The following is an 88,395-nucleotide window of genomic DNA, read 5'->3' as shown; positions in this document are numbered from 1 at the left end:
AATCTACATCACAGGCACAAAGCCTAAGGAGCTGCACGGCTTCCAGGTCCCTCCCTCGATGATCAGTCGAGAACTATCGCTCCTGATGGAGCGATAGTCGAGATACAAGGAGCTGGCTTGCCAGCGATGATCGTCAACGATAATGCGGGCGGACTGGTTAAACGCGGCGCACTTGCGTCCATCGCCGGCAAGCCGGCTCCTACAGGGGGTGGTGGGCTCCTGGATTGTCTTACGCCGCAGAAGGTGTAGGAGCTGGCTTGCCAGCGATGATCGTCAACGATAATGCGGGCGGACTGGTTAAACGCGGCGCACTTGCGTCCATCGCCGGCAAACCGGCTCCTGCAGGGTTGCTGTGTTCCCGGAGCTTGAAGCGAATTCATTTTCAGGGCGCATCATTAACATCTGACGTTCCTGTATGAGCGCTTCAATGACCTGAACGTGTCAGCCGTCGGCGAGCACGAAGTCATAGTGAAGGACTGCCATCGCGCATTCCAACAGATGACCGTCCCGGGTTTCGCCGGCGGCGTGGTCGACGAGTTTGACGATCAAACCATCCTTGACGCCGAACACCACGTCTGAATCCAGATAGGGGTCGCCTTCAAGAAAGACGTGGGTGACCAACTGCTCACAGTCGGCGGCGGTAATCATGAAATGCACATGGGCTGGGCGATTAGGGTGACGTCCCTGGGTTTCGAGCATGCGCCCGACCGGGCCGTCGGCGGGGATCGGGTAATGCAGCGGAACCCGTGAACGAAACCAGAACCGGCCCGAATCATCGGTACGAAAAGCCGCTCGACGGTCCAGGAGATCATGCCCTTCGCACAACTGCACGTCATAGAAACCATCATGATCGGCGTGCCAAACCTCCACCACTGCGCCTTGGATGGGCTCGCCATTGGCACGTCGAACGCGACCCTCCACGTGCATCAGGTCACCCGATGGCGTATTGGCGATATTGCTGCCCAGCGGCATCAATTCGGATGCGTCGTAATAGAAAGGACCGAGCACCGTGGTGGGCGTACTGCCTTCATCATTGTTGTGATTGATGGCGTCAACCAGCATCGAAACCCCCAAGGCGTCCGACAGCAGGATGAACTCCTGGCGGGTTGCCGAGCAGTACTTGCCAGTCTCGGTAAGGAAGTCTATTGCCTTGCGCCACTCGTCCTGTGTCGGCCGCAATTCTTGCACAAAGGCATGCAGGTGGCGTACGACCGCTTCGCTGACTTGCCTGTCGCGAGACGACGAGCCTTGCCGGACCGCGGCCAAAACGGCACCGGTAATGTTTTCTTCGTTGAAATTTCGCATGGATCAATCCCTATTCACTGACCGGTACGGCACCGGCATACGCACGTTCGAGCATGCCTGTCAGCGCGACTTCTTCGAGCGGGCGCGGATTTTTGTACGCATTTTTCAGGATCAGTTGCACCGCTTTTTCAATGCCGTCGCGGGGCATGCCGATGGACTCGAGCGAGGTCGGCGCACCCAGTTCCACATTCAGTGCATGCAGCGCTACCCAGGGTTGCTCGGACTTCAACACGCGCTGCAGCACCTGGATCGCCGGGGTAATGGCCGGTGCGGTATAGGCCAGTGCATGAGGAAGTATCACGGCATGAGTCGAGGCATGCGGCAAATCGAAGGTGCCGCCCAGCACGTGGCATACCTTGTGGTGCAGCGCCATGCCGATCGAACCCAGGCAGGTACCGCACAACCAGGCGCCGTATTGGGCCTTGAGGCGTGCATCGACATCCAGCGGGTTTTTCACCAGTACCGGCAGCGATTCGACCATTGCCGTGATGCCCTGCTCGGCAATCAGCGCAATGATCGGGTTGCCGTCCTGCGCATACAAAGCCTCGACGGCGTGAGCCAGGGCGTTGATGCCGCTGGTGACCGAAAAAGCCACTGGCAGCGACATCGTCAGATCTACATCGTAGATCACCACCTCAGGCAGGACCTTGAGGGTCTTCTGGGTGCGTTTTTCGCCTTCGCTGGTTTCGCCGAGGATAGGCGTTACCTCGGAACCGGCGTAAGTGGTGGGTATCGCGATTTGCGGCAGATCGGTTCTGAGCGCGATGGCCTTGGCCAGCCCGATGGCCGAACCTCCGCCAATCGCGATCAGACAATCGACACCGTGCGAGGCAACGGCCGCCAGCGCTTTCTCGGTGACGCCCAGGGGCGTATGCATCGTCGCCTCGCTGAAGATTTGCGCGGTCTCGCCCAGTGGCGCGGCAACCGTCTGCGCCATCGACCGTTGCTCGGGTGTACAGATGATCATCGGTGACCGGCAGCCAAGCCGCGCAAGTTCGTCGCTTACCTGCAGTCGTCGGCCCCGGCCGAACACCACTCGATGTGGCAATCCTTCATAGATGAAATCGGTTATCGGCGCGGTCATTCGAGCACTCCCCGGGCCAACCATTGCTGGCCGCGCTGATAGAGCGCTTCGACGACAGGGCCACGGATGCCGGGCATGTCCTTTTTAACCTTGTATCCGATCTGATGCTGGATATAGGCGAGGTGGCGATAGCCCTCGGGGAAGCTTTCGAGAATGTCCGCCTGCATTTCGATGCGAGTGCCAGGGATGACCGGATCGACACGGTCCTTCTCGTAGATAGGTTGGCGCAGCAGGACCAGCCACTGACCGTTTTCTTTTTTCATGAAGTCATAGAAGCGCCCGGTGCAGACCACATCGCAGTCGTGGCCTTCGACTTTGCCGCGTTGTGAAATGGTCATTTTGGTCTGCGCGATGGCGCGCGTGCCACATTCGCTCAGATCGATGGAGCTGCCGCCCAGGAAATGCAGGATACTGACGCCTTTGGCCCAGCCTTCTTTCGTAACGTGAATGAATTCTTCACCTGTGCCCTGAAACCAGGTGGCCATCATGCGGCCCTGGGGGTGCCACACGGTGGCGAAGCGTTCCCAGTCTCCGGCGTCGCGCCAGACGACCCAGTTTTCCAGCGTTTCACGGATCGCCAGACGATCGACCAATTGCTGATTCATCATTTTCACCTTTTTGTTTTGATATGGAAACGAGACAGGCATTGCATTTTCTCCGGAGGAGCTGATCTCCCGGGAATCGTCGGTATTGCTGTGGCCAAGCAGGCTTGAGGTAACGGCACATCTCCTAAAGAAACCCGCGAAGCACATTCGGCCGGGTTTCTTTTGGATCGGATCGATGGACGTCGATGGATCAGGCGTCTGTCAGGCTTTCGAATCCTGCAACTGGACCGAGGAGAGCACCTCGACATTGCGTCGAGTCACGATCGCCACCACCACCAGGGCAATGACCCCCGGCACGGAGCACAGGATGAAGTTCATTTGCAGTGACAGGTTCATGCTCAGCATCAAGCCACCCAAGGCAGGCCCGGCTACGCCTCCCAAGCGTCCCATGGCCGAACACCAACTGATGCCGGTCGAACGGATGTCGGTGGGGTATTGCTGCGCGGCGAATGCGTGAATCACCGCAAGGCTGCCAACGGTAGCCGCGCCGGCCAGCAATAGCATGAGGTTCAACAGCAGTGGTCCGGGCTTGATACCCAGGATGCACAGTGAAACGACCGCCAGTGCCAGGAACAGCATCAGCGTGGGCTTGCTGCCCCAGCGATCGGCCAGCCAGCCGCTGCTCAGTGCACCCACGATGGACCCCAGGTTCAGGGTGACCAGGAACATCAGGCCGGACACCAGGGGATAACCACCCGCCACCATGATCTTCGGCAGCCAGGTATTGAGGCCGAACACCATCAGCAGGCACATGCCAAAGCCGATCCACAAGGCCAGCGTGTTAATCGCCCGGCCCTCGGTAAACAGACCGGATACAGATGCAGAACCCCGTCGTGTGTCCAGTGTGGGCCAGCGCAGTTTTTCAACGTCGATGGTGGGATGGATGCGGCGCAACAGTGCCGTTGCGGCAATTTTGTCGCGGGCGACCAGGAACGGCAGGGACTCAGGCAGGTAACGGTACATCCAGGGCATCGCCAAGAGCGGCAGTCCTGCAATGACGAACGTGTATTCCCAGCCAAAACGCGATAGCACCAGCAGGGCGACCAATGCCGACAAGAGTGCACCCAGCGAGTAACAGCCGAGCATCACGGTGGTCATGAGGTTGCGACGGGACTTGGGTGCCATGTCATTGATCAGGGCAACGATATTGGGAATCGTCCCGCCCAGGCCGATCCCGGTGATGAATCGCAATGTTGCGAAGCTCCATGCATCCCAGGCAAATGCATTGCCCAACGCGGTCAGGCTGCATAGCCCGATCGCCAGCAGAATGACGGGCCGGCGACCGAAACGGTCGGCCAAAGGCCCAAGTGTCAAAGCGCCGAACATCATCCCGAATATCGCTGCGCTCCCCATCCAGCCTGCCTGCACGGCTGGCAATGACCACTGCTCCATCAGTTGGGGCACCACCGACCCGTAGATCACCAGGTCGTATCCATCGAACATCATGATGAAGGAACACCAGAACAGCAGTCCGTAATGGAAGCGGCCCATTGGTGCGGTTTCCGCGACTTCTAGAACGTCATGAGTGGCCATCGGCAAAAATCTCTTTTGTTATTGTAAGACGCGGCTGCGCTCGTACCCCGCCCACTGCTCCGGTGCGTGGTCAGTTCAGTCTAAAAACTATCTTTCCATGCAACCAATCAATATTTGATGGTTACAATATAGAGAGCACTTATAGAGGTGAGGGGTAGCTGATGAGCACCTTCGATTTGAATCTGATCCCGACGTTTGTGGCTTTGCATGAGACCGCAAGCGTCACGGCAACCGCCGAACGGTTGCATGTCACGCAGCCTTCCATCAGCTACGCCCTGGGCAAGTTGCGCGAGCATTTCGACGATCCGCTGTTCATCCGCAATCGCAACGGCATGCAGCCCACGCGGCTCGCCAACTCGCTTTACGCCTGTTTCAAGGATGTGTCGCAGAACGTCGATTCAGCCATCGCCCAGGCCCGCAAATTCGATCCCGCCACTTCCACGCGCAGTTTCCGCCTGGCCTTGTCGGACATGGGCGAACTGGCGTTCCTGCCCAGGGTCCTGGGGCATCTCAATCGGGTCGCACCCTTCGTTGAACTGGAAGTGATCCCAGTGAATATCGAGTTGGCCGCGCAGTGGCTCAATGAAGGGCATGTCGATGCGGTGATTTGCAGTCGGGTGTTGGCCGGGCCGGGCATCACCTACCATCCCGTGCTGTTGCAGCACTACGTGTGCGTGCTCGCGGCCGATCATCCGCGGGTAGGCGAATCACTCAGCATGGAGCAGTTCCTGGCGGAGCCCCATGTGCTGGTGAATTCCAACGCCATGCACAACATGCCTGAAGAGGTGTTGCAAACACTGAAGATCAAACGGCGGGTGCGCCTGCGCCTGCCTCATTTTTCGGTACTGCCCAATGTCCTGCCCGGCACGGACATGCTGACGATATTGCCGTCACAAATTGCCGGCAGCTTTTGTCGCCATCCCGTGACAGGCCCACTGAAGATGCTGGAGTTGCCGTTCAAGATCCCTTCGTTCTATGTGAACCTGCACTGGCACGTGCGCAGTGAACAATCGAGCGCGTTGAAATGGTTCTGCAGCGAACTGCGCATAGCGGTGGAGGGCATGGTCGAATAAGGCCATTGAGTCGCCCGTCGACAGAGGGAAAAAAGAAAAAGGGGACAGGAAAAAGGGACAACAGGAAAAAGGGGACGCAGGAAAAAGGGGACCAGGAAAAAAGGAAAAAAGGAAAAAAGGAAAAAAGGAAAAAAGGGACGCCCATTAGCCGGTCTCAAGTCAAGGTTAAAAGCCACCGCGCCCTGCAGTTTTTAACTGCAGGGGTTGCTCTTTAACTGAACGCAAAGGGTCGCAATATTTACTTCGTGACCACCAGCGCCGGCGGCTGCCAGCTGCCGTCACCAGCGGGAAGAATCGAAGGGGGTGCGGTCTTCGGCCAGTAGAGGCGCATTACCAAAAAGACGGTGTCGTCAGGCGCGGGCAACCAGTTTGCCTCCTTAGCCTTGCCGGGTGAGTCTTTCTGGATGTACAGCGTCAGTGAACCATCCGTGTTTTTCTTCATCGCCGACAGCATCGGCGAATTGATCAGGTATCGGTTGAGCGGATTCTTGACCAGCAGCTGGCTCTTGCCGTCGTACATGGTCACTGACCAGAAGGCATTGACTGGCGGCAGAAGGTTTTTTGTTGATCGACTGGCGTGCCCCCCACCCAGACCGCGACCCACTGAAATTCAGGTCTGCCTCTTTACTTGGCGACTAAGTAAATTCTGTGGCAAAGCGCCAACTCACACGCCCAGGGAGTGTAGATCACAGTAAGCCAGCATCCCCTTGCGCAGCTAAGATCGTGCGCGTTATTTGTACGTCTTATCGCCGCGATGAATACGAGACGCAGCTCAGATTCAGTTCCTTAACATTTACTCGCCGCCGTTAAGGACCATCTGGCTTGGAGAACAGGCAATCGTGATCAGCGGCCAAATGCGGACAGCCCAGAGATTAACTCTTGAGGTCCGCCAAAGACTGCTATGGGTCGGAGGTGGTCCTTTGGCAGGTTCAACTTCACCGCTTAGTACCCTCCTAACTCTCCCGCCAGCGCCCATAGAGTTTGGGAAATTGTTCATGCACCCAATCAACAAAGACCTCAACCTGCGGGGCCAGATGCGAGCGACTGGGATACAGCACTTACACCGGCCTTGGGCGTGGGCGATAGGGGCGCAGCACCTCAACCAAAGTTCCGTCCGCCAGCAAAGGGTCCAGCGTAATACCTGGTGCCTGAAGAATGCGAAAGCTTGCGACGCCACACTCGACATAGGCGTTGGGCTCGGTGACGGTAATGCCTTGGCGACTGACGTGATATTGCTCGCTACCGCCATCCATAAATCGCCAGGCCTGCGGGCGTTGATTGTGCCCTGACAGAAAGGTCACGCCACCGTGTGCGTTCAAATCTATATAAAGACTAGAACCTCCGAAGGCAGACACCCGTTGTGAATGCCTCCGTTCAGCTTTAGCAGGTCATTCGGGTAAGCGCATATCTATTTATTCCCCATCAACCTTTGAATCGCCACCCTGTTTGCCGAGAAGCCAGCACACGATGCCAAGCACAAGTGTAGCGAAACCCAGCGCGGCAATAGTAATGGCTGGTGTAGTCATCGAATCCAGAATCACGAATTTGCGACTGAGCGCCAACAGAGCGATCAACAGAACAGTTTTCACCTGGACGATGCTGTCACGTCGTAGCGCTGGGCGAACTATCGAATGCTTGAATTCCAGCGCAATCAGGACGGTAAAGATCGAGCCAAAAATCGACTGGAACACGTCATGGTCGAGCGGATCGATTGTCCCCGATATCAACATGGGAAGCAGGCGCCGACAGAGCTGGAGCATCGCCATGAGGATCACGCTGGCGATGATAAGGCTCAGGGCGAAAACGATTATCTGCTCGAACCTCTCATAAGCATTCATCAGCGCCCATTGCACCCGGAAACGTTTAAAAGAGGAGTCTGGTTCTGATAGCCCGCGCTTCGTCATGGACGAATCCTCCAGTTCATGGCCATGGAGCCCGCGCCATGGCCCTACGACGGGCGAGACAGTGACGGTTCTAGCCATTTCAAGAGCAACCAGTATCATCTATCCCGGAACCAGTTGCATCCAGAAGGTAAGCTTCTTGGATGGTAACGAACCACTCCCCCCATCGTCGTCACACCACTGCTGCTTCAATCGTTCTGGAACGCCAGGCATAAGCCAACACCATCAGCAGCCCCAGAGCAGCCATCGCCGCTCCGGCCAGGGAAATCGCCGGATAACCCAGACCAGCGTTGATCACCGCTCCGCCCAGCGCTGCGCCAATCGCGTTGCCAAAATTGAAGGCGCCAATGTTCACCGCAGAGGCAAGATTGGGCGCGTCCTTCGCTGCTTCCATGACGCGCATCTGTAGCGGGGGCACCAGGGCGAAACTGGCGATACCCCATATCAGGATGGCCAGAGCAGCCGGCACCGTCCAACGCATCAGCAGGGTGAACGCCAGCAAGACGAGAATCAGAACGCTTAGCGAGACGATCAAGGTGCGATCTATCGAGCGGTCGGCGGCCTTGCCGCCCCACATATTGCCCAGCGTCAACCCCACACCAAAAAGCACCAGCATGGCGGTGATGTAGGCGGTGGAACTATTGGTCTCGCTGCTGAGGATCGGCGCGATGTAGGTGAAGACGGTAAACATTGCGCTCGATCCGACTACGGTCAGGGCCAACGCACCCAGCACCGGACCACGCCCCAGTACCCGAATTTCGGTCATTACACCGACGCTTTGCGGCGTCTTCAGGTCAGGCAGGGCGAACCACAACGCGGCCATGGTCACCACGCCGAGGCCGGTAATTCCCCAGAAAGCGGTGCGCCAACCGAACAGTTCACCAAACCAGGCGGCCAGCGGCACACCGCCGATGGTCGCCAGGGTCAGGCCCATGAACATCGCCGCAACCGCCCCGGCACGTTTCTCCGGGGCGACCACGCTGGCGGCGACGATGGAGCCAACGCCAAAAAATGCACCATGGTTCAGTGAGGTCACCACCCTGGCGACCATGAGGCTGTAGTAATCGGTGGCCAGGGCCGACATCAGATTACCCAGGGTGAAAATCGCCATAAGCCCGATCAGCAGATAGCGCCGGGGAATCCTGCCGGTGGTCAGGGTCATCAGCGGTGCGCCGAGCAATACGCCTAGCGCATAAGCACTGACCAGCAAACCGGCGGCGGGAATGGAAACGCCCAGATCCGCAGCGATACCCGGCAACATGCCCATGGGGGCGAATTCTGTTACGCCGATGCCAAAGGCACCGATGGCGAGCGCGACAAGTGGTGGATTGATACGCATGGAAGGCTCCTTATCTATGCCGCTAATGCTACGATCCAGTCTTTTCAGGCGGTAGATAGCATTTTTGGCAATCACCTTTGCGCAGGAGGCACAAGTGGATTTCAGCGGCAGGTCAGGTGAAATGAGCGTGTTCACCACCGTGGCGCAGGAAGGCAGCCTGTCGGCCGCCGCGCGTGCACTGGGCCTGACACCTTCGGCAGTCAGTCGGATCATCGCGCGCACCGAGCAACGTCTTGGCACCCGCCTACTGTTGCGCACCACCCGCGCGATCACCTTCACTGCCGAGGGCGAAGCGTTCCTGCGCGGCGCCCGGCGTATCCTGGCCGACATGGATGAGGTCGAAGAAGCCATCGCCGACCAGGGCGTACCCAGGGGGCGATTGCGGGTCAGTGCCGCCCTTGGCCATGGGCGGCTGGCCATCGTTCCCTTGGTCGCAGCATTCAGCGCCCGTTACCCGAACATCGTCGTCGACCTCACCCTCGGCGACGAAGTAGTCGACATTCTCGGCGGGCAGGCCGACGTCGCGGTCCGCTTTGGCCATCTGCCCGACAGCCCGCTGACCGCGCGCAGGATCGGCGACACCGGCCAGGTAGTGGTGGCATCGCCCGAGTATCTGCAGCGCCACGGCATCCCCCAGGAACCGGAAGACCTGTTACAGCACAACTGCCTGCGCTTCAACTTCCGGCGTGCCGAACCCAACTGGCCGTTCATCCGCGATGGAAAAGAGTTTTCCCTAAAGGTCAGCGGCAACATCGAATGCAGCAGTGGTGAAGCGCTGGCACAACTCGCGCGAGTAGGTGCCGGCATTGCACGTATCGGTGAGTTCAGCGTGAGCGAGGATCTGCAGCGCGGCGACCTGATTCCGCTGTTGGAAGCCTGGAACCCCGGGGACCAGGAACCGATTCATGCGGTGTTCGTCGGCGGGGCGGCAATGCCGGCGCGGGTGCGATTGTTCGTGGACTTCTTGCTGGAACATCACCGGATGTAAGCGGAGGCGTAAGCTGATATTTCCGGGTACTCGTGATGTTGAAGTGACCAAAACATTTTTAAGTGCACTCGGCCATTTAAGACGTGCGGACGACCCATCAATGCCAAAGCTCACGATTGTTCCAGTAAGGCAACCCTCACGACCGGCGTGGCTTGACCATCTGGTTGGAGGGGGAAAAAGCCGGCGCGAGCCGGTTTTTTCGTTTCTGGTGTACGAGAAATACAGGGATCGCCCGCGCACTGGACACGTCGACAAATCAACCGAGCGAGCTTGCAGCCTGGCAATTGTCCTGCGGGGGCGAGTGAGTTTGACGAATGATCGCTGCTGGCTGATGGTTGCCCTATTGCTAAGCTCAACAAATGAGGATTTTATTGGCTGGCGAGAAGTCGATACCGCACAGCATTGCGACACTCGACAAGGTCCACGGTGTAGCGCGGGTGAGGGATATTGTGGGATGGAAAACACACACATGAACAGTAACCCACATCAGCGGTTCGCTCACTCTTTGGCACGCGCCGCGTTATGCGCTGGTGCGCTCTGCTTAAGCGTGGCAAATGCGCAAGCACGGCCGCACGACCAGGAAGATTTGCGCTCCTATATGCATGGCATCGAAGCGGTCAAAGGGGCCGACGGCCGTTTTTTGATTTTCATTAGCAGTTCCGGAATTCCACCAAAAGGCGAGGACGAAAACGGCAACTGGCCGCACGACATTTACCTTTCGAAATGGGGAATCAATGATACGCGGATCAGTCCGCCCACACTATTCATCAAAAGGCCGGAAGCGCAAGAACCGGTGTCGGTCGCCCAAACAACGGACGGCAATGTCATGCTTTCGTTTGAAGACGGCTGGAACACCACGAACGAAGTCAATCAACGTTATGGCGTTTACGATGCGAAGCTGCGACCGATCGCGCCGTATCCGCGCGACGTTGCGACCGGCGGACATTCCGGCCATGTTGCCGCGGCAGGAAAGCATTTCGTCGTGTTGTATTCCGAGGACTGGGTCAACGGTGGCGGTGTCGATGATCTCGGTACCGGCAATGGTGTATATGCAAAGGTCTTCGATAGTCACGGCCACCTGCTCAGTACGTCCGATGTCGCACCCCAGCGGCGTGAATGGTGGCCGATGATTGCTGGTTCCAGCAATCGCGCGCTACTGGTCTGGCAACAATTCGTACCTGATCAAACCTCTGCAAATTTGAAGATAACGGTACTCGATCCTGAGACCGGGAAACTCTCCGCCCATAAGATCCTGAGATCCGGCTTGAATTACTACACCTACAAAGCCAAATATATTCCATTGATCGATCGTTTTCTCGTGACCGGTACAACGGTGAACGGTAAAGGTTTTGCGTACTTGATCAACAACGACGGCAAAGTCAGCGCGACGTTGGAATGCATGCCGGCAACTGTGAGGGGAGCCGATGTTGTCGCCAGCGAGAATATCGCCTATACGCCTTCGCAAGACAACCGCCTTCTGCACCTGGAGCTCACACCCTCTTCAATCAAGCTGAAAGCTGTGCAGCGCTCGCCGCTGATCTGGTCCTATATCGGGAGCCTCGGATTGATGCGAAATCCCTCTTCAATTCATTGGATATCGCTGACAAAGAATGGAGTCGAGGAAACCGATTTTGATTTGCGCAATGCGGTGCAACCCGATCGATCCGATCTGTGCCGATGATGGTTGCGCCAAGGCGCAAGGGTAAATTTCTGTCATTACCGAAATTTTTTCTGCCGCACCCCAACCTCTATAAGTGGAACAGTCAACTGGGCAAGCGCAGCCTTGGCGCTGTCTTAGTACCCAATCACTCGACGTTTTCCAAGAATCGTCACGGCCGTTTCCGGGACAGCGATCTGTTTCGCTGGTTGTTCAATGAACAAGGGAAAGCTCGTCGGGCAAAAGGCGCCGCTCCGAGTCAGAGATATCTGGGCCATCCGCGTAAGACTCCAGCTCGCGGAGAAGACACGGGATCTGGCGCTCGGTGTATTAGGCTCTGGTGCGCACCGCGCACCCTATGAGCCGATGTCTTCGAAACAATAATTCTGAGACAGCACGCTAGAGCGTCGTACGTCTTACACCAGGCCACCAGGTTGTCGCGACAACAGAAGTCGGATGGTCATGCCTCGACAAAGTTTGGCCTCAACGGGCGCCGTGGAAAATGCCAGGCATGCTCCAGATTGAAGTGGAAACCGCTTGATTCCCGCGGCAATAAAGCATTTGCGAAGCGCTGATATCCATACACTTTATTCGTCAGCCTGACATCCAGCTGTCGTCAATCTGTAAGAGATCAACCCAATGACATACAAACCGAAATTCATCAGCTTCGATTGCTACGGGACGCTCATCAACTTCGAAATGGGGCCGACTGCAAAAAGAATTTTCGCAGACCGTGTTCCGACCGATCGGATGCCGGCTTTTCTAGACAGTTTTGGCTTCTACCGCCTCGATGAAGTATTGGGTGAGTGGAAACCGTTCTTTAACGTTGTTGAAAATTCCATTCAACGGGCATGCAAGGCATACGGCGTTGAATATCGTCCATCCGATGCGCTGGCACTCTACGACGCGGTCCCGACCTGGCAGCCCCATCCGAATGTAGTCGAGGTGCTGGAGGCAATCGCTCCGCACGTCCCGCTGGTGATCCTGTCGAACTCCATGGTCGATCTGATTCCGCATAGCGTCGCCCACCTCAAGGCACCCTTGCACGCCGTGTACACCGCCGAGGAAGCGCGCGCCTACAAACCACGGGCGCAGATGTTCGAATATATGTTCGATCAACTCGGCTGCGGCCCAGAGCAGATGATGCACGTCTCGTCGAGCTTTCGTTACGACCTCATGACAGCGAACGACCTGGGGTTCATGGCCAAGGCCTTCATCGATCGCGGTCACGAGCCCTCGTTCGAAGGTTTCGAGGGTTATGGTGTCAACCGGTTGACCGATATTCGCCAACTTCCTGGTTTGCTTGGGCTCGACTGTCTGCCCCAGGCCGCAACGATGAAACGAGGCGCATGATGTCGGAGCACCCGGTTGTGGCCGCGGCGTTGAGTACGGCGGTGCCCAGCCTTGCCCTGGACGAGGTGCGGGCCTTGGTCGGTCGTCTCTACGGCATCGATGGCAGGATCAAATCACTGGTGGGCGAGCGCGACCAGAATTGCTGCATCGAGACCGCGGACGGCATGCGTTACGTGTTCAAGATCAGTAATCCATCCGAGCCGGTTGCGGTGGTGGATTTCCAGATCGCGGCGCTCGAGCACATGGCCCGCGTATCGCCCGACCTGCCGGTGCCACGTGTCGTGCGGACGCTCGGCGGACGTACGCGCGACACCGTAGCGCTGGGCGACGGGGTTGAAACCACCGTGCGGATGCTGACCTATCTCGACGGCATCCAGATCAAGGAGACGCCCCGAACCGCCGGGCAGCGTCGGGCAATGGGGACGGTGCTCGCCGAATTGAACCGCGCGTTGCGCGACTTCACCCATCCTTCGGCGACGCACGATCTGCTCTGGAACGTTTCCGCAGCGCACCGGCTGACCGCCAAGCTCGATTGCATCCTGGACGCTCCGCGTCGCGCGCTTGCCGAGTCGTTCATGGCGCGCTTCACCGAGCATGTCCTGCCGCGCCTCGCCTCGGTGAGGGCGCAGGTAATCCACAATGACTACCACCTCTACAACGTGCTGGTCGCTCCCGACGATCATGAGCGCGTAGTGGGGATCATCGACTTCGGCGACATGCTGCATGCGCCGCTGGTCGGTGAGGTGGCTACGGCGGCGGCCTTTCACATGACCGGCAGCGCCGATCCGTTCGAGGGGGCGGCGCAGTTCGTCGGCGCCTATCACGCGACGCTGCCGCTGACCGACATCGAGCAGGAGATCGTCGCCGATCTCATGGCTACACGGCACCTCATCACAGTGCTGATTTCGGAATGGCGAGCTGCGCGCTACCCCGAAAACCGCGCCTACATCATGCGCCACAACCCCGCAGCATGGGAGGCGTTGTCTCAGATGGCCGATCTTTCCCGCGATGCTGCGCGCGACCGCTTGCTCACCGAAGTACGAAAAGGAAAAAGCCAATGAAAAGCACCACTGACCTCAACATGGTCAACGCCTATATCCCCGGACGTGCCGACGTGGGACCCGTCACCGCGGCGATGATCGAACGGCGCGATGCCTTGCTCGGCCCGGCCTATCGGCTGATGTACGAACATCCGCTGCACATCGTGCGCGGCGAAGGCGTGTGGCTGTTCGATCCGCAGGGTCGCCGTTACCTCGACGTTTACAACAACGTCGCCTCACTCGGGCATTGTCACCCGGCGGTGACCGAGGCGATATGCAGACAAGCGCAGACGCTCGCGACCAACACCCGCTATCTGCACGACACCATTCTCGAACTGGCCGAGCGCCTGCTCGCGACCGTGCCCGAGACAGACCTTGCTCATCTCATGTTGACCTGCACGGGCAGCGAGGCAAACGACGTCGCCTATCGCATCGCCAAGGTCCGCACCGGAGGCACGGGCGTGATCGTGACCGAAACCGCCTACCACGGCTTCACCGACGCAGTGTCGCAATTCTCGCCATCGCTCGGCGCGACAGTCGATCTCGGCGCGCACGTTCGCCTGGTACCGGCACCTTGCCTCTATCATGCCGAGGGTGCCGAACTCGGCGAACGCTTTACCCGCGATGTCGAGGCGGCGATCGCCGATCTTCAGCGTCACGGCATCAAGCCGGCGGCACTGATCGTCGATTCCCTGTTCACCAGCGACGGCATCCTCCCGGGCCCGGCGGGCTTCTTGAAGGGGGCGGTCGACGCGATCAAGCGGGCCGGCGGCATTTTCATCGCCGACGAGGTCCAGCCCGGCTTCGGTCGGACGGGCGAGCATATGTGGGGTTTTCAGCGTCACGGCCTCATCCCCGATATCGTCACCCTGGGCAAGCCGATGGGCAATGGACAACCTGTCGCGGGGCTGCTGGCCACCGCTGACGTGTTGGCGGAATTCGGTAAAAACTCCAGGTACTTCAATACCTTCGCCGGCAATACCGTATCCTGCGCGGCGGCGCTGGCGGTGTTGGATACGATCGAAAAAGAAGGCCTGGTGCAGCATGCCGCCAGGGTCGGGAAGATCCTGCACGACGGCATCGCCGCGCTTGCCAACCGGCACGAGGCCATTGGTGACGTACGTGGCGCGGGCATGTTCGTCGGCGTGGAACTGGTCTCGGACCGCGCATCGCGAACCCCCGACCGCGAGCTCACCAGCCGGGTGGTCAATCTGATGCGCGACAAAGGCGTCCTGCTCAGCGCCTGTGCGAAGGGACACAATGTGCTGAAGATTCGACCGCCGCTGGTGCTGTCAGCGGAACAAGCCGGTATGGTGATCGAGACGCTCGACGAAGCGCTAACCGAAGCGCAATCGGAAAAAGCGCGCTAACAGGCCGTTGAAAAACGTAGGCGAGGCACTCAAGGTACGACTCATGCGATCTTCAGCTTCCCTCGACCCGTTCGATATCAAGATTCTTGTGCATCTGCAGCGCGAGGGACGCTGTTCGAATGTCGATCTGTCCGCAGCCATTGGCCTCAGTGAGAGCCCATGTCTCCTGCGTACGAAACGGCTTCAGGAGATCGGCGTTATCCGGGGCTACCGCGCGGAGGTCGCACTGGAGAAGCTGGGCAGCCACGTAATCGTGTTTTCCGAGGTGACCATCAGCAGTCATCGGCCCAGCGACTTCCGTATATTCGAAGCAGGGGCTGGTGAGTACCACGAAATCGTCGAATGCTACAACGTCAGTGGCGGTTACGATTACCTTCTGAAAATCGTGGTACCTGGCATTTCCTATTTTCAGGCGCTCATGGATCGGCTGCTGGAAGATGATATCGGGATCGAGAAATTTGCCAGCCGGATCGTATTGCGCGAGCCGCTCGAGCAACGCGGATATCCGCTGAGTATTATCGCCAACGGAAAGCCAAGTTGGGAGTGATGGGGGTGAGGCATTGGCGCATGAGGTTTGGCGTCGTGCGCCACTATGGCGCCCGTGTTGGACTTGGCGCCCGTCGTGTTTCTAAACTTCTTTAGTTACGGTGCAAAAGAAAGGTTCATCGCATTTTTGTGAGGAAGTGGAGCTTGATACCGGACTGGCAATGAGGAGGAGGCACTCGCGCTCGAGCAGGGGCGCATGAATCTGCACGGCTGGGTCTACGACATCGAGGCGGGTTGCATTGACGCGCTTGATGGCGCGACACGACAATTCGTTTCACTTGCTGATTCGCCGACCACCGTTGCGATCGCTGCGCGCAACGGCAGACAGATGTAATGGCGGGAGCCAAGTGAGGGTGGTCGCCTTACTCCCGGAATATTTTCGCCCCAGTTAAGGTCAGCGAAGCGGCATTGTCTCTACCGGACAAGTTTTGGAGAAGATCAGCCGTTCGAATGACTGCTCGACGGGACTGGCGGACGACCGGAACTGGCCGTTTTCAGCCGGTCGCTACTGGCAAAAAACGGCCATTACGCGTCGTCGACAAGCGACCAACTGCAAGACCTGCTGGCCTAGGAGCATCACCGCATTTCACGACTTGTCTCGTTGGATACCTTGTTCCGAATCTACAGAAGCCAATACACCGTCCCCACAGTGGCCGCGATCCATAAAATGCTCAACATTAAAAATAAAGTGATGAAGACTTTCTCGCCCATGGGCAACGCCTGCGAATCATCGTTCTGCGAGAGGGCTACCAGGTTTAAGTAGGGTTGTTACGGCCAGGATCAGATCATCTATAGACCAGGGCGTGTGAAGGTATGTCGTCCCAGCGGGTACCATAGAGGAATTCAGGTCATAACCGGATGTGAGAATTGCTCCGGTCGAGGGCCATTTAAGCTTCATCATCTCAATAAATTCTGCGCCTTGGATCTGACCGGGTAGGCCATAATCCGCGATCAACAACGGACAACCGCCATACGATCCCGATATGTACTTCATAGCCTCATCGGCAGTTGAGAATTCCAGCGATCGCAGACCGAGCTCGGTCAAAACCTCGACGATTAACATGCGCAACGTTGGTTCGTCTTCCACGACGATTACCCATCCAGTCAGGGGTGAGAGTTTTTCCCATTGGTTTTTTTTCATGCGCCGGTTCCTTCATCTCGGCTCATTTCCATGCCAGGCAGATAGATTTTTCAGTGTAGGCGTTTTTTTTTGATTGAGGCTACGCACGCGAGCCATCTTGATGCCCGGGGCTGCGACTTAAAAGTAACGCAAGTCTCGCCAGAGGGGGGTCAACCCCGCATCTGTTCGATCAGCAGCACAAGCGCGATGACGATCATCGCGGCCCCCGAGAAACGGCTGACCCATTGAGCGGCGCCAGGGCGCGCCCCAAGAATCACCTGCGAGCCAAATCCCACCAGCAGGTAGATCACGCCACAACTTGTTGGGATAATCTTCTAAATGGACAGGATCGATCGAAAGATTCTTGCAGAGCTGCAAAAGGATGGTCGCCTGTCGGTCACCGAACTGGCCGAGCGCGTGGGCCTAAGCCTTTCACCCTGTCATCGGCGAGTTCGGGCATTGGAGACAGGCCACTTCCTCTGTGATGGGCAAGCTGCATGTATTTAAGAGAAGGTGAGCGACCGCTTTTGGCCGAGTGCAGCCTGTCGACCGGCAAATCCCCCAATGCCAGCGCTTGCCATGCCGAGGACATCCAGCACCGCCAACGATCTCCACTACGAGCGAATCAACGCACCCGCTGCGGCTCGGAACTGGCGAGGGTCCGATCGACCAGGCGGAGACTGTCGCGTCCGCCACGCTTGGAGGCATACAGCGCGGTGTCGCCTTGTTCGATCAGTGCTGCCAGGCTGGTCGGCGGATGGTCGAACAGAGTGGCCCCGATGCTCAGCGTCACCGCTTCAGGCGTGGCGAAGGTCTGTGAGGCAGCCTGGTGAAACTGCTCACGTAGCGCGCTGCCCAGTTCGAGGATTCGCTCATTCGACGCTCTACCCAACAGGATGGCGAACTCGTCACCGCCCAGCCGGGCCGCAACCGCGCCATCGGGCAATGCCGAACGAATCATCTCGCTTAGCGCGACCAGCAATCGGTCGCCAGCCGTGTGGCCGTACAGGTCGTTGACCAGTTTGAAGTTGTCGATATCGATTAGCAGCAATTGTAAGCGTTTGAACCGATTTTTCGCAGGGGCGCGGGGCCACATGATGAGTATCCGGCATGCCAGCGGATCGGTCGGCGCAGCGAATGTCTCAACGCAATGCGCGCCTTAGGGTTTGGACCCCCAACGACCAAGTTTACATGTCGTTGTTTTACTCGGCGCGCATCACTCTTCGTTTCAGATTTGGACAGTTAGCTATTGTAGTCGTAGGGTTTAGTTCCATAGAAAGTATGAATTTCTGTTGCCCAAGACTTATCAGCCATATTAGGCCAACTGTCCTTGTCAAAACCTGGTGCATTTTCCAAGCGTTCTTTCTCTACGTTCAGTATGAAGCGCTTGTTTACTGTGTCGAGTGTCAGTGCATTCCAGGGTACCGCAAACAGTTTTTCTCCCATGCCAAGAAAACCACCAAAGGACAGCACGGCATAACTCACTCTGCCGCTGCGTACATCCAGCATGATTTCCTTGATGTCTCCCAAGTCTTCTTCGTTATGGTTATAAACATCATTTCCAATGAGTGTGTCCGCCCCCATCAGGTCGGGGCCAGGCCCCTGTTCCTCGGAGCCGGTGTCTCGTAGGAGGTTGGTTTTGTACATACCATAGGTATCGCGATCTTCGTAGTTCATTGCTATCTCCTATCAGCTATCGCCAATCAATCAGATAACGCCCATACCGCCTTCGTGGGCTGTATTGTTGGGAGTCTTCCGCTTTTGAAAAAGTCGAATTTTTTTCTACGTGACGACGAGTGGTGAGTTGGAGATAAAAATAATTAATCGGCTTTTAATCGGGAGCTGTTTACATGTGATGCTTCGTATGGTTCTTATCTATTGGATATTCATTCTATCGATATCGTAGATACTTGGTCGATGCTATTCCTTCCGTGCGCAGTCCCTTTGGATAGCTTTCCAGGTTAGGACTGTGTCGAGCGTGCCCAAAGCTATGGAAATCCAGTCTGCGTAGTCACCTCGGCTTCTCGACCAGAACAGCGACGAACCGCACTGACCGCAAAATTGACGAAGTACCGATTCGGAAGAGCGGTCGCGGCGAGGTCGAACGGGGTGCCCGGAACGACTGCCGTTACGCTGCCTTCTCGACCGCCCGGTCACCTTCCCGATTATTTTTCCCGACGCGTGTTGACAGTCCGATTCGTTCAAATCTAATCTGCATACAGCGCTGCACACATGACGGCGCACAACGATGTAGATTTGTACCTTCCTGCCTACAAGAACGAAATCATCGGAGAGGTCAAAATGGCTCGGTTCCTTCCTCGCACCATCCGCAACATGCTCGTTTGTGCATCCGCTATTGGCGCGCTGCTCACCCAGGTCCCAGCCCAGGCGGCTGATGTTTCACTCTGGAAAGACATTCAGAAAGCAGGTGTGCTGCGTTGTGGCGCGGCCGTCGCCGCGCCTTACGTCATGCGCGATGCCCGCTCTGGTGAATACAGCGGCTATTTTGTGGACCTGTGCCGCGACTTCGGCGAGAAGGTGCTGAAGGTCAAGGTCGAGTTCGTCGACACCAACTGGGACAACCTCGTGGCGGGGTTGCAAGGTGGCAAGTGGGACATGGCCATGGCGCTCAACCAGACGCCTGAACGGGCACTGGCGGTGAGTTTTTCGGTGCCGGCCACCGACTATCAGGTGTCATTGCTGATCAACAAGGACAACCCGAAACTGGCGAATGCCAGCAACACCCTTGCCGATTTCGACAAGCCTGAAGTGACCTTCGCGGTCATGTCCGGCACCGCGCAGGACAAGGCGATTTCCGCAGTGATCAAACAGGGCAAGATCATGCGCCTGCCGGGCATGGACGAGGTGCGGATGGCGGTGATGTCCAAGCGCGCCGATGTGTTGGTCGATGCCAGCGACACCAATCACTTGTTCGCCGTGGCCAACCCCGGCTGGACCAGGGAAGTGTTGCCCAAGCCCGCACTGGCCAAGCAAGGCGTAGCGTTCGGTGTGCGCCGAGACGTCAGCGCGGCCGATTTGCAGACGCTGAACATCTACCTCTCCCAGCGCCGCGAGACCGGTGAAATCGACGCCTTGGTCGACAAAGCCTCGCAACTGGCCAACGCCGACAAAACCCCTCAGTAAATCCCGCCGACGTCGAGCGCGCAGCGGGCTGCGCGCTCCCGGAGAATGTTCGATGAAAGCTTCCAATCTGGCGGCGGTGCCGCCACGGCCACTGCACGCCTGCGAAAAGATGAACGGTGAGTTCATTCAACTGCGCGACGTCTACAAGTCCTACGGCGAAAACCTGGTGGTGATGGATCACCTGGACCTGGATATGCGGGCCGACGATCGCCTGGTGATCATTGGTCCCAGCGGTAGCGGCAAAAGCTCTTTACTGCGGGTCATGATGGGGCTCGAAAGCATTCAGGGCGGCACCATTCGCTTCCAGGGCAAACCGTACATCGACGGCAATGCCCGGGGTAAAGGCAAGCCCATGGACAGTTCGCTGCAAACCCAGGTGGGCATGGTGTTCCAGCACTACACGCTGTTTCCGCACCTGTCGGTGCTGGGCAACCTGATCCTGGCCCCGATGAAAGTGCATGGCCTGTCGAAACTGCAGGCCACCGAGAAGGCCAGGGCACTGCTCGCCCGACTGGGCCTGGAGAGCAAGCTCAACGTTTACCCCAGCCAGTTATCCGGCGGCCAGAAACAGCGCGTGGCGATTGCCCGGGCGCTGATGCTCGAACCCAAGTTGATGCTGTTCGACGAAGTCACTTCGGCACTCGACCCCGAGATGGTCATCGAGGTGCAGAACGTGATGCTGCAACTGGCCGAACAGAAGATGGCGATGATCATCGTCACCCACGACATGCATTTCGCCCGGCACATCGCCACTCGCGTGGTGTTCTGCGCCAACGGCAAAGTCGTCGAGCAAGGCCATCCCGACCAGTTGTTCACCCAGCCCAGGGAACCGCGCACCCGCGAGTTCCTGGAAAAAGTGCTGCATCTGGACTGAGGAGCGCAAAGATGAATTATCAATTCGATTTCAACTTTCTCAGCGGCAATTTCGGCCTGCTGTGGGACGGGTTGAAGGTCACCCTGCAACTGGCGCTGGTGTCGAACATCGTCGGGTTGGTGCTGGGCTTCGGCTTGTGCCTGCTGACCTTGAGCCGCTGGTTTTTCCTGCGCTGGCCGGCTCAGCTGTTCATCGAGTTTTTTCGCTGCACGCCGGTGCTGCTGCAGATCGTCTGGTTCTTCTACTGCGTGCCGATGCTGTTCGATGTGTTCATCGACCCGATCACCATGGGCGTGCTCGCCCTGGGCCTGAACCTTACCGCGTTCAACGCCGAGGCTTATCGGGCGGGTGTGCAGGCGGTGCCCCATGAACATCTGGACGCCAGCATCGCCTTGGGCCTGCGCCCCTGGCAGCGAACGCTCTACGTGATTCTTCCGCAGGCATTGCGCAGTGCCGTTCCGGTGTTGATGACCAATGGCATCTCGATCCTTCAGCAAAGTGCGCTGGTGGCAATCGTCGCGGTGGGCGACTTGATGTACGTCGGCAAAAGCATCGCCACCGAGGCCTATCGCCCGCTGGAAACCTACTCGCTGATCGCGCTCATCTACTTCGCCCTGTCGTTGCCCATCGCGCAGTTCGTGCAGTGGCTGGAACGTCGTCAGGACACCGCGCTCGCGCGCTGAGGAGGCTGTGATGAACCTTGATTTCACCGTGGTGTTTTCTTACTGGCAGGCCTTGTTGCAAGGGCTGGCGCTGACACTGGTGTTCACCGTCGGGTGCGCCATTCTGGGCAGTCTGTGCGGCTTTTTGTTGAGCCTGTTGCGTGCGTCGGGCAGTCGCTGGTTGAGCGTGCCCGCCGGCCTTTACGTGGAGCTGTTTCGCGGTACGCCGTTGTTGATCCAACTGTTCTGGGTGTTCTTCTGCTTCCCGGTGGTGTTTGGCATCGATATCCCGCCTTACCTGTCGGTGTTGCTGGCGCTGACCCTGTACATGACCGCCATCACCAGCGAGACGTTTCGCGGCGCGCTCAAGTCCATCCCGGGCGAGCAGCATGACGCCTGCGTCGCATTGGGCCTGGCCTCGTGGAATAAAACCCTCTTCGTGGTGTTTCCCCAGGCCTTGCTGCGGGGCATTCCGCCGCTGCTTTCCAACGTGGTTTCACTGTTCAAGGAGAGCGCGCTGATCTCTTCGGTGGGCATCGCCGACCTGATGTTCGTCGGCCAGAACATTTCCAACAGCACGGCCCGCCCGGTCGAGTTTCTCTCGGCGGTGGCTGTGATCTATTTCCTCGTGGCGTTCCCGCTGACCCGTCTGGTCGGCGTGATCGAAGCGCGGATGCTGCGTCGCTATGCGTACTAACCCAACCCTGATATCCAACTTAAGTGGAGTGTCTGCAATGACTCAACTCAAAGGCATCCTGCCTGCTCTGGTCACCCCGTTCGACAAGGCCGGCAAAGTCGATTTCGACATGCTCTCCAACATTATCGAGTTTCAACTCAAAGCGGGTGTCACAGGCTTCGTGCCACTGGGTTCCACCGGTGAGTATTACGCCCTGACCAATGAAGAGCGCCGCCAGGTCCTGGCCACCGTGCGTGAAGTAGTCGGTGACCGTGGCGTGCTGATTGCCGGCGCCAATGGCTCCTGCACCCGTGAAGTGATCGAGCAGGTCAAGCAGACCCGCGATGCCGGCTACACCAACCTGTTGATCGCGCCGCCTTACTACGCGCTGCCGTCCCAGGAAGAGTTGGTCGGGCACTACCAGGCCATTCTCGATGCCGTGCCCGATATCGACCTGGTGTTGTACAACTACCCGGTGCGCACCAACGTCGAAGTCGGCTTTGGCGTGCTGGACGCATTCAAGGACAACAAGCGCGTTATCGCCATCAAGGAAAGCAGCGGCAACCTGTTGCGCGCCATCGAAATCGGTAACACCTACAAGGACAACTATCAGCTGTCCTGCGGTTCCGATGACCAGGCCCTGGACTTCTTCCTGTGGGGCGCCACCAGCTGGATCTGCGGCCCGGCCAACTGCCTGACCCAACAGGTTTGCGATTTCTACACCCAGTACACCAGCGGCGACCTGGCCGGTGCCCAGGCCATCGTGCGCTCGCTGTTCCCGGTGCTGGCAGACATGGAGTCGGGCAAGTTCATCCAGAAGGTCAAGTACGGTTGCGAGCTGGCAGGCTTCGACGCCGGCAACGCGCGCATGCCGCTGCAACCGCTGACCAGCGAAGAGAAGGCCGGTTTCCGCAAGGCGTTCGAACTGGCCCAGGGCTGATGTCGCCTGCCACATCAGTCGCCATGCCCGGCTGATGTGGCTTTACAGGAGAGAGTGAGATGACCCGACACGTTTTCAGCAGTATCGAAGGCCATACCGAAGGCATGCCTGTGCGCATGGTGATAGCCGGGGCACCCGCGCTCAAAGGGCGAACCATGAACGAGCGGCGTGAGTATTTCATGGCCAACTTCGACTGGATTCGCCGTAGCCTGATGCTCGAACCCCGCGGCCATTCCCACATGTCCGGTACGATTTTCTACCCGCCGGTGCGTGCTGACAGTGACTTCAGCCTGTTGTTTATCGAAACCTCCGGTTGCCTGCCCATGTGCGGGCATGCCACCTTGGGTTCGATTACCTTTGCACTGGAGGCTGGACTGATTGAGCCCAAAACCCCGGACACCGTGGTGGTGGACGTCCCGGCAGGGCAGATCCACGCGACCTACACCCGTAGCGGCGACAACGTCAGTTCGGTGTGTTTCACCAACGTCCCCTCGTTCCTGCTGCACCGTGACCTGGCAATCGAATTCCCGCCACTGGGGCCGTTGAAGATAGACATCGCCTACGGCGGTAACTTTTACCCGATTATCGAAGTGCAGCCCAACTATCCGGGTTGTGAGCATTTCAGTGCGCAGCAACTGCTGGAAATGGGCCGGGAAATGCAGGATCTGCTCAACCGGTCCGTGGACGTGGTTCACCCTGAAAACCCGGCGATCAAAGGTGTCAAACACTGCATGTGGACAGGCGCGCCGCTGTCATCAGCGTCTCAGGGCCGGGCCGTGGTGATTGCCGGTGAAAGCCTGATCGACCGGTCGCCATGCGGCACCGGCAGTTCGGCCCGGGTCGCGCAACGCTTTGCTCGTGGCTGGTTGGCCGAAGAGGGCGCTTATCGCCACGAAAGCCTGATCGGCAGTTTTTTCGTCGGTCGCGTGGCGCAGACACTGCAACTGGAAGACGGCACTGCCGCGATTCGCCCCAGCATCGAAGGAAGGGCATGGATCACCGGGCGCGCTGAGTTTATTGTCGACGATACCCAACCCTGGTGGGACGGCTTCAGTCTGGAAGATTATGCCGCTCCAGCCTCTGCTCAAGAGACTTCCCTATGACACCTGCGCAGCCCGTTGCACAAACCCCCGTTCCCGGAGAAAAGGCCATTGTGGTCGGTGGCGGTATCGTCGGCGTCTGCTGTGCCCTATACCTGCAACGGGAAGGTTATGCGGTGACCCTGATCGACCCGGCCGCCGCGGGCGACAGCACCGCCAAATGGAGTTGCGGGCAGATGGCGGTCAGCGAGGTCATTCCGCTGTCCAAGCCCGGCATCCTGAAAAAAATCCCGGGCTGGCTGCTCGATCAGAAGGGCCCGCTGGCGCTCAGGCCCGGCGCGTTGCCTGGCATCCTGCCGTGGTTCCTGCGGTTTCTGGCCTGTGCCCGGCACTCGAAAATCGTCGAAATTTCCCAAGACATGGCGACGCTGACGCACCATGTCTACGAGGACTATGCGCCCTTGCTGGAGGCGTGCCCGGACAAGACCCTGATGGGCGAACGGCCGATCCTCGAGGTGTTCGATACACCGTCGGGCATCGAACACGAACGTGAGCACCTGGCGCTGCGGCAGGCACTGGGTTTCAAATCCGAAGTGCTGGACGCGGCTGCAATTTCGGATCTCGAACCGGCATTGGCCGGCAAATTCAGCCATGGCCTGCTGTTTCCAGACTGGCGGGCGGTGAGTGATACGAAAGGTTTTATTGCCGCGCTGACGCAAAGTTTTCTCGATCAGGGCGGCGTTCGTGTACGCGGCCAGGTCAAGCGGATTGATGAGGTGGCCGACCGTGCCAGTGGCGTCACCCTCGGCGATGGCCAACGTTACGCTGCGGATCATGTGGTGATTGCCGCCGGCACAGGCTCGCGACAGTTTTTCGAGCAGATCGGTGCGCAGGTACCGCTGACCGGAATTGCCGGTTATCAGGTGTTGCTGCCCACCCCTGGCGTGGAGATTCGTCACTCGGTGATTTATGCCGATGGCGGCTTCTGCTTCAGCCCGATGACCCGTGGTTTGCAGATTGGCGGCACCATCGAGTTTGCCGGCCCGAACGCCGAGCCGAACTTCAAGCGCGCCGAGATCATTCTTGAGAAAGCGCGAAAAATTCTTCCCCGGCTGCAACTGGACAACATCGAGTACGGCGTCGGCTATCGCCCGTTTTTGCCCGACACCAAACCGGTTATCGATCGCAGCACCCGACTGTCGAATGTGTTCCTGGCATTCGGTCACGGCCAGCTCGGCCTGACCTTGGGAGCGACCACCGGACGACTGATCGCTGACCTGGTTGCCGGTCGAACGCCCGCTCAGAACCTGACCCCTTTTAGCGCCCAGCGCTTTACCCTTGGTGGAGGCCATGCATGAAATCCTATGACCAGCTCTATATCGACGGCCAGTGGGTTCGCCCCAAGCGTGGCGGTACTTTTGACACTTTGGACCCAAGCGATGAATCAGTGATCGCCCAGGTCGCTGCGGCCACCGCTGAAGATATCGACTTGGCTGTCAGCGCTGCACGCCGTGCATTTGATGAAGGTCCATGGCCGCAAATGACCGGGGCCGAGCGCGGGACTATTCTGCGGGCCATCGCCAGTGGCATCCGTGAGCGTCAGGACACACTGGCCGAGCTTGAGGTGCGAGACAACGGCAAACCGTTGCCCGAAGCCCAGTGGGACATCGCCGATACCGCAGGCTGCTTTGATTTTTATGCCGACCTGGCCGATGACCTCGATGGCCATCGTGAACAGAACATTTCCCTCGCCGATGAGCGCTTCACGTCCATCGCGCGCAAGGAGCCGGTGGGCGTCGCCGGGGCGATCATTCCCTGGAACTTCCCGATGCTGATGGCCGCCTGGAAAGTCGCGCCGGCATTGGCCGCCGGCTGCTGCATGGTGCTCAAGCCGTCGGAGCTGACACCGTTGACCGCCCTGCAACTGGCGGATATCGCCCATCAGGCGGGTTTGCCTGCTGGCGTGCTTAATGTCGTGACCGGCCTCGGCCCGGAAGCCGGCGCACCACTGAGCGAACACCCGGGCATCGATAAGCTGGCGTTCACCGGCAGCGTGCCAACCGGTACGCGGATCATGCAGGCCGCCGCCCGCGACATCAAAAACATCAGCCTGGAGCTGGGGGGCAAATCGCCTTTCATCATCTTCGACGACAGCGATATCGAAGCCGCGGTTGAATGGATCATGTTCGGGATCTTCTGGAACCAGGGCCAGGTGTGTTCGGCGACTTCACGGGTGCTGGTCCAGCGAGACCTTTACGAGCCACTGCTCAAGCGACTGGTCGAGCAGACCCGGCGCGTCAGTATCGGCAACGGCATGGACGAGGGTGTGCTGCTTGGCCCGCTGGTCAATCGCGGCCAGTATGACAAAGTGCTGGCGGCCATCGCCCGTGGACAGGAGGAGGGCGCGACGCTGCTTGCCGGCGGTACGCGTCCGGCGAATTGCGAGAAAGGCTACTTCCTGACCCCGGCGATTTTTGCCGATGTGCCGGAAGACAGCTGGATCTGGAAAGAGGAAATCTTCGGCCCGGTCGTGTGTGTGCGTCCTTTCGACGACGAGGCCGACGCGTTGCGCAGTGCCAACGACTCGCGCTTCGGGCTCGCGGCTGCCGTGATGTCCCATGACCTTGCACGTGCCGAGCGCGTTGCCCGCCGACTGCGCGCGGGTATCGTCTGGATCAATTGCTCGCAACCGACCTTCACCGAAGCCCCTTGGGGCGGCTACAAGCAAAGCGGTATCGGGCGTGAGTTGGGTGAGTGGGGCTTGAACAATTACCTGGAAACCAAGCAGATCACCCGTTACGACAGCCAGCAGCCATGGGGCTGGTACATCAAGTAAAGGAGCCCGTCATGCGCTGGAAAAAGACGTTGCAAATGGCTGATGTGCATTGTGAAGGCGAGATCGGCAAGGTCATCACCGGCGGAGTCATTGATATCCCCGGCAAGACCATGCTCGACAAGATGAACTACATCAACGAAGTCGACGACAGCCTCAGACGCCTGGTGATTCTGGAACCGCGTGGTTGCCTGCAAATGTCGGTGAATTTACTGTTGCCGCCGACGCGGCCCGAGGCCCAGGCCGGGTTCATCGTGCTGCAAGCGGACAAGGCTCACCCCATGTCCGGCAGCAACTGCATTTGCGTGGTCACGGCGTTGCTGGAGCTTGGCATGCTGGAAATGGTCGAGCCGGTGACCACGGTAGTGCTGGACACCCCGGCCGGCCTGGTCACCGCCCGTGCGCAGTGCGCGGACGGGCGCTGCCAGAGTGTGTCGCTGGACATGGTGCCGTCGTTCGTCGAGCAACTGGATGTGCCGATCGAAACCGCAGACTTTGGTTTGATCAAGGCAGACATCGCGTTCGGCGGTGTCTATTACGCGCTGGTCGATGTCGATCAGATCGGTTTGACCATCGCCCCTGAGAACGCCCGTGAACTGGCCACTCAAGGCGTTCGCCTCAAAGGCCTGATCAATGAGCAAATGAAGGTGTGTCACCCGTTGTTCAAGGAACTCAATGAGGTGGCCTATGTGATGTTCCGCAACCGCGTGGATGCTAGAACCTACCAGACCTGCACCACGCTGCCCCCGGGGCGAGTCGACCGCTCGCCCTGCGGGACAGGCAGTTCGGCGAATCTGGCGACCTTGAGCGCACGGGGCCTGGTCGAGGTGGGGGATAAGTTGACCTCGCGTTCTACCATTGGTGGCGAATTTCAGGTTGAGTTGCTGGGGCTGACGCAATTGGCGGGAAAACCGGCGGTTCTCCCCAGAATCACCGGACGGGCGTGGATCTATGGGCTGCATCAGATCGGGGTCGATCCGGATGATCCTCTGGCCGAAGGCTTTATGTTGAGCGACACCTGGGGTGAGGGTTTCTAACTATCCCCGGGCGGATGTTAAAGTTGCAGGCTGGCTGGATGACCGGCCTGCACTGCCGAGAGCATGACCCTATGAGCAAAGAAACGATTGAAGCTGGCAGCGGTGTCAAACGCCATGGCGGTCGCTACATCTACGAAGAGTTGCGCAAGCAGATCCTGACGCTGAAGCTCAAGCCCGGCATGCCGCTGGACGAAGTCTCCCTGGCCGCGCAATTTGGTCTTTCCCGCTCTCCGGTGCGAGATGCGCTTGCCCGGTTGATCAGCGAAGGCCTGGTCACCATATTGCCGAACCGCACGCTACTGGTGACGCCCTTCGAAATCGAAGAATTCCCCAACTACATTTCTGCCCTTGACCTGATTCAGCGAGCGGTGACCCGCCTCGCGGCCCTGCACCGTACGGATGAAGACCTGATTCGTATTCGTGGCGCCGATGCGGCCTATCTGGACGCAGTCAGTACCGGAGACTTCCAGGCGATGTCCGAAACCAACAAAGCCTTGCACATGGCGATTGCCGAGGCCGGAAAAAACCCGTACTTCATCAGTTACTACGAAAAGCTGTTGGGTGAAGGCCAGCGCCTGCTGCACCTGCACTTCGACTACATCATCAGTTCAGCCAATTCCACGACTTCGATCGGTCGCGACCACGATGAAATCGTCGATGCCATTGCTGCGCGCAAGCCCGACGAGGCAGAACGGGCGGCGCATGAACACACGATGCTGTTCCAGCGACGTTTCCTGGCGTACCTGCAACAGAACCTGACCGAGAAGATGTCCGTTGGTTGAGATGTCCGGCAAAAAAGCGCAGTCGCGGGCTCACTCGGCTGGGGTAAATCCAGTCAGGCTGTATTGCGCCTGACCGGATATTTATCCAGGGCTTCAAACACATCTCGTTCGCGGCGAACGGGCCACTCAAATACCCAGCATTTCAACGAAATGCGTTCTATAGCGCTGTGTTGAGTCGTATTACTTATATAACGTGGATGCTTGGACTCCCTCATCGCCTGGCGTAATTCGCGGGTGAACTTGATCTCGATGTCGTGCTTTTTGAATAGTTGGGCAAGGTGGGGAAGCTGTAAGTAGAGAAAATCCTTCGATGGGGTGCAGTGGTTGTAACGCACACCCTTGCTGTCCAGAAACGCCAGCGCACCCCAGAACTCGACCAACATGTTGGCGGGAGCTGGTGCCCCGGTCCCGATGCTGGTCAGGTCGGGGACTGACAATCCTAACTGGTGGGAGGCGAGTGCGACTTGCTCATGGATCGCAGTGCGTATGGCGTTGTCGCAGGTACGGCTCAATTCCTTGAGCAGTGCAATCCGATGGCGTGAGAGGGCTATCAGTTGCGCAACGTTCGCCGATCCGGCGCGAGAAGTGCTGCTCTTGCTCCAGTAGTCCCACAACACGTCGTCGCATTCTTCCTGGTAACGAACGACCTTGGCGCGAAACTCGGGCTTCACCTTGGCCGGGTTTATCGAGTAGAGCCACGCCGCAAGCTTGCGAAGGGGGAGACAGGTCATTGCGTATTGTTTGCCATCACCTCCCGTCGTGGTCAGTTCAACCACCACTGAGTTGAATCTCTCCTCCAGTCTTCGCAACTGCGTTTCCCAGTCCAGTCCCATATTCTTGACGATCGGCTTCATAGCGACAAACGGATCAGTGCCCTGACCAACCAGAACTACCGTGTCCTCGTAGAACGGGACTGGCATCAGATGCTCCTGCATGGCGGTGCTCCTTTTTTGACTACATGCCCGACTATTCGCCGAGCCAAAGCCGGCATAAACCCGAACAAAAAAAATGTCAGCGTCATGGCTGGAAGTCTAGTGCTGTTTGCTGGTTGGTCCAGTGGAAACGCCTCTTCGCCGGCAAGCCGGTCTCGCTCCCACATTTTGATCTGTGGTGTGTACAAAATCCTGGAGAGTGGTTAGCGGTACTTGATCACAATCGCCTTGAGTTTTCGACCCTCGATGGTTTTGACGTCTCGAGCCCATAGCGGTCCGTTGACATAGGCGCCCACGGGTTGGATATGGTCGTAAACCACCACCGCGGCATCGCCCCCAAGCTTGGCAGCTTCTTCACACAGTTTTTCTTCGACCTGGGCGATAGGCGGGGCGGGATCGACACTGGCATCAATGAGCACTTCGCCCAGCCGTACATGGGGACGAAGGGGCTCGGTACGCAACACGGCGACCTCGCTGGCCAGCGCGAGCAAGGTAGCGGTGAGTCCTCCCGCCAGCAGCGACAGTTTTAAACGAGTGGACCAAGACACTTCATGGGCAGGCATGGTGGGTTTGCTCCTTATAATCCGCCGCAATACGGACTCGCTTGTTGACGGTAGCAGACGGTTCCGGAGTTGCCAGAAGCCCAGACTTTCCAATGAGCTTGTTTTTCAGTATGAGCGTTCGATGCGCCTCAAGCCTTAGAGATTATCAGCGCAGCACACACCGCCAGAAACAGAAAAACCAGGTGCGAACAGGGCGCTGCCGAACAGCCCCGGAACGCCATGGGCAAGTGAAATCCACAGTCCGCCCATTGCCGTTTATCAACCCAGCCTGGCCCAGAACTCTTAGGAAGAAGAGAGGCAAAGGGGACGTGGGAAAGGGACTGGGAAAGGGGACGGTTTTACTTTCAAAGGTGGGAAAGGGCACGGATTTACTTTCAAAAGTATTTTTATCCTCCACTCATGTTCATGAATCGAATGACCTGAACATCGTCACTTATTTGGAAGTCGTGATCTTTCGGCTTTTTTCGCATCGCACCCAGTATGGCTTGATCGAGTTGAAGATTATCCCCAAGGGAGCATTCCAGTATTTTCTTCAAGTCAACGGACGCCTCGTTACCCAGGCACAGTAATAACTTCCCTTCCGCGGTTATTCGCACACGGTTGCAATCTGCACAAAAATTCTCGCTATGAGGCGAAACGAATCCAATTCGAGTGGATGGGAATTCTGCCAAGCGCCAATAGCGTGACGGACCATTGGTGGTTTCCATCGATTTAATCAGCGTGTAGCGTTCGGCAATGCGGTTGCGCACTTCAGCGCTTGAGCAGAACGATTCAACGCGACTGTGCTCATCAATCCTCCCAAGCGGCATCTCCTCAATGAAGCTAATGTCTATCCAGTGGTTTATGGCAAATGTCACCAGGTCAAGGATTTCGTCATCATTACGGCCTTTCATCACTACACAGTTCAGCTTGATCTGCTGAAAGCCGGCCGCGAGTGCCGCGTCGATTCCGGCCAGAACCTGGTTCAGTTCACCTGTTCGAGTCAGTTGGCGAAAGCGAGTGGGTCTCAAGCTATCCATGCTGATGTTAAGGCGTTTCAAACCTGTCGCGAACAAGGGGTAAGCCAGTCGAGCAAGATGAGAGCCGTTAGTCGTCAAGCAAAGTTCATTCAAACCCGGCAGTATTGCAATTCGTTCGCATAATCCGAGAATGCCCGGCCGAATGAGAGGCTCGCCACCAGTCAGACGAATCTTTCTCGTGCCTAATGTAACGAATCTCTCGGCGAGGAGGTAAAGATCATCCAGGCTAAGCACTCTTTGGCGAGGGAGGAACTTCATGTCTTCCGCCATGCAATAGACACAACGAAAGTCGCATCTGTCCGTCACCGAAATTCGTAGATAGTCTATGCGTCGACCAAAGTTATCCAGCAAAATGTCAGTTAACATTCGTCGTCCTCCAGTTTTACACAGTCCTGTGTATAGGTGAGATCAAGCCCACCAACGGGGGTTGAGTGAGTTTACAGATCGTGTCGAGAGATACCCGGCTTGTACGGCACCGGCGAAGGCGCCGCACAAGGATGTTGACCTATGGCATAACCGGTGGCTGATAGGTGAGGGTGAAGGCGAGTGCCCACAACATGAACAGCACAAGGGGAGTGTGGACAACTAACTGAGTGAAAGTGAAACCGACGACATCCTTGGCCTTAATGCCCAGCACGCCCAAAAGCGGTAGCATCCAGAAAGGATTGATCAGATTGGGGAGTGCTTCTGCGGCGTTGTATATTTGAACCGCCCACCCCAGATGAACATGCAACTCGTTAGCTGCCTGCATGACATAGGGGGCCTCAATGATCCATTTGCCACCGCCGGAAGGCACGAAGAAACCTAGCACTGCCGAATACACACCCATGACGGCGGGGAAAGCTTCCTCAGTAGCCACTGAGACGAATGCCGATGCCATGTGGTGAGAAAGGGTTGCGCCGTCCGGACCAAGTGCTTTGGTTAGAATAAACGCGATGCCACCGTATAGAGGGAATTGAATCAATACACCGGCAGTCGATGGTACAGACTTCGCTACAGCTCGAAGAAAGCGCTTCGGCCGCCAGTTGAGCAGCATCCCCAGCATAAGAAACATGAAGTTGTAGGTGTTGAGGCTGGATATTGCAAAGACCGGGTCCTTTGTCGTGAACTCAAAGAACAGCCAAACGGCTCCGAGGCCAACGATAAGCAGCGTGAGCAGTGGGCTATATTCCAGCCATTCACCAGGACGGGTCGGCCGTGTCACCGCTTCGTCCGTGTCATTGAGGTTTACGCCCATATCCTTGGCCGTTAGCGCGCGCTCTTCTGTTGGAGCAGAGAAGTAGGCCACTAGCACAGAGACGACAATCAGAACGAAAGTCATTGCCATCGACTGCCACAGGAAGATGGTCTCTGAGAATGGGATTACACCTGTGATATCCAACAAGGATTTTGGCAAGCTAGCTGGATTAGCTTGCAGTTGAGCGGCGGAGGAACTCAAGCCCAAGGCCCAGGTCGCTCCCATGCCCAGGTACGCGGCTGCACTCGCTGCTCTATAGTCAACGCGAAATCCAGTGCGTCGGGCGATCGCACGTACCAGGAGCCCGCTCAAAATGAGGCTGATCGCCCAGTTGAACAGTGAGGCCAATAGACTTACAAGGGCTACGAAGGCCACTGCACCTCGAGCTGTCTTGGGTACCGCTGCGAGCTTTTGGATCAACACGGACGCCGGTGGGGAAACCGCCACGACATATCCAGATATCGCGACGATGGCCATTTGCATGGTGAAGGGAATAAGGCTCCAGTAGCCATCACCAAAAGCGACGGCTACCGCCTTTGGTGATGCGCCTATGCACAAAGCACCGAAGGCGACGACTACTACCGCAATTGCAGCAAAAATGTAAGAGTCCGGAAACCATCTCTCCGACCATTCCGTGACCCTGATTGCAAGTCTCTCAAGTCCTGTGTGAGAAGTCGTTTCTTCTTCCTTTGTTGTGATGGTTGCAGATTTCATGGCTGTCTCCTGTACTTATTTGAATTGATGGCAGCGCTAGGTTGTCAGTTGTTATTGGCCATAATTGCAGTATGTTTCGTAAGCCATTACGGCGGCCGCCAAGTCTTCCAGTGCGGTGCCGACAGCTTTAAATACGGTAATTTCCTTACTGTTTTTTCTTCCCGGATGACCGCTGCGGCACAGTTCAGCGAGATCAGCGCTAATATCAACCTCGCTCATGACGCCTGACGCGATCGGATGCAGCAAATCCCCGGCTTTCATCGGGGCTTCGCTTGTGTCGACGAATATGGAAGTTCCGTCGAAACAGCAGTCATCAGCTTCTCGCATCTGCGGCGTGAAACCACCGATAAGATCAAGGTGAGTGCCTGGTCGTAGGAATTCACGCCGCACGAGAGGAACAGTAGACAGGGTGGCAGCCGTCACAATGTCGGCAACTTTGCAATTGCTTTCCAGGTCTTGGGCGGCTGTTGCATGAAACCCATCGGCTCTTAGCTGTTCCACCAAACGTTCAGCTTGTCCTTGATCGATATCCCAGACCGAAACATGTTCAATTGGCCTTACTGCGCGGTAAGCATAAGGCAGCAAACTGGCGACTCGCCCAGCACCCAGAACCAGCAAGGAGCAGGAGTCTTGACGGCTCAGGTAGGAAGCGGCCAGTGCCGAGGCGGCAGCAGTTCGCCGGGACGTAATTTCATTGCCATCAATTAACGCCAGCGGTTTACCCGTGTTTGCGTCATGGAGCATATAGGTGGAATGCAGGCCCGGGAGTTTGAGCTTTGTGTTCCCCGGGAAGACAGTTACAGTTTTGATGCCAAGGTATTCACCAGCTTGCCATGCAGGCATCAGCAGCATCGTCCCGGGTTCTTTGCCGTCGACCTGAATGCTGTGATTGTGGCGAAGCGGAACCTCGCATCCTCGGCTGAACGCGTTCTTCAGTGCAGGGACAAGTTGGTCAAAAGGGAGGAGTGAGCGGGTCGTTGGGGCATCGAGTATCAGCATGATTGCTTCTTCCAGGTGGGTGGAGCTCTGTCGTTAGGCGTCAAGAACAAGGTCGCTGGTTGGAACTGCTTGGCAGGCCAGGCATACGGAGGAGTCTTCGGGCTCTTCGCCGTGCAGATGCCGAGTGGCTCCTGACACAACACGCACGGAACAGCTTTCGCATTGGCCGACTCGGCATCCGCTGGGTAAATCCACACCCAGGCTTTCGGCGAAGCTGAGCAATGGTCCGTCTGCCGATTTCCACGTGCGGGAGATGCTTGATTTGGTGAACGACACACGAAACTCTTGACCAGGCTCCACCGTTACCGTTGACGGGGACCGGAAGATTTCTTTGATGATGTCGAAGCGAGGAACACCAACACCGATGAGCGCATTGGTGAAGGCGTCCATCATTGGAGCGGGCCCGCACATGTAGAAAAGCGGGCGACGTTTGAGCATCGCTGATGGAATGCAGTCGACACTGACTCGGCCGGCAACGTCGTAATCAACGCCCAATTGGTCTTCCGCACTGGGGCGGTCGTAGAAATTGATGATTTCAAGGCCAGGAATTCGCTCCTGGAGCGCTTTGAGACGAGCTTTGAACGCGTGAGCCGCACCCTGCTGATTCGCATAGAGCAGAAGAGTTTCAGGGGGCGCCACAACATCAACAAGCGTCTCAAGCAAGTTGATGAAGGGTGTAATACCGATTCCGCCAGCCAGAAGAACCAAAGGACGCGAAGTGGCAACGGGCATGATGAACGTACCGGACGGAGCCCGGAGTGAGATGACATCGCCCACGGCCAATTCCTGATTGATGTAGGTGGATGCTCGACCGAAGACCTGCTCGCCGTCGGGGGTGCGTCCAGTCGCGCGTCGAACCGATATCGAGTAACCCTTGCGATTGGCTACGAATGCGGACCCGGTCATTGAGTAGGAGCGCACCACTTCTTGTGGGCCAATCGGTAGCCTGATAGTGGCGTGCTGCCCCGGCTGGAAATCCGGCAAGCCGCCACCGTCGAGCGGCTCCATGTACACCGAAGTGACGTCGCAAGTCTCTTTCACCAGCTTGGCAATGCGAAAATCACGGAATCCTTCCCAGCGCCTCTGCTCGATGTTGAAACGCTCATCTCGCTGGACGTCGCAGCGATACGCCCGAAGAGGTGAAGACCCGCTGATGGGATCAATATTGTCGCTGGAGATCAGGCTGTTGAAGTTGCTATTGGAACTGCCGGTGGCATCAAGGTCGACTTGGCCGAGCGAATCACACCGTTGCCACCACCCGTATTCACCGACCACAACCCCAGGATGCAGCCCCTCGGTTACACGTGCCATGAACAGAGCATTACCGACTGCGGTCGTGACTCTGACGGGATCGCCCTGCTTGATTCCGCGGGCAGCGGCCAACTCCGAGGACAGTTCCAGTTCTGGCCGAATCGCTTTGCGTCTGAGGGATGCGAGACTGCGATGTTGGCTATGGCAAAAGTAGCCGCTCTTGACAGAAGTCAGCACCAAGGGGAAGGCGCAGCCCTGTACCGTGCCACCACCGTCTTGGGGTGATTTAGAGCAGGGCAAAGGGGGGTAGCCATGATTCAGCAAGCGCTCTGAGTAAAGCTCCACCAACCCGGTAGGCGTGTTGAATGCGCTATGCCGAGGACGCGTAGCGTACTTTCTTGCGACGTCCACAATAGGTACTTGAACGCCTTCCGGATGGTTACGCAGAATTTCCACACTCAGACCGGATGGGCTAAGCATATGGTCCCAACCCGCTTCGAGACTGCCACCGAAGAACTGGTCGCTCATCCCCAGCCTGACCGCCAGATCAAAGACGATTTCGTTGTCCGACCGCGATTCGCCGCGGGAAGAAACCATCCGTTGGCGAAGTTGAACGAGCTGCTCGGCCTGCGCCGATATCTCGAAACCGATACGCAACCCCTCCCGCTCCCAAGGTGTATTTACGGGGAGCAAGATGTCCGCGTAACGGGCACTTGGTGATTCAAAAAGGTCGCAATGCACATAGAAGTCAAGTGCGCCAAGTGCTTTGGCACCTTTATCAACTTCCGGTTGCGACAACAGCAAGTTGGTGCCGAAAGCCATCAGCGTGCGGATGGCATAGGGCTGCTTGGTGAGGATGGCATTGTAGAGATCACGTGCTGTAATCCAGCCCTGAGAAGGGGGCCCCAGCGGCCGGTCAGCAAAACCCAGTGCCTTCTGTCGCTGCTCGTCTGAGAGCAGGTCAAACGAAGCAACGGCATTGTGTGGTGGCTTTTGGTACACCCGATTGCCGCCGATCTTGTCGAAGCTACCTGTCAGGGCATAGAGACATGCCATTGCGCGATCGGTTTGGGTCGCATTGTCGTGCTGACCTACGCCTGACCAGGCATGAAAGGCAATCCGGCTTGCGGATCCGATGAGACGCGCGGCATTGCGTATGTCGGCTTCTGGAATCTGGGTAATAGCCGAGGTTCGCTCAACAGAGTAATGCGCACACTCGAGTGCATACAGCTCAAATGCGGGCCGACAGTTCACTAAGCGTGGGGAGTTCTGCTCTACGATTTGGACTTGGAAGGTTCCGCGTAGCGCCAAGTGATCAAAGTCTTCGCTATGCAATGTGCGGGATGCTGTTGGTGCTTCTGTAAGGGTGTCCCAGACTACGAACGCATCTTCATCTGCCCACCCGATATCGCGGCCTCGGAGAAAATGGCCATTGTCGGCACGGACAAGAAGCGGTCCATTGGTCCAGCGACAAACGAAGTCCAGGTCGAATGCTTTGGACTCAATTAGCAGATTGGCAAGCGCCATCGCCAGAGTTAAGTCCGTGCCGGGTGCAACGCGCAGCCACTGATCTGCCTGGCTTGCCAATGGTGTTGCTCGGGGGTCGATCACGATTAACTTGGCGCCAGCATTTCTGCCAACCCCGATCGCTTCCGCTTGGGCAAGCCAGGTATTGGTTGGATTGTGTCCCCAGAGCAGAATCAGCTCAGCGCGACGATAGTCGGCAGTGGGCATGCCACAGCCAAATGTGAAAGCGTGAGCGTGATCTTTGTGCCAATTGCAGATCTCAGTGGCGTAGCAAGTATTAGGACTGCCAAACAAGCGGATGAAACGTTCAATCCAGTCGATGCTGTCGCTCAAGGGAGTCCCACTGGGTGTGGTGACTGCGAAAGCGACCGATTCGGCTCCCTCATTTCGCTTCGCATGTTGGAGGCGATTGGCGACTTCTGAGAGTGCTTCTTCCCAAGTAATTCTTTTCCAACCTGGATCCGGATGGTGCTTGGGGTTGGTCCTGCGCATTGGAAACAAAATGCGATCAGCACTATGAAGCAATTCAGGGGCTGACTTTCCCTTCAGGCATATCGCTTTCCCGGTGGGGTGGGAGGGGTTTGGACGAACCTCCAGCAGCGTGTCGTTCGCTACCAGGTTGATGGTGCCGCAGCGGGAGCGGCACAGTGTGCAATAGCCTGCTTTCTCGATAATGCTCATGTTTAGTTACTCGGCATCTTGTCACAGTGTTGTCATGGCTCGATGCTAGCGAGCATTATTGGGTATTTATAATTCTTTTTTTTTGTAATGCGATATTGGAAAAAACGATGCTTCCTACCCTTAAGCAACTCCAGTATTTTGTGGCGATCGCGGACACGGGACAGATCTCCAGAGCGGCCCAACGCTGTCATGTGGCGCAATCATCAATTACCGCTTCGCTCAAAGGCCTTGAAGAGATAGTGGGGGCATCCCTGTTTTCCCGTCACTCGAGCGGAGTACGTCTGACCGAGGCCGGCATCAGATTTTTACGGCATGCGCAGCTCATTGAGGCCGCCGTGAAGGACGCAGTAGCTGCCGCTTCAGTCGAACCAGTACTTATCACCGGTACAGTGCGTATCGGTGTCACTGAGACAATCACGGCGTATGTGCTTCCTTCGCTTCTACCGATCATCGAGCAGAAGTTCCCGAACCTGGATTTGAGGGTGGTAGAGCATCAGCGGCAAGATATCGAGCGCCTCGTACTGGATGGCGACTTGGATTTAGCCCTCCTGTTAGCCTCGAACCTGCCCGAGCGAGGCCATGTTGCTTGCGAAACACTGCTTAAGTCTTCGAGGCAGCTTTGGGGACATCCGGAGCATCCGCTCATGCTGGCAGATAGGGTGGGGCTAGCTGATGTGGCCCTGCATGACTACATCTTGCTGGATATGGACGAGCACATCGATACGGTCAGGAAATACTGGGACCAGTACGGGTTGGCTCCTAAAGTCAGACTCCAGAGCTGTTCAATAGAGGCCGTGCGCAGTTTGGTCGCGGCTGGGCGTGGCGTAGCGATCCTGTCTGATCTGGTCTATCGCCCTTGGTCGCTGGAAGGACAGCGGATAGTTCGGCGGGTGCTTGCTGACAAGATCCCGTCAATGGATGTAGGCCTGGTGTGGAGGACCAAGCCAGCATTGCAGAGCAATGTTTCGGCACTCCGGGAGTTCCTTTCTATCGCACTGAAGGAAGCGATGAAGAGCTAGGAGCCCGGTATCCACAAAACAAAGGGCCTGCTCAGAGTTTGGCCAACAACCTGCTCAGCTCTCGTTTTGCAGCCTCACCTGAATGCGCACGCTCAAGTAGCCCACGGGTCATGCTCCTGTACATTTCCACGGCTTCGGGTGATGAGCTCACACTGGCAATGCCGGTATGAATATTGGGCAGTTCCCCGAGACGGTAGGGGCTGACGGCGACATAGCTTGTGTGCTCTTGCTCGAAAATCTGGAAGGTGGCGCTGGGCAGGGTTTCGTCGATGAGGTAGATATTGAAACGCGAGCCTTCGCTACCGATCTTGTCAATCAGGTTTTCGACTTCGCGCCGCGCCAGCAGTGAGCGTTCCATCCTCACGCTCGGTGGCAGGTCGAGGCGGCCGACCAGGCCGATATGCAGGTAGCGCTCGATCTGGCGCAGGCTGATGATCGACTGTACCTCGAACTTCTGTTTGGAAAACGTCGCTTTACGTTCGTTGAGAATCTCGAGAATCTGCGCTTGCATCGCCGCTTGGCCTGCGTCGAAATTCTTCGGCCGTGCTTCGTCGAGCATGGTCTTGAACAGTTCGGAATAAGCAGGGGAGGTCAACAGATAGGAAAAGGGGTCGAAGTACGACTGGATGCTCAACGAGCGCGCTTCCAGCTGACGCATGCGCTCGAAGTAACCCAGGGCATTGTCGAAATATTCGGTGTCGGAGCCCAGCAGGCTGGTCAGGGAAACCTTGAGCAACTGTGCCAGGCGATCCAGGGTCTCGAGCTTGACGATTTTGCCCAGTTCCAGGCGATACACCGCTGCACGGGAAATATCGAGTTTCTCGGCCACCTGGTCGGCGTTCAATTGGCGACCGATGCGGTAGGCCCGAAGGCGTTCCCCGATGGCCTGGTAGTCGATCTGGCTCACTAAAACTCCGAATGGCTAATGTACATGGGGTGGAACACGCTGCTCCAACCAGTTTCTGAGCGGACGATAGCTGCCGTTCATGCGGTTCGAACAAGGAATTTGTTGACCTCGTCACGACTTCGATGTATCAATATTTAGACAGGCATTACTCATTTGTCTAAAAAATACAAAAATGGTGCGGCCATGTCCATGAATATCCCACCCCAGATCCCTGTGGCAAGCCTGGCTCCAGGATGATCCCTGGCGTGCAGTCCCTTTCTTACTGATAGAAAAACCCGAATCCCGTCGCCTTTATTGAGCCGCACCGGGGTTTGTCACGCCTGAAAACCAGCCTGGAGAACCTCGTCGACCTGAACCCCTGACCTTTTCGCACCCGAAACGAAATGTGAGGCCGTGAACAGATGACTCTGATTGCGCGACCTGCTACGCCCCTAAATCAATAACAATACGGAGCACAACAATGGACCATTCAATCGGCTTACCGTCATTGCTGGCGCTTTCACTGGCTGTCTTGACGCCTTGCGCGCTGGCGGCGCCTGGCTACAGCGACACTTTGATTGGCTACCGCTATAGCGACCATTACAGCGATCCCGGCAAAACCAGGGATGTGGCCAAGAACATTCTGCAAATAACCCATGTCAGCAGCTACAGGCTGGGGCAGAACTTCATTAACCTGGATGTGTTCAAGTCAGACAGCACCGACCCGGCCAAGGGCGGAGGCACCGGTGCTACCGAGTTTTACCTGACATATCGCAACCAGTTGCAGTACGGGAAGGTATTCGACAAGCCTCTGGCATTCGGCCCGGTCAAGGACGTGGCCTTGACCGCCGGCTTCGACTACAACACCAAGAACAATGAGTTCGCTTCTGAAAAACGCCTGTTGGTGCTTGGTCCGACGTTGAAGTTTGCCTTGCCCGCGGGGTTTCTCGACGCCAGCGTGCTCTACGCCCGGGAATGGAATCACTGCGGTCTGGACGTGTGCGGCAAGCCGGGTAATCACAACGATCTACTGTTCGATCCGTTCCTGCAGTTCAACCTCACGTGGGGCGTGCCGTTCATGGCGGGACCGCTACCACTCAAGTTCCAGGGCTTTTACACCTACAGCAGCAAGAAGGGTGACGACTATCAGAACCGGCCCACGGCCGCCGAACAGTTGATGCGCACTTCGTTGATGCTGGACGTCGGGCAGTTGGGTTGGGGCGAAAAAAACGTGCTGTGGATCGGTCCTGGCTACGAGTACTGGCGCAACAAGTTCGGCAATGAGAAGGGGCCGGGCACGGATGTCGATGCGTTATCGATCAATCTGGAGTGGCACCTGTAAAAAGCGGAATCTTAATTTTTCGCCTGTGTCGTATCAAAAATTAGACAAAACGTTTCATTTGTTCGTAGACTCAGCGCATCGCCGGCGAATGAAGGACGGCGCTGTTTCCTTCCAGGGATGAGTCAGGCGGTGACCCCGATCCCGGTTCACCCGCATCAACCAGAGATAACAATAAGAGGTAATGATTGTGAAAACTCACAACGACTCAAGCGCCGTCAAGGCGGATGCGTCACCGCGCAAGGCGTTGATCGCCAGCGTGACCGGCTACGCCATGGACGGGTTCGACCTGCTGATTCTTGGCTTCATGTTGCCGGCCATCACTCTCGGCCTGGGGCTGACGACCTCCGAGGCCGGATCTCTGGTCACCTGGACGTTGCTCGGTGCTGTGGCCGGTGGCTTGATCTTCGGCCAACTCAGCGACCGTTATGGCCGGGTGAAGATGCTCAGCGTGTGCATTCTGGTGTTTTCAGTTTTCACCGGTTTGTGCTCGCTGGCCCAGGGTTACTGGGACTTGCTGACGTACCGTACCCTGGCCGGATTTGGCCTGGGCGGCGAGTTCGGTATCGGCATGGCGCTGATCGCCGAGACCTGGCCGGCCAACAAGCGCAACCGCGCATCATCCTACGTCGGCATGGGATGGCAGGCTGGTGTCCTGGCGGCTGCACTGTTGACTCCGCTGCTGTTGCCACATATCGGTTGGCGCGGAATGTTTCTGGTCGGACTGGTGCCGGCGCTGTTGTCCTTCGTGATTCGCCACACCATGGGCGAGCCGGAGGAGTTCATCAAGGCCACGGTTAACCCTATCTCGTTTACCCAGCGCTTTGGCCAACTGTTCAAGGATGTACCGACGACTAAAGCCAGCATCGGCGTGATGGTGCTGACCTCGGTGCAGAATTTCGGTTACTACGGAATCATGATCTGGATGCCCAGTTACCTGTCGCGCCAGTTCGGTTTCTCGCTGACCGCGTCCGGCACCTGGACCGCTGCCACGGTGGTGGGGATGGCTTTCGGCATCTGGTTGTTCGGGCAACTGGCGGACCGCTTCGGACGTTGGAAAATCTTCCTGCTGTATCAGGCCAGCGCGGCCGTCATGGTGTTGATCTACGCCAACCTGACGGATCCGATCAGCATGCTGTTCACCGGCGTGATCATGGGGATTTTCGTCAACGGCATGATCGGTGGTTACGGCGCATTGATCTCTGACCTGTACCCGGCGCAAGTACGGGCCACCGCGCAGAATGTGCTGTTCAACGTCGGGCGCGGGGTCGGTGGGTTCGGTCCTCTGGCGGTGGGCGCCATCGCCCTGGCGTATTCGTTTTCGGCGGCGATCATGTTGCTGGCTTCGATCTACCTGTTAGCCATGGCCGCCACGCTGTTCCTGCTGCCGCGCAGCCAGGGCGACAGTGGGGAAGCGCGATTGGCGAATGCCTTGCCAGTGGAGCAAAAGTAAGAGCTGAACCGCTGTGTTAATGCTAAAAAAGTATTGCGCCGGTCGTATCAAAAATTAGACAAACACAATGATGAGGCGTAGAGTCAAACCTGAATTGAAGTAGAAAATCACGACGCTGCCGGATCCGAGGGCGGCGTCGTTACTCTTTTGACTCGAGAGTATCAAAAATTAGACAGAGCACTTAAACAAGAACAAAGAGGGCTTTCAAATGACCGGGATATCGACCTGCTGCCAGGCCATCGCCGTCACCCCGCCTAACGATACGCTGGCGGTGGTGCTGTCCAACGAATGGGTCAACGACGAATACAAACGTCTGATCCTGCAAGCCGATGGCGCCGCGTGCCATTCGCAGCCTGGGCAATTCTTCAACTTGCTTTGCCCCAGCGAAGGCGAACACAAACCTTTCTTCCGCCGGCCGATGAGCACCTACAAGGCCGATCCGGTCACTGGCCAGGTTGAGTTTCTGTACAAGGTTACCGGCAAGGGCACCTTCGGCCTGGAAACCCTCAGTGAGCGGCAAACCCTGGAAATCCTCGGCCCCTTGGGCAAGGGCTTCGACCTTGATCCGAACTGGCGACATATGACCATCGTTGCCCGGGGTGTCGGCTTGGCGACCCTGGCGCCGTTGGCCGAAGCGGCCCATGCCTCGGGGATCAAGCTGACCGCAGTGCTCAGCGCCCGCAGCGAAAAAAGTCTGTTATCCCGGGAGCGTTTTGCCTCTTTGGGCGCTGAAGTCATCAGCGTCCTGGACGAGGACGGCAGCAGCGCATTGGAAAACATTGAAGCGGTGCTGCGTGAGGTGATCGCCCGGGAAGGCAGCAATGCGCTGTTCACCTGTGGCTCCAGACGCCTGACCCGTTTGCTCAAGCGCCTGTCGGGCGAGTTGGGGCTGGCCGGGCAAGTCGCCCTGGAGCAGCAAATGGTCTGCGGCCTGGGCATGTGCCAGTGCTGCGTCGATGTGTTTGAAGTCGATGGCTTGAAAGTCGGCAAACGTGTGTGTCTGGAAGGCCCGGTGTTCGACCTGGCGGAGGTGTTGGAATGATTGATCTCAGCGTAAATATCGGCGGCCTGCGCCTGAAGAACCCGGTGATGCCGGCATCCGGCACTTTCGCCGAAGAGCTTACCCACTTGCTGGACTTCAACAGTCTGGGCGCCTTGGTAACCAAGACCATTACCAGCGAAAAACGCACCGGCAACCCCATGCCGCGGGTTTGTGAACTGGCCGACGGCATGATGAATGCCATCGGGATCCCGAGCAAAGGTGCCGATCTATTCATCGCGAAGGTGGTGCCGTTCTACCGCAATTTTGATTCGCCACTGATCGTCAGCATTTCGGCACCGACCGCCCAGGGTTTTGCCGAACTGGCGGCACGCTTGAGCGATGTGCCAGGCGTGGCCGGCATCGAAGCGAATATCTCATGCCCCAATATTGAAGCCCACGGCGCGTCGTTCGGTATGCACGCCGATACCACGCGGCAGGTAATCAAATTAATGCGTGCCAGTACGTCGTTGCCGCTGTGGGTCAAGCTGACTCCCAACGCTGGAGAAATCGTCGACATCGCATTGTCCGCGCAGGACGAAGGCGCGGACGCTGTGGTGGTCGGCAACACCTTGCTCGGGCTGTCGATCGACATCGAAAAAGGTCGGGCACGGCTGGGTAATTTTATGGGCGGGATCTCCGGCGCAATGATCAAGCCGCTGATGGTGCGATTGACCTATCAGTGCGCCAAGGCCCTGCAGATTCCAGTGATCGGCTGCGGCGGCATTGCCACCGCCCATGACGCTCTGGAGTTCATCTATGCCGGTGCCAGTGCGGTGCAGGTCGGCACCGCTACTTTTATTCATCCCAAGACCATGAACCTGATGGTCAACGAGCTGGAAGTGTATTGCCGGCGCAAGGGCATCAGCCATTTGAGCACACTGATCGGCAGCCTCGACGATTCTCCGGCCGCAGCCTTTGGAGCCTTGCCATGAGCACCCTCTGGAAACAACAAGCGCGGCGCATGTTCAGCGAAATCAGTGAACTGTCCCGAGACCCGGAAATCGGCATTACCCGTGAGAGCTACGGTGCTGGCGAAAACGCTGCGATTGCCTATCTGTCGCAGTTCGCCCGCGACAACGGTTTATTCGTGCGCAGCGACTGTGCCGGCAATGTGATTTTTCAACGGGCCGATGACGACGGGCAACCAGCCATCTGGATTGGCTCACATTTGGACTCGGTGCCCCAAGGTGGTAATTACGATGGTCTAGCGGGTGTCATCGCGGGGCTGTTGTGCTTGTGCCGACTGGATCAGCAAGCGGTTCGGACCCCGCGTCCGATTCGCGTGCTGGGCCTGCGCGGTGAAGAGAGCGCCTGGTATGGCAAGTCCTACATGGGCTCACGAGCGCTGATGGGCGGGCTCACGTCTAACGACCTGGCATTGGTCAACCGCTTCAGTAAGAAGACCCTGGGCGAGGCCATGCAGGCGGTCGGCGCTGACCTGGATGCAATTCGCAGTCAGCAATGGCTGATCGACCGCCTGCAGTTCGCCGGCTACCTGGAAGTGCACATCGAACAAGCCGAGTCCCTGGAAAAAATGGGCCAGGCCCTGGGCATCGTGCCCGGTATTCGCGGCAATCTGCGACACAACCTGGTGCGATGCCTGGGCGAGGACGGCCACTCCGGCGCGGTGTCCCGTGAGGACCGCCATGACTCGGTATTTGCCGTCAGCGAACTGGTGGCGCGCATCGATCAATTGTGGGGCGAGTGGCTCAATGACGATCGCGATCTGGTGGTCACGGTCGGGACCCTGGGCACCAACGCCGCGCATCACGCGGTCTCGCGGATACCCGGCGAAGTCAACTTCAGTCTGGAAGTTCGCAGTCTGCATCAAACTACGCTGGAGGCCTTCCATGCCTTGATCCTGGACGAAGTCCGGCAGATCGAGGAACACCGTCAGGTGCGGTTCGAGTTCGATAAACGCATCGATACGCAACCGGCGGCCATGCATGAACCCTGGGTCGAAGCCTTTGTGCGCACGACCCGCGAGCATGGCTGGGAGGGCGTCCTGACACCGAGTGGTGCAGGGCATGACGCTGCGGTTTTCGCCAACGCCGGGATCCCCAGCGCCATGCTCTTCATCCGTAACCAGCACGGTTCGCACAACCCTCACGAGGCAATGGTGCTGGATGATTTCATCGAGGCCACCGAGGTGCTGTACCACACCACACAGGAACTGACACTATGAAACGCTCACCACAATCCTGGTTGATTCGCCAAGCCACGCTGGTCAATGAAGGTCAGCGCTTTTGCAGCGACCTGCGCATTGAGGACGGTCGGATTGCGCAGATTGCCTCTTCCATTGAGCCGCGTAGGGACGATTGGGTAATTGATGCCACGGGGCTATGGTTGCTGCCGGGAATGATCGACGATCAGGTGCACTTTCGCGAACCGGGGCTGACCCACAAAGCCGACATTGCCAGCGAATCCCGGGCCTGCGCGGCCGGTGGCATCACCAGTTTCATGGAAATGCCCAACACCCGGCCACCGGCACTGGATCGCGATTCTCTGGAAGCCAAATACGCGATCGCGGCGCAATCCTCTGTGGTCAATTACGCCTTTTACATGGGTGCGAGCAACGACAACCTGGAGGCGATCCGCGCGATCGATCCCAAGAGCACGCCGGGGGTCAAAGTATTCATGGGTGCATCTACTGGCAACATGCTGGTGGATGACCCCGAGGTGTTGAACGGCATTTTCCGCGATTCGCCCGTGACGATCATCACCCACTGCGAAGACTCGCCGATGATTGAGGACAACCTGCAAAAGGCCCTGCGCAGTTACGGCGAAGGCATACCCGCGCACCTGCACCCGCTGATTCGTTCGCGCGAGGCGTGCATCAAGTCGACCCGACTAGCCATCGGCTTGGCGCGCAAACACAACGCGCGTCTGCATGTGTTGCACATTTCCACTGCAGAGGAACTGGAGCTTTTCGAGCCCGGGCCGTTGGCGAGCAAGCGTATTACTGCGGAAACCTGTGTGCATTTCCTGCATTTCAATGACCGCGATTACCAGCGTCTGGGGATGCAGCTCAAGTGCAATCCGGCGGTCAAGACCGAGCGCGATCGAGTGGCGATTGTCCGGGCGTTGGCTGAAGGGCGCATCGATGTGCTGGCCACTGACCATGCACCCCATTTGCTTGAAGAGAAAAACGCCCCTTACCAGAAAGCCCCGTCAGGAGTCCCATTGGTGCAGTTCGCCCTGCAAGTGGCGTTGGAACGGGTGTTCGCCGGTGAATTGACTCTGGAACGGGTGGTCGAGGCAGTCAGTCATGCCCCTGCCAGATTGTTCGAGGTCAGCGATCGTGGCTTCTTGCGTGAAGGTTATGCCGCCGACCTGGTACTGGTCGATCCCTGCCGGCAGCACACCGTCCAGCGCGCCGAGGTCTTGTCCAAGTGCGGCTGGAGTCCGTTCGAAGGCAACACCTTTTCATCGAGCATTGTCAGTACCTTCGTCAATGGGCAACGGGTCTGGGATGGCACGGCAATACTGTCGGGTCAGCACGGCCAGCGCCTGGCATTCGATCGTTAATCACGTTCAAGGAGTCAGCCATGAATTTTTCCACCGCAGTCCAGGAGTTTCGCCAAGCCTTGCCCGGCACGGACGCCTTCAAACGCGTGCGCGTGCAGTGTGAGCAGATCATCCGCAATGTTCCCGAACACGCGACGATGTGTTTCGTTATCGGCGAGTTCTGTCGTGCGTATGTGCTGTTTTATGAGGATCAGGAAGTCAGTCCAGAATTCGCCCATCGGGTGAAGGCACAATTGCTGGGGTATATGGACTGCCTTGAAATTGCGCTGACAAGCGAGGATGAGCGTGTAGTGAGCGCTGCATTGAATCAAGTGGTGGTCGACTATGCAGGCAGCCGCGGTCTGATATGAATGTTTGCGCTTCATGGCTACCACATGAGCGCCAGGTCACTGACCTTGCGCTCATGGCCCGGCAGCCGAAATCAATTTTTTCGCCCGCGATTAGGCTTCTACGCGCAGAAAGTGCGGACGTTCAGAGCTTTAACAATGCTCCCAGTGTGAGCATAAAATAATGCTGCAAAGATCTTTTCGCTTGAACCCCGGATCCTTGAAGGCAAGGAAGTCATCGTTGAAGGTGCCGAACGTGCTGTCCGGCCTGTACTTCATCCCGCGGTAAAACTCGTCGATCATCTTGTGAGCGAAATCGGGTTCGCGGGGGTATGCAGCGATCACCGCTTCACGTTGTTGGTCGCTGAACTGCTCGAAGCCACGTCCAGCCACGTCCATCCCGGCACCGGCCTGCACCAGGGCGATCTCTGGATGCATATGTTCCGGTATGCCCGGTGTCGTATGCAAAGCAATGGCGTTCCAGACCTTCTCTACATCCCCCTCGCCAATGCTGTGCCTGCGTAGAAAGTCACGTGCGGCATTCGCGCCGTCCACTTCGAAGCGAAGCTGACTCTTCTGGTACTTCGAGGTCAAGCCGATGTCATGGAACATTGATGCCACGTAAAGAAGCTCCGGGTTAAAGACCAATCCCTTGCGTTGACCAATGAGGGCGGCCCAGAAATAGACCCGGGTCGAATGGGAAAACAGTAACTCGCTTTCGGTGTCGCGAATGAGTTGCGTCGCCTCGCGCGCTAATGGGCTGTCGGGAATGCTGACGTCGACACTGGTATTGATTGGCAGCGAAGTCATGTCTTTCTCCAGGTAGCCGAAGGCTTCGGTCTTGGAGTGACTATATTGGCTGTAGCTTTCTGGATAAACTTGGTGATATCGGCTTCATTATGCGAGAACCCGGATAATAATGGCTTTTGATCGATTAGAAGCGATGCGAGCGTTCTGCCGTATTGTCGAGGTGGGAAGTTTTACTCGGGCAGCGGACTCGTTGAACGTGGCGAAGACAACAATTTCAGGGCAGATACAGGGCCTTGAATCGCTGCTGTCAGTCAAACTGCTGCACAGAACCACTCGAAGGGTAACTCCCACCACCGATGGTGCCGCTTACTATCAGCGTGCCCGCGCAGTGCTCGAAGATATAGACGAGCTGGAAATGTCGGTTTCGCAAAGTCGTAGCGAGGCGCGAGGCAGAGTGCGGGTGGAGATGCCATCGCCGGTTGGGACCTGCCTCATCATTCCATCGCTTTCTGATTTTTCGACATTGCATCCGAACATCCAACTGGACATTGGCTGTAGTGAACGTGTGGTTGATCTTGTGCAGGAGGGCATTGATTGTGCGTTTCGGGGCGGTCCGGTCACGGATCAGGAACTGGTGTGCCGACCGGTTGGACAGATGCACTTTTGCCTTTGCGCTTCACCAGCTTACTTGAGCAATACCGACCCGATACTCAAACCCGGCGACTTATTGGAACACCGTTATCTTGGTTTCACATTTCCAGGGTCGGGCAAACAGCTGACCGCCGTGCTCCAGAACGGCGATAAAAGCTTCGCGATCGATCAGTTGCCAGCGATGCGTTTCAACCACGGTGGAGCGTACATTACAGCCGGGCTCACAGGACTTGGCATCGTTTCAGTGCCTCGGGCGGAAGCCAACCCGCACCTACAGTCCGGGAAGCTGGTGGAGATACTGTCTGACTGGACGTTACCTGGCATGCCGATCAGTCTCGTCTATCCCTATTCACGGCATTTGTCTGCGCGGGTACGGGTCTTCGTCGACTGGGCAGCAGCGCTGATGGCTAACGATCCAGATTGGAAGTTGAGCGCCTAGCCAGGTCCGGTATGAAAAAAATCGCTATGCGGTTAACCGTTCGCCATTCGCTTGGTGATCATTAGAGCAGCGTCCATCAATTTATCATCGTCACACCATCAGGATGGCTTATGTCTTCACCCATACTGTTTATGTTGGAAAAACGCTCGACCAGAAAGTCGATCAGGCTGCGCACTCTGGCCGAAAGATGCAATTGTTGCGGGTAAACCGCATAGATATCCGCTTGCTCGGTGTGGTCCTCCAACACGAGCCTCAGGCGACCGCTGCGTACATAGCGGGCAAGATCCCACTCGGAACGCTGCAGAATCCCATAACCTTCCAATGCCCAGTTCAAGGCAACTTCACCATCGTTACAGCTCAGTGCACCATGGACTTTGATGTTCTGAGTTCGCCCGCCGCCAGTAAAATTCCAGACGCCGTAAGTCGCTTCATTCTGCCGCAGGAAAATGCAGCTATGGTTTTGCAGGTCTGTGAGCCGGGCAGGGATGCCATGTTTTTCCAGATACAGGGGGGATGCACATAGCAATCGGCGATTGGAAGCTATCTTGCGTGCATGGAAAGCTGCATCGGGCAGGTTGCCGATCCGGATGGCCAAGTCGAAACCATTGGTAGCAAGATCCAGAGGATGATCGCTGATTTCAAGCTGCACCTTGACTTCCGGATAACGCGTGTGAAACGCAGCGAGGGCCGGGCCGATATAGCGTCGGCCAAAACCCAAGGTAGCATTGACCCGTATCAGACCTTTGGGTGTGGCGCGGCAGCTGCTGACCATCTGCTCCACCTCATTGATCTGAGTGAGGATGCGCTCGGCGTGGCTGAAATACATCTCACCTTCAGCCGTCAGGCTCATAGAGCGGGTGGTGCGGTTGACCAATCGAATGCCCAAGCGTGCTTCAAGCGCACTCAGGCGCTTGCTCACCGCAGGTGGCGTTACTCCCAGTTCACGGGCTGTTGCTGCCAGGCTGCCTTTCTCGGCCAGGAGATGAAAAAAAGATAGATCGAGGGTCTGACTCATTAGTAACTCAAAGTTAATTAAGTAGTTATTTCAAAGAACTCACAGGGTAGAGTTCACTATATATACTCCGATCACACTCTGCTGAATAGCCTGGAGCCTGAAGGACCAAACACCCAGCAAGCCTAGTGGATCCAATTATGAGGGCGAAAAAGCCGAGGTCGGTTAAAAACCGGTTCTCGATGTCTCCTGACAACAATAAAAACTCAGGGTTTTGTAATGAAAAGAATGCTTGGAAAACTATACGTACAGGTTCTAATCGCTGTAATAATCGGTGCTGCCGTCGGTGTGCTGGTTCCTGAAACAGGTACAGCGCTGAAACCTTTAGGTGATGCATTCATCAAACTCATCAAAATGCTTTTGGCGCCTGTCATATTCCTGACGGTAGTGACGGGAATCGCAGGTATGGAAAACATGAAAGATCTTGGGCGGGTTGGGTTCCGCGCCTTAATCTATTTTGAAGTGGTTTCCACATTGGCACTTATTGTAGGTTTGGTGGTCGTCAATGTATTAAAACCCGGCGCCGGAATGAATGTCGATATCGCCTCACTGGATACGTCAAGTCTTAGCAATTACACCACTGCAGCAAAGCACACATCGGCTATGGACTTTGTGATGAGCATCATTCCCGAGACGATCGTCGATGCTTTCGCCAAGGGCAATGTGCTGCAGATTCTGTTGTTTTCAGTTTTGCTAGGGGTAGCCCTGGCTCATGCCGGGCCACGTGCGAAACTGTTCGTGGACATGCTCGAAAGCTTGACGCAAGGCATGTTCCGGATCGTTAGCATGGTCATGCGCCTGGCGCCAATCGGTGCCTTTGGTGCGATCGCATTCACCATCGGAAAATACGGGTTCGGCTCGCTATTTTCGTTGGGTAAGCTCGTGGCCTGTGTCTATCTGACCTGCACGATCTTTGTGATCTTCGTGTTGGGGCCAATCTGCCGATACAGTGGCTTCAGCCTCTGGAAGTTCCTGAAGTACATCAAAGAAGAGCTGTTCACCGTGTTGGGTACTTGTTCATCCGAATCGGTGTTACCGCAAATGATCTCAAAAATGGAAAAGGCAGGTGTATCCAAGCCAGTGGCAGGGCTCATCATTCCTTCCGGATTGACCTTCAATCCCGATGGGCAAGCTATCTACTACACCATTGCAGCCATATTCATCGCCCAGGCGACGAATACTCCGCTGACTTTGACCGATCAGTTGATTGTGCTGACAGTTCTGATGTTTACATCCAAGGGGTCCGCAGGTGTGGCGGGGGCAGGCTTCATTATCCTGACGGCTACCCTGGCGTCGCTTGACACCATCCCGGTGGCTGGCATGGTTTTGCTGTTGGGTGTGGATCGCTTTATGTCCGAGGCGCGGGGAATTACGAATACGATTGGCAATGGTGTAGGCACGATGGCCATCGCTAAATGGGTTGGCGCATTGGACACGTTCAAGATGAATAAAGCGCTCAATGGCGAGGAACTGGAGGAAGTGCGTAATCCTGCGCGACCCGAAGCCTCCAAATCGGCGACGTCAACGGCCGACACTCTTGTGCAACTAACCGATGTCACAAACCGGGCCTCTTAAGCGTTAATCCATATTCTGTTGTCTTTGATTGCGCGGATCGCTTCGGTGTGTGCTCGAATTGAACATTGTATGCAGAACCAACTAATGGAAAACAAATTTTAGCTATTCGAGTCGACGCACGAGCCAGGTTTTTTGGCATATAAAAAACAAATGAGGATAGTGTGATGGTTAGTAAAACGCTTTACGACAAACTCTGGGATTCGCATTTGGTGAAACAGCGCGACGACGGGTCGGCGCTGATCTACATCGACCGTCACATCATTCACGAAGTGACCTCGCCGCAAGCCTTCGAAGGCTTGCGTCTGGCTGGGCGCAAGCCATGGCGCATCGATGCCAACATCGCGACCCCGGACCACAACGTACCGACGACGCCGGAGCGCAAGGGTGGCATCGCAGCCATTGCCGACCCGGTTTCGCGTTTGCAAGTGCAGACCCTCGACGACAACTGCGACGAGTATGGCATCACCGAATTCAAGATGAACGACGTCCGCCACGGCATTGTTCATGTCATCGCTCCGGAACAGGGTGCGACCCTGCCAGGCATGACCGTGGTCTGCGGCGACTCCCACACCGCCACCCATGGTGCCTTTGGTGCACTGGCGCACGGTATCGGCACCTCCGAGGTCGAGCATGTGCTCGCAACCCAGTGCCTGGTCGCCAAGAAAATGAAGAATATGCGGGTAGTAGTCGAAGGCCAATTGCCGTTCGGCGTGACCGCCAAGGACATCATCCTCGCGGTGATCGGCAAGATCGGCACCGCCGGCGGTAACGGCCACGCCATCGAGTTCGCTGGCAGCGCAGTTCGCGCTTTGTCCGTCGAAGGCCGCATGACCATCTGCAACATGGCAATCGAGGCCGGCGCTCGCGTAGGCTTGGTAGCAACGGATGAAAAAACGGTCGCCTACGTCAAGGGCCGTCCATTCGCCCCGAAAGGCGTGGAGTGGGATTTGGCCGTCGAAGCCTGGAAAGATCTGGTGTCTGACGCCGACGCCCGGTTCGATACCGTGGTCGAACTCGACGCAGCGCAGATCAAGCCACAAGTCAGCTGGGGTACCTCGCCGGAAATGGTCTTGGCCGTGGACCAGAATGTGCCGGATCCGGCCGAGGAAATGGACCTGGTCAAGCGCGACTCCATCGTCCGTGCCTTGAAATACATGGGGTTAAGCGCCAATCAGGCGATCACCGACATCCAGCTGGACCGCGTGTTCATCGGCTCCTGCACCAACTCGCGGATCGAAGATTTGCGCGCTGCCGCCGTGATCGCCAAGGGCCGCAAAGTGGCGTCGACCATCAAGCAGGCCATCGTGGTGCCGGGCTCGGGCCTGGTCAAGGCTCAGGCCGAATCCGAAGGCCTGGACAAGATTTTTCTCGATGCCGGTTTCGAATGGCGTGAGCCGGGCTGCTCGATGTGCCTGGCGATGAACCCGGACCGTTTGGAGTCGGGCGAGCATTGCGCGTCGACCTCCAATCGTAACTTTGCGGGACGTCAGGGTGCCGGCGGTCGTACCCACCTGGTGAGCCCGGCCATGGCCGCCGCCGCCGCGGTGAACGGTCGTTTCATCGATGTCCGTGAATTGATCTGAAGGAGCGCAGCATGAAAGCATTTACCCAGCACACCGGACTTGTCGCACCTCTGGATCGTGCCAACGTCGACACTGACCAGATCATTCCCAAGCAGTTCTTGAAGTCGATTTACCGAACCGGTTTCGGCCCGAACCTGTTCGATGAGTGGCGCTACCTGGATGTGGGGCAGCCGTATCAGGACAACTCCAAGCGTTTACTCAATAAGGACTTCGTACTCAACGCCGAGCGTTATCAAGGCGCCAGCGTGTTGCTGGCCCGGGAGAACTTCGGTTGCGGCTCCAGCCGCGAGCACGCGCCGTGGGCGCTGGAAGAGTATGGTTTTCGCAGCATCATCGCGCCGAGCTATGCCGATATCTTCTTCAACAACAGCTTCAAGAATGGCTTGCTGCCGATCATCTTGAGCGATGAAGAAGTCGATGAGTTGTTCAAGCAGGTCGAGGCCGATCCGGGCTACCAGCTGCAAATTGACCTGCAGGCCCAGACTGTGACCCGTCCGGATGGCAAGGTGTTGCGTTTCGAGATCGACGCCTTCCGCAAACACTGCCTGCTTAAAGGGCTGGATGATATCGGTCTGACCTTACTGGAAGGTAATGCGATTGGGACGTTTGAGGTCAAGCACCGGGCCAGCCAGCCATGGTTGTTCAGAGACTCTGATGAATTGATGTAATCGCTGGGGAAATGCATGTGGCTGTGGCATCACTCCTGTCTTGGTGGTGCCACGTTCATATCGAAACAAGCTGATATGCCCTCTCGCTCCGGTTTTAGGGCGAACCAGGCGGACGACCACGCATCGCTTCGTCTTGGTCAGCTTTCGGATAGAGAGGGAACCCCTTGTTTTGCAATATCACAGTGCGAGAATCGCCTTGAAATCATCCACTACTGCTCACACCGTTTAGGGTGTCTACTTCTGCTCAGACCAAAGCGCACAAGGCCTGTGCCGGAAGTGCTCCGCCAGTCTTGATGGTTTTGGTGACGATATAGGTGAAATAGCGTTCGATTCCCAGGTCTTCCAAGAGCAATTGATCAATAAAGCGCTGGTACTGATCAATGTCTGTCGTCTGGATCATTGCGATGTAATCGACGCCTCCGCCAGTGGCATAACAAAACTCCACTTCGCTCGTTTCGCTCATGCGTTGTTCGAAGCGGCGCATGTCCCTGGATGTGTGCCGTGCCAAGGTGATTTCCACCAGCAACTGCTGGCGCTTGAACACCTGGTTCCAGTCGATCAAGGCACGGTAACCTTTTACCAGGCCCGAGCTTTCCAGTTTGCGCACACGCTCCCAGGCGGGTGTTACCGACAGGTTTATTGCCTCGGCCAGGCTTGACTTGGTGATACGCCCGTCCTCGGAAAGAATTCGCAGGATTTTAAGGTCATAACGATCAAGCTTGTGCATCGTCAACGAGCTCCGCAGGGACGAATGTTAGCGGCGAACCTTTTTGCGGTGAGGGAGCCTGCCCCTCACCGCCAGGCACATGGGATCACTTGGCTACTTTTGCCGTTGCAATCCAGCCATCCATCATCGACTTGTTCTCACTCATCCAGTCATCCGCCAACTTACGAATATTGCGTTCGCTCGCGCCGTCCTGACTGATGGTTTTTTCCCAATAACTCCAGGTTGCCTGGGAGAACGCCATCTGCTCCACGAGTGACTTGATCGCAGGGTTGGCTGCGACGAATGCCTTGTTGCCGATTGCGTACCAGTTCCACGCGGCCATCGCCATGCGGCAAGGGTCGGCGCCGCCGGCACAGCCAATCACACCGGGGGTCAACGCCGAGACCGTACTGGACACTGATCCCGGCAAGGCATCGAACGGTGTCGGCAGCCATACCACGTCTTTGCCCGGCACCATCGTATTGGTCATCCAGGACGGTGCCCAGGCATAGAAGAACACGGGTTCGCCACGTTTGAGGCGGGCGACGTTTTCAAACATCAGCGCTTCATATTTACCGCGCACCGTGTTGACCGTGTTCTTGAGGCCGAACTTGTCGAGCTGGTAGTCGACTACATCACCGCAGCCCCAGCCCGGATCACAGCTGATCAGGTCGGCCTTGCCATTCTTGCCAAACAGCCCGGCGATCTTCGGGTCTTTTATTTGTTCCAGGCTAGTAATGCCGTAAGCATCGGCGGTTTTCTTGTCGATCATGTAGCCGTTGTAACCAGCGCCCGAAATGAAGCCTGAGCCCACCACCTCGGTGTTGGCCTTGACCTTGTCAAAGCTGGGTTGCAGTTGCGGCAGGGTGACGTCCATCGAGAGGTCCAGGTCGCCTTGGGCTGCCGCCGGGAAAAACAGCGTGGTGTTGACGGTACTCAACTTGGTCGAGTAGCCAAGGCGCTTGCTGGCTTCGATGGCGATTTTCGTCAGTACGTAATTGCCGCCGGTACTTTCCGATTGCACGAACCGAATGGTCTTGCCGCTCCCCGGCAGGTCTTCGGCCAATACCGGAGTACAGGCCATACCTACCAGGGACAACGCAGTTGCGAATCCAAGCAAGGCTTTGAATGGACGCATCATGATTTCCTCTTTGTTATTCTCGTTATGGTTAAGGGCAGCAGTGAAGAAAAGCGCTCAACAACGGGTGTTCATGATTGTGCTGTTCAAGCTTTCACCGAGCGGGTATCGAACAGGCGCTTGAACAGCGATGTGCGCTTGCGCGGCGTCGGTTGCGCCAGGTTCTGGGTGATCCGGTCGAGCATCATCGCCAGCAATACAATGGCGATACCACCCACCGCCGCACGGCCCACGTCCATGCGTCCCAAGCCTTGCAATACCACCAGGCCCAGGCCTTCCGCGCCGATCATTGCCACCACCACGGACATCACCATGGCGGTGAGCACGGTCTGGTTCAGGCCGCCAAGAATGGTCGGTATCGCCAATGGCAGCTGGATTTCCCAGAGCAATTGTCGACGGTCGGCACCAAAGGCCTGACCTGCTTCGACCAGTTCGGTTTCGACCATGCGAATGCCCAGGTAGGTAAAGCGGATCAGCGGCGGGCAGGCAGAAATCACCACCGCCACTTCACCCGATACGGTGCCGACGCCAAACAGCATCACCACCGGCACCAGGTACACGAAGGTCGGCGTCGTCTGCATAATGTCGAGGATCGGCCGCATCACGGCCCAGACCCGTTCGCTGCGGGCGCACCACACACCTACCGGGATGCCGATGACCATGCAGATCACAATCGCCGTGGTGATCAGCGACAGAGTGGTCATTGCCTCGTCCCACACCCCCAGCGTGGCGATAATCACCAGGGCTATGGCACTGAATAGCGCCACCCCCAGGCTTGCGGCACGGTAGGCGATAAGGAATATCAGCAGCACCATCACCGGAAACGGAATGGCATGGATCACCGTGTCGCTGAACGCCAGCAAGTGTTCTACCGGCCAGCGAATGGCCTGGAACATCGGGCGAAAATGAATGCCCAGCCACTCGACGCTTTGGCTGATCCATTGGTCCACGGGGAAAACAGCGAGGTCTTCTGAACTAAGCATGGTATGCAACCTCCGAGACGGAAGGGCGGGTGGACGGGAGGCTGGAAGGCAGGCCGGCGATGCAATCGAGGATGTGGGCACTGTTGAGAGTGCCTGCAAACACGCCGTCATCATCGACCACCGCCACCGGCAGGCCGGGCTTGAGCAATCGCGCCACTTCTACCAGCCTGGCGCTGGCCGGTACGCTGACAAACTGCAGAGACAGGCGTTGCTGCGCATCGGCGCCACCGCCCACAGCCAGCAGTGCGCGCGAATCCAGAACGCCAATCGCCTTGCCGGCGGCATTGAGCACAAACGCGCTGGCGCTTTCATTGCCGACGATACGGATGTCGCCCTGGACCAGCAGAGTGCCAGCGGCTTCCATGATTGAGCGCGCATCAAAAAGCCGTGATCGATCCACATCGCGGGTGAATCCGGCAACGTAGTCGCTGCCGGGATTAGCGACGATTTCCTGGGGTGTGCCTTCGCGTACTACTTGGCCATCCGCCATGATCGCAATGCGCGTGCCGAGCTTCAGCGCCTCCTGGAAGTCGTGTGTGATAAACAAAATGGTCTTTTTCAGAGTGCGTTGCAGGCGCAGCAGTTCGTCCTGCATTTCCGTACGGATCAACGGGTCGAGGGCGCTGAAGGCTTCGTCCATGATCAACACATCGGCGTCGGTGGTCAGAGCGCGAGCCAGCCCAACCCGCTGGCGCATGCCTCCGGACAATTCATGGGGGTGATGATCGGCCCACTTGGCCAGGCCAACGATGGCCAGCACTTCCTCGGCGCGCTTGCGCCGCTGGGCGGCAGGAACGCCGCGAAGCTTGAGACCGAACTCGGTGTTCTCGATCACGGTCTTGTTCGGAAGCAGGGCGAAGTGCTGGAACACCATCGAGATGCGCGTTCGTCGCACCTCCCGCAACTCACTTTCGTTCAGGGCAACCAGGTCTTTGCCGTCCAGCAGGATCTTGCCAGCCGTGGGTTCGTTCAAGCGATTGATGCAGCGGGCCAGGGTGGATTTCCCTGAACCGGAGAGGCCCATGATCATGTAGATCGCACCGCTGGGAATAGACAGCGACACGTTGTTGAGGCCGACCACCGTCGCGGTCTCGGCCAGGATCCGGTCTTTGCTGGCACCGGCGGTCAAGAGCTGCATGGCTCTGTCGGGGGTCGAGGAGAAGACCTTGTAGAGGTTCTCAATCTTCAGTCGTTCGCTCACCAATTGCCTCCAATTGTTGTTTTTCGATCTGTGGAAAATTTCATGAAGAGAAATTTTTGGGCTTCTGGCAGTTAATGGTCTTTCAAATGCTTCGGGCGTAAAGGTGCAATCTGAAAAATTCTTGTTGTTGTGCGGGGGCACTTACAGCATGAGCGCCAGGGCGAGCGCAAGGCTGAGTCGTCAGCCGGTCGCAGAATCTGCCGTATCCATGCTTTCCCGCGCTTTACGGGCGACTCGGAAGGCTTCGACACCCGCCGGTGCTCCGCAGTACACCGCGATCTGTATCAGGGCGCAGCGCAGTTCCTCGTCCTTGAGGCCGTTGCGGATGGCGCCGCAGAAGTGTGTACCAAACTCATCCATGCGGCCCAGCGCCGCGAGCATGCCGAGGTTCAGCAGGCTGCGTTGCTTGAGGTCCAGGCCTTCATCGGTCCAGACCATGCCCCAGCAATATTCGTTGAGCACGTCCTGGAACGGCCGAGAGAAATCATCGGCCTTGCCCAGCGCCTGGTCGACGTAAGCGTTCCCCAGAACCCGGCGGCGAACCGTTTCACCCTGGGCCTGCAATGACTTATTCATGCTGTATCTCCGGTTCATCAACAAGAAAATCGCGCATCAGATTCGCCACCTGTTCCGGCGCTTCAATGAGAATGCAGTGTCGCAACCCCGGCAGGATTTTCAGCTGCGAGCCGTGGATGCGCTCGTGCATGAAGGCCGCCATTCTCGGGTTGGAACCCGCATCGTCGGCACCCGTGGCAATCAGCGTCGGGCAGCGAATCCGCTGGAGCTGGTCGGCGAAATCCGACTCTGCCAACACCCGATACGCCGCCGCATAACAACCCGGATCATTGTTGGCGTTCTGTTGCCGCAGACGGTTGACGGCTTGAGGGTGACGCGCTTGAAAATCCTCGGTCAACCAGCGCGACAGCGATGCTTCGTAATGCGCTACCGGTTCGCCGGCTTGCAAGGCCGCCAGACGTGTTTGTACCCGTTCGCGTTCCTGCGCATTGCGCCCGGCGACCGTCGACAGCAACACCAGGCGCTGAACCCGCGCCGGGTGAGTCAGAGCCAGACACTGGGCGACCAAGCCGCCCAGAGAAAAGCCGGCCAGATCGAAGCGCTTGAAACCGACATGATCGGCCAGGGCCAGCGTTTCACCCACCAAGTGGTCTATTTCATAGCGACCCGGAGTGCGAGAAGACCGGCCGTGACCGCGCAGATCGAAGGTCAGAACGGTGAACCGGTCTTCCAGACCCGCCACCACTTCGCCCCAGGCTTCAAGGCTCGAACCGACCCCATGAATGCACACCAGCGGACGTGGTCCGTGGCCGTCGAGGCGATAGTTGAGCGTGACATTGGCCACACTGAATTGTTGTACCTGGCCCATGACGATTACCTCGCGACCTTGTCGTGGCGTTTGGCACGTTCGCGTTCGGCGAACACCGGCATCACTTCATCGATAAACAGGCGCAGGGTCTGTTTTTGCAATTCGAACGGCAGGTTGAAGGTGAGGCCCAGGCAATACTGATCGACGCCCGCGGCTTCGTAGTCGAGCAGCTTTTCAATGATTTCCACCGGGGTGCCGAACATCAGGTTGCGCCGCAGGTTTTGCGGGTTGTAGTTCTCTTTGCCCCGCACGGCCTCAAAGGGCACTGGCTCGGGGAAGCCGTTGTGCACGGTGCCGACGTTCTGCATGAGGTTTTCGAAGGCGCGGCCAAAGTCCATGCTGTGCTTGACCGGCAGCTCCCAATCCTCAGGCTTGGCGTAGACGCAGGTGCGGCGCTGCATCATGAAGCGCGGGCGCGGTACATGGGGGTTGTCGGCCACGGCTTTGTTGAACTTCTCTCCTAGCACAGCGATTTCCGCCGCCGGGGCCGAGAGCGGGGTGGAGAGAATGTTGGCGCCGATGCTCACGGCCCAATCGAAGGTGCCCGGATCCCGTGCGGCCACCCAGATACGCGGGTGATCCTTTTGCAACGGCTTGGGCACGGCGGCCGTCAGCGGGAATCTCCAGTAGTGGCCGTCATGGGCGTAATCGCCGGCCCAGAGTTTTTGCACCGCCGGCACCAGTTCCTTCATGTAGCCCACGCCTTCCTGTTGTTGCAGGCCGGGGGTCATGCGGTCGAATTCGTATTGATAAGAGCCGCGGGCGATACCGAACTCCAGGCGGCCCTTGGTCAGGTGATCGCACAGTGCGGCTTCACCGGCCAGGCGGATCGGATGCCAGTAAGCGGCCGCCAGGGTCGCGGTGCCCAGGCGAATGCGCTGGGTGTGCTGGGCCAGCCATACCAGGGTCTGGAACGGGTTGGGGGCAATGGTGCATTCGAGCGTGTGATGCTCCGAAGTCCACAGGGTTTCGAAGCCGCCTTCATCAGCGATCTGCGCCAGTTCCAGCAGGTTGGCCATGACCGTCTGCATGGGCACGTCAGGGGAAAAGCGTTCCATGCTCAGGGATACGGCAAATTTCATAAGGTGCTCCTTGAATAATCAGCGCAGGCGGATAACGAAGGGGTCTTGCATCTCGCCGGAATAGTCGATGACCACGTTCTTGGCCCGGGAAAACTCGCGCATCACATCAAAGCCGCCGCGCCGGCCATAACCGCTCTGCTTGAAGCCACCGTTGGCGGACATGTAGGCCGAACTGCGGTAGGTGTTGATCCACACTGTGCCGGCGTCGATCCGGTTGGCGAAGCGCATGGCACGGTCGATGTTCTGCGTCCAGATGCCCGAGGCCAGGCCGTAGTGGGTGTCGTTGGCCAGGCTGATCATGTGTTCTTCCGAGGTGAACGGCATCACGCCGACCACTGGCCCGAACAATTCATCGCGCATGAACGGCATGTCGTTGCTGGCGTTGGCCATCACCGTCGGCTCGAAGTACCAGCCTTCGGCCAGGTGCGAGCCACTGGGGCGCTTGCCGCCGATGGCCGCCTGAGCACCCAGTTTCACGCCGCTGGCGATGTAGCCTTCGAGTTTTTGCAGTTGGGCTTGCAGTGCCAGCGGGCCGATATCGGTGTGTTCCTCCATGGGGTGGCCAACCTTGATGCGTTGGGTGCGCTCCACCAGGGCTTCCACGAATTTGTCGTAGATCGGCGCTTCGACAAAGCAGCGCGAACCGGCGACGCAGGTTTGCCCGGCGGCGGCGAAGATGCCGGAGACCACGCCATTGACGGCCTTGTCGATGTCGACGTCGGCAAACACCACGTGGGGTGACTTGCCGCCCAGTTCCATCTGGCACGGCACCAGGTTGTTCGCGGCATTGCCGGCGATGCGTCGGCCGGTTTCGGTGCTGCCGGTGAATACATACTTGGCGATGTCCGGGTGGCGAGTCAGGGCATCGCCGGTGACGGCGCCGTCACCGGTGACGACATTGACTACGCCGGCCGGGAAGCCTGCTTCGATCACCAGTTCGGCCAAGGCCAGGGTGGAGGCGCTGGCATGTTCGGACGGTTTGATCACCACGGTATTGCCAATGGCCAGGCACGGCGCCAGGGTGCCGGTGAGCAGCATCAGCGGCGAGTTCCACGGGGTGATCATGCCGATCACCCCCAGCGGTTCGCGGGTGCTGTAGTTGAGCTGATTGAGCTTGTTGACCGGGATGGTTTCGCCTTGCAGCTTGTCGGCCATGCCGGCGAAGTAAATGTAAGCGTCGGGCAGGGCGCTCATCTGGGCACGCATTTCCCGTAGCAGCTTGCCGTTGTCGCGGGTTTCCAGCAGGGCCAGTTCTTCGGCGTTTTCGGCCACCAGTTGCGCCAGGCGATACAGCAATTTGCCCCGTGCGGTAGGCGTCATGTTGCGCCATTGCGGATCGTCGAAAGTCTTCTGCGCCGAGGCGACCGCGCGGCCTACATCGCTGGCGTCGGCCTGGGCGAATTGGTACCAGGCCTGGCCGGTGGTGGGGTCGAAACTGTCGACCCAGGTTTCGCTGCCAGGTGCGACGAACCGGCCGTCGATGAACAGGTTAAGGCGGTTGCCCTCAAGGGCGCTGACCGTGGTTTTCATGGATGAGTCCTGTGGGTGCGGGTCAAAGGGATTCGGCAGCCAGTACGCGGTTATCGATCATCGCCACCCGGCCACTGGCGGCAGAGCCGGTGTAAATGCCGAACTGCTGGTTCTGGCGCTCGCGGGCATAGCGGCGCACCACCGAGCGCAGTTCGTTGACCGGCATCAACTCGATGGGCAAGTCGTCGAGGGGGAAGAAGCGCAGGGTGTCGGGCAACTCGACATCAAGGCTGTCGAGTTGGGCGCGGTAGATCAGGTAACCGGGGTCGGTGTCGTCGACATCGAACGCCGAATACAGAAAAGTCGACTCCAGTTCGACCGGCAGCGAGCTTTGGCCGGCATCGATGAAGCCCTTGCGCTTGCCGGCCACGGGCAGGGTCCAGCCGCCTTGGCCATCGGCGCGAAACAGGATCGCCTCGTCGGCTTCGATCAGGTAGCCGATGATCATCTTGTGCGAGTCCAGCCAACTGGCCGGCAATGGGTCCTGGATATTCCCGTAGCGGCCCCGGCAGAAGCACAGTGGCAACTTGGGGCTGGTGCCGAAGGCGCGGACCTGGCCGATCAGTACCAGGTGGTCGCCGGCTTCAATGCGCTGGTGTACGGTGCAATCGAACCAGGTCAGGCTGTCGGTGAGGATGGGTGCGCCGGTGTGAACCGTGTCGTGATTGACGGTCTGGAACTTGTCTGGCGACTTGGAGGCAAAGGTGCCCGAGACATCCACCTGTCCTTCATGCAGCAAGTTGACGGCAAACTGTTCGCTGGCTGCGAAAGCACTGTAGCTGGCCGCCGATTTGCCGACGCACACCAGCAGCAGGGGCGGGTCGAGGGAAACCGAGGTGAACGAGTTGGCCGTCATGCCCCGTGGGTTGCCTTCGGCGTCATGGGTCGTGATGACGGTGACACCGGTCACGAAGGTGCCGAAAGCCTGGCGCAAGGCGCCCGGATCGACGGCTGCAACGTTGGCGTTGATCTCGGTGCTGGGCATCGCAGTGCTCCTGTTTCTTGTTGTATGGAGCAAGCCTACGGGGAAGAAAACGCGTGGGCTTGCGTCGATCAAGAGGACATTTGTGGAAGTTTTGCTGTGATAAGGAGCAGGGGTCAGCCCGTTGGCTGTTCCGCTTCCATCTCCGCCATGTCTTGATAGCGGTCGGCAATCCTTGGATGCGCACGGGAGCCGTCGCTGGCGCCGATCGCGATCAGCACTTCGTCCGGGCCCGGTGCATCGGCGACCTGGAAGTTGGCGGTCAGGAAGTGCGAGCGTTTGCCGGTTTCGCTTTTGTGCACCATCGGCAGGGAGAGCAGGGCGCCAGGAGCGTTGCGGGTGTTGGTGAAACTCAGGTAGGCGGTGCCTTGTACGGCGTCGCGGAACAGGTTGCCGAAGCGCAGGGTGTGGATCAGCCCCGAGGCGTGTTCGATCTCCCCATTGACCCCCACGGCGGCAGCCTTGCCAAAGGCTTCGACCTTGCCGCCCGGCATCAGGGCCGTCAGGCGGCGGGTCATTTCATAGCCCAGGCCCGGGGCCAGGCGCAGGATCTCCGGACGCAGGTTTTCGACGAAACCCTGGCCGGCCCAGGGGTTCTTCAACACGGCGGCGACGACGATCAGGGTGATCGGCTTGCCGGCGTCCTTGCCGCCTTCGATAAAGGTTTCTTCGATAAAGGTGCAGTATTTCCTGACGCCCAGATTGTCCAGATTCATGATGACTCGTCGCCCTTGTGGCTGTTGGTTGTGGCCTTAGGCTAGGAGCAAAGGGAAGGAGCGTCTTCCGTGGTTTCGCAGTGAAAATTAGTTGGACATTGCTCGGAAACGGCGCAAGTATCCGGCGGGCCTGGCAGGCAACGTGGCTGCCGTGACCTCCATGTTCAGGTGAGCGCCTTGAATCGAGAAATGCAGATACTGTCGTTGCGCGATGTAGCGAGTCAGATCAACTCCGGCGGTGATCTGCAATCGATGCTGCACCAGTTGGTCTACGCCAGTTGCCGGCATACCCACTGGACCATGAGCTCGATCATGGCCATCGACATGGAGGCCGGTTTTGGCCATGTCATCGCCCGCCACGACCCGACCCTGGTGCAGCGGCCGCTGGTGGATTGCTGGGAGCTGTCCTCCAGCCCGGTGATGACCGCCCTGCAGCGCAATGAGCCGGTGTTCATTCGTGACGTACGCGTATGCGAGTACCCCGGTTATCGCCACGAATCCGTGGAACGGGATTACCGCACGGTGATGGTGATGCCGATGAACTGCAACGACTTCGATGGTCGACCCATGGTGCTCAGCGTGATCTCCCGTACGCTCATGGACGTGTCGGAGGAAGACCGGGTGTTCCTCGGCATGATCATCCACCTGGGTGCCATCGCCGTGGAGCGTCAGCGGCAACTGGAAGCCGAGCGTCGCGCGGCCGAACGCATGCAGCAGGCGTTGCATGTGCACACCACCTTGCTGGAACACGTGCTGGGCGGTGGTTCGGTGACGTCATTGGCGCTGATGGTCGGCAATCAATTGCCCAACCCCGTGATTGCCGTGGACTTTACCGCCAACCAGGTGGTCGCGGGTCGCTCGCCGGACAGCGCATTGTTCGATGACGCCGCCTGGCAGTCGGCGGTCGCCGGTGTGCTGGGTGTGCAGATCACCAAAGCGACCCATGAAAGCCTGCGCAGTGCCTTGCGCAGCACAGTCAGCTTGTTCCTCGACGACGGCCAACGCCAGTTCACCTTGCGGGCGCAGATCGAACCGTTGATGGTCGATCAAGAATTGGTGGGGGCGCTGGTGTTGTTTCCGGTGGCTGCGCCGGTCAACGAACTGGACCTGCTGATGCTGGAAAGTGCCAAGTTCGCCTTGAGCGTGCAGATGATGCGCAGTTTTATCCGCTTTCGCTTCGAAACCCGCACCCAGACCGAGCTTTTGTTCGAAGTGCTCGAAGGCCGCTGGCGCGACGCCGATGACATTCAGCAGCGGGCCCAGCGTCTGGGTTTGGGCTTCAACACCGCGCAGCAGATGATCATTGTCGATTATGGCGACAAGGCCCGGGAGGCAAAGAATTTACACCACAACGTCGCCCGCATTCTGCAGCGGGCAGGCATACATTCGACGGTGATCATCGTCGACAACGGCCTGGTGTGCCTGGTGCCGTCCGAAGGCGAGAAAGGTCGCGAGCGGCTGGCCAAACTCAAGCGCCAGATTGTCGATGACCTGGCGCACTATCTGGGCGGCGAGCCGATTCTGCTGGCCAGTGGTGTTTGCAAGATGCTCACCGATTACCCGGTCGCGTGGGAGCGCTGCCGGCGGCTGATTGAAATTGCCCGTTCGTTTGGCCGCCGCGGGCCGATTTCCGATCAGGACTTCGGCCCGATCCCGATCTTTGTGGCGGCGGTGGGTCGGGAAGATATTCGCACCTTCGTCAACGAAAGCGTGGGCGCAATGCTGGCCCATGATCGCAAGCATCAAACGCCTTATCTGGAAACACTGACTGCCTATCTGCGCGAAAGCTGCCGTAGCCAGGCCTGTGCGGACGCAATGGGGGTGCATGTGACAACGCTCAGATATCGCCTCGCGCGGATCCAGGAGCTGTTCGGCATTGATGTCGAGACACCGGAGCGGCGGTTTGCAACGGAGCTGGCGATTCACTTGCAACAGGTGATTAATAGCTAGAAGCTCGTTAACGACCATCGCGAGCAAGCTTGCTCCTACAAGGGACCGCATTCGAGGACTGCTCATGGACAAAGCCGAGTCGTTATAGCCGGCTAGCGTCCGTGAGCCGCATCGGCCAATTGGCTGGTATCGACTCGAACGAAAACCGAGTCGCCGACCGCTGTCAGCACGTCCCCCGCACACACCTCGCAGATGACCCGGGTCTTGCGTCCGACATCCCCCTCGACCTTCGCCCGCAACGTCAGCGGAACGCCCATGGGGGTCGGCTTGATGAACTTGATGCCAAGGTTGCCGGTGACGCAGTTGATGCGCGGAAGGCTGTCGGCCTCGCGTTGTTCCTGCCGGTAGTGATAGGCCATCGCCGTCCAGTTGGAATGGCAATCGACCAGCATTGCGATGAGGCCGCCGTAGACCAGGTCCGGCCAGCCGCAGTACTTGGCTTCGGGCACATGCTCGGCCATGACATGCACGCCGTCCTCATGCCAGAAGCTCTTGATGTGCAGCCCGTGGGGGTTGCTGCTGCCGCAGCCGTAGCAGACGCCTTCCGGCGCGGCGCTGTCTTGCAGGGAGGTGTCGAGCGGGGACATGTCTTGTCATCCTCAGGGAAGGGAACCTCGGGTATTTTAACCTCAGTCCGGAGGATTGGGGTTTGGTATCGATTTGCCCAAAATTTAAAGCCCGCAGGAGCGGGCTTTTTTTTAAGAAAGTTGATGGGTTATCGGTTAAATCGCTCGACCAATGAATACTGGGTTTTAGCGGTCTGGGTTAATTCCTTGCTCAGCTCCGCCGAATGCCTGGCTTGTTCAGATGTTTGATCCGCCAGATTGGCAATGGTCGTGATATTGCGGCTGATTTCCTCGGCCACGGCGGTTTGCTCTTCGGTCGCAGCGGCAATCTGGGTGGTCATGTCCGTGATGTTCGCGACGGCCTCACTGATACCGACTAATGCCTTATCTGCCTCAAGCACCCACGCCACGCCTTCTTCAGCCTGTCGATGGCCGCTTTCCATGGTCTTAACCGCGTTGCTGGATGAGACCTGCAACTTGGAAATTAGGTTATGGATCTGGATCGTGGACTGAGTCGTGCGCTGTGCCAGCTGACGCACTTCATCAGCGACTACCGCGAAGCCTCGACCCATGTCGCCCGCGCGCGCGGCTTCGATGGCTGCGTTCAGCGCCAGCAGGTTGGTTTGATCGGCAATGCCTTTGATGACATCCACCACCGTCCCGATTTCATTGCTGTCCTTGGCCAGCTGCGCCACGGTCAACCCTGTCTCGCCCACCACGACGGAGAGGCGCTGAATGGCGTCTCGAGTGTCCCGGGCCACCTCGCGCCCACGTCCGGTCAGCACATTGGCTTCTTGAGTGGCGTCGGCAGTGCGCTGGACGTGGCTGGCAACCTCCTGCGTGGTGGCCGCCATTTGATTGACTGCGGCCGACACCTGCTCGGTCTCGATTCGTTGGCGGTCCAGTCCACGGGCGCTATCGGCGGCGAGGCCATCGGATCTCCCAGCCAGGCTGGTCAGTTGCTCTGCCGTGTCTTGCAGCCGGGTGAGGCAGGTCTTGAGCCGAGACGCCTGACTGACGAACGCCGTTTCGAGGCGTGCCTGAGAACCGCGTTCATCGCTGTACATTTTGGCCAGTAACGAGTCGGAGGTAGAGGCCTCAGCCATTTCCAGCAGATGCAGCGCCCCTCGGTTTTGCCTGCGGGACACAAGCAACCCGATGGGAATCGATACCCCGACAGCCAAAATGAAAGCCACAGGCGCGCTGAGGTACATGCCGCCCAGCGTTCCCACCAACCCGATCGTCACAACAGGCAACCAGGCGAGCAGGGCGGGTTGCCATTGATCGCTGCCCGGGACGGCGGATTTTCCAAGACTGATGCGTTTATAGAGGGCTTCGGCGCGGCGGATCTGCTCGGCCGTCGGCTTGACCCTGACCGATTCATAGCCAACGACCTCACGACCTTCGAAAATCGGCGTGACGTAGGCGTTGACCCAGTAGTGGTCGCCGTTTTTGGAGCGGTTCTTGACGATGCCCATCCACGGCTTGCCCAGCTTGAGCGCGCCCCACATATGGGCAAAGATCGCGGAGGGTACGTCGGGGTGACGAACGATGTTCTGAGGCGCGCCGATCAGGTCGGATTTGTTGAAACCGCTGATATCAACGAAGTCGTCATTGCAATACGTGATGACGCCCCGTGCATCCGTTGTCGAGATGAGTTTTTGTTGAGGTCCAAGGGCAACCTCGCGCTGCGTAACCGGTTGGTTGTTTCTCATCTGTACTGCTCCTATGCCCTAAGCTAGGGGCATCGGCTGCAATGAGTTAAAGATTAATCAGTCATTCCAAAAGGACAGGTTGTGCGTCGGAAAAGCGGGTGGTCTCCGTCAACGCCACTTTCACCCATCCCATATTGCCGCGTCACGGGGTTATCGAGTGGGCAGGAGCGACTGGTCCAGTCATTCACCAATGATCGCCTTGATCAATGCAATATGGGTCTTGCGAGTGTCGCGGGGTGAGATCAAGTGAATATAAGCGGCCGTCGTTCCAGAGGCCGCCAATAGCGTGGTGTTGAGGAGCTGATCGTTGCCCAGTGTTCCGTAGGCGTCAATCTCGAGAATGCCAAGACCGTTCTTCTTGACCACCTCTTTGTCACGCAGAATCCTGAAGTCCTTGTAACCGCTTTCATGCTTGCTGATGGTGCCGTTTGCCAATCCCAGCAGAAACTCCTCATCGTTATCCCCCGCAATCGATCCTTCCGCAACCGGGGTCTCCGTCACCACCACCATGCGTTTTTGCGCGGCATTGACGTACATCGTGCCTGTCACGCCTTGGGCTCTGGCCTTCGCATCCAGCTCAGGCAACTCGCGTTCGACATAACCTTGCGGCAATGTGTAACTCAGTTTGCCCGCGAGCACGGAAATCCTCTGCGGAGTACTTGCCTCGCTTGTCGGCGGCTCCGTTGCTGCCTGAACCGCTGCAACGCCTTGAACCGAGAAGACTAAACACAACATGACTAGCTTGCGGCTGAACGATCGCATCGTAATTCCTTTTAGTGGATCCCTGAATGATCCTGCAAGTGTGCCCGAAACCGAGGATCATGCAGAAGATCCGATTGGCTTGAGCCCGCTGTGGAGCCCTGAATGAAAGTTGGCGTCATCTCCGATACCCATGGCTTGCTCCGCGCCGAAGCCCTCGCTGCCCTGGAAGGTTGTGAACGGATCATCCACGCCGGCGACATCGGAAAACCCGAGATCCTCGATCAACTGGCGTCCATTGCCCCGCTGCACGTAGTACGCGGGAACAATGACCTGGGCGCGGCTTGGGCAGAGAGTCTTGCCGACCAGCTGCGTTTTGATCTGAATGGCTGGCAGAGCTTGCTGGTGCATGACATTGCCGATGTGCCGGCGGCGCTGGATGCCGGGATAAAGCTGGTGATCACCGGCCATTCGCATAAGCCACGCATTGAATGGCGTGGTGAGCGGCTGTACCTCAATCCAGGCAGCGCGGGGCGGCGCAGGTTCAAGCTGCCGGTAACGCTGGCGCTGCTTGAGGTGCTTGAGGGTTCGATTGAGCCGCGACTGGTTTCGTTATTGGAATGACCAGTTGCTGAAGTGCGGTCTCCAAAGAAAGAGACCGCTGCACAGCCTGTGTCGCTGACTCGTTCGCCTACGCGTGCGGATCGATCTGATCCAGCACCCGGTTCGCGGTGATTTCCGCCAGCATGATGTTGTTGGAAATGCCCAGCAGGGCGTTGCGCGAACCACCGTCCAGATGATCCACCAGGTGATGGACCATCACATCGACCGAGGCCAGCGTTTCGACCAGATAAACCACGAGGGTTTCGGTCGAAGCCTGCGGGTCGACGGTAAACAGAGTGCTGGGTGTACGCGGCGTGGCTTTGATGTCGGCAGTCGAGGGGAAGTGGAAATCGAGGGCGCGTTCGGCGGCTTCGTTGAGTTTGTTTGAATCGGGTTTATAGGGGGATGTCGGATCTGTGTCCGGGGGATTGGGTGAAGGCTTTACCATTTGCGGGATCCTCAATGGAGTGCCGCCCCTCCTGCTGCTAAACGAGAGGGAGGCAGCTGTACGCAGGTTAGCAGACCGGGGATCCAGCAAACCGGCGCGCCCGAAGGCGCCCTGCGCACAGCTACCATCGAGTGCAGGCAATGCCTGACTGAAAGAGCTTGTGCACTTCACCGGAAAACCACGAGCTGCTAAACCCGATCACTGATGGGCAGTGACACGAATCAAGTTACCGAGGGGGGCAGAGGCGCACAAGCCGGCGGATTCTGGCGTACCCGTAGGCAACGGCGCAAGGTCTTGTAGCTTTCAGGAAGTAAGTTGTAGGGCGTTTAAACAAGTGCCTATCTCGACGCATCAAGAAAATTTGAACCGCTTTTAGACGCGCTCGCCTAATGATCAGCATGTGGATAATCCCACAGGCAATTTGCCAATACCGGCATACTCCGAGAGGTGGGCAACGTGGCTAAAGACGAGAAGAAAAGCAAAGGTGACGCTTCGAAAGCCAGCAAGGATTTGAAAGACAAAAAGTCATCATCGGCAAAGAAATCAGCGGCGGCCTCGGCTCTTTCGAAATCTTCCGAAAAGAAAGACAAGAAAAAAGATGCCGAACCAAAGAAATCCGCAAAAAAAGCTGATAGCAAGCCGGAAAAGGCCAAGAAATCAGACAAGTCAGAAAAGCCGGCGAAAAAGAAAAAGTGATACCTGCTGTCTGCTAGGGCTTTACGCCCTAGCTTCCTCAGGCTTTGGTGCCTTCGATAGCTGTCACGCCGCGCTACTGGCAAAGAAATTCGCGTATCGCTTCGGCGGTTCGCCTGGCGCTGGTCACCACGAAAAAATGCCCCTCGCCCTGCAGGACGTGCAGTTCGGCACGGCGAATGGCGCGGCGCAGGATGTGCGCGTTGTATAGCCGCACCAGGGTGTCGCGGTCGCCGGTGAGGATCAGCGTGCGCTGGTGCAGTCGAAACAGCCGCAGCAGGCTGGTCCAGCCGACCAACGCGGTGAGTTGGTGGTAATAAGTTAGCGGGTTGACCGTGAGCATGCGGTTCACCATACCGAAGCGCAGTAGTGTCTGTATCGAATGGCGCGAGCCTTCTTGCTTGCGCAGGCTGGCGCTTTTACGCCTGCCAAAAAAATCCAGGATGTCGGCGGGCTTCACCAGCATCGCCGGACCGGCCGAGGTCGCCGCGAGGATCAGCCGGCGCACCCTGCCCGGGTAACGCAGGGCGAATTCTTGCGCCAACGCACCGCCCCAACTGAGGCCGAATACATCGATCTGTTCGATTCCCAATTGCTTGAGCATCTCGGCGATCAGGTCGGCATGGCGCGGCAGGCGCATTGGCCAGCGGGGCATTTGCGACTTGCCGACCCCGGGCACGTCCAGTGTGATGGTCCTGTAGTCCACCAGTTCATCGCGCAGGGGATCGAAGGTACGGATCAAACCACCCAGGCCGTTGAGCAAGAGCAGCGGTGAGCCTTGGCCGCGGATTGAAACGTTCAACTGCAAGTCTTCAATGGTTAATGTGCGCGTTGTCATGGTGTCCCCCTTGGCCTACCCGCTGTTAAGACAGCGTCTGGCGCAAAACGACTGCTTTTTTTGCCGATTGCTGCCCGGCACGACTGGCTTCAATCGACCCCACAGAAGCACTTTCTGAACGATTTCCCCCCAGCCACACTCAAACCAATTCCCACCCCACGGGATGACTGGACCCCCAGTCAGCAATAACCTCAACCGGCGCCGGTTTCATCGGCGAGGCCAGCCTGGATTCGGCGCGCCTTCTGTCACTCTTACAAGGAAGCAAGAACCTCATGCAACAGTCCCCATCTGCGTCTACGCCGGCCACCGGCGAATTGATTGCAACCTACCGTCACGGCAAGGGCTTTCTGGTTTTCACCCTGATTTTCGGTTTAGTCATGTTGGGTCTGGCAGGTTTCGTGTTGTACCTGGGCGCGATTCTGCCCGTCGGCAATACCGGATCTGCCAGCCTGACGACGAGCCGTGGCATGACGCTAAATTTCTCCAGTCCGCAGGTGCTGATCTATGCCGCCAGTGCGTTCCTGGCCGTCATCGCTGTGGTCCTGTTTGGCATCCATCTGTGGCACAAGCGTCAGCGCCAGGCCAGTTATGAAGTCTATGAACAGGGCATCACTCACATCAACGGGGCGACGAAGGAGTACGTTCCTTTTGCCGAGATCGAGGACCTTTACCTGTTCAGTTCCGGGCAAACGGCGATCTCCGGGCTGATTACCAACCTGGCCTATCGGCGCAATGCCAATGAGCCTTTTCATCGGGTCATTGAATCGCTCAAGGGCTTTCAAGACTTCCAGCAGAAGGTGCGCGAGCTGCATGTCCGTGCACGTCTGCCGCTGGTGCTGGATACGCTTGCAGCGGGCGGTTCGGTGACCTTCAAGTATTTGGGTAACGGTGCGGTCTGGGGCAAGCGGATGAGTGGCAAGTTCCTAGATGTATCGACTCAGCCGATTCTGGTGACGCGCAGTTATCTGGAGGTGGAGGGGCGCAAGGTGCCGATGTCGGCTTTGCGTACGGTGGATTTGAGTGCGTGGTCTGAGACGGTGGTGATCAAGGATGAGACTGGGAATGCGGTGTTGTCGACGGTGGGTACCGGGATTTTGAGTCATGATCTGTTCCTCAATACGCTGGATGCGGTTCTTGAGGTTGAAGAGGCGGCGCGGGGGCAGGGGGCTCAGGTTCTGGTCTGAGGATTGTCCTACTCAAGTAGCGACAGCGTTTTGAGCAGATCCTGAAGGCCCTCAGGTACCAGAGGGGAGGCGGGGCTGAAATCCGTGCTGTCGCACCATCTGGCGGTGAACGATGCCCCGTCGCTTTCGTGACCTGCCAGTTCTTTTGTTTGGTAGACGAGTTCGTCATCGAATGTAGCATCATAAACCTGAACGATTTCGTGCCCCGGCTTGCCGGCATAGGTGAAGAGGCTTTCCAGAGTGCCCAGCAGGCGAACGCCATGAATCGACAAGCCCAGCTCCTCCTGCACTTCCCTGACAATGGCATCAGCACTTCTTTCGCCAAACTCGATACCTCCACCGATGGGGCGGAAGAGGGTTCGTTGGTTTTCGTTGTCGTGGAACTGGTTGACCAGGATCTTGCCGTGATGATGAAAGATACAGAGGGCGAGGGGGCGGATGCGGTATTCGGACAACGGTGGAACTCCTTTGCGGTATCGGACAAGTCCGTTTGGAAGTGGCGGTGATCGGTAAGGCACCTGCGCATCAATCATGGTACAACCGGCCCCGGCAGGGAGCGACAACGTATTGCTGCCAGAGGTGTTCTACAACGACAAGGAGTCCCTTCATGAAGATGAATGCATTGGTTCCAGAGATGATCGTCTCTGACCTGCAACGAAGCCTGGCGTTTTACTGCCGGATACTGGGCTTTCAGATTGAATACGAAAGGCCTGAACACAAATTCGCTTTCCTGTCGTTTCAAGGCAGCCAATTGATGCTGGAAGAGGATGACCGGCAAACGTCGCCATGGCGGGTTGGCCCTCTGGAATCTCCCTATGGCCGAGGGATGAACCTTTCGATCCGCTGCACTGATATCCAGGTTTTGGCCAAGGCCCTTGCGAATGCACGAGTGGAATTGCACAGGCCCATTGAAGAGTGCTGGTATCGGGATAATCAGCGCGAGCATGGAGAGCTTAATTTTCTGGTGCTGGATCCGGATGGTTATCTGTTGCGATTCAATCAAAGCCTGGGCTTCAGGGCTGTCGCAAGGGGAGTAGGCGGATAGACCGAGCAGCGGCGCCAAAAAAAGAAAACCCCGGCCCGTTCAATGGACCGCGTTCGAGGGTTGTTTATGGATGAAATTGAAGTTTTGTCACTGTCTCCCGGGGGGCGTTATCGTGTTGAGGCAACGGTTTGGAAGGCGGGTAATAGCCACTGGGTGTATTCGCCGCACATCATTGATACCGAGCTCGATATTTGCTTGTTCAAATTTACAGATCGTCGCTGGTCATTGGATCGTGATACCTGGCTGAGCGAGAGCAATTCGTCGAAACGGCTCGACTCGGTGCCCACGATCAACGCCTTGGCGGTATCGATGGCGCTGCCGCCGCCGACGGCGATGACCGCGTGGCATTCGCCGGCCTCTTGCCAGAAGCGCTCATACGTACCCCGCAGGTGCGCCACATCCGGGTTAGGCTGGACATCCTCGATCACGTAGACCAGGCGGTCGCCGAGCAGGTCCTGGAGGCGATCCACCAACCCCAGGGCGCGCGCTTCGGGAAAGGTCACGAGGGCCACGGCCTGGTGTTCGGTGAGGGAGGCGAGCTCTTGAAGGCTGCCCCAGCCAAAACGGGTATCAACGGGGTTATGGAATCGGGCAATCATGGCGGGTCCTTTGTTTTTGTTGTTGGAAGTGACCCCATGCTCGCGGTCCATCGACCCCGGCACAAATCGATAAATCGCAGGTTTGAATCGGCTGAACCGATAACAGAGGGTGGAGCAGGAGGGAGACGCCACAGATTCCATCGAATGGAGATGAAGTTCTCCGGTACTTGGAATTCGAATCCATGGGTGTATATTGAATTCAAAATACAAAAGCACAGGAGGTTAAGATGAGTAACCCTATTGATCGAGCCGTACCGGTTCCTTTCGCCGGCCCCACCTTGCTGGGCACGCCACTGCTGAACAAGGGCACCGCTTTCAGCGAACAGGAACGTGAAACCTTGCACCTGCAAGGGTTGCTGCCTCAGCAGGTCGAAACCATCGAACAGCAGGCCGCGCGTGCCTACCAGCAGTACCAGGCCTGCGGCACCGACCTGGACAAGCACATCCTGTTGCGCTCGATCCAGGATTCCAACGAGACCCTGTTCTATCGCGTGGTCGATGACCACCTCGACGAAATGCTGCCGATTATCTACACGCCCACCGTCGGCAAGGTCTGCCAGGAATTCTCGCGAATCTATCGCAGCCATCGCGGTTTGTTCATCAGCATTGCCGATCAGGACCGCATCGATGAGATCCTCAACAATGTGACCAAGGACCATGTGAAGGTCATCGTGGTCAGTGATTGCGAACGCATTCTCGGGCTCGGCGACCAGGGTGTCGGCGGCATGGGCATTCCCATCGGCAAACTGTCGTTGTACACGGCCTGTGGCGGCATCAGCCCGGCCTACACATTGCCGGTGGTGCTGGATGTGGGCACCAACAATCCGGCGCTGCTGGCCGATCCGCTGTACTTCGGCCGTCGGGAAGAACGCGTTCGCGGGGCGGCCTACGATCAGTTCCTGCAAGCCTTTGTCGAAGGTATCCAGCGCCGTTGGCCGGACGCGATCCTGCAATTCGAAGACTTTGCACTGACCAATGCCATGCCGTTGCTGGCGCGTTACCGCGATCAACTGTGCTGCTTCAACGATGACATCCAGGGCACCGCCGCCGTGACCGTGGGCACCTTGCTCGCGGCGTGCAAGGTCAAGGGGCAGCGCCTGTCCGAACAGACCGTGGCGTTTGTCGGCGCCGGGTCCGCCGGCTGCGGGATTGCCGAACAGATCATCGCCGCCATGCAGTTGGAAGGCTTGAGCGAGGCCCAGGCCCGCAGTCGCGTTTACTTGCTCAACAGCAAGGGGCTGCTGACCGATCGCCAGCCCGATCTCTACGATTTCCAGCAGCGCCTGGCACATACCAGCGAGTCGCTGGCGCAGTGGGATTTCAGCGCTGACTGGCCGTCGCTGCACGAAGTGGTGAGCAACGCCAAACCGACGGTATTGATCGGCGTGTCGGGCAAGGCCGGGTTATTCACTCAACAGATCGTCCAGACCATGCATAGCCATTGTGCGCAACCGATCATCATGCCGCTGTCCAACCCGACCTCGCAGATCGAGGCGCATCCCAAGGACATCCTGCAATGGACCGACGGGCAGGCGCTGGTGGCCACCGGCAGTCCGTTCCTGCCGATTGAGCTGGCAGGCAAGACCTTTCCCATTGCCCAGTGCAATAACTCCTACATCTTCCCCGGCATCGGCCTGGGGGCGATTGCCAGCAAGGCCACCCGCATCACCGACGGCATGCTCATGGCTTCGGCCCAGGCGTTGGCCGAGAGCGCCGGGGCAGGGCAGATGCTGCCACCGTTGCGCGAAGTCCAGGCGGTGAGCAAGCGCATCGCCTTCGCAGTCGGCATGGCGGCGCAGCGTGATAGCGTTGCCCCGCCGTTGTCCGGGGAGGACCTGCAGGCGGCCATCGAGCAGCATTTCTGGCAGCCGGTCTATCGCCAATACGTGCGCCGTCCGGAGTAAAGGAGCAGACAAGAAAATCCCGTCAGTACGGCGGGATTTTTTTACCTGTCGAACGCTTCAGCTGTTGGGCCCGCGGATTGAAAAACCGGCCATATGCTCCAGCCCCTTGATCAACGCCGAGTGGTCCCACTGGCTGCCGCCCAGGGCTGCGCACGTGCTGAACACCTGCTGGGCGTTGGCGGTATTGGGCAGGTTGAGGTGCAGCTCGCGGGCGCCTTCCAGCGCCAGGTTCAGGTCCTTCTGGTGCAGGGCGATGCGGAACCCCGGATCGAACGTACCCTTGATCATGCGTTCGCCATGGACTTCGAGAATCTTCGACGAGGCAAAACCACCCATCAACGCTTCACGGACCTTGGCTGGATCGGCACCGTTCTTCGAGGCAAACAGCAGGGCTTCGGCCACGGCCTGGATGTTCAAGGCGACAATGATCTGGTTCGCTACTTTGGCGGTCTGACCGTCGCCGTTGCCACCGACCAGGGTGATGTTCTTGCCCATGCATTGCAGCAGCGGCAGGGCGCGGTCGAACACGGCTTGATCGCCGCCGACCATGATGCTCAGGGTCCCGGCCTTGGCACCGACCTCGCCGCCGGAGACCGGTGCATCCAGGTAGCGGGCGCCGGTGGCGACGATTTTTTGCGCGAACGCCTTGGTCGCAGAGGGGGAAATCGAACTCATGTCGATCACCACTTTGTCCGGGCCGGTGCCTTGCGCCACGCCGTTTTCGCCGAACAGCACCGCCTCGACATAGGGCGTGTCCGGGACCATGACAATGATGAACTCAGCTTGCCGGGCCACTTCCCGCGGGGTCGGCAGCACCTCGGCGCCGGCGCCGGTGAGTGCTGGCGGGGGCGTGCCGTGGTGGCTGGAAAGGAACAGCTGGTGGCCGGCCTTGACCAGGTTTTGCGCCATGGGCAGGCCCATGATGCCCGTGCCGATAAATCCGATTTTAGCCATGGGAAAATCCTCTTGTTTTTATTGCTGCTTCAAGCAAATGGGAAACTGCCTTTGTAGGAGCCGGCTTGCCGGCGAAGGCGCCTTCATTGGCGCTGCAAGGCTCCAGGCCGCCTTCGCTGGCAAGCCAGCTCCTACAGGGGGATCTGTGTCAGATCGCGTTATGGGTTTTGAGCCAGCCCAGGCCGGCTTCAGTGGTCGTCAGCGGCTTGTATTCACAGCCGATCCAGCCCTGGTAACCGATGCGGTCCAGGTGTTCGAACAGGAAGCGGTAGTTGATTTCGCCGGTACCCGGTTCGTTGCGCCCAGGGTTGTCGGCCAACTGGATGTGGTTGATCTCGCCCAGGTGCGCGGCCATGGTGCGGGCCAGGTCGCCCTCCATGATTTGCATGTGGTAGATGTCGTATTGCAGGAACAGGTTGGCGCTGCCGACCTGCTCGCGAATCGACAGGGCTTGCGCCGTGTTGTTCAGATAGAAACCGGGGATGTCGCGGGTGTTGATCGCTTCCATCACCAGTTTGATGCCCGCCGCTTGCAGCTTGTCGGCCGCGTACTTGAGGTTGGCGACGAAGGTTTTTTCCACGGTGGCATCGTCGACGCCTTGTGGACGGATACCCGCCAGGCAGTTGACCTGGGTGTTGCCCAGGACGTTGGCGTAGGCGATGGCAAGATCGACGCCGGCGCGGAACTCTTCGACCCGCTCCGGCAGGCAGGCGATACCGCGCTCACCCTTGGCCCAGTCACCGGCCGGCAGGTTGAACAGCACCTGGGTCAGGCCGTTGGCATCGAGCCTGGCCTTGATCTCGGCGGAGCTGAAGTCATAGGGGAACAGGTATTCGACGCCACTGAAGCCGGCCTTGGCGGCAGCGTTGAAACGGGTAAGAAAATCCTGTTCAGTGAACAGCATGGACAGGTTGGCTGCGAAACGCGGCATGGTGGTCTCCCGTTAATGTTTTGTTGGGATCGTTCCCACGCTCTGCGTGGGAACGCCTCAATGGACGCTCCGCGTCCGCTTTGGGACGCGGAGCGTCCCGGGCTGCGTTCCCACGCAGAGCGTGGGAACGATCATCAATCAGCTGTTAGTCCAGCAACGAAATCGCGGTTGGCGCATCGTTGCCGACCAGCGCCAGCGCTTCGAATTCGTTGATCGCGTTGATCTCGGTGCCCATCGCGATGTTGGTGACGCGCTCCAGTATGACTTCAACCACCACCGGCACGCGATGCCGGGCCATGAGCTCGCGGGCCTCGGCGAAGGCGGCCTGCAGATGCGCCGGATCGGTCACGCGCAACGCCTTGCAGCCCAGCCCTTCGGCGACGGCGACGTGGTCGACGCCGTAGCCTTCGAGTTCCGGGGCATTGATATTGTCGAACGCCAGCTGCACGCAATAGTCCATGTCGAAACCCCGCTGGGACTGGCGAATCAGGCCGAGGTAGGAGTTGTTCACCACCACATGAATGTAGGGCAACTTGAACTGCGCGCCCACCGCCAGTTCTTCAATCATGAACTGGAAATCATAGTCGCCGGACAGTGCGACGACCTGGCGCTGCGGATCGGCCTTGACCACGCCCAGGGCCGCCGGAATCGTCCAGCCCAAGGGCCCGGCCTGGCCACAATTGATCCAGTGGCGAGGTTTGTAGACGTGAAGGAACTGCGCGCCGGCGATCTGCGACAGGCCGATGGTGCTGATGTAGCACGTGTCCTGGCCGAAAAAGCGGTTCATCTCCTCGTACACCCGTTGCGGCTTGATCGGCACGTTGTCGAAGTGCGTCTTGCGTTGCAGGCGGGCTTTGCGCTCCTGGCAACTGCCCAGCCAGGTTGCGAAGTGTTTCAGGCGACCGGCCGTATGCCATTCACGGGCGACCTCCAGCAGCATGGACAAGGCGCTGCCGGCGTCCGAGACGATGCCCAGTTCCGGCATCAATACCCGGCCGATCTGGGTCGGTTCGATGTCGATGTGAATGAACCGGCGGCCCTCGGTGTACACCGGGATCGAGCCGGTATGCCGGTTGGCCCAGCGATTGCCAATGCCGATCACCACATCCGATTCGAGCATCGTGGCGTTGCCATAGCGGTGGGACGTCTGCAGGCCGACCATGCCCGCCATCTGCGGGTGGTCATCGGGTATGCAGCCCCAGCCCATCAGGGTAGGGATCACCGGAATGCCGGTCAGTTCGGCGAACTCCACCAGCAGGGCCGAAGCGTCGGCATTGATGATGCCGCCACCGGCGACGATCAGCGGGCGTTCGGCCTGGTTGAGCAGGGCCATGGCTTTTTCCGCCTGTTGGCGACTGGCTTTGGGCTTGACCACGGGCAGGGGTTCATAGGCATCGATGTCGAACTCGATCTCGGCCATCTGCACGTCGAAGGGCAAGTCGATCAGGACCGGACCCGGACGGTCACTGCGCATGATCTGGAAGGCCTTCTGAAAAACGTAGGGGACCTGGCCAGGTTCCATCACGGTCGTCGCCCATTTGCACACCGGCGCGGCGATGCTGGAAATATCCACGGCCTGGAAATCTTCCTTGTGCATTCGGGCGCGCGGTGCCTGGCCGGTAATGCAGAGAATCGGTATCGAATCGGCGGACGCCGAATACAGGCCGGTAATCATGTCGGTGCCGGCGGGGCCCGAAGTACCGATGCACACGCCGATGTTGCCGGCCACGGCACGGGTGTAGCCCTCGGCCATGTGCGAGGCGCCTTCGACGTGGCGTGCCAGTACGTGATCGATGCCGCCCAGTGCCTTGAGCGCGGCATACAGCGGATTGATCGCGGCGCCGGGAATGCCGAAGGCGGTGTCGATGCCTTCGCGGCGCATCACCAGAACGGCGGCTTCGATAGCTTTCATGAGGGGCATGGGAGGCTCTCCTGGATTCGATATTTTTTGTACATCGATAGCATCCATTTGTTAGCCTGATTTGTGAACTGGCACTTTTATCCTTTCTGTCGGTATCAGGAGTATCGAATGGATCGTTACACGGAATTACGCAGCTACGTGCTCGTAGCGTCCCGGGGCAGTTTTGCGGCCGCGGCCTTGGCCGACGGCGTGACTCCGGTGATCATGGGGCGGCGCTTGACTGCCCTGGAGCAGCGGCTCGGGGTCAAGCTGATCCATCGGTCAACCCGCGGGCTGACGCTCACCGAATTGGGTGAGGCCTACCTGGAGCAGGCCAAGGTGTTGCTGCAGTCGTTCGACGAGATCGATGCGAGCATCAGCGAGAACCGCGGCGCGGTGCGCGGCCACCTGATGATCACCGCCCCGGCCGGCTTCGGCCGACGGCATGTGGCCCCGCATGCGCCGGAATTTCAGGCGCGGTTTCCGGACCTCAAGCTGTCCCTCGACCTGACCGACAACGTCATCGACCTGGTGCGCGAGGGCTATGACATGAGCATCCGCATCGGTGAAGTGCTGGACCCCAATTACGTGGCGATCACCCTGGCCGCCAATCGTCGGGTGGTCTGCGGTGCACCGGGATACTTTGCCACCCACGGCACCCCCGAGACCCTCGATGATCTCGCTCGCCACAACTGTCTGGCGTTTAGCCTGCAGGGTGGGCAACACCGGGGCTGGACCTTCCAGAAAGACGGCCGGCAAGTGGCGGTCAAAGTGGCCGGCAATCTTTACTGCAACGACGGCGAACTGCTGTTTGACTGGGCGAAGCGCGGCCTGGGCATTTGCTGGCGTTCGGTCTGGGAAATCCAGAGCGAGCTGCTCAGCGGCGAACTCACCACGGTGCTCGATGAGTTCGCCTTGCCCAGCTACGACATCCAGGGTGTGTACCCCCAGCAACATTACCTGCCGGCCAAGGTGCGTTTTTTCATTGCCTTCCTCAAGGAGGTCTACAGCCGCCCCGGTTATTGGGTGCGCAGCTAGATCAGCGACAGCGACACGGGCGGCAAGCCACGGATCTGCCCACTCAGCTCCCCGGGGCCTTCGGCGAGGAACATGCCGGTGAAGGAGCCGGTGGTGATGACCAGGCCCTGGGGCAGGGTCAGCCCCTGGCGGGTGTGATGATTGACCAGCCACGGCAGCAGTCGGCGCGGGTCACCCGCGGGGTTGGCGACCGCCGCGGGTACGATGCTGTCGCCGTTGAGGGTCAGTTCCAGTGCCGGGTGCGCGAACGGGAAATGTTCCTCGTAAGGCACGAATTCGCCCACCACCAGGGCGCCGTGGTTGAGCAGGTCGGCCAACTGGGTCAAGGGCTCGATCTTCGGCCAGGCGGCAAAGCGACTGGCGACGATTTCAATGGTGGCGGCCATTTCGCCAACGCCGGCCATGACCTCTTCGTCGCTATAGTCGTGGTCACGCGGACTGAAGGCACGGTTGAAGCGAAAGGCGATCTCCAGTTCCAGACCCACCGGCGCGTAAGCGCCACGGTCGAATTGGCTGGCGGATGCAAACAGACAGTCCCGAGGCAGCGGGGAACCCTGGATCGGACCGGTGGTGGATTTCGAGCCGATCTTCCAGCCGCCGGCCTCGACGCCGCGCAGGCGAAGAATCTCTTGCTGGGTCAGGTAGGCACTGGCGAAATCCGCAGGGTACAAGTCGGCGTCGAGCTCACCCAACGGGCTACGCTCGCGTTGCGCGTCGACGATCAATTGCGCCAGGCGCGAAGGGGGGGATGCTGTATTCAAGGTGTCGCTCCATTTCTCAAGCCCCGCCCGCAGGCGGGGGTGGCTGCATGTTATTTAAGGATGACCGGGGCGGCTTGCGCCTCGACGGTCGGCGCCAGGGGCGCTTGCACATACTCGAACTTGTTCTGCGGTTTCATGCGGAAAGACAGAATGACGCCAATTGCCAGCAGGATAATGCTGACCAGGAACGGCAGCTGCCAATTGCCGAATTTGTCGATCAGCAATCCTGCCGCCACCGGGCTGACGATCGCCGCCATGGCCGAGCCGGTGTTCATCATGCCGCTGGCGGTACCGCAATGGTCCGGTGCGATGTCCATCGGGATGGCCCACATCGGGCCGATCGTCATCTCGGAGAAAAAGAAGCCGATGGCCAGGCACGCCAGGGAAATATGTATGTCCTTGGTGAACATCAAAGGTACCAGGGACAGCAGCGTCAACCCCAGGCACACGGCGACCATCAGGCTGCGTGCCTTGTTCAGGTCCTTGGTGCGAGCATAGATGCGGTCACTGACGATACCGCCCAGGGTATCGCCGACGACACCACCGAAGAACACCGTGGAGGCGAAGATGGCGGTGCCCTTCAGATCCAGGCCCATGTTCATGAAATACATCGGCACCCAGCTCAGCAGCAACCACAGCGTCCAGCCATAGCAGAAGTAGACGATGGTCACCGGCGCCATGCGTTTGAACAGGCGTCCCCAGGCCAGCGGCTCCTTGCTTTTCACCTTGGGCGCAGGCAACACGTTCAGCTCTTGTGGCGAGATGCGCGGATGATCCTTGGGCAGTTCCGTGAAGACCAGTGCCCAGATCGCTACCCAGACGAAGCTGATGCCGGCGCAGACATAGAACGATTCCCGCCAGCCATAGGTGGCCATGACCGCGATCATCGCTGCCGGGGCCAAGGCGTTGCCCAGGCGCGCAAAGGCGTGGGTGATGCCTTGGGCAAATCCGCGTTTCTCATTGGGTACCCAACGGGACATGGCCGCCGTCGCCGCGGGAAAGGTCGCGCCTTCGCCGAGGCCGAGGAGCACACGGGCGATGATCAGCGACACGAAACCACCGGCCAGGCCTGTCAGCACCGTAGCGCCGGCCCAGATCAGCCCGCACACCACCAGCGTACGCTTGGCGCCGAATCGGTCACTGACCCAGCCACCGATGATCTGGAAGACCAGGTAGGGATACGCAAAGGCAGAGAAGACGATGCCGATCTCGGTCTTGGTCAGATTGAATTCCTTACCGAAGCCGACTGCCGCGGTACTGACGTTGACACGATCCAGGTAGGTAATGAAATACATGGCGCACAGCATGAACAGCACCACCGTGGTGGGGCGCAGACGTAAAAACTTCATGTTCTATCTCCAGTTTCTTATTGTTCTCGCTGACCGACACGAGGATTCGGGATAGTTAGTCGCAGCAAGCGCTGTGGCCCAGGCCACAGCGCTTTCACATCATTCGCGCCGCAACGGCACGGATTGCCCTCCCAGGTAATCCATGGCCGCCAGCACGCCGCTGGACTGCAGTTTCACCCCGGCCATTTGCAAGCCCATTTCGCAGCCGGTCAGTGTCGCCATCAACATCAGGTCGTTGCAGTCACCCAAGTGGCCAATACGGAACATCCGGCCTTTCATCTTGCCCAGCCCCGTACCCAGGGACATGTCGAAGCGCTCGTAGATGGTCTTGCGCACAACATCGGCGTCGATACCCTCGGGCGTCATCACGCCAGTCAATACCGGGCTGTACACCGCCGGATCGGCGCACTGGATGTCCAGGCCCCAGGCGTTCACGGCCGTGCGGCAGGCATGGGCCAGGCGGTTGTGGCGAATGAATACATTGTCCAGTCCTTCGCCGAGGATCATGTCCAGGGCCTCGGACAGTCCATACAACAGGTTGGTGTTGGGGGTGTATGGCCAATAGCCGGTCTTGTTCATGTCGACAATTTCATCCCAGGCCCAGAAACTGCGGGGCAGGCCGGCGGTTTTGCTGGCCTCGATGGCTTTGGGCGACAGGGCGTTGAAGCTGATCCCCGGCGGGAGCATGAGGCCTTTTTGCGAGCCGGACACGGTGACGTCCACACCCCATTCGTCATGACGATAGTCGGCGCTAGCGAGTCCGGAAATGGTGTCGACCAACAGCAGCGCCGGATGGCCGGCGGCGTCGATGGCCTGGCGCACGGCTGCAATATCCGAGGTCACGCCGGTGCTGGTTTCGTTATGCACCACGCACACCGCCTTGATGCGGTGACTGCTGTCGGTGCGCAAGTGCGCTTCGATCATTGACGCATCGACCCCGCCGCGCCAGCCCTCGATCCCTGGCCGACCGATGAATTGCGGCTTGAGCCCCAGGCTCAAGGCCATTTTCTGCCAGAGGGCGGCGAAATGGCCGGTTTCGAACATCAGGACTTCGTCGCCGGCACTCAAGGTGTTGCACAGCGCCGCCTCCCAGGCACCGGTACCCGAAGCGGGGTAGATGACGACAGGGTGACGGGTCTTGAAAACCTGCTTGATGCCTTCCAGCACCTTGAGCCCCAGCTCTGCGAATTCCGGGCCGCGGTGATCGATGGTGGGATAGCTCATGGCGCGCAGGATGCGATCCGGAACCGGGCTTGGCCCTGGAATTTGCAGAAAGTGGCGGCCGGCGGGATGGAAATCGAGCTTCAGCAGGGATGACTCCTGGTTTTTGTATTTTGAATTCAAAATACGTTAGCACGTCATCTTGCTGTGTCAAACGGCATAATTGCGCTAATATTGAGCAATAGATGGACTGATTTCGAATAAGGCGTGCCCTTAGATCGATGAAAAAGAGGATTTTGAATGCAAAATAATGACCAGCTAGCCGAGCTTGGCAGTCCACGGGTAATGCCCAAGGTCGAGCGCCAGCGATTGCACGATACGGTGGTCGAGCACCTGCGAAGCTTCATTACCGAAGGCGTGCTGGCGCCCGGGAAAAAACTCAATGAACGTGAGCTTTGCGAAACCCTGGGCATCTCCCGTACGCCGTTGCGCGAAGCGCTAAAGGTGTTGGCGGTGGAGGGGCTGATCGAGATCAATCCCAACCGCGGCGCGAGTGTCGCGCGCATGTCGGAGCTGGAAATTCGTGAGACCTTCGAACTGATGAGCGGGATCGAAGCGTTCGCCGGCGAGTTGGCCTGTGAGCGCATCACGGCCCAGGAGCTCGAAGAGATCAAGGCGCTGCACTACGCCATGGTGGTCAGCAAGAATCAGAACGATCTGCCCGGCTATTACCAGCGCAACCGGGCCATTCACGACATGATCAACCTGGCCGCGCGCAACTCGGCGCTGCGCCAGGTCTACCTGTCCTTGAACCGCCGCATCCAGGCGTTGCGTTTTCTGTCCAACCAACAGGCGCCGAAGTGGGAAAGGGCCTTGCACGATCACGAAGAAATGATCGAAGCCTTGCAGGCGCGGGACGGCAAACGCTTGAGCAGTATTCTGCGCCACCACCTTCTGGAAAAACGCGACGCCATCATGTTGATGGTCCGCGATGACGCCGAGCACCCGGACTCCATTCGCCGCTGAGGAGCTCAAGGTGCGTCGAACAGCAATGCCGATGTCTCAACGCCGCTCAACCCTGATTGCGCTGTTGGTCGCCGTCACGTTCTTCATGGAGAACCTCGACGCCACCGTGATCGCCACCGCCTTGCCGGACATGGCCAGGACCTTTGGCGTCGCGGCAGTGGATGTGAACATTGGCATGAGCGCCTACATGCTCGCCGTCGCGGTGTTCATTCCCATCAGCGGCTGGCTGGCCGATCGCTTCGGTTCGCGCCTGGTGTTCAGTTCGGCGATCGTGCTGTTCAGCCTGTCGTCGTTGATGTGCGGGTTGAGTGACAGCCTGCAAACCTTTGTCGCCGCCCGTGTGCTGCAAGGGATCAGCGGCGCGATGATGGTGCCGGTGGGGCGCCTGGCGGTGCTGCGCACGACCGAGAAGAAAGACCTGGTGCGGGCGATCTCGTTCATCACCTGGCCCGGCCTGGTGGCGCCGGTACTGGGGCCGCCGGTGGGTGGGTTCATCGTCACCCATGCCTCCTGGCCGTGGATTTTCTACCTCAATCTGCCGTTGGGCGTGCTGGCCTTGATTGCCGCGCTGGTGCTGATTCCAAAACGGGACGAGATCAGTTCCAGGCGGTTCGATTTCAGTGGCTTTGTGCTGGTCGGCATCGCCAGTGCGGCATTGCTGTATGGCGTAGAGATGCTCGGGCAAAGCGGTGCCGACTGGTTGCAGGGGCTGGCACTGAGTGCGGCCGGTGGGGTGCTCGGGGTGTTTGCCTGGCGGCATATGCGTCGGCAAGCGCAACCCTTGTTGGCGCTGGGTGTGACGGGTATTCGGACCTTCAGCGTGTGCCTCGGTGGGGGCTCGATTTTCCGCATTGCCATCAGTACGTTGCCGTTTCTGCTGCCATTGATGTTTCAACTGGCCTTCGGTCTGTCTGCGTTCGATGCGGGGCTGCTGGTACTGGCGGTATTTGCCGGCAACCTGGCCATGAAACCCTTCACCACCCGCGTGATGCAAAGGTGGGGATTTCGTCCGGTGCTGATGGTCAACGGCGTCCTCGGGGTACTGGCGATCGCGGCGTGTGCGTTGCTGGACGAGCACATGAGTCGGGCGCTGATTCTGTTGATCCTGTTCGTCGGTGGCTTGTCACGCTCGATGCAGTTCACCGTGTTCAACACCCTGGCCTTTGCCGAAATACCCAAGGCGCAGATGAGCGACGCTTCAACACTGTTCAGCATGTTCTTTCAATTGAGCATGGCGATGGGGGTGGCCATCGGCGCGTTGCTGCTGCGTCTGGTGATGAACATCCATGGCACCACCGGGCAGGCCGAAACCGTCGACTTTCAGCTGACATTCCTCTGTGTGGCGGTGATTGCGGCTGTCGCCTTGCTGGACAACCTGCGGCTGCCGCCACAAGCAGGCGAGTCGGTGTTGCAGCGCGACGAAGCCAAGGATTAGCCCAAGTCCGTGTACCCCCCGATTCCCTGTAGGAGCTGGCTTGCCAGCGAAGAGGGCATGTCAGTCGACATCGATGTCGGCTGCCAGTCCGCTTTCGCTGGCAAGCCAGCTCCTACATTTGGTTTTTTGCCGGTCACGGGATTTGCGTACGCCCGATTCCCTGTAGCTGTGTCGCGAAGCGAGGCTGCGATCTGTTGATCTTGCCGTAGCTCTGCCGTTTGCTGGAGGGGCGTGCTGCTCAGCCTGTCAGCGCTGTTCCAGGGCATGTCACGATTGGCGCACTGAGTTGAAGCATGGGATTGCGCATTCTGGAGCCCTGCGCAGCCCCCGGAGCAATGATTAGCGTGCTTATGAATTGGCCTGGTATTTGCTATCAATTTGCCATCTGATTGTCGCAGTGGGTGAATTTAATGTCGCTATCAAGTCATTCCATGCCGTTATCCCCGAGTGAGAAGCGCTGGTTACCCTGGTTCGGCAAAACCGGAAAGATAACGATGGGCTGGTCGTGCCGGCTCAATCGATCGGCTTACCCGGTCATCGAGCAAACCTTCGAAGCCATCGCTGAAACCCGCGTGCAGTTGCTGCACAACTGGGCCCGCGAGCAGTGGGAGCATCTGGCTGAACTGGCGGACCATCTCGGCCATGATTTCGCCCATCTCGACAGTGCAATGTTGATGGACAAGCTGCGCCAGGCGGAAGATTTTTCCGAGTTGTTCGTGGTCGATGTCGCCGGCAACGTCATCGCCTCGACCTGGAACCGACGGGGCAACACCCGGCTCGAGCACACCCGTGCATTGACCGAAGGATTGAAGGCGCCGTTTCTCCAGGGGCCTTACCGCGATCCACTGACCTTGAACATCGGTCCATCCTCTTCACGCTTCCACGATGAGGTCACCTTGATGTTCTATCAGCCCCTGAAGGCCGATGGAAAGGTCCTTGGCTGCCTCTGTGGCCGCGTGCCCAACGATGTGCTGGGCGATCTGATCCAGCGCGAGGCCGGGCACATTTTTGCCGAGTCCGGCGACAACTATCTGTTCATGGCGCACTCGCGATTCGATCCCGCCATCGAGCCAGGGACGGCCTTGTCGCGCTCACGTTTCGAGGACGGCACCTTTACCCACGGCGAAAACCTCAAGAGCGGCGTGCACACACCGTGGAAGACCGTGCAGATCCAGCGCCACACCGAGCTGGAACTGCGCTTCACCGACCCGGCGACCCAGCAATTGCACCCGGGTGTCCGCGAGACCATCCGCAAGGGCTCCAACCTGTTCGTGACCTACCCCGGTTATTCGGATTACCGGCACGTTCCCGTGGTCGGCAAGGGCGTCACCTTCCAGTTGCCAGGCTCACCCGACCGCTGGGGCATGATGTGCGAGGCCGACCTGGAGGAGGTCTACCGTCGGCGCTCGCTCACCCATGGCTTGATGAAGCCTTATCTGGCGACCATGACCGGCCTGTTTGCCTGCAATTTCGTGGTCCAGCATTACAGTGGCCTGACCCAGGGCCTGATCGATGCCGTCGAAGTGGTGAGCATGGTCGGCGCCACGCTCCTGTTCAGCCTCCTGGGGCCCAAGCGCCTGGCGGCGAGGCTGGAGGGGATGACCGGTGTGATCAGGACCATTGCCGAGGGCGAGGGCAACCTGCGTCAGCGCCTGGACCCCACGACCATGGCCAACGACGAGACCGGCGACATGGGCCGCTGGATCAACAGCTTCATCGACCACCTGGACTCGGTGGTCGGGCAAGTGGTGAAGGCCAGTCGCAACGTCGGCACCACC

79 protein-coding genes and 8 pseudogenes (1 of these 87 running past the window's edge) are annotated in these 88,395 nt (G+C 58.3%); 42 read left to right on the top strand and 45 right to left on the bottom strand.

Annotated elements, in window-relative coordinates; genetic code table 11:
• Positions 1-441 precede the first annotated feature (441 nt).
• The 4 genes from F8N96_RS28005 to F8N96_RS27990 form a co-directional block, all read right to left on the bottom strand.
• The gene (locus tag F8N96_RS28005; RefSeq protein ID WP_150800548.1) at positions 442-1,305 is read right to left on the bottom strand and encodes a dioxygenase; all 864 of its coding nucleotides are present in this window, start codon (positions 1,303-1,305) and stop codon (positions 442-444) included.
• A 10-nt stretch (positions 1,306-1,315) separates the two neighbouring features.
• Positions 1,316-2,389 carry a maleylacetate reductase gene (locus tag F8N96_RS28000; RefSeq protein ID WP_150800547.1) on the bottom strand — a complete coding sequence of 358 codons (1,074 nt, stop codon included), beginning with the start codon at positions 2,387-2,389 and terminating at the stop codon, positions 1,316-1,318.
• Positions 2,386-2,994: a nuclear transport factor 2 family protein gene (locus F8N96_RS27995; RefSeq protein ID WP_150800546.1), complete on the bottom strand. Its 609-nt coding sequence runs from the start codon at positions 2,992-2,994 to the stop codon at positions 2,386-2,388. Before F8N96_RS27995 ends, F8N96_RS28000 begins: the two co-directional genes overlap by 4 nt.
• 201 nt (positions 2,995-3,195) lie before the next feature.
• On the bottom strand, positions 3,196-4,527 hold the full coding sequence (locus F8N96_RS27990) for an MFS transporter (protein ID WP_150800545.1): 1,332 nt from the start codon (positions 4,525-4,527) through the stop codon (positions 3,196-3,198).
• 161 nt (positions 4,528-4,688) lie between these two features.
• Between F8N96_RS27990 and F8N96_RS27985 the strand changes: the two genes are divergently transcribed.
• Positions 4,689-5,600, top strand: coding sequence for a LysR family transcriptional regulator (locus F8N96_RS27985; RefSeq protein WP_150800544.1), 912 nt, complete (start codon positions 4,689-4,691; stop codon positions 5,598-5,600).
• Positions 5,601-5,838: 238 nt separating this feature from the next.
• On the opposite strand, the pseudogene F8N96_RS27980 reads toward F8N96_RS27985, so the two are convergent.
• The 3 genes and pseudogenes from F8N96_RS27980 to F8N96_RS27965 all read right to left on the bottom strand — a co-directional run.
• Positions 5,839-6,153, bottom strand: a pseudogene (locus F8N96_RS27980) (DUF1214 domain-containing protein); the annotation flags it as partial.
• A gap of 859 nt (positions 6,154-7,012) precedes the next feature.
• A complete protein-coding gene (locus F8N96_RS27970; protein ID WP_150800543.1) occupies positions 7,013-7,504 on the bottom strand; it encodes a phosphate-starvation-inducible PsiE family protein in 492 nt (163 codons plus the stop codon).
• 169 nt (positions 7,505-7,673) lie between these two features.
• Entirely contained in the window at positions 7,674-8,840 is a 1,167-nt protein-coding gene (locus F8N96_RS27965) for an MFS transporter (RefSeq protein ID WP_150800542.1), read from the bottom strand.
• Between the two features lie 94 nt (positions 8,841-8,934).
• Here F8N96_RS27965 and F8N96_RS27960 point away from each other — a divergent pair, with 94 nt between their 5' ends.
• The 8 genes and pseudogenes from F8N96_RS27960 to F8N96_RS27920 form a co-directional block, all read left to right on the top strand.
• Positions 8,935-9,828, top strand: coding sequence for a LysR family transcriptional regulator (locus F8N96_RS27960; RefSeq protein WP_150800541.1), 894 nt, complete (start codon positions 8,935-8,937; stop codon positions 9,826-9,828).
• A 469-nt stretch (positions 9,829-10,297) separates the two neighbouring features.
• Entirely contained in the window at positions 10,298-11,509 is a 1,212-nt protein-coding gene (locus F8N96_RS27955) for a hypothetical protein (RefSeq protein ID WP_224789615.1), read from the top strand.
• 192 nt (positions 11,510-11,701) lie between these two features.
• Positions 11,702-11,809 (top strand): annotated as a pseudogene (locus F8N96_RS35520) (integrase); the annotation flags it as partial.
• Positions 11,810-12,124: 315 nt separating this feature from the next.
• Positions 12,125-12,838, top strand: a complete 714-nt coding sequence (locus F8N96_RS27940) for a haloacid dehalogenase type II (protein WP_150800540.1) — start codon at positions 12,125-12,127, stop codon at positions 12,836-12,838.
• On the top strand, positions 12,838-13,899 hold the full coding sequence (locus tag F8N96_RS27935) for a phosphotransferase (protein WP_150800539.1): 1,062 nt from the start codon (positions 12,838-12,840) through the stop codon (positions 13,897-13,899). Before F8N96_RS27940 ends, F8N96_RS27935 begins: the two co-directional genes overlap by 1 nt.
• Positions 13,896-15,248 carry an aspartate aminotransferase family protein gene (locus F8N96_RS27930; RefSeq protein ID WP_150800538.1) on the top strand — a complete coding sequence of 451 codons (1,353 nt, stop codon included), beginning with the start codon at positions 13,896-13,898 and terminating at the stop codon, positions 15,246-15,248. Before F8N96_RS27935 ends, F8N96_RS27930 begins: the two co-directional genes overlap by 4 nt.
• A gap of 43 nt (positions 15,249-15,291) precedes the next feature.
• The gene (locus F8N96_RS27925) at positions 15,292-15,795 is read left to right on the top strand and encodes an Lrp/AsnC family transcriptional regulator (protein WP_150800537.1); all 504 of its coding nucleotides are present in this window, start codon (positions 15,292-15,294) and stop codon (positions 15,793-15,795) included.
• A 171-nt stretch (positions 15,796-15,966) separates the two neighbouring features.
• Positions 15,967-16,128 (top strand): annotated as a pseudogene (locus F8N96_RS27920) (carbonic anhydrase); the annotation flags it as partial.
• A 393-nt stretch (positions 16,129-16,521) separates the two neighbouring features.
• On the opposite strand, the gene F8N96_RS27915 reads toward F8N96_RS27920, so the two are convergent.
• Both F8N96_RS27915 and F8N96_RS35135 read right to left on the bottom strand, forming a co-directional pair.
• Positions 16,522-16,935 (bottom strand): response regulator, encoded by a 414-nt coding sequence (locus F8N96_RS27915; RefSeq protein ID WP_150800536.1) that lies wholly within the window; start codon positions 16,933-16,935, stop codon positions 16,522-16,524.
• A gap of 149 nt (positions 16,936-17,084) precedes the next feature.
• Positions 17,085-17,234 (bottom strand): annotated as a pseudogene (locus tag F8N96_RS35135) (LysE family translocator); the annotation flags it as partial.
• A gap of 19 nt (positions 17,235-17,253) precedes the next feature.
• Here F8N96_RS35135 and F8N96_RS27910 point away from each other — a divergent pair.
• Positions 17,254-17,379 (top strand): annotated as a pseudogene (locus F8N96_RS27910) (AsnC family transcriptional regulator); the annotation flags it as partial.
• A gap of 160 nt (positions 17,380-17,539) precedes the next feature.
• On the opposite strand, the pseudogene F8N96_RS27905 reads toward F8N96_RS27910, so the two are convergent.
• The 3 genes and pseudogenes from F8N96_RS27905 to F8N96_RS35515 all read right to left on the bottom strand — a co-directional run.
• Positions 17,540-18,046, bottom strand: a pseudogene (locus F8N96_RS27905) (GGDEF domain-containing protein); the annotation flags it as partial.
• Between the two features lie 110 nt (positions 18,047-18,156).
• Positions 18,157-18,591 (bottom strand): PRC-barrel domain-containing protein, encoded by a 435-nt coding sequence (locus F8N96_RS27900; protein WP_150800535.1) that lies wholly within the window; start codon positions 18,589-18,591, stop codon positions 18,157-18,159.
• 243 nt (positions 18,592-18,834) lie between these two features.
• The gene (locus F8N96_RS35515; RefSeq protein WP_224794133.1) at positions 18,835-19,146 is read right to left on the bottom strand and encodes a GFA family protein; all 312 of its coding nucleotides are present in this window, start codon (positions 19,144-19,146) and stop codon (positions 18,835-18,837) included.
• A gap of 69 nt (positions 19,147-19,215) precedes the next feature.
• Here F8N96_RS35515 and F8N96_RS27890 point away from each other — a divergent pair, with 69 nt between their 5' ends.
• The 10 genes from F8N96_RS27890 to F8N96_RS27845 all read left to right on the top strand — a co-directional run bounded on the left by F8N96_RS27890 (position 19,216) and on the right by F8N96_RS27845 (position 28,902).
• Positions 19,216-20,058, top strand: a complete 843-nt coding sequence (locus F8N96_RS27890) for a transporter substrate-binding domain-containing protein (protein WP_150800534.1) — start codon at positions 19,216-19,218, stop codon at positions 20,056-20,058.
• A 109-nt stretch (positions 20,059-20,167) separates the two neighbouring features.
• Positions 20,168-20,932 carry an amino acid ABC transporter ATP-binding protein gene (locus F8N96_RS27885; protein WP_224794132.1) on the top strand — a complete coding sequence of 255 codons (765 nt, stop codon included), beginning with the start codon at positions 20,168-20,170 and terminating at the stop codon, positions 20,930-20,932.
• An 11-nt stretch (positions 20,933-20,943) separates the two neighbouring features.
• Positions 20,944-21,615, top strand: coding sequence for an amino acid ABC transporter permease (locus F8N96_RS27880; RefSeq protein ID WP_150764008.1), 672 nt, complete (start codon positions 20,944-20,946; stop codon positions 21,613-21,615).
• A 10-nt stretch (positions 21,616-21,625) separates the two neighbouring features.
• The gene (locus F8N96_RS27875) at positions 21,626-22,291 is read left to right on the top strand and encodes an amino acid ABC transporter permease (protein WP_150800532.1); all 666 of its coding nucleotides are present in this window, start codon (positions 21,626-21,628) and stop codon (positions 22,289-22,291) included.
• 37 nt (positions 22,292-22,328) lie between these two features.
• A complete protein-coding gene (locus tag F8N96_RS27870; RefSeq protein WP_150800531.1) occupies positions 22,329-23,210 on the top strand; it encodes a dihydrodipicolinate synthase family protein in 882 nt (293 codons plus the stop codon).
• A gap of 59 nt (positions 23,211-23,269) precedes the next feature.
• Complete coding sequence (locus F8N96_RS27865; RefSeq protein ID WP_150800530.1) at positions 23,270-24,313, top strand: 4-hydroxyproline epimerase; 1,044 nt, start codon at positions 23,270-23,272, stop codon at positions 24,311-24,313.
• On the top strand, positions 24,310-25,608 hold the full coding sequence (locus tag F8N96_RS27860) for an NAD(P)/FAD-dependent oxidoreductase (RefSeq protein WP_150800529.1): 1,299 nt from the start codon (positions 24,310-24,312) through the stop codon (positions 25,606-25,608). The genes F8N96_RS27865 and F8N96_RS27860 overlap by 4 nt, the downstream gene beginning before the upstream one ends.
• Positions 25,605-27,086 (top strand): aldehyde dehydrogenase family protein, encoded by a 1,482-nt coding sequence (locus F8N96_RS27855; protein WP_150800528.1) that lies wholly within the window; start codon positions 25,605-25,607, stop codon positions 27,084-27,086. Before F8N96_RS27860 ends, F8N96_RS27855 begins: the two co-directional genes overlap by 4 nt.
• 11 nt (positions 27,087-27,097) lie before the next feature.
• Positions 27,098-28,120: a proline racemase family protein gene (locus F8N96_RS27850; RefSeq protein ID WP_150800527.1), complete on the top strand. Its 1,023-nt coding sequence runs from the start codon at positions 27,098-27,100 to the stop codon at positions 28,118-28,120.
• Positions 28,121-28,191: 71 nt separating this feature from the next.
• On the top strand, positions 28,192-28,902 hold the full coding sequence (locus F8N96_RS27845) for a GntR family transcriptional regulator (protein WP_150800526.1): 711 nt from the start codon (positions 28,192-28,194) through the stop codon (positions 28,900-28,902).
• Positions 28,903-28,955: 53 nt separating this feature from the next.
• On the opposite strand, the gene F8N96_RS27840 is transcribed toward F8N96_RS27845, so the two are convergent.
• The 6 genes from F8N96_RS27840 to F8N96_RS27815 form a co-directional block, all read right to left on the bottom strand.
• The gene (locus tag F8N96_RS27840) at positions 28,956-29,837 is read right to left on the bottom strand and encodes a phage antirepressor N-terminal domain-containing protein (protein WP_150800525.1); all 882 of its coding nucleotides are present in this window, start codon (positions 29,835-29,837) and stop codon (positions 28,956-28,958) included.
• Positions 29,838-30,037: 200 nt separating this feature from the next.
• Positions 30,038-30,397: a hypothetical protein gene (locus tag F8N96_RS27835; protein ID WP_150800524.1), complete on the bottom strand. Its 360-nt coding sequence runs from the start codon at positions 30,395-30,397 to the stop codon at positions 30,038-30,040.
• A gap of 386 nt (positions 30,398-30,783) precedes the next feature.
• Entirely contained in the window at positions 30,784-31,782 is a 999-nt protein-coding gene (moaA, locus tag F8N96_RS27830) for a GTP 3',8-cyclase MoaA (protein ID WP_150800523.1), read from the bottom strand.
• 139 nt (positions 31,783-31,921) lie between these two features.
• Entirely contained in the window at positions 31,922-33,367 is a 1,446-nt protein-coding gene (locus F8N96_RS27825) for a short-chain fatty acid transporter (protein WP_150800522.1), read from the bottom strand.
• 51 nt (positions 33,368-33,418) lie between these two features.
• Positions 33,419-34,366, bottom strand: coding sequence for an ornithine cyclodeaminase family protein (locus F8N96_RS27820; RefSeq protein WP_150800521.1), 948 nt, complete (start codon positions 34,364-34,366; stop codon positions 33,419-33,421).
• Between the two features lie 33 nt (positions 34,367-34,399).
• Complete coding sequence (locus F8N96_RS27815) at positions 34,400-37,825, bottom strand: molybdopterin-dependent oxidoreductase (protein WP_150800520.1); 3,426 nt, start codon at positions 37,823-37,825, stop codon at positions 34,400-34,402.
• Positions 37,826-37,932: 107 nt separating this feature from the next.
• On the opposite strand from F8N96_RS27815, the gene F8N96_RS27810 reads away from it, so the two are divergent.
• A complete protein-coding gene (locus tag F8N96_RS27810; RefSeq protein ID WP_150800519.1) occupies positions 37,933-38,844 on the top strand; it encodes a LysR family transcriptional regulator in 912 nt (303 codons plus the stop codon).
• A gap of 31 nt (positions 38,845-38,875) precedes the next feature.
• Here the strand turns inward: F8N96_RS27810 and F8N96_RS27805 are convergent, their stop codons facing one another.
• Positions 38,876-39,751, bottom strand: a complete 876-nt coding sequence (locus tag F8N96_RS27805) for a helix-turn-helix domain-containing protein (RefSeq protein WP_150800518.1) — start codon at positions 39,749-39,751, stop codon at positions 38,876-38,878.
• A 460-nt stretch (positions 39,752-40,211) separates the two neighbouring features.
• Between F8N96_RS27805 and F8N96_RS27800 the strand changes: the two genes are divergently transcribed.
• The 7 genes from F8N96_RS27800 (at position 40,212) to F8N96_RS27770 (ending at position 47,442) form a co-directional block, all read left to right on the top strand.
• Entirely contained in the window at positions 40,212-41,072 is an 861-nt protein-coding gene (locus tag F8N96_RS27800) for a hypothetical protein (RefSeq protein ID WP_150800517.1), read from the top strand.
• Positions 41,073-41,259: 187 nt separating this feature from the next.
• Complete coding sequence (locus tag F8N96_RS27795) at positions 41,260-42,522, top strand: MFS transporter (RefSeq protein WP_224789614.1); 1,263 nt, start codon at positions 41,260-41,262, stop codon at positions 42,520-42,522.
• 208 nt (positions 42,523-42,730) lie between these two features.
• Positions 42,731-43,564 carry a dihydroorotate dehydrogenase electron transfer subunit gene (locus F8N96_RS27790; protein ID WP_150800515.1) on the top strand — a complete coding sequence of 278 codons (834 nt, stop codon included), beginning with the start codon at positions 42,731-42,733 and terminating at the stop codon, positions 43,562-43,564.
• Entirely contained in the window at positions 43,561-44,496 is a 936-nt protein-coding gene (locus tag F8N96_RS27785) for a dihydroorotate dehydrogenase (RefSeq protein ID WP_150800514.1), read from the top strand. The genes F8N96_RS27790 and F8N96_RS27785 overlap by 4 nt, the downstream gene beginning before the upstream one ends.
• Complete coding sequence (locus F8N96_RS27780; RefSeq protein ID WP_150800513.1) at positions 44,493-45,749, top strand: allantoate amidohydrolase; 1,257 nt, start codon at positions 44,493-44,495, stop codon at positions 45,747-45,749. Before F8N96_RS27785 ends, F8N96_RS27780 begins: the two co-directional genes overlap by 4 nt.
• Positions 45,746-47,092: a dihydroorotase gene (locus F8N96_RS27775; protein ID WP_150800512.1), complete on the top strand. Its 1,347-nt coding sequence runs from the start codon at positions 45,746-45,748 to the stop codon at positions 47,090-47,092. The genes F8N96_RS27780 and F8N96_RS27775 overlap by 4 nt, the downstream gene beginning before the upstream one ends.
• 20 nt (positions 47,093-47,112) lie before the next feature.
• Positions 47,113-47,442 (top strand): hypothetical protein, encoded by a 330-nt coding sequence (locus F8N96_RS27770; protein ID WP_150800511.1) that lies wholly within the window; start codon positions 47,113-47,115, stop codon positions 47,440-47,442.
• A gap of 129 nt (positions 47,443-47,571) precedes the next feature.
• On the opposite strand, the gene F8N96_RS27765 is transcribed toward F8N96_RS27770, so the two are convergent.
• Complete coding sequence (locus tag F8N96_RS27765) at positions 47,572-48,228, bottom strand: HD domain-containing protein (RefSeq protein ID WP_150800510.1); 657 nt, start codon at positions 48,226-48,228, stop codon at positions 47,572-47,574.
• Positions 48,229-48,337: 109 nt separating this feature from the next.
• Here F8N96_RS27765 and F8N96_RS27760 point away from each other — a divergent pair, with 109 nt between their 5' ends.
• On the top strand, positions 48,338-49,258 hold the full coding sequence (locus tag F8N96_RS27760; RefSeq protein ID WP_150800509.1) for a LysR family transcriptional regulator: 921 nt from the start codon (positions 48,338-48,340) through the stop codon (positions 49,256-49,258).
• Between the two features lie 76 nt (positions 49,259-49,334).
• Here F8N96_RS27760 and F8N96_RS27755 read toward each other — a convergent pair whose 3' ends face one another.
• Positions 49,335-50,273, bottom strand: a complete 939-nt coding sequence (locus F8N96_RS27755; protein ID WP_150800508.1) for a LysR family transcriptional regulator — start codon at positions 50,271-50,273, stop codon at positions 49,335-49,337.
• Positions 50,274-50,489: 216 nt separating this feature from the next.
• On the opposite strand from F8N96_RS27755, the gene F8N96_RS27750 reads away from it, so the two are divergent.
• From F8N96_RS27750 to leuD, 3 genes are all read left to right on the top strand, one after another.
• Positions 50,490-51,845 (top strand): dicarboxylate/amino acid:cation symporter, encoded by a 1,356-nt coding sequence (locus F8N96_RS27750; protein WP_224794131.1) that lies wholly within the window; start codon positions 50,490-50,492, stop codon positions 51,843-51,845.
• Between the two features lie 164 nt (positions 51,846-52,009).
• Entirely contained in the window at positions 52,010-53,428 is a 1,419-nt protein-coding gene (leuC, locus tag F8N96_RS27745; RefSeq protein WP_150800507.1) for a 3-isopropylmalate dehydratase large subunit, read from the top strand.
• 11 nt (positions 53,429-53,439) lie between these two features.
• A complete protein-coding gene (gene leuD, locus F8N96_RS27740; protein ID WP_150800506.1) occupies positions 53,440-54,096 on the top strand; it encodes a 3-isopropylmalate dehydratase small subunit in 657 nt (218 codons plus the stop codon).
• Between the two features lie 244 nt (positions 54,097-54,340).
• On the opposite strand, the gene F8N96_RS27735 is transcribed toward leuD, so the two are convergent.
• The 10 genes from F8N96_RS27735 to F8N96_RS27690 all read right to left on the bottom strand — a co-directional run bounded on the left by F8N96_RS27735 (position 54,341) and on the right by F8N96_RS27690 (position 63,818).
• Positions 54,341-54,823 carry an Lrp/AsnC family transcriptional regulator gene (locus F8N96_RS27735; RefSeq protein WP_150800505.1) on the bottom strand — a complete coding sequence of 161 codons (483 nt, stop codon included), beginning with the start codon at positions 54,821-54,823 and terminating at the stop codon, positions 54,341-54,343.
• An 85-nt stretch (positions 54,824-54,908) separates the two neighbouring features.
• The gene (gene proX / locus F8N96_RS27730) at positions 54,909-55,943 is read right to left on the bottom strand and encodes a glycine betaine/L-proline ABC transporter substrate-binding protein ProX (protein WP_150800504.1); all 1,035 of its coding nucleotides are present in this window, start codon (positions 55,941-55,943) and stop codon (positions 54,909-54,911) included.
• Between the two features lie 83 nt (positions 55,944-56,026).
• Positions 56,027-56,923, bottom strand: a complete 897-nt coding sequence (locus F8N96_RS27725; RefSeq protein WP_150800503.1) for an ABC transporter permease — start codon at positions 56,921-56,923, stop codon at positions 56,027-56,029.
• Positions 56,916-58,124 (bottom strand): quaternary amine ABC transporter ATP-binding protein, encoded by a 1,209-nt coding sequence (locus F8N96_RS27720; protein WP_191630817.1) that lies wholly within the window; start codon positions 58,122-58,124, stop codon positions 56,916-56,918. The genes F8N96_RS27725 and F8N96_RS27720 overlap by 8 nt, the downstream gene beginning before the upstream one ends.
• A gap of 180 nt (positions 58,125-58,304) precedes the next feature.
• Complete coding sequence (locus tag F8N96_RS27715; RefSeq protein ID WP_150800502.1) at positions 58,305-58,700, bottom strand: carboxymuconolactone decarboxylase family protein; 396 nt, start codon at positions 58,698-58,700, stop codon at positions 58,305-58,307.
• The gene (locus F8N96_RS27710) at positions 58,693-59,508 is read right to left on the bottom strand and encodes an alpha/beta fold hydrolase (protein ID WP_150800501.1); all 816 of its coding nucleotides are present in this window, start codon (positions 59,506-59,508) and stop codon (positions 58,693-58,695) included. Before F8N96_RS27710 ends, F8N96_RS27715 begins: the two co-directional genes overlap by 8 nt.
• A gap of 5 nt (positions 59,509-59,513) precedes the next feature.
• Positions 59,514-60,590, bottom strand: coding sequence for an LLM class flavin-dependent oxidoreductase (locus F8N96_RS27705; RefSeq protein WP_150800500.1), 1,077 nt, complete (start codon positions 60,588-60,590; stop codon positions 59,514-59,516).
• An 18-nt stretch (positions 60,591-60,608) separates the two neighbouring features.
• Positions 60,609-62,120 (bottom strand): aldehyde dehydrogenase, encoded by a 1,512-nt coding sequence (locus F8N96_RS27700; protein ID WP_150800499.1) that lies wholly within the window; start codon positions 62,118-62,120, stop codon positions 60,609-60,611.
• Between the two features lie 22 nt (positions 62,121-62,142).
• The gene (locus F8N96_RS27695) at positions 62,143-63,105 is read right to left on the bottom strand and encodes a flavin reductase (RefSeq protein WP_150800498.1); all 963 of its coding nucleotides are present in this window, start codon (positions 63,103-63,105) and stop codon (positions 62,143-62,145) included.
• A gap of 113 nt (positions 63,106-63,218) precedes the next feature.
• Complete coding sequence (locus F8N96_RS27690; protein ID WP_150800497.1) at positions 63,219-63,818, bottom strand: amino acid synthesis family protein; 600 nt, start codon at positions 63,816-63,818, stop codon at positions 63,219-63,221.
• A gap of 168 nt (positions 63,819-63,986) precedes the next feature.
• Between F8N96_RS27690 and F8N96_RS27685 the strand changes: the two genes are divergently transcribed.
• The gene (locus tag F8N96_RS27685; protein WP_224789613.1) at positions 63,987-65,768 is read left to right on the top strand and encodes a helix-turn-helix domain-containing protein; all 1,782 of its coding nucleotides are present in this window, start codon (positions 63,987-63,989) and stop codon (positions 65,766-65,768) included.
• A gap of 92 nt (positions 65,769-65,860) precedes the next feature.
• Here F8N96_RS27685 and F8N96_RS27680 read toward each other — a convergent pair whose 3' ends face one another.
• The 4 genes and pseudogenes from F8N96_RS27680 to F8N96_RS27670 form a co-directional block, all read right to left on the bottom strand.
• On the bottom strand, positions 65,861-66,355 hold the full coding sequence (locus tag F8N96_RS27680; protein ID WP_150800496.1) for a PaaI family thioesterase: 495 nt from the start codon (positions 66,353-66,355) through the stop codon (positions 65,861-65,863).
• A gap of 128 nt (positions 66,356-66,483) precedes the next feature.
• The gene (locus F8N96_RS27675; RefSeq protein ID WP_412071825.1) at positions 66,484-67,548 is read right to left on the bottom strand and encodes a methyl-accepting chemotaxis protein; all 1,065 of its coding nucleotides are present in this window, start codon (positions 67,546-67,548) and stop codon (positions 66,484-66,486) included.
• Positions 67,549-67,734: 186 nt separating this feature from the next.
• Positions 67,735-68,049: pseudogene (locus F8N96_RS35915) on the bottom strand (PAS domain-containing protein); the annotation flags it as partial.
• A gap of 180 nt (positions 68,050-68,229) precedes the next feature.
• Entirely contained in the window at positions 68,230-68,811 is a 582-nt protein-coding gene (locus F8N96_RS27670; RefSeq protein WP_150800494.1) for a polyribonucleotide nucleotidyltransferase, read from the bottom strand.
• A gap of 102 nt (positions 68,812-68,913) precedes the next feature.
• On the opposite strand from F8N96_RS27670, the gene F8N96_RS27665 reads away from it, so the two are divergent.
• A complete protein-coding gene (locus F8N96_RS27665) occupies positions 68,914-69,372 on the top strand; it encodes a metallophosphoesterase family protein (protein WP_150800493.1) in 459 nt (152 codons plus the stop codon).
• A gap of 67 nt (positions 69,373-69,439) precedes the next feature.
• Here F8N96_RS27665 and F8N96_RS27660 read toward each other — a convergent pair whose 3' ends face one another.
• Positions 69,440-69,799, bottom strand: coding sequence for a DUF6124 family protein (locus F8N96_RS27660; RefSeq protein WP_150800492.1), 360 nt, complete (start codon positions 69,797-69,799; stop codon positions 69,440-69,442).
• A 456-nt stretch (positions 69,800-70,255) separates the two neighbouring features.
• Here F8N96_RS27660 and F8N96_RS27655 point away from each other — a divergent pair, with 456 nt between their 5' ends.
• Positions 70,256-70,495 carry a hypothetical protein gene (locus tag F8N96_RS27655; RefSeq protein ID WP_224789612.1) on the top strand — a complete coding sequence of 80 codons (240 nt, stop codon included), beginning with the start codon at positions 70,256-70,258 and terminating at the stop codon, positions 70,493-70,495.
• 73 nt (positions 70,496-70,568) lie between these two features.
• Here F8N96_RS27655 and F8N96_RS27650 read toward each other — a convergent pair whose 3' ends face one another.
• Entirely contained in the window at positions 70,569-71,330 is a 762-nt protein-coding gene (locus tag F8N96_RS27650) for an alpha/beta fold hydrolase (RefSeq protein WP_150800490.1), read from the bottom strand.
• A gap of 272 nt (positions 71,331-71,602) precedes the next feature.
• On the opposite strand from F8N96_RS27650, the gene F8N96_RS27645 reads away from it, so the two are divergent.
• The gene (locus F8N96_RS27645; protein WP_150800489.1) at positions 71,603-72,514 is read left to right on the top strand and encodes a hypothetical protein; all 912 of its coding nucleotides are present in this window, start codon (positions 71,603-71,605) and stop codon (positions 72,512-72,514) included.
• Positions 72,515-72,522: 8 nt separating this feature from the next.
• Here the strand turns inward: F8N96_RS27645 and F8N96_RS27640 are convergent, their stop codons facing one another.
• Positions 72,523-72,969 carry an NUDIX hydrolase gene (locus F8N96_RS27640; RefSeq protein ID WP_191630816.1) on the bottom strand — a complete coding sequence of 149 codons (447 nt, stop codon included), beginning with the start codon at positions 72,967-72,969 and terminating at the stop codon, positions 72,523-72,525.
• Positions 72,970-73,121: 152 nt separating this feature from the next.
• Between F8N96_RS27640 and F8N96_RS27635 the strand changes: the two genes are divergently transcribed.
• Positions 73,122-73,559 (top strand): bleomycin resistance protein, encoded by a 438-nt coding sequence (locus tag F8N96_RS27635; RefSeq protein WP_150800487.1) that lies wholly within the window; start codon positions 73,122-73,124, stop codon positions 73,557-73,559.
• Positions 73,560-73,804: 245 nt separating this feature from the next.
• On the opposite strand, the pseudogene F8N96_RS27630 reads toward F8N96_RS27635, so the two are convergent.
• Positions 73,805-74,158 (bottom strand): annotated as a pseudogene (locus F8N96_RS27630) (iron-containing alcohol dehydrogenase); the annotation flags it as partial.
• Positions 74,159-74,385: 227 nt separating this feature from the next.
• Between F8N96_RS27630 and F8N96_RS27625 the strand changes: the two are divergent.
• On the top strand, positions 74,386-76,062 hold the full coding sequence (locus F8N96_RS27625; RefSeq protein WP_150800486.1) for an NAD-dependent malic enzyme: 1,677 nt from the start codon (positions 74,386-74,388) through the stop codon (positions 76,060-76,062).
• Positions 76,063-76,119: 57 nt separating this feature from the next.
• Here F8N96_RS27625 and F8N96_RS27620 read toward each other — a convergent pair whose 3' ends face one another.
• The 3 genes from F8N96_RS27620 to gcl form a co-directional block, all read right to left on the bottom strand.
• A complete protein-coding gene (locus F8N96_RS27620) occupies positions 76,120-77,016 on the bottom strand; it encodes a 2-hydroxy-3-oxopropionate reductase (protein ID WP_150800485.1) in 897 nt (298 codons plus the stop codon).
• 148 nt (positions 77,017-77,164) lie between these two features.
• The gene (gene hyi, locus F8N96_RS27615; protein ID WP_150800484.1) at positions 77,165-77,947 is read right to left on the bottom strand and encodes a hydroxypyruvate isomerase; all 783 of its coding nucleotides are present in this window, start codon (positions 77,945-77,947) and stop codon (positions 77,165-77,167) included.
• 145 nt (positions 77,948-78,092) lie between these two features.
• Positions 78,093-79,868 (bottom strand): glyoxylate carboligase, encoded by a 1,776-nt coding sequence (gcl, locus tag F8N96_RS27610; protein WP_150800483.1) that lies wholly within the window; start codon positions 79,866-79,868, stop codon positions 78,093-78,095.
• 108 nt (positions 79,869-79,976) lie between these two features.
• Between gcl and F8N96_RS27605 the strand changes: the two genes are divergently transcribed.
• On the top strand, positions 79,977-80,885 hold the full coding sequence (locus tag F8N96_RS27605) for a LysR family transcriptional regulator (protein ID WP_150800482.1): 909 nt from the start codon (positions 79,977-79,979) through the stop codon (positions 80,883-80,885).
• On the opposite strand, the gene F8N96_RS27600 is transcribed toward F8N96_RS27605, so the two are convergent.
• The 3 genes from F8N96_RS27600 to F8N96_RS27590 all read right to left on the bottom strand — a co-directional run bounded on the left by F8N96_RS27600 (position 80,882) and on the right by F8N96_RS27590 (position 84,339).
• Positions 80,882-81,646, bottom strand: a complete 765-nt coding sequence (locus F8N96_RS27600; protein ID WP_150800481.1) for a 2-keto-4-pentenoate hydratase — start codon at positions 81,644-81,646, stop codon at positions 80,882-80,884. The genes F8N96_RS27605 and F8N96_RS27600 overlap by 4 nt on opposite strands.
• Before the next feature lie 50 nt (positions 81,647-81,696).
• On the bottom strand, positions 81,697-82,995 hold the full coding sequence (locus F8N96_RS27595) for an MFS transporter (RefSeq protein ID WP_150800480.1): 1,299 nt from the start codon (positions 82,993-82,995) through the stop codon (positions 81,697-81,699).
• Positions 82,996-83,094: 99 nt separating this feature from the next.
• Positions 83,095-84,339, bottom strand: coding sequence for a pyridoxal-phosphate-dependent aminotransferase family protein (locus F8N96_RS27590; RefSeq protein WP_224794130.1), 1,245 nt, complete (start codon positions 84,337-84,339; stop codon positions 83,095-83,097).
• 117 nt (positions 84,340-84,456) lie between these two features.
• Between F8N96_RS27590 and F8N96_RS27585 the strand changes: the two genes are divergently transcribed.
• The 3 genes from F8N96_RS27585 to F8N96_RS27575 all read left to right on the top strand — a co-directional run.
• Positions 84,457-85,182, top strand: a complete 726-nt coding sequence (locus tag F8N96_RS27585; protein ID WP_150800479.1) for a GntR family transcriptional regulator — start codon at positions 84,457-84,459, stop codon at positions 85,180-85,182.
• A 31-nt stretch (positions 85,183-85,213) separates the two neighbouring features.
• Complete coding sequence (locus F8N96_RS27580) at positions 85,214-86,617, top strand: DHA2 family efflux MFS transporter permease subunit (RefSeq protein WP_150800553.1); 1,404 nt, start codon at positions 85,214-85,216, stop codon at positions 86,615-86,617.
• A 410-nt stretch (positions 86,618-87,027) separates the two neighbouring features.
• Positions 87,028-88,395, top strand: the 5' portion of a protein-coding gene (locus tag F8N96_RS27575; RefSeq protein ID WP_150800478.1) for a methyl-accepting chemotaxis protein. It continues 798 nt past the right edge of the window; 1,368 of the gene's 2,166 nt are visible here — the first part of the coding sequence; its start codon is at positions 87,028-87,030; the stop codon falls past the right edge of the window.

The sequence above is a fragment of the Pseudomonas fluorescens genome (genome assembly GCF_902497855.1).
GTDB lineage: Bacteria > Pseudomonadota > Gammaproteobacteria > Pseudomonadales > Pseudomonadaceae > Aquipseudomonas > Aquipseudomonas fluorescens_BI.
The sequence above is the reverse complement of the archived record's forward strand: the minus strand, read 5'-3'. Positions and strand labels throughout refer to the sequence as shown.

What these genes read in the sequence shown, in the direction of transcription:
- F8N96_RS27810 (WP_150800519.1), top strand. Translation starts at nt 37,933, where the DNA reads ATGCTTCCTACCCTTAAGCAACTCCAGTATTTTGTGGCGATCGCGGAC.
- F8N96_RS27595 (WP_150800480.1), bottom strand. Translation starts at nt 82,995, where the DNA reads ATGAAGTTTTTACGTCTGCGCCCCACCACGGTGGTGCTGTTCATGCTG.
- F8N96_RS27675 (WP_412071825.1), bottom strand. Translation starts at nt 67,548, where the DNA reads ATGTACCTCAGCGCGCCTGTGGCTTTCATTTTGGCTGTCGGGGTATCG.
- F8N96_RS27915 (WP_150800536.1), bottom strand. Translation starts at nt 16,935, where the DNA reads ATGAAAAAAAACCAATGGGAAAAACTCTCACCCCTGACTGGATGGGTA.
- F8N96_RS27995 (WP_150800546.1), bottom strand. Translation starts at nt 2,994, where the DNA reads ATGAATCAGCAATTGGTCGATCGTCTGGCGATCCGTGAAACGCTGGAA.
- F8N96_RS27735 (WP_150800505.1), bottom strand. Translation starts at nt 54,823, where the DNA reads ATGCACAAGCTTGATCGTTATGACCTTAAAATCCTGCGAATTCTTTCC.
- F8N96_RS27855 (WP_150800528.1), top strand. Translation starts at nt 25,605, where the DNA reads ATGAAATCCTATGACCAGCTCTATATCGACGGCCAGTGGGTTCGCCCC.
- F8N96_RS27930 (WP_150800538.1), top strand. Translation starts at nt 13,896, where the DNA reads ATGAAAAGCACCACTGACCTCAACATGGTCAACGCCTATATCCCCGGA.
- F8N96_RS27870 (WP_150800531.1), top strand. Translation starts at nt 22,329, where the DNA reads ATGACTCAACTCAAAGGCATCCTGCCTGCTCTGGTCACCCCGTTCGAC.
- F8N96_RS27925 (WP_150800537.1), top strand. Translation starts at nt 15,292, where the DNA reads ATGCGATCTTCAGCTTCCCTCGACCCGTTCGATATCAAGATTCTTGTG.
- F8N96_RS27880 (WP_150764008.1), top strand. Translation starts at nt 20,944, where the DNA reads ATGAATTATCAATTCGATTTCAACTTTCTCAGCGGCAATTTCGGCCTG.
- F8N96_RS27900 (WP_150800535.1), bottom strand. Translation starts at nt 18,591, where the DNA reads ATGAACTACGAAGATCGCGATACCTATGGTATGTACAAAACCAACCTC.
- F8N96_RS27755 (WP_150800508.1), bottom strand. Translation starts at nt 50,273, where the DNA reads ATGAGTCAGACCCTCGATCTATCTTTTTTTCATCTCCTGGCCGAGAAA.
- F8N96_RS27775 (WP_150800512.1), top strand. Translation starts at nt 45,746, where the DNA reads ATGAAACGCTCACCACAATCCTGGTTGATTCGCCAAGCCACGCTGGTC.
- F8N96_RS27770 (WP_150800511.1), top strand. Translation starts at nt 47,113, where the DNA reads ATGAATTTTTCCACCGCAGTCCAGGAGTTTCGCCAAGCCTTGCCCGGC.
- F8N96_RS27700 (WP_150800499.1), bottom strand. Translation starts at nt 62,120, where the DNA reads ATGAAAACCACGGTCAGCGCCCTTGAGGGCAACCGCCTTAACCTGTTC.
- F8N96_RS27970 (WP_150800543.1), bottom strand. Translation starts at nt 7,504, where the DNA reads ATGACGAAGCGCGGGCTATCAGAACCAGACTCCTCTTTTAAACGTTTC.
- hyi (WP_150800484.1), bottom strand. Translation starts at nt 77,947, where the DNA reads ATGCCGCGTTTCGCAGCCAACCTGTCCATGCTGTTCACTGAACAGGAT.
- F8N96_RS27725 (WP_150800503.1), bottom strand. Translation starts at nt 56,923, where the DNA reads ATGCTTAGTTCAGAAGACCTCGCTGTTTTCCCCGTGGACCAATGGATC.
- F8N96_RS27765 (WP_150800510.1), bottom strand. Translation starts at nt 48,228, where the DNA reads ATGACTTCGCTGCCAATCAATACCAGTGTCGACGTCAGCATTCCCGAC.
- F8N96_RS27845 (WP_150800526.1), top strand. Translation starts at nt 28,192, where the DNA reads ATGAGCAAAGAAACGATTGAAGCTGGCAGCGGTGTCAAACGCCATGGC.
- leuC (WP_150800507.1), top strand. Translation starts at nt 52,010, where the DNA reads ATGGTTAGTAAAACGCTTTACGACAAACTCTGGGATTCGCATTTGGTG.
- F8N96_RS27850 (WP_150800527.1), top strand. Translation starts at nt 27,098, where the DNA reads ATGCGCTGGAAAAAGACGTTGCAAATGGCTGATGTGCATTGTGAAGGC.
- gcl (WP_150800483.1), bottom strand. Translation starts at nt 79,868, where the DNA reads ATGCCCCTCATGAAAGCTATCGAAGCCGCCGTTCTGGTGATGCGCCGC.
- F8N96_RS27750 (WP_224794131.1), top strand. Translation starts at nt 50,490, where the DNA reads ATGAAAAGAATGCTTGGAAAACTATACGTACAGGTTCTAATCGCTGTA.
- F8N96_RS27680 (WP_150800496.1), bottom strand. Translation starts at nt 66,355, where the DNA reads ATGTCCCCGCTCGACACCTCCCTGCAAGACAGCGCCGCGCCGGAAGGC.
- F8N96_RS27620 (WP_150800485.1), bottom strand. Translation starts at nt 77,016, where the DNA reads ATGGCTAAAATCGGATTTATCGGCACGGGCATCATGGGCCTGCCCATG.
- F8N96_RS27580 (WP_150800553.1), top strand. Translation starts at nt 85,214, where the DNA reads ATGTCTCAACGCCGCTCAACCCTGATTGCGCTGTTGGTCGCCGTCACG.
- F8N96_RS27935 (WP_150800539.1), top strand. Translation starts at nt 12,838, where the DNA reads ATGTCGGAGCACCCGGTTGTGGCCGCGGCGTTGAGTACGGCGGTGCCC.
- F8N96_RS27705 (WP_150800500.1), bottom strand. Translation starts at nt 60,590, where the DNA reads ATGAAATTTGCCGTATCCCTGAGCATGGAACGCTTTTCCCCTGACGTG.
- F8N96_RS27890 (WP_150800534.1), top strand. Translation starts at nt 19,216, where the DNA reads ATGGCTCGGTTCCTTCCTCGCACCATCCGCAACATGCTCGTTTGTGCA.
- proX (WP_150800504.1), bottom strand. Translation starts at nt 55,943, where the DNA reads ATGATGCGTCCATTCAAAGCCTTGCTTGGATTCGCAACTGCGTTGTCC.
- F8N96_RS27650 (WP_150800490.1), bottom strand. Translation starts at nt 71,330, where the DNA reads ATGACAACGCGCACATTAACCATTGAAGACTTGCAGTTGAACGTTTCA.
- F8N96_RS27955 (WP_224789615.1), top strand. Translation starts at nt 10,298, where the DNA reads ATGAACAGTAACCCACATCAGCGGTTCGCTCACTCTTTGGCACGCGCC.
- F8N96_RS27790 (WP_150800515.1), top strand. Translation starts at nt 42,731, where the DNA reads ATGACCGGGATATCGACCTGCTGCCAGGCCATCGCCGTCACCCCGCCT.
- F8N96_RS28005 (WP_150800548.1), bottom strand. Translation starts at nt 1,305, where the DNA reads ATGCGAAATTTCAACGAAGAAAACATTACCGGTGCCGTTTTGGCCGCG.
- F8N96_RS27990 (WP_150800545.1), bottom strand. Translation starts at nt 4,527, where the DNA reads ATGGCCACTCATGACGTTCTAGAAGTCGCGGAAACCGCACCAATGGGC.
- F8N96_RS27800 (WP_150800517.1), top strand. Translation starts at nt 40,212, where the DNA reads ATGGACCATTCAATCGGCTTACCGTCATTGCTGGCGCTTTCACTGGCT.
- F8N96_RS27785 (WP_150800514.1), top strand. Translation starts at nt 43,561, where the DNA reads ATGATTGATCTCAGCGTAAATATCGGCGGCCTGCGCCTGAAGAACCCG.
- F8N96_RS27985 (WP_150800544.1), top strand. Translation starts at nt 4,689, where the DNA reads ATGAGCACCTTCGATTTGAATCTGATCCCGACGTTTGTGGCTTTGCAT.
- F8N96_RS27835 (WP_150800524.1), bottom strand. Translation starts at nt 30,397, where the DNA reads ATGCCTGCCCATGAAGTGTCTTGGTCCACTCGTTTAAAACTGTCGCTG.
- F8N96_RS27965 (WP_150800542.1), bottom strand. Translation starts at nt 8,840, where the DNA reads ATGCGTATCAATCCACCACTTGTCGCGCTCGCCATCGGTGCCTTTGGC.
- F8N96_RS27825 (WP_150800522.1), bottom strand. Translation starts at nt 33,367, where the DNA reads ATGAAATCTGCAACCATCACAACAAAGGAAGAAGAAACGACTTCTCAC.
- F8N96_RS27885 (WP_224794132.1), top strand. Translation starts at nt 20,168, where the DNA reads ATGAACGGTGAGTTCATTCAACTGCGCGACGTCTACAAGTCCTACGGC.
- F8N96_RS27645 (WP_150800489.1), top strand. Translation starts at nt 71,603, where the DNA reads ATGCAACAGTCCCCATCTGCGTCTACGCCGGCCACCGGCGAATTGATT.
- F8N96_RS27605 (WP_150800482.1), top strand. Translation starts at nt 79,977, where the DNA reads ATGGATCGTTACACGGAATTACGCAGCTACGTGCTCGTAGCGTCCCGG.
- F8N96_RS27635 (WP_150800487.1), top strand. Translation starts at nt 73,122, where the DNA reads ATGAAGATGAATGCATTGGTTCCAGAGATGATCGTCTCTGACCTGCAA.
- F8N96_RS27660 (WP_150800492.1), bottom strand. Translation starts at nt 69,799, where the DNA reads ATGGTAAAGCCTTCACCCAATCCCCCGGACACAGATCCGACATCCCCC.
- F8N96_RS27820 (WP_150800521.1), bottom strand. Translation starts at nt 34,366, where the DNA reads ATGCTGATACTCGATGCCCCAACGACCCGCTCACTCCTCCCTTTTGAC.
- F8N96_RS27875 (WP_150800532.1), top strand. Translation starts at nt 21,626, where the DNA reads ATGAACCTTGATTTCACCGTGGTGTTTTCTTACTGGCAGGCCTTGTTG.
- F8N96_RS27625 (WP_150800486.1), top strand. Translation starts at nt 74,386, where the DNA reads ATGAGTAACCCTATTGATCGAGCCGTACCGGTTCCTTTCGCCGGCCCC.
- F8N96_RS27865 (WP_150800530.1), top strand. Translation starts at nt 23,270, where the DNA reads ATGACCCGACACGTTTTCAGCAGTATCGAAGGCCATACCGAAGGCATG.
- F8N96_RS27780 (WP_150800513.1), top strand. Translation starts at nt 44,493, where the DNA reads ATGAGCACCCTCTGGAAACAACAAGCGCGGCGCATGTTCAGCGAAATC.
- F8N96_RS27860 (WP_150800529.1), top strand. Translation starts at nt 24,310, where the DNA reads ATGACACCTGCGCAGCCCGTTGCACAAACCCCCGTTCCCGGAGAAAAG.
- F8N96_RS28000 (WP_150800547.1), bottom strand. Translation starts at nt 2,389, where the DNA reads ATGACCGCGCCGATAACCGATTTCATCTATGAAGGATTGCCACATCGA.
- F8N96_RS27670 (WP_150800494.1), bottom strand. Translation starts at nt 68,811, where the DNA reads ATGCGATCGTTCAGCCGCAAGCTAGTCATGTTGTGTTTAGTCTTCTCG.
- F8N96_RS27760 (WP_150800509.1), top strand. Translation starts at nt 48,338, where the DNA reads ATGGCTTTTGATCGATTAGAAGCGATGCGAGCGTTCTGCCGTATTGTC.
- F8N96_RS27690 (WP_150800497.1), bottom strand. Translation starts at nt 63,818, where the DNA reads ATGAATCTGGACAATCTGGGCGTCAGGAAATACTGCACCTTTATCGAA.
- F8N96_RS27665 (WP_150800493.1), top strand. Translation starts at nt 68,914, where the DNA reads ATGAAAGTTGGCGTCATCTCCGATACCCATGGCTTGCTCCGCGCCGAA.
- leuD (WP_150800506.1), top strand. Translation starts at nt 53,440, where the DNA reads ATGAAAGCATTTACCCAGCACACCGGACTTGTCGCACCTCTGGATCGT.
- F8N96_RS27715 (WP_150800502.1), bottom strand. Translation starts at nt 58,700, where the DNA reads ATGAATAAGTCATTGCAGGCCCAGGGTGAAACGGTTCGCCGCCGGGTT.
- F8N96_RS27840 (WP_150800525.1), bottom strand. Translation starts at nt 29,837, where the DNA reads ATGCAGGAGCATCTGATGCCAGTCCCGTTCTACGAGGACACGGTAGTT.
- F8N96_RS27585 (WP_150800479.1), top strand. Translation starts at nt 84,457, where the DNA reads ATGCAAAATAATGACCAGCTAGCCGAGCTTGGCAGTCCACGGGTAATG.
- F8N96_RS27815 (WP_150800520.1), bottom strand. Translation starts at nt 37,825, where the DNA reads ATGAGCATTATCGAGAAAGCAGGCTATTGCACACTGTGCCGCTCCCGC.
- moaA (WP_150800523.1), bottom strand. Translation starts at nt 31,782, where the DNA reads ATGTTAACTGACATTTTGCTGGATAACTTTGGTCGACGCATAGACTAT.
- F8N96_RS27940 (WP_150800540.1), top strand. Translation starts at nt 12,125, where the DNA reads ATGACATACAAACCGAAATTCATCAGCTTCGATTGCTACGGGACGCTC.
- F8N96_RS27695 (WP_150800498.1), bottom strand. Translation starts at nt 63,105, where the DNA reads ATGCCCAGCACCGAGATCAACGCCAACGTTGCAGCCGTCGATCCGGGC.
- F8N96_RS27710 (WP_150800501.1), bottom strand. Translation starts at nt 59,508, where the DNA reads ATGGGCCAGGTACAACAATTCAGTGTGGCCAATGTCACGCTCAACTAT.